The sequence below is a fragment of the Lysobacter humi (ex Lee et al. 2017) genome (assembly GCF_054781815.1).
This window is the reverse complement of sequence record NZ_BAAGTR010000008.1, coordinates 1-83,955: the sequence shown is the minus strand read 5'-3', so window position 1 is coordinate 83,955 and position 83,955 is coordinate 1. Positions and strand designations below refer to the sequence as shown.

Genomic DNA, 83,955 nt, shown 5'->3' with positions numbered 1-83,955 from the left:
GCGCGGTCGGCCGCGGCCTGCTCGGCGGCACGACGCTCGGCGGCGGCGCGCTCGGCCGCGGCGGTGCGGTCCTGGTTCTGGCGGTCGGCGAGCTGCTGCGCGGCGAGCGCCTGCTGCTTCTTCTGGTCCTCGAGGCGCTGCTTCTCGAGCTCGGCCTGCTTCTTGGCCTGCTCCTCGGCGGTGAGCTGCTGCTGCACCGCGCGCTGCGACGCGGCCTGCTGCTGCGCGACGATCGCGCCCTTCAGTCGGGCCAGCGCCGGATGCTGCGCGTCGGCCTTCTCGATCAGGGCCGAAAGGCGCTGCGCCTCGGCGAAGTCCTCGCGGGCGACGGACTGCTCGGTCGCGATGACGGCCATCGGCAGCAGGTCGGTCAGCGCGCCCGCGACGGCGGCGTCGCCCTGCGTCTTGTCCCGCAGCGCGAGGTAGTACTCGATCGCGTTGTCGCCGGCCGGCGCGTAGAGGCGGTTCTCGTTGTAGGCCTTGGTGGCCGCCTCGCGCAGCTGGTCCGCGCTCATCGCCTGGACCTTGTCGGAGATCACCGTGGCCGCGGTGGCGGCCGGTGCCGCGGCGGTGGCGCCCGGCTGGCCGGCGGCCGGCGCGGGCGTCTCGTCCTTGCCGCAGGCGGCGAGGGCGGCGACGAGGGCGACGCCGAGCGCGAGGCGCGGCAGGGCGGAGGCGCGCGACGCCGTCCGGACGTACGTTTCGGAATTCATTGGTCTCACTCCCCTGGAGTGCGCGTCGGGCGCGCACGTGCCTAGAACGCCGCGCCCGCGGGGGTTTGTCAAGCGCCAAGTGCCTGTTTTGACGACGTCTCCGCGAATGCGCCGCGACGGGCTGACGCACCCGCGCCGCGGGCGTCGCGCAAGGTCGAAAAGCGACGCGCGCCGGCAGCGCCGCGGGCGAGCCGCGGTGCCGGGCGGTCAGCCGCCGCGCAACAGTGCGGCGGTCTCGGCCGCGGCCCGCAGGCCCGAGAGCGCGGCGCCTTCCATGAAGCCCTGCCACTCGTAGAAGCTGCTGGTGTGGTCGCCGGCGAAGAAGACGTTGTCGACCGGCTTGGCCTCGGTGTGCGCGATCGTCGTGAAATAGCCGGGCGCGGGCGCGGGGAACGCGCCGCGGCTGAGGGGATCGAGCGACCAGTTCTGGCTCACCGCGTGGAGCACGCCGTCGGCGCCGCGGCGAACGGCCTTCATGCCGCCGGGCATCACCACCTCGAGGCTCTCGACGAAGCGGCGCGCATCGCCCTGCACCGTCTGCGGGTGCAGCAGCCGCGCCGCGGCGCCGCCGATCTGCTGGGTGAGGATGCCGCGGCTGTCGTCGCGCCGCGCGGGATTGGTTTCCCACACGTTCTGCAGGCCCGGCAGGTCGGCCTGCGCGACGCCGCTCACGCGGTTGCGCATGTGCCAGTAGGGCCGCTGGAAGCCGACGATGAGCTTGCTCGCCGCGCCCATCGTCGACTGCGCGATCGCGCGGCGCTTCGACTCGGGCAGGGCGACGGAGGGATGGAAGTCGATATCGCCGAGCACGCTCATCGGGACCGCGAGCACGAGCGCGTCGTGGTCGGACTGCACGAGGTTGCCGCCCTGGTCGAAGGTCAGGCGCAGGGTGCCGGTGGCCGTGCGACGCACGGCGACGAGGCGCGCGCCGAATTCCACCGGGCGCGGCAGCCGCGCGGCGAGGCCGGTCGCGATGAGGTCGTTGCCGCCGATCACGTGCAGCTGGTCCGCGCGCTGCGCGCCGTAGGCCGCGAGCTTGGTGCGGCGGTCACCGTAGACGAAGCGAAGGAACGCGATCGCACTCAGCGAATCGGCTCCGACGCCGAATTCGGTCTCGCAGGCGGTGCCGATCAGAGTGCGCAGCAGCGTGCCCGCGCCGTAGAGGCCGAGGTAGTCGTCGACGCTCATCAGGTCGAAGGTCACCGCCTGCTCGGTGTGCGCTTCGGCGGTGGGTGCGCCGAGCGCGATCAGGTCGGGACGGATGCACTCGGCGAACGCGCGGTACTCCTCGAGCACCTGCGCCTCGGTGTAGTAGCGGCCAGCGAAGTAATAGGCCGCGCGCGCACTGGTGCCGGCCGACTCCTCGAGCTGGAGGCCGAGCATGCGGGCGTAGCCGAGCATGGTGTGGTGCGCGGTGCCGATGAATTCCGCGCCGCGCTCGGCGGTCTGGCCGGGGAACACACCACGCAGGCTCCAGCAGCGTCCGCCGACGCGCGTGCCGGCCTCGAACACGCGGGCGGAGATGCCCACGCGCGCGAGCTCGCTCGCGCAGGCCAGGCCGGCGAGGCCGGCCCCGACGACCGCGACGCCGCGCATGCGCGGGGTAGTGCTGGCGAGTTGGGCGAACTGGGCGAACTGCGCCAGAGTGCCGGGCCGCATGCGTGCGGCGACGGCGCCGGCACCAAGTGCGGCTGCGCCGGCCGTCGCGCCCTGCAGCAGGCGGCGGCGGCCAATGTCCTCGGGCGTGTCGCCCGTGACCTCGTCGGCGCCTTCGCCGGTGCGCGCGCAGCGCTCGGCGAGGCGGGCCATGCGCAACAGCTGCGCCATCGTGCTGCTACGGCTCCGGTACATCTTCGCCCCCTGTGGCTTCGATCGAACCGGCGGACGCGCCGCCGGTGGTTCGCCGCCCGCGGGCGGCGGAGACGGGGTCCGTGCCGGCACGGACCCCGCAGGTCAGTACGACTTCTGCACGTTCAGCAGCAGCCCGTTGTCCCGCTCGCCCGAGCCGAACAGGCCCCGGTATTCGACCCGCACCGAGAAGCCGTTGGAGAGCACCAGACCGGTGCCCAGGCCCAGCAGGTAACGGGTGCGGTCGAAGCCGGTCAGGTGCGCGCTGTAGAGCGTGCCGGCCGGCAGGTCCGCGTAGCGCAGGCTCGCGCTGCCCTCGGCCTGGAAGTCGTGCTGCACCTCCAGGCGGAACATCGGCGAGAGCACGCCCCAGGCCTGCTCGCGATCGAACGCGACGCGAAGGCCGAGGTTGCCGGTACGCGTATCCACGTCCTGCTCGCCATGGGCGAGCGCATACACCGGGTCGCCCTGCTCGGTGTAGGCATCGAGCCGCGCGCGGGTGGCGTCGAGGCGCACGTACGGCGTGACCTTCCAGCCGTCGTCGCCGAGGTCGGCGCCGACCGCGACCGAGCCGAACCACTGCCCGCCGTCGCGTTCGCCGATCACGCTGCCGCCATTCACCGTCACGTGCCGGCGCAGGTCGAACGACAGCTCCTGATAGCCGACGAGCGCATCGACGAACACCGTGCCGCCCGGTTGCAGGCTCGCGTAACCGACGATGGCGCGCGACTCGCCGCGCAGGCGGCTGCCGGACTCGCCGACGTCGCTTCGGTCGCGGCCGTAGCCGATGCCGGCGCCGAGGGCGAAGCCGGGCGTCAGGCGCATGTCCGCACCGAGGCTGAGACCGTCGGTCTCGAAGTCGAGCCCGCCGCCGCCGCCGGCGCGGCCGTCGTAGCGGCCCGAGCGGATCGCGCCGCCGGCCCAGAATCCGAACGCGCCGTCGCCGTCCACACCGTGTGGTGGGGGCATCGGGGATGCGTCGTCCGTGCCGGCGGCCGCAGGCGACATCGGTCCCTCGCAGTGGTCGTCGGCATCGGGACGCGCGTCCTCGCGGCAGCGCGTGCTCGGCACCAGCGAGACGCCATTGCGGAACCCGCTGCGCGTTCCCGCGCCGTGCAGGCTCTCCAGGCGCTGCTGGAAATTGCCGATCTGTGCATCCGCGAAGCGACGCGTGGCCTGCGCCTGCGCATCGATCAGCCCGCGGACTTCGCGATCCTGCGACGGGTCCGGACGCGCCTGCACCGTCAGCGTGTAGACGCGGCTCGCGGTGAAGCGGTTCGCATCCGTCACGGTCACGGTGAAGCCGAAGCTCCCCGCGGCGGTCGGCGTGCCCGAAAGCGTGCCCGCGCTCGACAGCGCGAGGCCCGGCGGCAGTGCACCGGCGGTGATCGCGTAGGTGTAGGGCGCCGCGCCGCCGGTCGCGCTGATCGACTGCGTGTAGGCCACGTTCGACGTCGCCTGCGCGAGCGTCGCCGGACCGATCGCGATCGTCGGCGCGGCCACCTGCAGCGTGTAGGCCGTGGTGGTGGTGCCGGCGGTGCCGGTCGTGCTGTCGGTGACGCGCACGCTGAAGGCGAAGCTGCCCGCCTGCGTCGGCGTACCGGCGAGCGTGCCCGACGCCGACAGCGTGAGGCCGGCGGGCAGCGCGCCGCTGGCGACCGCATAGGTGTAGGGCGCGACGCCGCCCGCGGTCGAGAACGCCTGGCTGTAGGCCGTGCCGGCGGTCGCACCCGGCAGCGTGGCCGGGGAGATGCTCAGCGTCGGCGCGCTGACGGTGATCGAGACGGTGGCCGGTGCGGAACTGCCGCCGGAGTTGGTCGCGGTGTAGGTCAGGCTGTCAGGGCCGGCGTAGCCGGCGGCCGGCGTGTAGCTGATCGTCGTGCCCGTCACCTGCGCGGTGCCGTGCGTGGGCGGTGTCACCAGCGTGAGCGACGTCGGCGCGCCGCCCGACAGCGCCAGCGTGAGCGGCGTGGCCGAGGCCCCGTAGGCCACCGTCTGCGAGCTCGCGGCCGCGACCGGCGCCTGATCGACGATCACCAGCGCATACGCGCGCGACGTGCTGAAGGGCGCACCGGTGCCCGTCGAGCTGTCGGTCGCGGTGATGGTGACGTTGAACGTGCCGATCGCCGTCGTCGTGCCCGACAGCGTGCCCGTCGTCGACAGCGTCAGCCCCGCCGGCAGCGCGCCGGCGGTGACCGCATACGTGTACGGCGCGGTGCCACCGGTCGCCGACAGCGCCTGCGAGTAGGCCACCGTCCGCGTGCCCTGCGGCAGCGTCGCCGGCGACAGCGCCAGCACCGGCGCCGCGATCTGCAGCGTATAGGCGCGCGTGCCGGTCTGGCCGTTCGCGTCGGTCGCGGTGACCGTCGCATTGAACGTGCCGGCCTGCGTCGGCGTGCCGGACAACGCGCCCGAGCTCGCCAGCGCGATGCCGTTCGGCAATGCGCCCGCACTGATCGTGAACGTGTAGGGCGCGATGCCACCCGAGGCCGCGAGGCTCTGGCTGTAGGCCACGCCCGCGCTGCCGTCCGGCAGCGTCGCCGGCGTCAGCGTGATCGTCGGTGCCGCCACCTGCAGCGTGTAGTTCTGCGCGATCGCGAACGGCGCGCCGGCGCCGGTCGAGCCGGTGTCGGTCGCGGTGATCGTGAACGCATAGCTGCCCGGCGCGGTCGGCGTACCCGTGAGCGTATTGCCCGACAGCGTCACGCCCGGCGGCAGACTGCCGGAGGCGGCATACGTGTACGGACCGGTGCCGCCGGAGGCGGTGAACGCCTGCGCATACGGGCTGTTGTACGCCGCGGTGAGCGCGCCGGCCGCTGGCACGAGCGCGAGTGTCGGCGCCGCGATCTGCAGCGAATAGGCGCGGCTGCCGCCCTGGCCGTTCGCATCGGTCGCGGTGATCGTCGCGTTGAACGTGCCGGCGGCGGTCGGCGTGCCGGACAGCGTGCCCGTCGACGACAACGTGACGCCGTTCGGCAGCGCGCCCGCGGTGACCGCATACGTGTATGGCGCGACGCCGCCCGAGGCGGTGATCGCCTGCGTGTAGGCCGTCGCGACGCGACCGTTCGCGAGCGTCGCCGGTGCGAGTGTGATGCTCGCCGCACCGACCTGCAGCGTGTAGTTCTGCGCGATCGCGAACGGCGCGCCGGCGCCGGTGGAGCCGGTGTCGGTCGCGGTGATCGTGAACGCGTAGCTGCCCGGCGCGGTCGGCGTGCCGGAGAGCGTGTTGCCCGACAGCGTCACGCCCGGCGGCAGGCTGCCGGTCGCGGCATAGGTGTACGGGCCGACGCCGCCCGAGGCGGTGAACGACTGCGAATAGGCGCTGTTGTAGGCCGCGGTCAGCGTGCCCGAGCCCGGCGTCATCGCGAGCGTCGGCGCCGCGATCTGCAGCGAATAGGCGCGGCTGCCGCCCTGGCCGTTCGCATCGGTCGCGGTGATCGTCGCGTTGAACGTGCCGGCGGCCGTCGGCGTGCCGGACAGCGTGCCGGTCGCGGACAGTGTCAGCCCCGGCGGAAGCGCGCCTGCGGTGAGCGCATACGTGTAGGGCGCGGCGGCGCCCGACGCACTGATCGTCTGGCTGTAGGCCTGCGCGACGGCGCCTGCAGGAAGCGTCGCCGGCGTGAGCATGATCGTGGGCGCCGCCACCTGCAGCGTGTAGTTCTGTGCGATCGCGAACGGCGCGCCGGCGCCGGTCGAGCCGGTGTCGGTCGCGGTGATCGTGAACGCATAGCTGCCCGGCGCGGTCGGCGTACCCGTGAGCGTATTGCCCGACAGCGTCACGCCCGGCGGCAGTGCACCGGCGGTGACCGCATAGGTGTAGGGACCGACGCCGCCGGAGGCGGTGAACACCTGCGAATAGGCGCTGCCGTAGGACGCCGTCAGCGTGCCCGACGCCGGCGTCATCGTCAGCGTCGGCGCGGCCACGGTCAGCGTGAACGTCTGCGAGGCGGTGAACGGCCCGGCGCCGGTGCTCGCGTCCGTGCCCTGCACGTCGATGCCGAAGCTGCCCGACTGGGTCGGCGTTCCGGCGATCGTGACCGAGGTCGACGTGGTGCCGGTGACCGACAGGCCCGACGGCAGGCCGGTGACCTGGTAGCCGCCGTAGGGCGCCGTGCCGCCGGCGAAGGTGAAGGTCTGCGAGTAGGCGCTGCCCACCGTGGCCGACAGCGCGGCCGACGGCGTGATCGTGATCGTCGGCGCGCTGACGGTGATCGAGACGGTGGCCGGTGCGGAAGTGCCGCCGGAGTTGGTCGCGGTGTAGGTCAGGCTGTCGGGGCCGGCGTAGCCGGCGGCCGGCGTGTAGCTGATCGTCGTGCCGGTCACCTGCGCGGTGCCGTGCGTGGGCGCCGTCACCAGCGTGAGCGACGTCGGCGCACCGCCCGACAGCGCCAGCGTGAGCGGCGTGGCCGAGGCCCCGTAGGCCACCGTCTGCGAGCTCGCGGCCGCGACCGGCGCCTGGTCGACGATCACCAGCGCATACGCGCGCGACGTGCTGAAGGGCGCGCCGGTGCCCGTCGAGCTGTCGGTCGCGGTGATGGTGACGTTGAACGTGCCGATCGCCGTCGGCGTGCCCGACAGCGCGCCCGTCGTCGACAGCGTCAGCCCCGCCGGCAGCGCGCCGGCGGTGACCGCATACGTGTACGGCGCGGTACCACCGGTCGCCGACAGCGCCTGCGAGTAGGCCACCGTCCGCGTGCCCTGCGGCAGCGTCGCCGGCGACAGCGCCAGCACCGGCGCCGCGATCTGCAGCGTATAGGCACGCGTGCCGGCGAACGGCCCGGGGAACGGGCTCGAGTCGGTGGCGGTGATGCTGAAGGCGAACGTGCCGGCGGCGGTCGGCGTGCCGCCGAGCACGCCTGTCGGCGAGAGCGTCAGGCCGGCCGGCAGCGCCCCGGCACTGACCGCGTACGTGTAGGGCGCGGTGCCGCCCGAGGCGTTCAGCGTCTGGCTGTAGCCGGCGCCGACGGTGCCGTCCGGGAGGGTCGACGGCGACACCGTCACCGGCACGTCGTCGTTCTGGATGGTGCCGGTGCCCTGCGCGTCGGCGAGCGTCGCATTCGCGGGCGCGCTGAGGTTCACGACGAAGGTCTCGTTGGCTTCGGGCGCGATGTCACCGGCGACCGCCACGGTGAGCGTGCGGCTGGTCTGGCCGGGCGAGAACGTCACGGTGCCCGAGGTTGCGGCGTAGTCGCCGGGCGCGGTCGCGGTGCCGTCGGCGGTCGCGTAGTTCGCGGTGACGGTCTGCGCGCTGGCGGCGGCCAGGGTCACCGTGAAGACGGCGCTGGTCGAGCCGGTGTTGCCCTCGGCCACCAGGACGTCGTCGATCGACAGGGCCGGCAGCGGGTCGTCGTTGGTGATCGTGCCGAGGCCCTGCCCGTCCACCACGATCGCGTTCGTCACGTTCGTGACGTTGGCGAAGAAGGTCTCGGTGGGTTCGTTGAGCGCGTCGCCGTTGATCGTGACGGTGAAGCTGTAGGTGCTGCTGCCCGCGGGAATGCTGACGCCGGTCAGCGATCGCGCCACGTAATCCGTGCCCGCGGACGCGGTGCCGTCCGCGGTGGCGATGTCGAACACAACGCCGCCGGGGCCTGCGGGGGCACTCAGCGAGACGGTGAACGTCGCGGACGTGGTGCCCGAATCACCCTCGTTGAGCGCGACGTCGTTGATCGTCAGGTTCGGCAGGTCATCGTTGAGGATGGTGCCGCTCGCGGAGTTGGGCGTGCCGACGCTGTAGCCCGCGCCGGCCGCGATCGTGAGGACGACGCTCTCGTCCGCCTCGATCGTGGCATCGGCCGTCGGGTTCACCACGATCGTGCCGCTCGTGCTGCCCGCCGGGATCACCAGCGGCGACGAGACGGGTGCGTAGTCGGTCGCCGTCGCCGACCCCGACACGGTGTACGCGACCGACACCGACGACAGCGCGGGCTGGTTGAGCGACACGGTATAGACGAGGTTCGGCGCGCCGTCCTCGGCCACCGACGCCGGCGCGACCGCGATGCTCGCGGTGGGCACGTCGTCGTTGAGGATCGTGCCCGTCGCGGCCGACGGCGAGCCCGGCGTGTAGCCGCTGCCCGGGTTGACGGTGACGATCGCGGTCTCGTTCGCCTCGACGGTGCCGTCGACCGCCGGGTCGAGCACAAGCGTCGCGGTGGTCGCGCCGGCCGGGATGGTGAGCGTGGTCGACGCGCCGGTGTAGTCGCTGCCCGACGTCGCGGTGCCGCTGTAGGCGAGATTGACGACCGTTGCGCTGTCGAGCGCGACGCTGCGCGTGAGGGTGTAGGTGAGGACGGTCGCGCCGTCCTCGCTGACGCTCGCCGGCGAGACGGCGATGCTGACGGTGGGCGGCGGCAGCAGCGTGAGCGTGTAGGGCTCGAGTTCGAAATAGACGCCGGGGCCGGTACTGCTGTCGGTCACGCGCAGGCTGACCGCATACGTGCCGGGCGACGAGGTCGGCGTGCCGCTGATCGCGCCGCCGGTCGACACGCCCATGCCGGTGGGAAGCGTCCCGCTGTCGAGCGTGAACGTGTACGGCGCCACGCCGCCGCTCGCCACCACGGTCTGCGAGAACGGCACGCCCTGGTAGGCGGTGCCGCTGGTCGGCGTGGTCGAGATCGACGGGTTGGCGACGGTGCCGGTGTAGGCCTGACTGCCCGTGGCGGCGGTGCTGTCCTGCGCACGCACGGTGAAGCTGTAGCCGCCGCGGCGTGTCGCGGTGCCTGCGAGCTGGCCGGTCGTCGACAGGCTGAGGCCGGTCGGGAGCGTGCCGGCGACGATGGAATACGTGTACGGCGCGCTGCCGCCGGAGGCGGCGAGGGCCTGGTTGAAGGCCGCGCCGGCGGTGATCGTCGGAAGCGTGGTCGGCGCGATGTCGATGGTCCCGGCCGCGGCGCCGATGCTGACGTTCACCGTGACGGTGTCGCCGTTCTCGTCCTCGAGCTGGAAGCTGTCGCTGGTCGCGGTATCGCCGTTGTGGGCGTAGGTGACGAACTGCGTGCCGCTGCCGTTCGGTCCGATCGTGACCGTGCCGTGCGCCGCGCCAAAGCCCGTCAGCGGCTCGCTCATGCCGCCGTCGAACGGGCCGTCGCAGCTGCTCACGTTGACCTGCACGGACCCCGCGTTCGCGACCGACGCCGAGAGCGTCGGGCAGAACGCCGACGGCGCGGCCGCGGCGAACTGCGGGAGCAGGCCGGCGAGCGCGAGCAGCGTGGCGACGGCGAAACGACGGACGCGGTGCGCCCGGATCGGCTGGTGCATGGAGCGGTCCCCTGTATGCCACGCGCGGCCCCGGCCCCCCGGCCGCCCATCCGCGCGCGTTTCCCCCGCGCCGCCGACGGCCGCACGATACGGCGATTGGAACAGATGACCCGCGGCTTGGGAAGGAACCGCGCCGGCGCCGGGCGGGGCCGGGGCGCTTGCCGGACGGGCGTGCCGGGTTCAAAGTGGCGCATCGGCGGGCCCGGGGGGGCCGACGCCACGACGTCGCCGCGCGACGCAGGGGGACATCACGTGAGCACTCCATTCCTGGCCCAGGTCCTCCTGGTGCCGTTCCAGTTCGCGCCCCGGGGCTATGCCTCGTGCAACGGGCAGCTGCTGCCGATCAACCAGAACCAGGCGTTGTTCTCGCTGCTGGGCACCCAGTACGGCGGCAACGGCCAGACCAATTTCGCCTTGCCCGACATGCGCGGCCGCACGCCGATGAGCTACTCGAGCTCGGTCGACGCCGGCTGGAACGGCAGCATCGCCACCATCGGTGAGCGCGCCGGTGCGGAGAGCGTGACGCTGGCCCCGGGCCAGGTGCCTTCGCACGCCCATGCGATGCAGGGCACCACCGCGGCCGGCACCAGCCGCCTTCCCGGCGGACGGGTGCCCGCGACGAGCGTGAGCACCGGCACGGCCGTCCCGGTGTACGGCACGGGCCCGGCCGTGGGCCTCACCGGCGTCGGCACCACCGGCCCGGCGACCGCGCAGCCGCACGTCAACATGCAGCCCTACACGGTGCTGAATTTCTGCATCGCGCTGCAGGGCATCTTTCCCTCGCGTAACTGACGCCGCCGTCTCCGGAGCCGCGCATGAGCCAACCCTATATCGGCGAGATCCGTCTGCTCGCGTTCAACTTCGATCCCGCGGGCTGGGCCGCATGCGACGGCCGCCTGCTTCCGATCTCGGAGCACGACGCCCTGTTCACGCTCCTCGGCACCACGTTCGGCGGCGACGGCCAGGAAACGTTCGCCCTGCCGGATCTGCGCGGCCGCGTGCCGGTGCACATGGGCCAGGGACCGGGCCTGAGCGCCCGTGTTCTCGGCGAGCTCGGCGGTGTCGAGGCCGTGACGCTCACGTCGCAGCAGATTCCCGCGCACAGCCATGCACTGCTCGCGACGACCGCCGGCGCGACCTCGACATCACCCGCGGGTCGCATGCCGGCCGCCGTCAGCGGCGACACGTTCTACGTCACCACGCCCACCGGCAACACCGCGGCGCTGATGTCGGCGCAGGCACTCGCCGCCGGCGGTGGCAGCCAGCCGCACGAGAACTGCATGCCGACGCTGACGATGCAGTACTGCATCTCGCTGTACGGCATCTACCCGCAGCAGAACTGACGCCGTTCCGCGGCCCTTCGCATCGCAGGCTCCCCATGACGGACCAATTCCTCGCCGAGATTCGCGTCTTCGGCTTCAACTTCAATCCCACCGGGTGGGCCTTCTGCAACGGCGCGACGATGCCGATCTCGCAGAACACCGCCCTGTTCGCGCTGCTCGGCACGATGTACGGCGGCGATGGCAAGTCCACGTTCCAGCTGCCGAACCTGGCCAGCCGCGCGGCCTGCGGCGCGGGGCAGGGCGCCGGGCTCGCGCCGCGTGTGATCGGCGAGGCCTTCGGCGTGGAGGCGGTGACGCTGGTCGCGAGCGAGATCCCCGCGCACACGCACAGCCTCACCGCGTATTCGCAGACGGCGGCCGGCACGGGCTCCTACACGCCGGTAAACGGGGGTGGGCTGTCGCTGCTCGCGAGTAATGCCGCGGCGCGCACCTACGCAGCGACGCCCAACACGACGATGGGCGCGGCTGCGGTCGGCGGCGGCAGCGACCTGCCGCACAACAACATGCAGCCGTATCTCGCGATGAACTTCTGCATCGCGCTGCAGGGCGTCTTCCCCCCGCGGACGTGATCGCACCGCCGTTGCCGGCGTTTCCACCGGGCGCGGCACCGCCCGCAGCCGTCGCCGGGGCCCTCGCGGGCCTCGGCTTGCGCGCGCGAGGTCTCACCGCCGCGGACCTTGACTGGCTGCGCGCGCTCTATGCGTCGACGCGCGAGGACGAGCTCGCCGGCCTGCCGTGGCCGCATGCAATGCGCGAGGCGTTCCTCGCCCAGCAGTTCGCCTTCCAGCACATCGATTACGTCGGTCGGCACCCGCAGGCGCTCTTCCTCGCCCTGCACGCCGCCGGCGGCGCGCCCGTCGGCCGCCTCTACCTCGCGCGCGAGGCACCGATGCATCGCTTGATCGATGTCGCGCTGTTCCCCGCGCATCGCGGCCGCGGCGTGGGGCGCGCGCTGCTCGGCGGGGTGCAGGCCGATGCGCAGGCCGCGGGCCGCGGGGTCACGCTGCACGTGGCGCACGACAATCCGCGCGCGCGGCAGCTCTACGAGCGCCTCGGCTTTGCAGCGGTGGAGGACGGCGCGACGCATCGGCGCATGGCCTGGTCGCCGCGCAAGGGGCTCAGTTGAAGATCGCCTGGTAGAGGAATCCCTCGCGCTCCTGGGCGATCGGCACCAGGAAGATGCCCACGTCGCCCAGGCGCGGATGCCGCATCGCGTAGGTCATCTGCGGGAACAGGAACGCCGAGGTGTTGCGGAAGAGCAGCGAGAACGGCGCGCGGGCGACCCCGCCGCCCGCATTCGCGAGCGGGCGCGCCTCGACGAGCACGAACGGCACGTCCATGCCGTCGAGCGCCGCGACGAAGGTCTCGCCGACGCTCGGCGCGAAATCATGGAGAGCGAGCAGCTGCATGGCGATCCGCATCCGCGCGGGCGGTGGCCGGCGGTGGTGCATCGTCGCCGTTCGTCCGCGCGTCGACAAGCTGCGCACGGTCCGGGCGCGGCGCGGCGAGCGATGCGTGCCGCGCATGCCCGTGGCGGGTGTGCTCAGGGCTTCACCCTGCGGACGAACTCCGACTTCAGCTTCATCGCACCGAAGCCCTCGATCCTGCAGTCGATGTCGTGGTCCCCATCGACCAGCCGGATGGCGCGCACCTTCGTTCCCGCCTTGAGAACCGCGGCCGCGCCTTTCACGCGCAGGTCCTTCACCACAGTGACCGCGTCGCCGTCGGCGAGCACGTTGCCGACCGCATCACGATGGATCCGCGCAGGGACGTCCGCGGCGCCGGCGGCGGGCGCGGCCCATTCGGTGCCGCATTCCGGGCAGACGAGCAGCGCGCCATCGGCATAGGTGAGGGAGGACGCGCAGGACGGGCATGCGGGCAGGTCGGTCATCGCGGTATCCGGTGATCTAGGGCGTGGCGGCGAGCGCGGGGCGACCGTGTGCGTCACTTGCCGATGCAGAAGCTCGAGAAGATGTGCCCGAGCAGATCGTCCGCGCGCACGTGCCCGGTGATGCTGCCGAGCGACTCGTGAGCGCAGCGCAGCGCTTCGGCGGCGAGGTCGAGGTGTCCGGCGGCGAACTGCGCAATCGCCTCGTCGGTCGCACCGGCGGCCTCGTCGAGCGCGGCGACATGCCGCGCGCGCGCGGTGAAGGCACCGTCGCCCCCGCCGCCGTCGTGGTCGGCATGCGCCGCGATCGCCGCGGCGAGCCGGTCGAGTCCGTCGCCGGTGCGCGCGGAGACCGCGATCCAAGGCGGCGCCGCGGGCGTTGCGACCAGGTCGGACTTGTTCGCGATCCACAGCACCTGCGGCACGTCGGCGATCGCGGCACGTACGGTGTCGAGCGCGGCATCGGGCGCGCGCGCGTCCGCGACGACCAGCGCGAGGTCCGCGCGCGCGAGTTCGGCGTGCGCGCGACGCATGCCCTCGCGCTCGATTGCATCCTCGCTCTCGCGCAGGCCCGCGGTGTCCACCAGCGAAAGCTCCACGCCACCGACGCGCACGGTCTCCTGCAGCACGTCGCGGGTCGTGCCGGGAATGTCGGTGACGATCGCGCGCTCCACGCCGGCGAGCGCGTTGAGCAGCGAGCTCTTGCCGGCATTGGGCGGGCCGACGATCACGGCGTGCAGCCCGTCGCGCAGTCGGCGCCCGCGCTCGGCATCGGCGCGAAGCGCCTCGAGCGCCACAGCGACGCCTTCGACCCGCGCGCGCAGTGCATCGCCGCCGAGCGTCTCGATCGGCTCGTCGGCGAAGTCGATCGCGGCCTCGGCGTGCACACGCGCATGCAGCAGGTCCGCGGCGATCGCCTCGACGCGCGCGGAGAACGCGCCATCGAGTGCGCGCCGCGCGGCGCGGGCGGCGCGCAGGTCGGCGGCGGCGATCAGGTCGGCGACCGCTTCGGCCTGCGCCAGGTCGAGCCGGCCTTCCAGATACGCGCGTTCGGTGAACTCGCCCGGCCGCGCTCGGCGCGCGCCGAGCGCGCAGGCCGCATCCACGAGCGCGGCGAGCACGGCGGGGCTGCCGTGCGCCTGCAGCTCGACGACGTCCTCGCCGGTGTAGCTGCGCGGTGCGGGGAAGGCGAGGGCGATGCCGTCGTCGAGCGCGATGCCCGCGGCGTCGCGGAACGCCACGTGATGCGCATGGCGCGGGCGCAGCACGCGGCACGCGATCGTCTCGCCGATGGCGCGTGCACGCGGCCCGGACAGCCGCACGATGCCGACGCCCCCGGCGCCTGCCGCCGTCGCGACGGCGACGATGGTGTCGCGATCCTGCATCGGCGCGGCCGCCGCGCGATCAGGCCTTGGCGGCGGTCTTCGCGGGGGCCTTGTCGCCGTACAGGCGCAGGAACCACCACTGCTGCGCGAGCGAGAGCAGGCCGTTGGTGACCCAGTACAGCACCAGGCCCGACGGGAACAGCGCGAACATCACGCCGAACACGAGCGGCATGAACTGCATCATCTTCTGCTGCATCGGGTCCATGCCGACCATCGGCGTGAGCCGCTGCGTCACGTACATCACGATCATGTTGATCGCCGGCAGCACGAAGTAGGGATCGCGCGCGGTGAGGTCCTGGATCCACAGCATCCACGGCGCGTGGCGCAGCTCGACCGACTCGCTGAGCATCCAGTACAGCGCGAGGAAGATCGGCATCTGCACGAGGATCGGCAGGCAGCCGCCGGCCGGGTTGACCTTCTCCTTGCGGTAGAGCTCGAGCATGGCCATCTGGAACTGCTGCCGGTCCTCGCCGTAGCGCTCCTTGAGCTGCTGCAGCTTGGGCTGCAGGCGGCGCGTCTTCGCGGTCGACTTGTACTGCGCGTTCGACAGCGGCAGCAGCACGAGCTTGATCAGGAACACCAGGCCGACGATCGACCAGCCCCAGTTCTGCAGGCCGCCCCAGCTCAGGCCCATCCAGTCGCGGAAGCCACCGTGCAGGAACGCGAGCACCGCGTACAGCCAACCGGCGAGCGTGGCGAAGAGGCTGTAGGAGCTGAAGTCGACCGCGCGCTCCAGGCCCGGCACGCCCTGCGCCTCGATTTGCCCGACGAGCTTCGGGCCGACCCAGAGGCGGGCCTGGGTGACGGCGCGCTGGCCCGGGCCGACCGCGACCTGCGGACCGACTTCGCGGATGACGTACTGCGTCGCGCCGCCATTGCTGAAGGTCGCGGTCTGGAACGTCGTGGCGTCGCCACGCTCGGGAATCCACGCGGCGAACAGGTGATGCTGGAGCATCGCGATCCAGCCGCCCTTCACCTGCTTGGTGAGCGCGGCCTCGTCGACGAGGTCCTCGTAGTCGCGCTTCTCGTACTTGTCCTGCGGGCTGAACCACGCCGCGCCCTGGAAGCTGTACTGCTCGGCGCTCGTCGGGCCGCTGCGCGCGAGCTGGCGCGGCACGCGCGAGAGCTGGCGATAGACGAAGCCCTGCCACGGCGCGGCGCCGGCGTTGACCACCTCGTCGCGCACGGTGACGGTGTACTGCCCGCGCAGGAAGGTGTACGTGCGGCGGATCGTCACGCCGTCCGGTCCGGTCCAGACGAAGGGCACGTCGAGACGGCCCGCGCCGGCGGCGAGCACGAACGGGCCCGCGCTGGCCGGCACGAAGCCCGCTTCGTGCGTCGGATGCTTGTTGCCCGCGCTCGTCCAGCCGCTCTGGGCGACGAACAGGCGCTGCGGATCGGTGTCGAGCAGGCGCACCGCGCCCTTCGCGTCACCCACGTCCGGCACCTTGAGCAGGTCGGCGCGACGCAGCTCGCCGCCCGTCATGGCGATGTCGAGCACGTCGGTCACCACGCGCACTTCGGCCGGGACGCCCGCAGCAGGGCCGACCGAGGCCTTCGCGCCCGCGGCCGGGGCAGCGGGCACGGCGCCGACGGCGGTCGGTGCGGGGACGGCGCCAGTGGCGGCCGCGGCCGCGGGCGTCGCGACCGGTGGCGCCGCGCGCTCCTTCCCCCATTCCATCCACAGCAGGACGGCCACCATCAGCCAGGCGAAGAGGAGGAAGACGCGGGTCTGGTTCATGGGCAGGCGGACTCAGCCGGCGGGCGCATCAGGCGCCGCGGCGGACGGGAAGGGGGAAGGCGGCGGCATTGTGCCGACGGGCTCCGGGGCGGGCAATGCGTGAACCCGGCGGAGCAGCTCGAGGAAGGCCGCACGGAGCGCATCGGTGTCCTGCGCGGCGGCCGCCGGCCGTGCGACGACGACATAGTCGCCCATGGCGAGCTCGGCGCGCACGTGCCGGAATGCGTCGCGCAGGCAGCGTTTGATGCGATTACGGCCAACCGCGCGGCGGTCGACCTTGCGCGAGACGGCGAGCCCCAGGCGGGGCGCGTGCTCGGCGCGGATCCAGTGCAACCCGAGGACGGCGCTGCCGGTGCGGCGGCCGTCCTGGAAGACGCGATCGAACTCGGCACGCGTGCGGACGCGCGCCTCGCGCGGGAAGCGGCAGGAGTTCATCGTGCGTCGGCGACGCGGGCTTCCGGGAGCGGGCTCACCGGAAGCGGCCCGAAGTCGGGCAGGCGGAGTCGGGCGTCCCGACTCAGGCGCAGAGGCGCTTGCGGCCCTTGGCGCGGCGACGGGCCAGAATCTTGCGGCCGTCGGCCGTGGCCATGCGGGCACGGAAGCCGTGGTCGCGCTTGCGCTTGAGGTTGCTGGGCTGGTAGGTGCGCTTGGTGGCCATGGCGGCAACTCGGGAGGACGGCGTTAGTGAACCCGGAAGTCTAGCGGGCGCGCGAAGCCGGGGTCAAGCCGGCGTGACGATGCGGCCCGGGTCGGGACACCCGGGCCTGTGGACAGACCGTGCCCGAGCCTGTGGATAAATGATAGTCTGCCCGACCCCCGCGCCCCGCCGGCGCCGCGTACCGACGCGGTGTCAGGGCCGGTCTTTCGCCTGTCGCCGACTACGCCCGAGATCCATGGACGCCTGGCCCCGCTGCCTCGAACGCCTCGAAACCGAATTCCCCGTCGAGGACGTGCACACGTGGCTGCGGCCGCTGCAGGCCGCCGAGGTCGGCGAGCGCACCGTGCTCTACGCGCCCAATGCCTTCGTGGTCGACCAGGTGCGCGAGCGCTACCTGCCGCGCATCCGCGAGCTGCTGAGCTACTTCGCGGGCAGCGAGGATGTCACGCTCGAGGTCGGGTCGATCCCGCGGCGCGCCGAGCCCGCCCGCGAACCCGCGCCCGCCGGCGTGCCGCGCCCGGCGGCGCCGGCCGCCCCGATGGCCTTTGGCGGCGTGCTCGACAGCCATTACACGTTCGAGAACTTCGTCGAGGGCCGGTCGAACCAGCTCGGCCGCGCCGCCGCGATGCAGGCCGCGCTCAAGCCGGGCGACCGCTCCCACAACCCGCTGTTGCTCTACGGCGGCACGGGCCTGGGCAAGACCCACCTGATGTTCGCCGCCGGCAACGCGATGCGGCAGAACGACCCGTCGATGCGGGTGATGTACTTGCGGTCCGAGCAGTTCTTCAGCGCGATGATGAAGTCGCTGCAGGACAAGACGATGGATGCGTTCAAGCGGCAGTTCCAGCAGGTGGATGCCCTGCTGATCGACGACATCCAGTTCTTCGCCGGCAAGGACCGCACGCAGGAAGAGTTCTTCCACACCTTCAACCAGCTCTTCGACGGCCGCCAGCAGATCATCCTGACCTGTGACCGCTACCCGCGCGAGGTCGAAGGCCTGGAGCCGCGGCTGAAGTCGCGTCTGGCCTGGGGCCTGTCGGTGGCGATCGAGCCGCCGGACTTCGAGACCCGCGCCCAGATCGTGCTCTCGAAGGCGCGCGAGCGCGGCGCCGAGATCCCCGAGGACGTCGCCTTCCTGCTCGCCAAGAAGATGCGCAGCAACGTGCGCGACCTCGAGGGCGCACTCAATACGCTGTCGGCGCGAGCCAACTTCACCGGCCGCGCGATCACCGTCGAGTTCGCCCAAGAGACGCTGCGCGACCTGCTGCGCGCCCAGCAGCAGGCCATCGGCATCCCCAACATCCAGAAGACCGTGGCCGACTACTACGGCCTGCAGATGAAGGACCTGCTGTCCAAGCGCCGCACGCGCTCGCTGGCACGGCCCCGGCAGGTCGCGATGGCGCTCGCCAAGGAGCTCACCGAGCACTCGCTGCCGGAGATCGGCGACGCCTTCGCCGGCCGCGACCACACCACCGTGCTCCACGCCTGCCGCCAGATCCGCACGCTGATGGAGACCGACGGCAAGCTTCGCGAGGACTGGGACAAGCTCATCCGCAAGCTGAGCGAGTAATGTTGTGCACGGCGGCGGTAGCGCCTGCGGACAAGCTGTGGACAATTGGGGTGCCGGTGGACGGGTGCGGATTTGTCCACAGGTTGGCCCCGACCCGGCCGGCACTTTCCAACAGGGTGCTGCAGTAAATAAAAACGATATTTTTCAATGGCTTGGTGGAGTTTTCCCGGATTCCGGCGCCCTCCACCACCACCATGCTTTTGATTTAATCCACTCTTTAGAAACGGTACGGGGACCCCGATCGACATGCGCTTCAGCCTTCAACGCGAAGTCTTCCTCAAGCCGCTCGCGCAGGTCGTCAACGTCGTCGAGCGACGCCAGACGCTGCCGGTGCTCGCCAATCTCCTCGTGCAGGTCAATGGCGGGCTGCTCTCGCTGACGGGCACCGACCTCGAGGTCGAGATGGTCTCGCGGGTCGCGGTCGAGGACGCGCAGGACGGCGAAACCACGATCCCCGCCCGCAAGCTCTTCGAGATCGTGCGCGCCCTGCCCGACGGCTCGCGGGTCACGATCAGCCAGACCGGCGAGAAGGTCACCGTCCAGGCGGGGCGCTCGCGCTTCACCCTGTCGACCCTGTCGGCCGGCGACTTCCCGTCGCTGGACGACGTCGAGGCGACCGAGCGCGTGCAGGTGCCGGAGGCCGCGCTCAAGGAGCTGATCGAGCGCACCGCGTTCGCGATGGCACAGCAGGACGTGCGCTACTACCTCAATGGCCTGTTGTTCGACCTGCGCGAGAGCTCGCTGCGCTGCGTGGCCACCGATGGGCATCGGCTGGCCTTGTGCGAGTCGGGTCTGGAAGGCACCGGCGCGATGACCAAGCGCCAGATCATCGTCCCGCGCAAGGGCGTGACCGAGCTGCAGCGCCTTCTCGAGGGCGGCGACCGCATCCTCGAGCTCGAGGTGGGCCGTGGCCACGTGCGCATCAAGCGCGACGATGTGACCTTCACCAGCAAGCTCATCGACGGGCGCTTCCCGGACTACGAGGCCGTCGTGCCGATTGGCGCCGACAAGGAAGTGCGCATCGACCGCGACGTGTTGCGCTCGGCGCTGCAGCGTGCGGCGATCCTGTCGAACGAGAAGTATCGGGGCGTGCGGATGGAAGTCTCGCCGGGCCAGCTGAAGATCTCCGCGCACAATCCGGAGCAGGAGGAAGCGCAGGAGGAAGTCGAGGCCGAGACCCGCGTCGACGACCTCGCGGTGGGCTTCAATGTGAGCTACGTGCTCGATGCACTCAGCGCGCTGAAGGAGGACGTGGTCGTCCTGCAGCTGCGCGATGCGAACTCGTCGGCCCTGCTCCGCGAGGCCTCGGGCGACCGCTGCCGCCACGTGATCATGCCGCTGCGTCTCTGACGTTTCGGTTTCACGTGGAACACAGGGAACCCGGCTTCGGCCGGGTTTCGTCGTTCTGGTCCTGTCCGGCCCACTACCGGGCATCGGCACCTCCGTCGAATCCGGTCACCCATAGAGGACACAGGTCGCCTACTCTCTGCGGCCCCCGTCGCGTTGCCGCCCGTGTACGTCACCCGCCTCGACATCCGCCAGCTGCGCCGCTTCGAAGACGTCAGCATTGCGCCCGGTCCGGGCCTGGTCCTTCTCGTCGGTGACAACGGGGCGGGCAAGACCTCGGTGATCGAGGCGCTGCACCTGATGGCCTACGGCCGCAGTTTCCGCGGCCGCGTGCGCGAGGGCCTGATTCGCACGCAGGCCGACGCCCTGGAAGTCTTTGTGGAATGGCACGAGCCGGCAGCCGCCGGGGACCGGATCCGCCGCGCGGGACTGCGCCATTCCGGAGGCGACTGGTCCGGTCGTCTCGACGGAGCCGCCGTGGCCCAGCTGGGTGAGCTTTGCGCCGCCTTGGCGGTGGTGACGTTCGAGCCCGGCAGTCACGCGCTGATCGACGGTTCCAGCGAGATCCGGCGTCGGTTCGTCGACTGGGGGCTGTTCCACGTGGAACCGAGGTTTCTCTCGCCCTGGCGCCGGTACGCCCGGGCACTCCGGCAGCGCAACATCCTGCTCAAGCAGCGGGTCGCCGATGCCCAGCTGGACGCCTGGGACGCCGAGCTCGCGCAGACCGGCGAGGAGCTCACCGAGCAGCGACAGGGCTATATCGACGCGCTCGCGCCACGCCTCTCGGACATCGCCGCTGACCTTGCACCGGCGCTCGGGGCCTCCACTCTCACCTACCTGCCCGGCTGGCGCCGCGAGGACATGCCGCTCGCCGATGCCCTCCTGCTCGCCCGCGAGCGCGACCTGCTCGCTGGGCACACGTCCGTCGGCCCCCATCGCGCGGACTGGCGGCTCGCATTCGCGAACATTCCAGGGCGCGATGCACTCTCCCGCGGCCAGGCCAAGCTTGCCGCGCTATCGGCCCTTCTGGCGCAGGCGCAGTTCCATGCCGAGGTCACCGGACAGGCGCCGGTGTTCGCGCTGGATGATCTCGCCTCGGAGCTCGACCGACGCCACCAGCAACGGGTATTGCAACGGCTGGTGGCGGGGGGCGGCCAGGTCTTCGTCTCCGGCACCGAAATTCCTGCCGGCGTGGTCGACCTTCAGCTGCCGCACGACCTGTTCCACGTGGAACACGGCACGATCACCCGCGTTTAGCTGCCGTCCGACGCCCCGCTGAGACGCGCTGCTATACTTCGCGCACGTATAGCTAATGTGTCGCGTCGCCGTCCACGTCCGTGGTCACGGCCTCGCCGGAGGCTCCTGCCCGATGTCCGAGATGCCCGAGAACGCCGCGAACACCGCCGCGCCGTCCAATACCTACGACTCGTCGAAGATCACCGTCCTGCGCGGCCTCGAGGCCGTCCGCAAGCGCCCCGGCATGTACATCGGCGACGTGCACGACGGCACCGGCCTGCACCACATGGTGTTCGAGGTCGTCGACAACGGGATCGACGAGGCGCTTGCCGGCCATGCGAATGAAGTCACAGTGACGCTGCACGACGACGGCTCGTGCTCGGTCTTCGACAACGGCCGCGGTATCCCGGTCGACATCCACAAGGAAGAGGGCGTGTCGGCGGCCGAGGTCATCATGACCGTGCTGCACGCCGGCGGTAAGTTCGATGACAACAGCTACAAGGTATCGGGCGGCCTCCACGGCGTCGGCGTGTCGGTCGTCAACGCGCTCTCCGAGAAGCTGTGGCTGGAGATCTGGCGCGACGGCTACCACTGGCGGCAGGAGTACACCCTGGGCGAGCCGGTGCATCCGCTGGAGCGCCTGGAGCCGTCCGACCGTCGCGGCACGCTGCTGCGCTTCAAGCCGGCCGCGGAAATCTTCACCGACGTCGAATTCCACTACGACATCCTCGCGCGCCGCCTGCGCGAGCTCTCCTTCCTCAACTCGGGCGTGCGCATCGTGCTCACCGACGAGCGCTTTGAGGGCAAGCGCGACGTCTTCGAGTACGAGGGCGGCATCCGATCGTTCGTCGAGCACCTGGCGCAGCTCAAGAACCCGCTGCATCCGAAGGTGATCTCGGTGTCGGGCGAGCAGAACGGCATCACCGTGGACGTCGCCCTGCAGTGGACCGACGCCTACCAGGAGACGATGTTCTGCTTCACCAACAACATCCCGCAGAAGGACGGCGGCACGCACCTGATCGGCTTCCGCGCCGCGCTCACCCGCACGCTGACGAACTACATCGAGCAGTCGGGCATCGCCAAGCAGGCGAAGGTCACGCTGTCGGGCGACGACATGCGCGAAGGCATGATCGCGGTGCTCTCGGTGAAGGTGCCCGATCCGAGCTTCTCCTCGCAGACCAAGGAAAAGCTGGTCAGCTCTGAGGTGCGCCCGGTCGTTGAGAGCACGTTCGGTGCGCGTTTGGAGGAGTTCCTGCAGGAAAACCCCCACGAAGCGCGTGCGATCGCGAGCAAGATCATCGACGCCGCGCGTGCCCGCGAGGCCGCGCGCAAGGCCCGTGACCTGACCCGCCGCAAGGGCGCGCTCGACATCGCCGGCCTGCCGGGCAAGCTCGCCGACTGCCAGGAGAAGGATCCGGCGCTGTCGGAACTCTTCATCGTCGAGGGCGACTCCGCGGGCGGCTCGGCCAAGCAGGGCCGCAACCGCAAGACGCAGGCGATCCTCCCGCTCAAGGGCAAGATCCTGAATGTCGAGCGCGCGCGCTTCGACCGCATGCTCGCCTCAGCCGAGGTCGGCACGCTGATCACCGCGCTCGGCACCGGCATCGGCAAGGACGAATACAACCCCGACAAGCTGCGCTACCACCGCATCATCCTGATGACGGACGCGGACGTGGACGGCTCGCACATCCGCACGCTGCTGCTCACGTTCTTCTACCGCCAGATGCCGGAGCTGATCGAGCGCGGTCACGTCTACATCGGCCTGCCGCCGCTCTACAAGATCAAGCAGGGCAAGACCGAGCTGTACCTCAAGGACGACCACGCGCTCGATGCGTATCTCGCCGGTAATGCCGTCGAGGGCGCCTCGCTGGTTCCCGCAGCCGATGAGCCCGCGATCACCGGCGAGGCGCTGGAGAAGCTCCTGCTCGCGTATGCGAACGCGCGCGAGGCGATCGGCCGCAATGCCAACCGCTTCGACCCGCAGGTGCTCGAGGCGCTGCTCGACATCGCGCCCTTCCACGGCTCGACCGAGGCGCTCGATGCCGACGCGCTGAAGGCGATCGAGGCGCGCATCAACGACGGACGCCTCGGCAAGCCGGTCTACCGGCTGGAATGGAGCCCGGCGGCGGAAATGCGCCCCGCCGCGCTGCTCGTGCATCGCATGCACATGGGTGATGCGACGGTGCAGCTGCTGCCGATGTCCTCGTTCGAGACCGGCGAGCTGCGTGCGCTGCGCGACGCCGCCACGCTGCTCAACGGCCTGGTGCGCGAGGGCGCGCAGATCGTGCGCGGCAGCCGCGCGCAGCCGATCACGCGCTTCGGCGAGGCCTATGCCTGGCTGATGGACGAGGCGAAAAAGGGCCGGCAGATCCAGCGCTTCAAGGGCCTCGGCGAGATGAACCCCGAGCAGCTCTGGGAGACCACGGTGAATCCCGAGACGCGCCGCCTGCTGCAGGTGCGCATCGAGGACGCCGTGGCCGCCGATGCGATCTTCTCCACGCTGATGGGCGACGTGGTCGAACCACGCCGCGACTTCATCGAGGAGAACGCACTGAAGGTGGCGAACCTCGACGTCTGAGCCCTGCCACCGCGGTACCCCACGACGCCACCTCCGGGTGGCGTCGTCGTTTGCGGCCGTCGTGCCCCGTTCAGCCCCGACGGCCGCTGTTGACGACCCATTGATCGGCGCGCGTCTACAACCGGAGGCCCCCATTCACCGACGGACTGCGCCATGAAGCCGCTCCTGCTCGCCCTTGCGATCACCACGCTCGTCGCAGCCTGCGCCACCACCACCTCGCCGACCGGGCGCACCCAGCGCGTCGGTGCCGTCTCCCAGGAGCAGCTCAACCAGCTCGGCGCGGAAGCCTTCGCGCAGGCCAAGGCGACCAAGCCGCAGAGCAGCAATGCCCAGCAGACCAACTACGTGCGTTGCGTGGTCAACGCGGTGGTGCGCGAGCTTCCCCCGAACCAGCAGGGTGGCTGGGAAGTCGCGCTCTTCGCCGACAACTCGCCGAACGCCTTCGCGCTGCCGGGCGGCAAGGTCGGCGTCAACACCGGCATCTTCAGCGTCGCCAAGAACCAGGACCAGCTCGCCGCGGTCATCGCCCACGAGATCGGCCACGTGATCTCGCGCCACCACGACGAGCGCATCACCCGCCAGGCCGGCGCGCAGACGGGCCTTGGCATCCTCGGCGCGCTGATCGGCTCGCGCTACGGCCAGGGTGCGGCGAATACTGTCGGCCAGCTCGGCGGCGCGGCCGCGCAGGGCCTGATCCTGCTGCCGAACAACCGCACGCAGGAGGGCGAGGCCGACGTCGTCGGCCAGCAGCTGATGGCACGCGCGGGCTTCGATCCGCGAGCGGCCGTGAACCTCTGGGAGAACATGATCGCAGCGAGCTCGAGCCGGGCGCCCGAGTTCCTGTCGACCCATCCGGACCCGCGCTCGCGCCTGGCCGAGCTCAATGCACGCGCCGGCAGCCTCGCGAGCACCTACCAGCAGGCGCAGGCCAGCGGCCGTCGCCCGAACTGCGGTTAAACCGGCGATGACGGCGGCCACGGCGTGACCGTGCGCCGCCGTTCCTTCCCCTGCGGCCTTTCTGCTAGCGTGGCCGACCCGCGGCGCCCCCCGCCGCGACTTCCCCGCGCTCCCCCGCGGCTGACCGAGGTCGTACATCCATGAAGCTCCCCACCTTCCGTCGCCAGGCGCTGGCGGCCGTGCTGATCGCCATGACCGCCGCGCCTGTCGCCTACGCGCAGGACGAGAACTCCACCGACCGCCGCACCGCTGGCGGTGCACGCCGCGCGGCCCAGCAGGAAAAGGCGAAGGCCGCCGAAGCCGCGAAGGCCGCGACCGCGCAGCCGCAGCGTTATCCGCAGGCCAAGCGCGTCATCGAGGCCGGCAAGGCGACCAGCAAGGGCGCGAAGGCGCTCGAGGCGATGATCGAGCTCGATCGCGCCGGCAAGGACGTCGAGGCACGCGCCGCCGCCGACGCGATCCTCGGCGACACCGCGTTCAACGCGTACGAGCGCGCCACCGCCGCGCACGTCGCGGCCAATGCCTCGATCGGCGCCAAGGACTACGCCGCCGCACTGAAGTACGCCGAGCAGGCGATCGCCTCGAATGCACTCGCCAACAACGACCATTACGACCTGATGCTGCTGCGCGCGCAGCTGCAGGTGGCCGCGAAGGACTACGCGACCGCGCTTGCATCGATCGAGCAGTTCCTCAGCGAGACCGGCGAGGCCAGGCCCGAGCACCTCGCGATCAAGGGCAATGCGCTGTACCGCCTCGAGCGCTACGCCGATGCCGTCACGGTGCTGAAGCCCGCCGTCGACGCGCTGCCCGACCGCGCCGACCTCAAGGCGCTGCTCGCCGATGCGTACGCGCGCACCGGCAACGCGGCCGAGGCCACCAAGCTGACCGCGAGCGTCGCCTCTGCGAATCCCGCGGACCCGCGTGCGCAGATGAACCTCGCGATCACGTACATGCAGGCCGGCCAGTACGAGAAGGTCGCCGAAGTGCTCGAGCGCATGCGTGCCGCGGGCCAGCTCAAGGACGACGACGGCTACCGCCAGCTCTTCACCGCCTACACGAAGATCAAGGACAAGGAAGCGCAGACGATCGCGGTGATCGAGGACGGCCTCGCGAAGGGTGTGCTCAAGCCCGACTACAACGTCTATCTCGCGCTCGGCCAGTCGTATTACTTCACCGACGACACCGACAAGGCGATCGAGGCCTACAAGAAGGCCGCGCCGCTCGCGCCGAACGGCGAGACGTGGCTCAACCTCGCGCGGATCTACAAGAACGGACAACGTATTTCCGAGGCGAAACAGGCCGCGCAGCAGGCACTTTCGAAGGGCGTCAAGAACAGCGCCGAAGCGGAAAAAATCGTCGCGATGCCCGGCAAGTGATGCCGTTCACGGCGGCGAAAAAAGCACGCTCCATCGCTTGGAACCGCTGCCGCTGTTTGGTATATGCTTGGAAATTCCCCGTGGTCGTGAAGACCACGGGGCTGCATACCGCCCGCGGCGCCATGGCGTCCGGAACTCCCTCCTGAGCAATGGCGCATGACGCAATACCACTCTCACGCCAATCGAGATGATGAAGGCCTGAACTGGGCCCGTATTGCGGGTATCTCGACCGCGATCGCTGTGCACGTTGCGGCGCTGCTCCTTCTGCTGGTTCCGGCGACCGCGCCCAAGACCCAGGTCGAAGAAGAGCAGGTCACCGTCGTCAACCTGATCAAGCCGCCGCCGCCGCCCCCGCCGCCGCCGCCGCCGCCGAAGGATCCGCCGAAGCTGCTGATGACGCCGCCCAAGCAGGTCATCGTGCAGCCCACGCCGCAGCCGCCGCCGCCGGAAGATCCGCCGGTCGTGGTCGACGATCCGAGCCCGGTCGACGTGCCGGCTCCGCCGCCGGCCCCGCCGGCCCCGCCGGCCGCCGCACCGGCGCCACCGAAGGCGTCCAACATCGTGGGCGGCCAAGCCAGCGTCTGCGGTCGTGCTCCGCTCAGCTACCCCGCGGCCGCGCTGCGCGAGGGTGCCGAGGGCACCACCGTCGTGCAGGTCACGTGGACCGGCGACGGCACGATCACCGACGCCAGCGTTCGCCGCAGCGCCGGCAACCGCGATCTCGACCGCGCGGCGGTCAGCCAGGTCCGCCGCTGGAAGGTCTGCCCGGGGGATCCCGGTACGGCCGTCGTGAACGTCGACTGGAAGCTTGAAGGCTGATCCGGCCACGCTTTTCCGCTGTCTCTTTGCACCACCTTCCAACTACTCAACAAAGGTAAGCGTCATGTTGCTGGAAACCCTCCTCCAAGCCGCCGCCACCGGCAGCAACCCGTCGAACGCCCTCGCAAACATGGGTCCGCTGCATCTCCTGCAGGAGATGACGGGCGATCCCGGCAAGTTCGTCGTCTCGTGGGTCGTGCTGCTCACCCTCACCCTGATGTCGGTCCTGTCGATCTACTGGATCGTCATGAACTTCATCAAGAACATGCGCCTGCGCTCCACCAGCGACCGCGTGATCAGCACGTTCTGGGAAACCCCGAACGCGCAGGACGCGATCCGCTACATGGAAGAGCAGCCGCGTTCGGAGCCGTTCTCCAAGATCGCGCTCGACGCCGCCCAGGCCGCCGCCCACCACCAGCGCCACGAGGGCTCGCGCCTCGTCGAGTCGCTGAACCGCTCGGAGTTCGTCGACCGCGCCCTGCGTCAGGCCGTGACCCGTGAGTCGTCGCGCCTCGAGGCCGGCCTCACCGTTCTCGCCACCGTCGGTTCGACCGCGCCGTTCGTCGGCCTGCTCGGCACCGTCTGGGGCATCTACGGCGCGCTGATCAGCATCGGTGCATCCGGCCAAGCGTCGATCGACGCGGTCGCCGGCCCCGTCGGCGAGGCGCTGATCATGACCGCCCTCGGCCTGTTCGTCGCCATCCCGGCGGTGCTCGCGTACAACTTCTTCGTGCGCCTGAACCGCGTGACCAACAACAAGTTCGACACGTTCGCGCACGACCTGCACGACTTCTTCGCGACCGGCGCCCGCGTCGGCGAAGTCCAGCAGCCGGCCAAGCGCTGATCCTCGAACGACACTAGTCCGGAGTACCGCAAATGGCCTTCAGTTCAGGCGACAGCGGCGGCCCGATGGCCGAGATCAACGTCACCCCCCTCGTGGACGTGATGCTGGTGCTGCTGATCATCTTCATGATCACGGCGCCTCTCATGTCCCACAAGGTGAAGGTGGAGCTGCCGCAGGCCACCCTCGACGACCACACCGGCGATGCACCGCCGGTGCCGCCGGTGACGGTCGCGGTCCAGGAGAACGGCTCGATCTACCTCAACGACGAGCCGGTGACGAAGGCGCGTCTGGAGAGTGAGTTCGCGGTACTCGCGCAACGGCAGCCGCAGCCGCAGATCAACGTGCGCGGCGACAAGACGACCCGTTACCAGGTCCTCCGGGAAGTGGTGAACATCGCGCAGGCCCAGGGCATGCGCAAGGTCGGCTTCGTCGCCACCAAGGAACGCTGAGGAGACACCGCCATGGCATTCGCAACTGGTTCGGGCGGTGGGTCGCCGATGGCCGACATCAACGTGACGCCGCTCGTCGACGTCATGCTGGTGCTGCTGATCATCTTCATGGTGACCGCGCCGACGCTGTCATATCCGATCGATATCAACCTGCCGCAGAAGTCGCTCAATCCGCCGGTCAACGACAAAGAGCCGCCGCCGCCGGTGTCGCTGCGCATCGACCAGAACGGCGTCGTCTACTGGGACAATTCGGCGACCCCGCTGAACCAGCTCCAGAACGTGATGACGCAGACGGTCCAGCGCGATCCGACCAACCAGCCGCGGCTGGAGATCGACGTCAATAGCGACGCGCAGTACGAGGTCCTGGCGAAGGTCCTCGCGTATGCGAAGAACGCGCAGATGGACAAGATCGGCTTCGTTCAGGCCGCTGAGTAATTCCAAGAAATAGAACTACGCTCCACGCTTACCTTGTTGAAAACGCCGCCTCCGGGCGGCGTTTTTTTATGGCTGCGCGCGCCCGCAACGTCGCCGTGGATCGGGCTCGCCTTGCCGTCGCCGCATGCGCGCCAAATGCATGCACGCACGTCCATGCGCGTTGACTTGACTTGTGGCACTCGCGGTGCGATCCACCGCCCGCGCGCCTGATCGGGTCGTCGCGGAAACCGGATCACGCACGACCTCGCCGACGCAGAGGCGCCTTGCTCGCGGGCCTCGCCGCTCGGCGGATCGAGCCGATCTCGGGTCGGCCACCGCGCGGGACGCGTGTCGGCGTTGCCCCCGCTACCGGTTCGCCACGCTCTCGACGATGCGCACATACGCACGCACCGTGGCCGCCAAGCCCGCGTAGAGCGCCTCGGAGATCAGCGCATGGCCGATCGAGACTTCCTCCACCCCCGGCACCGCGCGCAGGAACGCATCGAGATTCGCCTGGCTCAGGTCGTGGCCGGCATTGACGCCGAGCCCCGCTGCGCCGGCCCGCGTGGCGACGCGTGCGAAGGACGCCGCCGCCGCCGGGTCCGCGCCCGCGGCAAACGCCGCGGCGTACGGCCCGGTGTAGAGCTCGACGCGGTCCGCGCCGACGCCCGCCGCGCGCTCGACCCCGCTCGCCGCATCGAGCGAGGCCGCGGCATCGTCCGCATCGACGAACAGGCTCACGCGGCAGCCCAGCGCCCGGAGCCTCGCGACATGCGCCGCGAGTTCCGCCGTATCGCCGCGGAAGTCGAAGCCGTGGTCGGAGGTGATCTGGCCGTCGTCGTCGGGCACCAGCGTCGCCTGCGCCGGGCGCACTGCCTCGCACAATGCGAAGAAGCCCGGATACCCCGCGCGTGGCGGCGCGAACGGATTGCCTTCGAGGTTGAACTCGACGCCGTACTCGCGCGTCACCGCCGCGAGTGCATGGACGTCGGCCTCCGTGATGTGGCGTGCGTCGGGGCGCGGGTGCACGGTGATGCCATGCGCGCCGGCATCCAGGCACGTGCGTGCCGCGCGCACCACATCGGGCTCGGCGCCCCCGCGCGAATTGCGCAGCACCGCGATCTTGTTGACGTTGACGCTCAACCGCGTCGGGACGATGTCGGCGGCCATGCGGGCTCCTCGCTCGAAGCCCGCATTGTGCGTCGCCCCTGCGCCGTGCGACAGCTCGTGCGTGTCAGCCCGCGGCGAGCGCGGGCCCGGCGGGCGTGCGACGCGCGTCGGCGAGCTCGCGGCGCATCTGCAGGATCGAGAGGAGGTAGACCGCCGCGACGGCAAAGGCCAGCAGCGTGTAGCGCTGCGCGGGCAGCAGGAACCAGATCGCGCTCACCAGCGGCACGCGGACCAGCGCATGGCGTGCGCAGGCCGCGCTGCCATACATCCAGCCGATGATCGGCCAGTGCAGGCCCATGCCGATCGCGAGCGACAACGGCAGGACCTCGATGGCGCCGAAGTAGAGCGCGATGTGCAGCGGCCAGAGCAGGTTGATCGCGAGCACCGCGCGCGGCGCCAGTGCGGCCAGGGGCCCCTTCACCAGCACGTCGGAGCCGAGCAGCCGACCGAGCAGGATGCCCAGCGGGAAGATCAGGCCCGAGCCGACGCAGGCGATCAGGCCCCAGGTTTTCGGCGGAACCACGTAGCCGGCCGCGCCGAGCACGAGCCAGTACACCAGGCCTGCCGCCGGCAGGCCCAGACCTGCACCGGCGCGCAGGAAGAGGTCGCGCTTGCCGCGCTCGAGTGTCGTGTCCAGCTCCATGTACCCCACCGTCGTGGCCCCGACCGGGGCCGCCCCGCGCGCAGTGTGGCGCAGGGGCGCAGCGGCGCAAAGCGCCTCAGGGCGCGGCGGCGTCCTGCGGTGGGACGGACGCGGCGGCGGCCGCGGCGCGGCGCGCCTCGGCCTGCTCCTGCAGGCGACGCAGCTCCGCCGGGTCGACCATCATCGCCTCGTTGCCGCTGCGGCTCTCGATGCGCTGCGCGAGAGCGGTCATCAGCCAGGCGATCACCAGCACCAGCGCGAGCAGCAGCATCACCGCCATCAGCAGGGTGGAGGAGGTCTGGAATGCGACCGCGGCCGCAGCGATGGCGAGCAGGAGGTAGAGCCAGGACATGATGGCCGCCCGAAGCAGGGATGACGGCCGCAGTGTAGCCGCGCCGCCGCGGCGCGCGCGCCGTCCCGTCGCCCGTGGCGACCGCCGGTCCGCGTCGCCCGGCCCCACGGCGCCATTCGCTGGTGCCGCAGGAGGGCGCTTCATGCGGGCGCGTCGGCCGCGGCCCCTAAAGCAGCGGCGCGAGCAGGCGGGCGAGCGCTTCCGGCAGGCGCGCGGTCAGCAGCGCGCGGCGGCGGTCCGGACGCACGCGCGGGGCCTGGAAGTCGCGCTGCAGGACCGCCTCGAGCTCGCGCGCGATGCCGGCGTCGTGGAACAGCAGCGAGATCTCGAAGTTCAGGCGGAAGCTGCGGTGGTCGAAGTTCGCGCTGCCGATGATCGCGACGTCGTCGTCGCAGAGCAGGGCCTTGCTGTGCATCAGCCGCGGGCCGTACTCGTGGATGCGCACGCCGGCGGCAAGCAGCTCGTCGAAGTAGGAGCGCGTGGCGAACGTGACCAGTCGCGAGTCCGCCACCTTCGGCACCAGCAGGCGCACGTCGAGGCCCGCAAGCGCGGCGGAGGTGAGCGCCATCATCGCGGCCTCGCCGGGAACGAAATACGGCGTCGCGAGCCAGACGCGGCGCTTGGCGGCATGGATCGCCGAGACGTGCAGGCGGTGGATCGCCTCCCACGGCGAATCCGGGCCCGAGACCAGCACCTGCGCATGCACAGGCCCGGGCGCGCACGCCGGGCGGGTCAGGCTGGGCGCGCGCTGGCCCGTGGCGTAGACCCAGTCCTCGAGGAAGACCACCTGCAGCAGCCCGACGACATCGCCTTCGAGCCGCAGGTGCAGGTCGTGGTAGGCATCGCTGCGACGCGACTCGTCCTGCTCGTCGGTGATGTTGATGCCGCCGGTGAAGCCCACCGCGCCGTCGACGATCACGATCTTGCGGTGCGAGCGCAGGTTGAGCCACGGGCGCCTCCACGGCAGGCGCATCGGATGGAACCAGGCGACTTCGCCGCCGGCCTCGATGAGCGGCGCGAGGAAGCGCCTGCGCAGCTTCGCCGAGCCGACCGCGTCGAGCAGCAGCCGCACCTTGACGCCGGCACGCGCGCGCTCGGCCAGCGCATCGCGGATCGCGGCGCCGCTGTGGTCGGGCTCGAAGATGTAGTACTCGACGTGCACGTGCTCGCGCGCGCTCGCGATCGCCTCGAGCAGGGCGGCGTACTTGGCGGCCCCGTCGACCAGCAGGCGCACGTCGGTCGCGGTCGACGCGGGCAGGCGCGTCGTCGCCTGGCCGAGGCGTGCGAGCTCGGCCGGATCGGCCTCGGGACCGGCGTCGGGCGCGGCGGGCATGCGCTCGCGCGAGCGGCCGCGACGCAGGCGCTGGCGGCGGATGCGCTGCGGGCCGAACACGTAATAGACGACGAAGCCGAAGTAGGGCAGCGCGGCAAGGCCGATCAGCCAGGCGAGCGTCGCCGCCGGCTCGCGCTTCTGCAGCACGATCCACAGGCCGAGGCCGAGCACGTAGACGAACCAGCCGGCGACCAGCCAGCCCCAGAGCACGGGGTTCGCGTGCACGCTGTCGCAGAGCGCGTCGAAGGCGCGCAGCAGCGGCCCGGTGCCGGGCGGCGCGGCGCTCATGCGACGTGCGGGTCCGCGGCGGCGGCCCGGAAGTCTGGCCAGGTGGGCGCGTCCGCCCCGATGCACGGCGGTCCTGTCCAACGCGACGGACGTCGCATCCGCATCGCACCCGCACCGCGGCATTCGCGGCGTCCGCAGCACAGGGCAACCGGCAGGCGAAGTGGCATCGGGGCGAGGGAAGCGGCAGGAGCGCGCGATGATACGGCCGGCGGTCGTGCGGTCCCGTCATCGGCCGGTCACCGCACGCGGGCCGCGGTCACGGCGGCTGAGACAGGCGCGCCGGACAATCCGCGCATGACCGATGCCCGCAAGCCCACCGCGCCCATCAAGGGCCGCGGGGCCGCCTCGAAGGTGGCCTCGCGCTTCGACGCGACGAGCGTCGAAGGGGTCGACGACGGCTGGGGCTCGGTCTACGCCGACCTCGCCGAAACGCCGAAGCCGGCCACCACCGTCACCGAGGAGCGCGCGCGCTCGATCCTCACACGCAACACGTCGCCCGACGTGGGCTTCTCGCAGTCGCTCAATCCGTATCGCGGTTGCGAGCACGGCTGCGTCTACTGCTTCGCGCGGCCCACGCACGCGTATCTCGACCTCTCGCCGGGCCTCGACTTCGAGACGAAGCTCTTCGCCAAGACGAACGCGGTCGAGCGCCTGCGCGAGGAGCTCGCGAAGCCCGGCTACGTGCCGCAGGACACCGCGCTGGGCATCAACACCGACGCTTACCAGCCGATCGAGCGCCGCTACGGCATCACCCGCGCGGTGCTGGAGCTCTTCGCCGAGACGAAGCACCCGGTGAGCTTCGTCACCAAGAGCGCGCTGATCGAGCGCGACGTCGACCTGCTCGCGGACATGGCCCGCGGGAACCTCGTGAGCGTGCACTTCTCGGTGACCACGCTCGACAACCGCCTGGCGTCGAAGCTCGAGCCGCGCGCGTCGGCACCGCATGCGAAGCTGCGCGCGATGCGCACGCTGTCGCAGGCCGGCGTGCCGGTGGGCGTGATGGTCGCGCCGGTGATCCCGCAGATCACCGACATGGAGATGGAGCGCATCCTCGAGGCCGCGTTCGAGGCCGGCGCACGCGAAGCGGGCTACACGCTGCTGCGCCTGCCCAACGAGCTCAAGGACGTCTGGCGCGAATGGCTCGAGCTCCACTACCCGGACCGCGCCGCGCACGTGATGAGCCTGGTGCAGCAGATGCGCGGCGGACGCGACTACCAGAGCGACTTCGGCACGCGGATGACCGGCACCGGCGTCTTCGCGCAGCTGATCGGGCAGCGCTTCCGCAAGGCCCGCGCGCGGCTCGGCTACGGGCGCTTCCCCCCGCTCGACGGGAGCCGCTTCGTGGCGCCGCGCAGGGCCTCGCCGCAGGGCGTGCTCTTCTGAGCCGGCGGCGCCGACGCGGCGGCGCAGCCCGGGCCGTCCCTGGCCCGCTTCCACTCGAGGTCAGAGCGGCCCGTCGTGCCACGGCCCTTCGATCGCCACCGTGATGCCCGGCGTCTGCAGGTTGACGAACAGCGTGCGGCCGGCCGGATCCCAGCAGGCGCCGCAGAACTCGCTGTCGCGGTGGTCGCCGGCCTCGACGCGCTTGCCGGCGCGCGCGAGGTCGGCGGGCTCGAGCACCACGTTGTTCTTGGCGAGGTAGAACGACTCGCCCTGGCGCGTCAGGCCGATCAGGCGCGCGCCGGGGCCGTAGGCGTCGGGGCTCTCGCCGCCGTCCTCGCACAGCACCACGCCGCCGCGCGGGCTCACTGTGACGTTGTCGGGATTGTGCGCGGCCAACTGGTCACCGCTCACGAACAGCGCGCGCATGCGCTGCGTGGCCAGATCCAGCACCCAGACCGCGCCATTGCCGCGACCCTTGCGGCCGCGCGCGTCGACGCCGGTAGCGGTGTCGACGATGAACATCTTCCCGTTGGCATGCCAGATGCCCTCGCCGCGCGCCATGCGCAGCGCGCCGTCGGCCCAGCCCTGGGCGAACGGGCCGCTCAGCGTCTCGCCGGCGCCGATGTCGGGAAAGCCCGCGGGCGCAGTGATCCCGTCGAGGTCGGGATCGCGCACGTCGATCCATTCGAGCTGCACCTCGTCGCCGACCTGCGCGACGGTGAGGTCGGCGTTCGGGCGGCCGCGCACGCGCGCGGCCTGCAGGCGGCCGCCGTTCTCGAGCGAGCCGTAGCGGCCGGCGCGATCGTTCGGCACGAAGCGGTACAGGCCCGCCTTGTTGCGATCGTCCTCGGTGAGATAGACCGCGCCGGTGCGCGGATCGATGGCCACGGCCTCGTGGCTGAAACGCCCGAGGCCGATCAGCGGACGCGCGCTGGTGCGGCGCGGATCGGGATGCACCTCGAAGACGTAGCCATGGCGGCGACCCGTGGAGGACACCGCATTCGTCTTGATCTCCTCGCACGTGAGCCACGTGCCCCACGGCGTCGGCCCGCCGGCGCAGTTGACCAGCGTGCCGCCGAGGCTCGGCAGCATCCCGACGAAGGCGCCGTCGCGCCAGATCAGGTTGGTGGTGCCGCCGGCCGCGCGCTGGCCGCCACCGAGGTCGCCGGTGTCGTACATCGCCGGGGCGTTGAACGGCGTACCGGCGCCGATCTCGTGGTTGCGCACGAGCACGATCGACGGGCCACGCCCACGGCCGCGCGCGGCCCCCATGGACCCCGGCACCCGCATCACGGCCATGCCGTCGTGCCGGCCGGGGCAGGGCTGGCCGTCGGCCATCATGTCGCCCGTCCAGCCGAACGAGCGGTAGCGGAAGCCGCGCGGTAGCTGCAGCAGCGGCAGGCCGGTGGCGAGGTCGGCGGTGGGTGCGAGCGGCCCGTACGGGCTGGCGGTCGGCGCGGTACGCACGCCGCCGGTCACGGCCTGGGCCTGTCGCGCGTAGAGGCCGCCGAGGCTGCCGAGGGCGCCGGCCGCCATCGCGGCGGTACCGGCCTTGAGGAGATCGCGACGGGCGGGGTCGGGCATGTGCATCGGGCGGTCCTGCGCGTGGGGGAGGCCCGGATGCTCGGCCGCCGTGATGACCGGCCGATGTCAGCCGCGCTACACCGGCAGCAGCGGCCCGCCGAGCCACAGCCAACGCGACATCCACGCGCAGACCAACGCGATCACCGCGGTGAGCGGCAGGCCGATGCGCAGGAAGTCGCCGAAGCGGTACTGCCCGGGCCCGAGGATCAGCAGGTTGCCGTGGTGGCCGATCGGCGTCAGGAACGCGACGACCGCGCCGAGCGCGGTGCAGACCACGAACGGCGTCGCCGGCATCGAGAGCCCCTGCGCGACTTCGAGCGCGACTGGCGCGAGCAGCACTGTGGTCGCGCCATCGGAGAGGATCTGCGTCAGCAGCGCCGCGGCGGTGAACATCACCAGCAGCACCGCGAGTGGCGACCAGTCCGACATCACCGCGAGCAGTCCGGACGCGAGCAGCTGCGCGGTGCCGGTCGACTCCATCGCGATGCCGAGCGGGATCACGCCGGCGATCATCACGTACACACGGACGTCGATCTCGCGGTACGCCCGGCGTACGTCGACGCAGCCCGAGGCCACCATGAGCACCGCGCCGAACAGGAACGCGAGCGGCGCCGCGAGCCATTCGGTGGCGGCGGCGAGCACCGTCGCGCCGAGGATCGCGAGCGCGAGCGGCGCGCGCAGGCGGCGCTTGGCCTCGCCGGCGAACGGCATCAGCATCAGGAAGCCGTGGTGCGCGGTGAGTTCGGAGAAGCGCGTGTCGCGGCCGTAGAGCACCAGCACGTCGCCCTCGCGCAGGCGCGCATCGGCCAGGCGCGAGGTGGGCAGCCCGCCGCGGCGCCACACGCTCGCGACCACGCAACCGAACCGGCGTGCGAAGTCGAGCTCGCGGATCGAGTGGCCGATGAACTCCGAGCCCGGCGCGACCAGCGCCTGCACGAAGCGCGCCTCGCCTTCGCCGTCCACGTGCGCGGCGAAGCGATGCACGGCATTGAGGTCGAGGCCCGGATCGTCGTGCAGCGACGCGAGCGCGTCGGCCGACGTCTCCACGAGCAGCACGTCGCCGCCGCTGAGCGGGCTGTGCTCGCCGAGGTCCTCGCGCAGGCGGCCGCCGCGCATCCAGCCGCGCAGTCGGAAGCGATCGCCGATCACGCGGGCGAGTTCCCCGAGCGGCCGCGTGCTCCACCGGCCGCCCTCCACCACGAGCAGCTCGGTGCGATAGCAGTCGAGCTGCAGGAAGTCCTCGCCGCCGGTCGCCCCGCTGCGCTTGGGCAGCAGCCAACGCGCGAGCAGCATGTAGGCCACGCCGATAAGCACCAGGGCGAGCCCGATCGGCGTGATCGAGAAGATGCCGAGTTCGCCGCTGCCGGTGCGCTCGAGCAGGTCGGCGGCGAGCAGGAAGGCCGGCGCGCTCACCAGCGTGAGCGTGGTGCCGAGCGACGCCGCGAGCGACATCGGCATCAGCAGGCGCGAGGTCGGCAGCCCGCGTGCCTGGGCAAAGCGCGTGGTGATCGGCAGCATCATCGCGGTCACCATCACGTGGTGGGTGAACGACGACAGCAGCGCGACCGCCGGCATGATCACGCCGATCGCGCGCACCTCCGTGCGACCCGCGGCGCGGCCGATCCACTGGCCGATGCACTCGGTGATGCCGGTCGCCGCGAGCGCGCCGGAGATCACGAACACGGCCGCCACGATGATCGCCGGCTCGCTCGCGAAACCGGACAGCGCCTGCTTGGAATCGAGCACGCCGGTGAGCACGAGCGCGAGCAGCGTGAGCATCGCGGTCACGTCGACGCGCAGCTTCTCGCTGACGAACAGGTAGAGCGCGCCGGCGAGGATCAGCAGGAACTCGATCTGGTGCAGGTCCATCGCGGTGTCCGTGTGCTCCGTCTAATGCGTCCTCACGGCGTCTGACTACACTTCCCGCTGCCCCCGCCGCGTGACGCCCCATGCCGCCCGATCCCTCCCCGATGCACCCGGATGTGCTCGATGCGGTGGTCGCCGCCTGCACCGTCGCGACCGCCGTGCTCGACGCCGACGACGTGGTGCTGCACGCCAATCCCGCGTTCACGCAGCTTGCCGGGCTCGCGGTCGGCACCGCCTTCGATGGACGGGGCGACGCGTACGGGCCGTGGCCGTTGCCGGGCCATGCCGACGGCCACCTGCATGCGCGTGCGCTCGACGGCGGCCGCCGGCTCGTCCAGTGGCAGCCCGACGGCGCGGCCGAGCAGCGCCAGCTGCAGATGTTCGCCGACACCGTCGCGCACGACCTGAAGGCGCCGCTGCGCTCGATCGACAGCTTCGCCAAGCTGCTCGAGGACCGCGCCGCGGCCAAGCTCGACGCCGCCGAACGCATGCACCTCTCGCGCATCCGCGCCGCCGCCACGCGCATGTCCGCGCTGCTCACCGCGCTCGGCGAGCTCTCGCGCGCGGCGAGCGCGTCGATGCAGCCGGCGGACGTCGATCTCAGCCTGCTCGCCGAATGGGTGCTGGCCGAGCTGCAGGACACCGAGCCCGCGCGCGAGGTCGCCATCGACGTGCAGCCGGGCCTGCAGGCGCGCGGGGACGAGCGCCTGCTCAAGCAGATGCTGCGCATGCTGCTGGAGAACGCGTGGAAGTTCACGCGCGGTCGCGCGCAGGCGCGCATCGAGGTGCGCGGGAGCGTCGAAGACGGCCGCCTGCGACTCGTGATCCGTGACACCGGCAGCGGATTCGACATGCAGTATGCTCACAAGCTCTTCCAGCCGTTCCAGCGCCTGCACGGCATCGAGCAGGGCGCGGGGCACGGGCTGGGCCTGGCGATCGCGCAGCGCATCGCGCGTCGCCACGGCGGCGACGTCCGCGCCGACTCCAGGGTCGACGCGGGCAGCACGTTCACCGTGGAATTGCCGGCCCCCGCCGGCGCAACGGGATAGCGCATGCACAAGGAAATCCTGCTGGTCGAGGACAATCCGGACGACGTCGAGCTGACGCGCCTGGCCTTCGACGAAGCCAAGATCGCCAACCAGCTCGCGGTCGTCGGCGACGGCGCCGAGGCGCTCGACTACCTCTTCGCACGCGGCCGCTTCGCCGACCGCGATCCGGCCGACCTGCCCTCGCTGGTGCTGCTCGACCTCAACCTGCCGAAGATCGACGGCCGCGAGGTGCTTCAGGCGATCCGGGGCAACGAGGCCACGCGCGCGCTGCCCGTGGTCGTGCTCACGACCAGCACCGAGCCCTTCGACGTCGAGGCGACCTACGCACTCGGCGTGAACAGCTACATCCAGAAGCCGGTCGACTTCGAGCAGTTCGTCTGGGCGGTCAAGCAGGTCGGCCTGTACTGGCTCGTGCTGAACCACGCGCGGCCCTGAGCCGCGTCGTGCGCCGCGTGTCCCGGGCGCGCACTGCCCGACCTCCTGCGCGTCGACGGCGCGCGAACGTGACGCCGACGGAAATCTCCTCGACGCACGCCGCATGGCGCATCCCCGCCAGGGCCTGCTGAGCGGAGACGAGCGACGTCGAGCGCGGGCAACGCCTGCACGCGCCGCACGATGCGCTGAATGATGCGCGCTACCTCGCCCCGAACAGCGTCTCCGCGCGCTGGAACAGCACCCAGCTCGTCGCGATGAACTTGTCGCCGCCCTGCGGGCGATTGCCCCGATGCGTGTGCGTGAACGCGGCGGGTGCGATCAGCAACGCGCCGGTTTTCGGCGCGACCTTGCGCCCCTGGTAGAGGAACTCGGTCTCGCCTTCGCCGAAGCCGTCGTTGAGGTAGACCGTCCACAGCAGGTGGCGATGCAGCGTCTCCGCGTTCGCATCGCGCGGATACAGCTCGCAGTGCCAGTACGGATAGCCGCCGCGTCCGGCGGTGTAACGCTGCAGGTTGATCGCACCGGGCCGCAGGATCTGCATCACCAGGGCCGCGAGCGCGTTGTCGTCCATCGCGATCAGGCGCTCGGCGGTGAGCCGGTGGCGCTTTCCGTCGGCGCCCTGCTGCTCGAGCATCAGCGGCGCGACCAGGGCATGCGGATAGCGGCGCAGGTAGCGCACCACGCCGCGGATCACGGCCTGGTTGAACGTGTTCTCGACCTCCTGCCACTCCGGGCGCCCGGCGATGGTGAGGTCCGAGCTGTCCTTCATGTCCGGGAACACGCCGCTGCCGACCCGCCCGGGCGCGATGTCGCGACTTGCCGAGAACCGTGTGACCACGTCGCGGCACCACGCCGCATCGAGCGCATCGTCGATGACTTCGATGAAGTCGTTGCGGGAGGGATCGTCCTGACGGTCCATGGATCGGGTCACGGTGGAGGATCGCCGATGGTCGCACGGGCGGCCTGTTACCCACATGCAACGTCACGGCGGCCACTGGCGATGGCGGCAGTCCGAGCAGCGGCATGCCTTGCTGCGCCGCCCTATCAAGGCCCCGTGAGTGGACAGGGCCCACGTCACGCCGCACCGAATTTGGTGAATCGGAGCTGTCGCGCGTATCGGCGCTGCATCGTTTTCGATCGAATGCCCGCGGCCGCCTGACCGAGTCCGGGAAAAATCCCAAGACGATTCAGTCACTTGCGAACTTGGCACGCAACTGGCTCCACGTCGGGTATTCCGTGAGGACCCTGACGTGCCGTCCACCCGCCCTGCCCACGCCCTGACCCTGCTCCTGCTCTTCACGACGCCCGCCGTCGCGACGGAGCCGATGGACGTGGCACGTGACGAGCAGCTGGTCGTCGGACGCACGGTGATGCCGCGGATCGCCTACCGCGCACTCGAGCCGACCGCGAACCCCGTCCGCGTCGAAGCGACGCTCTTTCCCGGACGCGTCTTCCACGGCGTCATGGACGGCATCGTCGGGCGCCTGGCCGCCGACGACGAACTCGGCGAGCGCGTCTCGCCCAATGGCGCCGGCGCCGCGACATTCGGTCGGGGCGGCCTCGTTCCCCTGGCCCATGGGCCGTCCGCATCGCCGACCGGCGGCCCCGGTGCCCGAAGCGCCGGCGGCGCCGTTGGCGGCGCGGTGCTCCGCGTGACCGCAGGACTCGGTGACCGCATGGGCCAGAGCCTGCAGCGCACCGTCGTCGCGCCGGGAGCCGGCCGGTGATGGCGCGCCTGCTCGTTCTCGCGCTGCTCGCCGCGGGCGTCGCACAGGCCGACGAGCCCGCCATGACGGCCGTGCGCTCGGTCGACCGCAGCACTGTGGACGGCCAGGCCGGCGCGGACGCACAGGGCGTCGTGAGCCTCAACATGGCCGCGGGCGTCGGCAACGTGCAGGCGAACGTCCGCGCCATTGCGCTCGGCCCCGATGCCGGCGCGGCGGCATCGGTCGGCCAATCCATCGACGCCAACGGGGCGGATGCCGGGCGCGACGCGCGCGCCGTGTTCGCCGGCGCGGCCTTCAGCGCACCCCGCGGCGTCATCGGACTCAACCAAGCCGCGGGCGCGGCGAACGCGCAGGCCAACATCCTCGCGATCGCGCCAGCCGCCATGGCCGGCTATGCGCAGCAGATCGACAACCTCGCCCTCGCGGCCACTCGCGCGGACCCCGCCGACGCCACTGGCGGCGCGACGGCCGTCGCGCCGATCCGCGAAGCCCGCATCGAGGCCGGCGCACTGCGCGCGCCCAGCGGAATCCTCCAGCTCAACCAGAGCGCCGGCGCAGGCAATGCGTCGGTGAACGCCATCGTGCTCCAACTGCCGGGGGGCACGCCGTGAGAACGGCTGTTCGGCAGACCCGTCGACCTATCCAGAGAGAGAGAACACCCATGAAACTGCACCGCACCCTGCTCGCCCTCGCCGTCAGCGCCTTCATCGCCCCCGCCTTCGCCTACGGCGACGACGCGGTCATCGACGGCGTCGTCTATGTGGACGACCTCGCCATCACCACCGCGATCGTCGACATCGACGGCGACGTCAGCGTGAGCAGCCGCTCCTCGGCCACCACCGACCAGGACCAGGCCGCGGGCTTCAACTATTCGTACGGCGAGGGCGACCAGGCCGCCGACTTCAACGGCAGCGCGCTCGAAGGCGCGTCGGGCAACATCGGTGTGAACGTCTCGGCCGGCGTGGGCAATGCCCAGGCCAACGACGCCGCGCTCGCCACGATCGACAGCGGCCGCGTCTTCGCCAGCGCGCAGGTGTTCGGCTTCCAGGAGTCGCTGCTCAACGAAGGCACCTCGTTCATCGGCGGCTTCTACAGCGCGGTCATGGAAGATGACGCGCTGCGTGACGCGAGCGGCAACATCGGCGTCAACGTCGCCGCCGGCGTCGGCAACGTGCAGGGCAATGCGATGGCCGGCTCGGTCAACAGCTCGGGCCGCTACGCGCTCGCGACGGCCGATTCCGACCAGATCGCCGACTCCAACCTGTGGGGCACCGCGACCTTCGCGGCGCACGATCTGTTCGCCGTCCTCGGCGGCAATGCGCTCAACGGCGCTTCGGGCAACATCGGCGTGAACATCACGGCCGGCGTGGGCAACCTGCAGCACAACGGCCTGGCGATCGCCGCCGGCACCGACTGATCGTCCGACGGATCCACAGTGGCCGGCATCGACCGGCCACTGGGATCCCTGCCGACATGACGTCCATGCGAAACACCCTGTATGCCTGCATCGTCGCCGTGGCCGCGCTCGTCGCGTCCCCGGCGACGGCGCAGCACCGCGTCGACCTGTCGACGCTCACCCCGGCCGCCGGGCACAAGCCGGTGCGCACGTTGCGCGACCTGCGCTTCCGCGACCTCGTGCAGCAACGCTACGACTTCAGCTGCGGCTCCGCCGCGCTGGCCAGCCTGCTCAGTGCCGGCTACGGGATCCCCACCTCGGAGCCCGACCTCATCCGCTGGATGATGACCGGCGCGGATCCACGCGAGATCATCCGCAACGGCTTTTCCATGCTCGACATGAAGCGCTATGTCGAGAGCATCGGCATGCGCGCGCATGGCTTCCGCGTCGAGGCCGATGCGCTGTATCGCCTGCAGATGCCGGTGATCGCACTGCTCGACCTCAAGGGCTACAAGCACTTCGTGCTGGTCAAGGGCGCATCGGCCGGACGCGTGTTCGTCGCCGATCCCGCACTTGGCCATCGCGTGATGAACGAGCAGGAGTTCGTTGCCGGCTGGAACGGCATCCTGCTCGCCGTCGTCGGCGACCGACCGCTCACCGATTCCTACCTCGTGCAGGGGCGCAGCTCCGCCGCACTCGGCCGGCGCGTCGAGATGCTCGAGCGCGCCACGCTGCCCGTTCCGATCGTCGAGCTCGGCCTCGTCCGCGCCGACCTGTTCTGACGCCCCGTCTTGCATCGAGTGACCATGAAAACCCATCGACTCCCCCGCGTCTTCATGGCCCTCGTGGCAGCGGCGACCGCGATGCCCGCGGCCGCCCTGCCCCCTACGCCCGCGCCTGCGCCGCCGGTCCGCGTCGAGCTCGTCGACGACGCGACGCTCGCCGGCCTGACCGGCAAGTTCTACGGCGCCGACATGCTCACCGGCGTGCGCATCGACCTCGTCTCCACGCTCGCGAACGCGCAGGGCGGCACCGCGACCGCGTCCGGCGCGCTCTACGTGCGGCGCACGGCAACCGGCTTCGACGTCCAGCTCGATGCACGCGCCCAGGCCGTCGCCGGCAGCGAAGCGGCGCCCGCGACGACGCACGTCGCCGTCGGTGGCGAGCAGCTCGACGTGCACGGCATCGGCCAGATCACGCAGATCGCCGGTGACGGCAACCGCATGGGCAACCTCGCGCTGATCCGCATCGGCGGCGACGCGGGTGCGCCGACCGGGTTCAACGGCCTCACGCAGGCCGCCGCCGATGCGGGCGAGCTCAGCGCGCGCATCAGCTTCGACGACGGCGGTGTCCGGCTCGGCCTGGGTGCGATCGGCGCTACCATTCGCCAGGACGTGATGCCGGGCGAGTCGGGCCACATCGTGCAGATGGGTCAGATCGCGGGGAACGGCATCACCGCGAGCAACCGCCTGCAGCTGCAGATGATGACCACGGCGATGCCCGGGGTCGCGATGCAGCAGCTGGGCGTCCACCAGGCGCTGGCTGCGATCTCCGGCCTGCGCCGCTGACCGATCGCACGCCAAGGATCAGGACATGCCCACCCGTTCCACGCTCCACCTCGCGCCGTGGCTGCTTGCCGGCGCGCTCGCCGCAACGCCCGCCTTCGCCGCCGAACCCACCAACGCCGCCACGTCCGACACGGACGGGCTGCTGCGCGCGCTCAGCGCGAAGCTCGATGCGCAGGCCGCGGAGATCGCACGGCTGCAGGCCGAAGTCGAAGCGCTGCAGCTCGCGCAGGTGCGCGGTCGTGGTCTGGCCGGCGAACCCGCCCCGCAGGCGACGCCCGCCGAAGTCGACCGCGTCGCGCGAACTGCGCCGGTACCGCGTGCGGACGAGCCGGTGCAGGTCGGCCAGGCGCGACGCGAGGAGGACGAGCAGCGCCGCAAGCAGGAGAAGGCGCTCGTGGTGCGGGAACACGCGCCACTGTTCGAGCGGCGCTTCACCCTCGACAGCGGCCTGACCTACAGCTACTACGATCGCCGCGCGCTCACGCTCAGCGGTTTCCTGGCGCTCGACGCGATCTTCCTCGGCACGATCAACCTCGACCAGAGCAAGGCCACGATCGGCACCTTCGACATCACCGGGCGCTACGGCCTCACCGATCGGCTGAGCGTGGAGGCGAACATCCCCTACGTCTTCCGTGACACGCGCTTCGTGAGCGGGGGCGCGGGCGGCGCCGCCAGCACGCTCAGCGAGGTGCACGTGCGCTCGCAGGGCCTGGGCGACGTCAGCGCGGCGGTGTACTACCAGCTGCTGAAGGAGTCGGCACGCGCGCCCGACATCGTCGCCAGCCTGCGCCTGCGTGCGCCGACCGGCCGCGAGCCGTTCGGCCTGAAGGTCATCCCCGCCGATCCCAACAACACCAACCTCAACGTGCCGGCCGACCTCCCGACCGGCACCGGCGTGTGGAGTGCCACCGCGAACGTCTCCGTGCTGCGCACCTACGATCCGGTGATCCTGTTCGGCAATCTCGGCTACACGCACCACCGCACCGAAGGCTTCGACGACATCTCGCCGGTGGTGGGCACGGTGTCGCCCGCGGACGTCTCGCTCGGCCACATCCTCCAGCTCAGCGGCGGGCTCGCGATCGCGCTCAACGATCGGGCCGCGGTGAGCTTCAGCGCGGCGACGGCGATGCAGGCGGCGACGCACATCCAGGCGCCCGGGCAGCCCGAGGCGCGCGTGCCGGGCAGCTCGAGCAACAGCACCACGCTCAACATCGGCGCGAGCTACGTGCTGCCCTCGGGCTGGAGCTTCAACGGCCAGGCGGCGGCCGGCCTCACACCCGACGCGCCCAACTTCGTCTTCGGCGTGCGGGCGTCGCGCTCGTTCTGAGGGCCGGTCGCGGACGGCGTGTAGACGCCCGCGGCATCGGCCGGACCCCGCGGCGACGGGTCGGAACCCGTCGCATCGTGCGCGGAGTGCTGGCGCCGCCGGGGTCAGCCCTCGACGCCGATGCCTTGCGCCGCGTTCCCTGCGCGGCGTGCGCTCGCCGTGCGGCGGGCGGGTGCGGCCACGCGCGACACACGCGCGACCTCCTGTAGAACGGGCTCCAGTGTCGCCGGCCCGGGCAGCTCGCCGTCCAGCTCGTCGGCGCCGCGCAGGCCATAGCGCACCATCAGCCGGTAGAGCGTGACGCGCGAGACGTCGAGGTCGCGCGCCGCGTCGATGAGGCGCCCGCGATTGCGCTGCAGCGCCTGTTCGATCGCGCGCCGGCTCGCGGCGATGCGCGCGTCCTCGAGCGTCGGCGGGGCCTGCGTGAGCAGGTCCTCAAGGCCGAGGTCGGCCGCCGTGATGAACCGGCCCTCGGCCATCACCACCGCTTGGCGCACGCGATTGATCAGCTCGCGCACGTTGCCGGGCCAGCGATAGCTGTGCAGCGCCCGGCGCGCGCACGGCGCGAAGCCCTTGAGCATGCGCTGGCCTTCGGCGGAATAGCGCGCGAGCGCATGCGCTGCGAGCAGGTCGATGTCGCCGCCGCGCTCGCGCAGCGGCGGCTGCGCGAGCCGCAGCACGCAAAGGCGGTGGTAGAGGTCGGCGCGGAACCGACCGTCGCGGATCGCGGCCTCGAGATCGTGATGGGTCGCGGAGATGATGCGCACGTCAACGCGCACGGTGTCGTGCCCACCGAGCCGCTGGAAGCTGCCTTCCTGCAGGAAGCGCAGCAGCGACGCCTGGCTCTCCATCGGCAGGTCGCCGATCTCGTCGAGGAACAGCGTGCCGCCGTGGGCGGTCTCGATGCGGCCGAGCTTGCGGGCCTGCGCGCCGGTGAAGGCGCCGCGCTCGTAGCCGAACAGCTCGGACTGGATCAGCGAATGCGGGATCGCGCCGCAGTTGATCGCCACGAACGGCATCTTCGCGCGCCGCGACTGGCGATGCAGCGCCTGCGCGGCGAGCTCCTTGCCCGTGCCGGTCTCGCCGGCGACGAACACCGGGGCCTCGGTCATCGCGGCCTTGCACAGCGTGCGCGCGAGCAGGCGCATCGCCGGGCTTTCGCCGATGATGCCGTCCAGCCCGCTGTCGCCGATGCGCTGCGCCGATTCGCAGGCCAGCCGTGCCATGCCGTGCGCATGGCCGACGACGGTGTCGATGACCGCTTCCGGGCCGGGGAGGGTGATGTAGTCGTAGCAGTAGTCGCGCACCAGCCGGCGTACGGCCGGGGTCTGCAACTGGGACGACTCGATGCCGGCCACCCAGCCCACGTTCGCGGCCGCGAGCGCCGCGCCGAAGGCGGCGATGTCCTGCTCGTCGAAGCCGTCGCGCAGGTCGATCAATGCGGCGAACGGCCGCTCGGGGTCGCGCTGCACGATCCTGAGCACCGCACGTACGTCGGTCGCGCGGTGGACCGTCCATCCGAGCGCCTGCAGGCGCGCGAGCGCATCTTCCCGGCCGATCCCCGCGCGCGTCACGTAGACGACGTCGCGGCCTCCTGTCCTGTCTTTCGCCATTCCGTTGACTCCCGATGACCGGCGACCCTGCCGGGATGACAAGGTAGCCCGCGCGTCGGAGAGGTCAAGAGTCTGTGACGCGTTTCACATCTGTAACAGATGGACGGTCGACGGACGGGCCCGCCACGGCGCTCAGGCCGCGGCGGCGTCGCGCGCGTCGTGCTCGTGGTGATAGCGCACGGCGGCCTCCACTTCGGCCTTCGAGCCGAGGAAGACCGGCACGCGCTGGTGCAGGCCGGTCGGCCGGACCTCGAGCATGCGCTCGCGTCCCGTGCTCGCCGCGCCGCCCGCCTGCTCGACGAGGAAAGCCATCGGATTGGCCTCGTACATCAGGCGCAGCTTGCCGCCCTTGGACGCGCACTTGGCGTCGAGCGGATAGCTGAAGATGCCACCGCGGGTCAGGATGCGATGCACGTCGGCCACCATCGAGGCCACCCAGCGCATGTTGAAGTCCTTGCCGCGCGGGCCCTCCTTGCCGGCGAGCAGGTCGCCGACGTAGGCCTGCATCGGCGGCTCCCAGAAGCGCTGGTTCGACATGTTGACCGCGAATTCCTTCGTCTCCTCGGGGATCCGCATGCCGCGCGTGGTCATCACAAACGAGCCGATCTCGCGGTCGAGGGTGAAAGCGTGCGTGCCGTTGCCGATGGTCAGCACCAGCATCGTGCTCGGCCCGTAGGTGCAGTAGCCGGCGGCGACCTGCGCGGTGCCCGGCTGCAGGAAGTGCTCGTCGCCGACGGTGTCGACGTCCTCGGGGCAGCGCAGCACCGAGAAGATCGTGCCGACCGAGATGTTGACGTCGATGTTGGACGAGCCGTCGAGCGGATCGAACAGCAGGAGGTACTTGCCGCGCGGGTATTCGTCGGGGATCACCACGCAGTGGTCCATCTCCTCCGACGCGAGCGCGGCGAGGTGCCCGCCCCAGGCATTGGCCTCGAGCAGGATCTCGTTCGAGAGCACGTCGAGCTTCTTCTGCGCCTCGCCCTGCACGTTGATGCTGGCCGCACCGCCCGTGCCGGCGTCGCCGAGCACCCCGCCGAGCGCGCCCTTGCCGACCTGGATGGAGATCGACTTGCAGGCGCGCGCCACCACCTCGATGAGCAGCCGCAGGTTTGGGCCGATGCGGCCCTCGCGCTGCTCCTCGATCAGGTAACGGGTGAGGGAGACGGTGGCGGCGCGGTCGGCGGGCAGGTTCATCGGCGGCATCGGCGGTGGCGAAGCGGCGATTGTCGCCGATCGGCCCAGGCGGGCCCTCGACGCGCCGGTGACGGACTCAGGCCGCGCGGCGCGGCAGCCCGAAGGCGTGGCGACGCACCTGCCGCGCGAGGTTCTCGCGGGCGATCGCCAGCATGTGCAGCGGCGCCTCGGGCTCGGCGGCGTCCATGACCCGCCGCGCGGCCTCGGCGACGTCGGCGACCGCCTGCGCGGCGGCGCGGTCGGCGAGCAGGGCCTGCAGGGTGCGTGCCTGGCCGAGCAGGCGCCGCTCCAGCACGAGGTCCGGCCCCTTGCCCGCCTGGCGCACCGCATGGTGGATGCCGTCCTCGAAATAGGCGTGCTGCTGGAGGAGGCGATCGGCGGCGGGCTGCGGCATGGCGGGACGGTCGGGAAGGCGGCGCATAGGGTCGGAGGCGGGGCGTGAGCGCCGGGTCAGCGCGGCGGCGCGCACATCACGGCCCGTTCAGCGCCGCGCCGCCATCGCGCTGCGCGACAATGCAGGCCGCATCCTTCAGCCCGATGACGCCATGAGCCCCGTTCGGCGGGTCATCCATGTCGACATGGACGCGTTCTACGCGTCGGTCGAGCAGCGCGACGACCGGGCCCTGCGCGGGCGGCCCGTGGTTGTGGCCTGGAAGGGCGCTCGCTCGGTGGTCTGCGCGGCGAGCTACGAGGCGCGCGTGTTCGGCATCCGCTCGGCGATGCCCGCGCTGCGCGCCGAGCGCCTGTGCCCGGACGCGGTGTTCGTGCCGCCGGACTTCGTGCGCTACAAGGCCGTGTCGGCGCAGGTGCGGGCGATCTTCGAGCGGCATACCGACCTCGTCGAGCCGCTCTCGCTCGACGAGGCCTACCTCGACGTCACCCGCCCGCGGGTGGCCGGCAGCACGGCGACCGCGATCGCGCGCGACATCCGCGCGGCGATCTTCGAGGAGACGCGCCTGACCGCCTCGGCGGGCGTCGCGCCGAACAAGTTCGTCGCCAAGATCGCCTCCGACTGGCGCAAACCCGATGGCCTGTTCGTGGTGCCGCCCGCGCGCGTCGAGGCCTTCCTCGCGCCGCTGCCGGTGGGGCGGCTGCCCGGCGTGGGCCGCGTCACCGAATCGCAGCTCGCCGCGATCGGCGCGCGCACCGTGACTGACCTGCGCGAGCTGGGCGAGGCGCGGCTGGTCGAGGCCTTCGGGCGCTGGGGGCTGCGCCTGCACCAGCTCGCCTGGGGCATCGACGACCACCCCGTCGAACCCGAGCGGCCGCATACGCAGATCTCCAGCGAGGACACGCTGGAGAGCGACCTGCCGCTCGATGCGCTCGCGCCGCACGTCGAGCGCATGGCGGCGCGCACGTGGGCCGCCTACGTGCGCCAATGCGAGCGCGACGTCCGCGAGGGCCGCCCGCCGCGGCGCGCCCGCACGGTGGTGCTCAAGCTCAAGACCTCGGGCTTCCAGATCCTCACGCGCAGCCTCACGCCGTCGCGCGCGCCGGGCGACGCCGCGGCGCTCGCCGCCACCGCCCGCGCACTGCTCGCGCGCGTGGCGCCCGCGCCCGGCACGCGCTATCGCCTGGTGGGCGTGGGCCTGTCGAACCTGCTCGAAGTCCGCCAGTGCGACCTCTTCGACGCGCCGGCCGACGTGCCGCAGTGAGCGGGGCCACGCCACCGCGACGTGCCGCGCTCGACAGTTCGTCAGCGCCGCCATTCACGTAAGCGGCCGCGCATGGCATCGTGGCGCGGGGAATGCGGCACGACCGCCACGGGACGGGCATGGACACCGAGTTCGACGCGTTCGAGAGCAGTCCGGTGCCGATGTGGGTCTTCGACACGGAGACCCTGCGCATCCGTGCGGCCAATGCGCCGGCCGCGGCGATGTACGGCTACAGCCGCGCGCAGATGCTCGAGCTCAGCATCCTGGACCTGCGCCCGGAGTCGGCGCACGCCCAGCTCACGGATTACGTGCGCCGCCCGCGCGACGAGCGTCGGCCCGGGCGCGTGTGGACGCACCGCCACCGCGACGGCTCGCTGATGCAGGTCGCCATCGCCTCGAGCGACGTCATCTTCGACGGCCGCCCGGCGCGGTTCGTCGTCGCGCGCGACGCGGGCGAACTCGAGCGCGCGCAGGAGCGCGTGCACCTCATCGCGCAGGCGATGAGCGACGCCGCCTACGACTACGACATCACCAGCGGCGCGATCTGGTTCAGCGAGAGCTTCGCGCTCAACTTCGGCTTCGATGCCGCGAGCATGCCCGCCAACGTCGACGAGTGGGCCGAGCTGGTCCATCCGAGCGACCGGGCGCGCGTCGAACGCAGCCTGCGGCAGGCCTGTGCGGGCGAGGCGACGAGCTGGGTCGAGGAGTACTGCTTCCAGCGCGGCGACGGCACCTACACGGATGTCATCGACCGCGGCTACATCCAGCGCGAGGGCCACGGCGCGGCCGTGCGCATGGTCGGCGGCATGATCGACCTGCGCCCGCAGCGCCAGCTCTCCACGCGCCTGCGCCTGCTCGAGCGCGTGGTCGAGTCGACCGGCAACGGCATCCTGATCGCCGACGCGACGGACCCCGCGTTCCCGATCGTCTATGCGAACCCCGCCTTCGAGCAGATCACCGGCTATCCGCTGCAGGCGATCGAGGGCCGCGCCTTCGACTTCCTGCAGGCCGCCGACCCCGCGCAGCCCGGCGCCGCGACACTGCGCGAGGCGCTGCATGCGATGACCGATGCGAAGGTCGCGCTGCACGGCATGCGTCGCGACGGGCAGGCGTTCTGGTACGAGTACGAGGTCGCGCCGATGCGCGACGCCGCCGGGCGCGTCAGCCACCTGCTCGGCCTGATGGTGGACACCACCGAGCGCCAGCGGCACGCGCAGCAGCTCGCCTGGCGCTCCAGCCACGACGTGCTCACCGGCCTGCCGAACCGGCACCTAGTGCTCGATCGCGTCGGGCAGGCGGTGCAGCGCGCCCGGGACGGGCAACGCCGCGCCGCCGTGCTGATCGCCGACCTCGACGAGTTCAAGCTCGTCAACGACGAGTTCGGCCATGCCGCCGGCGACGCCGCGCTGATCGAGGTCGCCTCGCGCCTGCGGCGCGTGCTCGGCCCGCGCGCGCTGCTCGGCCGCTCGGTCGGCGACGAGTTCGCGATCCTGCTCGAGGACGGCGACGACCTACAGGCCGAGCGGGTGGCCGCGCAGGTGCACGCCGCGCTCGCCGAGCCGATCGAGGCCGGCACGCACAGCTGCAAGCTCAGCCTCAGCGTGGGCTACAGCCATTTCCCCGACGACGCGGTCAGCGCCGAGAGCCTGCTGATGAGCGCCGAGCTCGCCATGTACCAGGCCAAGCGCCAGGGGCGGAACTGCACGGTCGCCTACCGGGCCGGCCGCATGCCCGCGACCACCGGCAAGCTGCAGCTTCTGCAGGAGTTGCGCGAGGCGCTGGAGCGGGAGGAATTCCGCCTGCTGTTCCAGCCGGTGTTCTCGACCGACCTCCGGCTCGTCGCGCTCGAGGCCCTGGTGCGCTGGGAGCATCCGCGCCGCGGCCTGCTCGCGCCCGCCGAGTTCATCGCGGTCTGCGAGGAGAGCGGGCTGATCGTCGAGCTCGGCCGGCGCGTGCTGCGCGAGGCCGCGCGCCATCACCGCGAGCTCGCCGCGCGCGGGCTCGGGCACGTGCGCATCTCGGTCAACGTTTCCGCGCGGCAGTTCGTGCACGGCCTGCTCGAGGACGTCGCCGATGTGGTCGAGCGGTACGCACTGCCGGCCGGCGCGCTCGAGCTCGAGCTCACCGAGAGCGTGATCGTCGACGATCCCGAGCGTGCCGCCCAGGTGATGGCCGCGCTCGCGCGGCTCGGCGTGACGCTCGCGATCGACGACTTCGGCGTGGGCTATTCCTCGCTGAGCTACCTCAAGCGCCTGCCGATCCACCGCCTGAAGATCGACCGCTCGTTCGTGAGCGACCTCGAGTCCGATGCCAGCGATCGCTCCATCTGCGAGGCGGTGATCGCGCTCGCACGCACGCTCAGGCTGGGCGTCGTCGCCGAGGGCGTGGAGTCAACCTTCCAGCGCGACTGGCTGTGCAGCAGCGGCGCGGGCGAGCTGCAGGGCTACCTGTTCGCGCGCCCGCTGCCATTCGACGACGCGACGGCCGTGGCGCCCTGAGCGGCTGCCCGCCGCTCAGATCACCCGCAGCGTGATCGCCTTGAGCACGGCGCGCGTGCGGTCACGCGTGTCGAGCTTGTCGAGGATCACCGAGACGTAGTTCTTCACCGTGCCCTCGGCGAGGAACATCGCACGGGCGATCTCCTTGTTCGAGTAACCGCCCGCCATCAGGCGCAGCACCGCGACCTCCTTGTCGGAGAAGCGCTCCTTCGGCGCATCGCTCGCGTGGTAGGCGTAGCGCGCGCGCACCGGATCGGTCGCGACCGGCTGCAGCATCGATGCGCCGCGTGCGAGCGCGAGCACCGCATCGCGCAGGTCCTCGGGCGCCGCGTCCTTGAGCAGGAAGCCCTGCGCACCGGCGGCCGTGGCGTCGAGCAGCAGGTCGGGCTCGTCGAACGTGGTGAGCAGCAGCACCGGCGTCGCATCGCCACGCGCGCGCAGGGCACGCACGGCCGCGATGCCGTCGATGCCCGGCATGCGGATGTCGCTGAGCACGACGTCGACCGGTTGCATCGCGATCGCCGCGAGCAGCGCCTCGCCGCCGTCGGCCTCGAAGACGACCACGAGGCCCTCGCGCTCGAGCAGCGCGCGCAGGCCGGCGCGCACCAGCGCCTGGTCGTCGACGAGCGCGATGCGCGTCATGCCGGCAGCTCCGCGTCGATCGCCATGCCGCCGGCGGCGGTGCGCGACCAGGCGAGCCGCCCGCCGAGCGCGGCGACGCGCTCGCGCATGCCGGCCAGCCCGCTGCCTTCGCGCACGGGACCGCGCAGTCGACCGTCGTCCTCGACATGCACGTGCAGCGCTCCGGCTGCGCGATGCAGGCGCACCTGCACCGCGTCGGCGCCGGCGTGGCGCGCGGCATTGGTGAGCGCCTCCTGCACCAGGCGCAGGATCGCCTCGGCGACGGCGGGATCGTCGACACGCACGTCATGGGCGATGTCCAGGCGCAGCGCCGGCCGCGGCATCGGCGCGGCGAGCGCGCGCAGCGCGGTGGCGAGGTCGAGCCCGCGCGTGTCGCGCAGGGCATGCACCACGTCGCGCAGGTCGCCGAGCAGCTCCTGCGCCATGCGCCGGGCGACGTCGATCTCGTGGCGCCCGGCGAGCGCGGGATCGCCCTGCAGCACGCGCAGGTTGAGCATCAGCGCGGTCAGCTTGTGCCCGGCCACGTCGTGCAGCTCGCGCGCCACGCGCAGGCGCTCGGCATCGCGGGCGCTGTCGGCGAGCAGCGCGCGCGTGGCGAGCAGGTCGGCATTCACGCGGGCCAGCGCGTCGCGCGAGCGCATCGCCGTCTGCGCGTAGTGCGCGGTGAGCGCGGCGAAGGCCTGGAAGCCCGCGTAGACCACCGTGACGATGAAGGGCGCCGGATGCCCGGCGTGCTGCAGCAGCCCCCACAGCGCGACGTCGAGCACGAGCCCGAGCAGCAGCGTCGCGCGCGGCGACAGCCAGTGCGCGGCCTGCGCGACCAGCACGACCAGCAGCACCGGCGCCGTGCCGCCGCGCGGCGCCAGCGCGACCACCGCCAGCGCGCAGGCGGCCTGCAGCGCGATGATCGCCGCGCTGCGGCGCGACGCCTGCTCGCCGATGAAGCTGTGCGCGAGGAACAGCAGCAGGAACCCCGCGAGCGCGGCCCAGGTCGGCACCAGGTCGCCGCGCTCGGCACCGAGCGAGAGCGCGACGGCGAGCCACGTCAGCATGCCGGCGAGGTTGAGCGGTTGCAGCAGCGTGCGCAGGACGGGCGGCATGCCGCGATGCTGGCGGTCGCGCCGGGTGCTGGCAATGGCGTGCCGCGCGAAAGTGACTTCCGGCACCGCGCAGCGATGACCGTCGGCCCCTGACCCCGCGCCCGCGCCCGACGAGACTGGTCCCACTTCCACGAGGACCCGACCATGCGCCCGATCGCTTCCGCACTCTCCATGCTCGCCCTGCTGTTCGGCCTGCCCTGCCACGCCGGCGACCTCACCGTGCAGCTCACCGACATCCGCGCCACCACCGGCACGCTCCAGGTCGCGTTGGTCGACGCGCCCGGTTTCGGGGGCCAGGCGCGTCCGCTGCAAGGCACCGGCGGGCCCGCCTCGGGGGACGCGCAGGCCTTCGTGTTCAGGGACGTCGCGCCCGGCCGCTACGCGGTGATGGTCATCCATGACGAGAACGGCAATGGCCGGCTCGACACCAACATGCTCGGCATGCCGACCGAGGGCTACGGCTTCAGCAACAACCCGCGCGTGATGCGCAGGCCGACCTTCGACGAGGCCGCCTTCGATGTCGGGGCCGACGCCGCGGCCATCACCATCGAGCTGCGGTGAGCGCCGTGGGCCGCGCCCTCGATCGTCGCGGGTTCCTGCAGGGCCTGCTCGGCGCCGCGACGACCGCCGCGCTCGCCCCGCTCGCGCTCGGCCGCCACGCGCACGCGGGCGATCCGGCGGAGTTCGCCGCCGGCCTGCGCACGCATCCCTGGCTCGCCGGCTGGCGCGGCGCACGCGCCGAGGCGCTCGGCCCGCAGGCCGCCACGATCACGGGGCGCTGGCCCGCGGCGCTGCGCGGCACGCTCTACCGCAACGGCCCGGCCTGGTTCGAGCGCGCGGGCTTCCGCTACGAGCACTGGTTCGACGGCGACGGCATGGTGCAGGCCTGGCGCATGGGCGACGGCGCGGTCGTGCACCGCGGACGCATGGTGGAGACGCCGAAGTTCGCGCGTGAGCGCAAGGCCGGACGGTTCGTGGTGCCCGCCGCCGGCACCCGCGTGCCCGACCCGAAGCCGGTGCGCAACAACGACGACGCCAATCCCGCGAACACGTCCGTGATGGTGCTCGGCGGCCGCGTGTTCGCCCTGTGCGAGGCGGGCTCGGCCTTCGAGGTCGATCCGGATTCGCTGGAGACGCTCGGCACCGTGCGTTGGCGCGACGACCTCGCCACCCTGCCGTTCTCCGCGCATCCGCTCGTCGACCGCGACGGCAGCGTCTGGAACTTCGGCGGCATCGGCCTGATGGGCGGCGGCACCGACCTGCTGCTCTGGCAGCTCGGCCCCGACGGCGCGGTGCGCCAGGCGCGCACGCTCGCCTGTCCCGCGCTCGGCTACCTGCATTCGTTCGCGATGACCGACACGCACCTGGTCTTCGTGCTCGCACCGTTCGAGCTCGCCGACAGCGGCGCCTTCTTCGAGCGCCTGCGCTTCCAGCCCACGCAGGCCGCGCGCATCGCGGTGGTGCCCAAGGCCGACCTCGCCGATGCACGCTGGTTCGAGGCCGACTTCGCGATGGCCTATCACTTCGCCGACGCCTGCCGCCGCGGCGACGAGATCATCGTGCGTGCGGTGGTGCACGACGACCTCGAGACCGCGCGCTCGCCGATGGCGCATGCGATGCGCGGCCGCGGCGGCGAGCCCCGCGGCGAGGTCGGCCGCCTCGCGCGCCTGCATCTCGACCTGCGCAGCGGTCGCGCACGCTGGGCGCGCGAGGACGTGCGCGGGCTGGAATTCGCGGTGTTCGATGCGCGCAGCCGCACCGACCGTGCCGCCACGCTCTATGCACCGGTCTGCGCCGGCGACGCGCCGTCCTTCAATGCGGTGATGTCACTCGATGCACGGGGCCGCCGCCGCGTGCATCGCTACGGGGACGGCGTGCTCGCCGAGGAGCACGTCTTCGTGCCGCGGCCCGGCTCGAGCGCGCCGGACGACGGCTGGCTGGTCGGTACGCTGCTGGACACCAGGCGTGATCGCCATGGCCTGGCGGTGCTCGACGCGCGCCGCGTCGACGGCGGCCCCATTGCCGAGGCCTGGCTGCCCTACGCGATGCCACTGGGCTTCCACGGCACGTTCGCTGCGGTCTAGTCCGGGCTTGCCGCCCGGCGGACACTTCGCGGACTACGCGGCCATGCACTCGCGTGACACGCCGCCGTCGCATGTCGCCGACGGGGCGAACGACGCGCCGCGCCATGCGGCCTTGGCCCGACGTTGCTAATGTCCCCTGCGATGCCGTCACGTCGACGGCCGGGAGGCCTCATGCGAGGAGCGGGCGGAACCGAAGGCGGGATCGGGCAGTTCCTGGTCGGCGCGGCGATGCTCGTCGGCGGCATGTACCTGCTGCTCGACGCGATCGCGGTGAACACGTCGTTCGCGTGGGGCGCACGCCTGTTCGGTGTCGGCGGCACCGGCATCACCGGCGGGATGCTGCTGATCCCGTTCGTCTTCGGCGTCGGGTTGATCTTCTTCGATGCGCGCAGCCTGCCGGGCTGGCTGCTCGCGCTCGGCTCGATTCTGGCGCTGGTGTTCGGCGTGCTGGCCTCGGTGTCGTTCAGCCTGCGCGGCATGAGCGCCTTCGACCTGCTGGTGATCCTCGTCCTGGCCGTCGGCGGCCTCGGGCTGCTGCTGCGCTCGCTGCGGCCGGCGCGCGCCGCGGCCTGAGGCGCGCCCGCCGCGACGCGGCGCCGGCGTCGCTCAGACGTCGCCGTCGGTGAGCCAGCCTTCGCCGGTGCCGCGGTTGAACACACGGTCCGTGTCCTGCACGTCGCCCGCGGGGATCGACGCCTGCTGCGCGAGGCGCGCATAGATCGGGGTGAAGTCAGGCTGCGTCGCCTCGAAGAGCTGCTCGAACGAATCGATGACGAAATACGTCTTCTGGTAGGTGTCGATGCGGTAGCGCGTGCGCATGATCCGCTCGAGGTCGAAGCCGATGCGGTTGGGCGCGTCGGACTCGAGGCAGTGGATCGACTCGCCCTTCGACGAGAGGATGCCGCTGCCGTAGATGCGCAGGCCGTCCGGGTCGCGGATCAGGCCGAACTCGGCCGTGTACCAGTACAGGCGGGTGAGGTTGGCCAGCGCCTCCGGGCCAATGCCGTGCGCCTTGACCCCGCCGCGGCCGTAGGCCTGCATGTAGTCGGCGAAGACCGGGTTCATCAAGAGCGGCACGTGGCCGAACAGGTCGTGGAACAGGTCCGGCTCGGACAGGTAGTCCATCTGCTCGGGCGTGCGGATCCACCATGTCACCGGGAAGCGGCGGTTGGCGAGGTGGTCGAAGAAGTCGAGCTCGGGCAGTAGCCCTTGAACGCCGATCAGCTCCCAGCCCGTGGCCGCGCGCAGCGTCACGTTGAGGTCGTCGAACTTCGGGATCTCGTGCGCGCTCATGTGCATCGCGCGCTGCGCGGCGAGGAAGGCCTCGCTGGCGCGGCCGACGAGGATCGCCTGCTGGCGCTCGAAGAGCTGGGCCCAGACCTGGTGGTCGGTGGCCGAGTAGGTCGACCACGGCTGCTCGATGACCGCGGTCGTGTAGACCGGCACGTAGCCCTTGTCGGTGAGCTGGCTTTCGACGCGCTGCGGCTGGGCGTTCATGGCGGGTCTCCGGGAGACGTTCCAATCTAGACGCGGCCCGGCGCAAGGAGGTTGCGTTGTTGCGCCGCCAGCCGGTGTCCGTGCAGGATTGCAGCGTCAACCGGCCGAGGCACGCAACAGATGAGCGCGATCGACCTCGACCGCACCGACCTGCAGTTGCTCGCCGCCCTGCAGGGCGAGGGCCGGCTGACCAATGCCGAACTTGCCGAGCGCGTGCACCTCTCGCCCTCGGCCTGCCTGCGCCGGGTGCAGCGGCTCGAGCGCGACGGCGTGATCGCGGGCTATGCCGCGCGCGTGGATCCCGAGCGGCTCGGCTTGGGGCTGCAGGCCTTCGTGCGCGTGCAGCTGGCGAGACACGACGCGGCGTCGATCGCCGCGTTCACCGGCTACGTGGAGCAGTGGGAGGAAGTCGTCGCCTGCCATGCGCTCACCGGCGACATGGATTACCTGCTGCAGGTCGCGGTGCGCGACCTCGAGCACTTCTCGCGCTTCCTGCTCGACCGCCTGCTCAACCAGGCGGGCGTGGCGGACGTCAATTCGAGCTTCGTGCTGCGGACGGTGAAGGCGTTCCGGGGCCTGCCGCTGCCGGCCCGCTGAGCGGGTCGCCCGCGCGGCGCGTGGCCGCGGCGGCCTCGTCGACCACGACGCGATCGCGACCGCCACGCTTGGCGGCGTAGAGCGCGGCATCGGCGCGGCCGACGGCGCGCGCGAAATCGGTGTCGGCCGGCCACGCGGCCAGGCCCAGGCTCGCGGTCACGGGGAGTGCGCGGTCGCCGGCCTCGAACGGGGCGTCCGCGACCGCCGCGCGCAGGCGCTCTGCGGCCGCGGCGGCCTCGGCGATCGAGGCCGCGTCGAGCAGCAGCAGGAACTCCTCGCCGCCGTAGCGCGCCACGCGGTCGCCGGCGCGCTGCTCGCGGCGCATGCGCCGGGCGAGCCCGCGCAGCACCGCGTCGCCGGCCTCGTGGCCGTAGGTGTCGTTGATCCGCTTGAAGTGGTCGACGTCGACCAGCGCCACGCAGGGCGCGCGCCCGGCCTCGAGCACGCCCGCCTGCCAGCGCGCGGCGCGCTCGTGCAGCGCGCGGCGCGAGAGCAGGCCGGTGAGCTCGTCGGTGCTCGCCTGCCGGCGCAGGCGCGCGCCGAGCTGCGCATTGGCGAGGTTGAGAACCAGCGCGCCCACCATCAGCGGCATCAGCGCATAGGTCATCGCATAGACCGAGAGCCAGGGCTCGGGCATGTACATCAGGTGGCGCAGCTCGGGGCCGCGGTAGACCGCCGCGGTCCACAGGCCGTAGACCCAGGTCAGGGCGTAGACGGCGAGCGTCACCGCGACCGCACGCTCCGCAGCCGAGCGCGGGGCGAGCAGGGCTTCCCGGCCCGACCAGGCCAGGCCGGCGGCGACCAGCAGGCTGAGGGCATGGAAAGCAAGGCCGAAGATGTAGTGCGGTTGCGTCCACGCCGCGGCGAGCGTGCCGGCGAGCAGCAGGACCGGCACCGGGCCGGTGCCCCGCGACGGCCGGCCGCGCATCAGGGCCGTGAGCCCGCGCGCGAGCAGCAGCGTGCCCACCAGCGCGGTCATCGCGCCGAACAGGATCCGCCACCGGCTCACGTCGTCGTTGGCGCCGTTCTGGGCGAGGCCCAGGCCGAGCACCACGAACCCTGCGAGACAGGCATTGAGCGGCGCGCGCTGCGTCGGTTCGGCCTGACGCGCGACCAGCATCATCCCGACGCCGATGAAGGCACCGGCACCGCCGATGATGAAGGACGACAACATGTCGATCGAACGCATGACCCGCTTCCGCGCCCCGGGGCATGAAGGGGCCGGGGCTCGGCCCCGGTAACGGCGACGACGGCCCGCGCTGTAGCGGCCGGTAGGCTCGCGACGCGCTAGCGCCCCTCGATCGAGACCGAGCGGTCCGGCGATTCGCGCCAGGCGGACAGGCAGCGCAGCACCTCGATCACGTCCGCGCCGCGTGCGAGGCAGTAGCCGCGCAGGCCGAGCGCGGCGACCAGCTCCGGGCTCAGGCAGCCGAGGTCCAGGCTCGCCTCGCCGAGCTCGTCCAAGCGCCCGTCGAACGACGCCGGCAGCTCACTCTCCAGGCCGACCGGCAGCAGCACGGTCGCGCCGTCGTCGCGCTCGAACACCTTGACCTGCATGGCAGCGGGACCTGTAAAGAGGACGCGAAGAGTAGGTGGCGATTTCGTTCGATTTCAAGGCACAGCCTACAGTGCGCAGCGCATCCCGGGACGGCGATGCCCAACCGTTCAGCCGCCGCGGCGCGTGGTGTGCAGGCCGGCTTCGCGAACCGGCGTGCATGCTCGCGCGATGCACGGCATCGACCGCTACGAACTCTTGCTTACGGTGGCCGGAATCGCGCTGCTGGGCGCGGCCTGGCTGCCGCACCTGCTCCGCCAGCGGAGCCTGAGCTTCCCGACCGTCTACGTCGCCCTCGGCGCCGTGCTCTATGCCGTCGGACTGCCGCTGCCCGATCCCGATCCGCTGCGCAGCGGCGAGGCGGTCGAGCGCATCACCGAGATCACCGTGCTCGTCGCGCTGCTCGGGGCGGGCATCCGCATCGACACCCGCTTCAGCTGGGGCGGCTGGCGCGCGACCTGGCACCTGCTGCTGTTCGGCATGCCGCTCACCATCCTCGGCGGCGCGCTGCTGGGCACGGGCCTGCTCGGCTACGGGCTCGCGGCGGCCGCCCTGCTCGGCGCGGTGCTCGCGCCGACCGACCCGGTGCTCGCCGCCGACCTGCAGGTCGGCGCGCCGGGCGAAGGCGGCGAGGATCCGGTGCGGCTCGCGCTCACCTCCGAGGCCGGCCTCAACGACGGCCTCGCATTCCCGTTCGTCTGGCTGGCGATCGCCTTCGCCACGGCGGGCGCCGCCGTCGACGTCGACTGGGGCCGCTGGCTCGCGGTGGACGTCGCCTGGCGGCTCGGCGGCGCGGTCGCGGTGGGCTGGGGCCTGGGCTACGCGCTGATGCACGTGGTCTTCCGCGTGGAGCGCGAGGACGCCCTGAGCCGCACCGCGGACGGCCTGACCGCGCTCGCCATCATCCTGATCGTCTACGGCGTGGCCGAGCTGCTGCACACGTACGGCTTCCTCGCCGTGTTCGTCGCCGCGGTGGTGATCCGCCACTACGAGCGCGGCCACGAGTACCACGGCACGCTCAACCTGTTCGCCGAGCAGTGCGAGCGGCTGCTCGTGGCGCTGCTGCTGATCGGCTTCGGCGGCGCGCTGGTGACCGGGCTGCTGGCTGCGCTGACGTGGCGCGAAGTCGTCGCGGCGCTGCTCATCGTGCTGGTGCTGCGGCCGGTCGGGGCGTGGCTGTGCCTGCTCGGCACGCCGCTGCGGCAGCGCGAGCGCTGGGCGATCGCGATCTTCGGCGTGCGCGGCATCGGCTCGTTCTACTACCTCGCCTTCGCCTTCAACCAGGCCGAGTTCCGCGAGCGCGAATCGTTGTGGGCGCTGGTCGCCCTCGTCGTGCTGCTCTCGATCCTGCTGCACGGCGCCGCGGCCAAGCCGGTGATGCGCCAGCTCGACCGCTGGCGGCACGTGCAGTGGCTGCGGCACTGGCGCTCGGGCGGGCGCGAGCCGGCCCCGACGGGCGAGCCGACGCCCGAGGACCTCGCCGACCGGCCGGACGCGGTCCGCCGCTAGCGCCACAAGCGCAGACGGCCACCCGGAGGTGGCCGTCCGGGTGACGCGATCCATGGCTCAGAAGCGGAATTCGCCGCCGAGCGTGAGCGTGTCCGCGCGGACCTCGAGGCCGTCGAACTCGCCCTGGTGGCGGTCGAGGTTCAGGCTCAGGCCGAAGCGCTCGTTGAAGTCGTAGCCGACGTTCACGCCGAAGTAGGGACGGTTCGAATGCTCGTCGTCCACCACGGTGAACGAGTCCTCGCGAACCTGCGCCGTCATGCGCGCGATGCCGGCGCGTGCGCCGATGAAGAAACCCTCGCCCTCGGCGCCCAGGTTCGCCTTGGCCGCGAAGCCGATGCCGGCGGTGACGAGATCGGCCTCGGTGTCGTCGGTCAGGCGCTCGTTGTAGAGCGAGCCGATGTGGCCTTCGAGCGCGAAGTTCGGGGTGAACCAGTAGCCGCCGCGCACGGTGGTGGCCGTGTCGTCGTCGGAGTCGCGGCCGAAGCCGTCGACGCCCGCTTCCACGTCGCTGGTGCCGAGCTCGGCGCGGATGTAGCCGGCGCCGCCTTCGGCGGCCATCGCGGTATTGGCGAGGCCGGCCAGGGCCAGCGCGAGGATCAGGGTCTTCTTCATTCTTGTTGTTCGCTGCGAAAGGGAGTCCGCCCCGGAGGGCGGGCGCAGACTGCCCACCGCCGCCTGGGGTGTCAAGGTTTCGTTAAACGACGGCTGATGAAGTGTTCAGCGACGGCTCCCGTCGGCCTGTCGCGTCCCAAGGGCCGGATGCCGATCGAAGCGTGCCGCGGCGGTTCCCACCGGCTCAGTCCGTCGGACAGCGATCGCGACGCAGGATCCGGTCGAGCCGGCTGCGCCGGGCCTCGCAGTCCAGACGTGCCTGTTCGGCGGCGGCGCGGGCCTTCTCGGCCGCCGCCTGCGCGCGCGCCTGCGCGGTCGCCGCCCGGCGCTTCTGCAGCGCGTCCAGTCGCGCGCGGATCGTCGGCAGCATCGCCAGCGCGGCGCGCTCGCCTTCCAGGATCGCGCGGTTCTTCTGTTCGAAGTCGGCCGCGCCGATGTCGAGCACTGCCGGACGGATCACCACGTCGGCGCGCTTGAGCTCGAGCTCGCCGAGCTTCTGGCCCATGATCGTAATCGACTGGTTGATGTTGCCGAGCATGTTCCCCGGTGCGCGGCCGCCGGCCTTGCTGGAGATGTCGACCGCGATGACGAAGTCCGCGCCGAGCTGGCGCGCGGCATCCACCGGCACCGGGCTGACCACGCCGCCGTCGACATACGTCCACTTGCCGATGCGCACCGCCTCGAACACGCCCGGGATGCTGCTGGACGCGCGCACCGCCTGGCCGGTGTCGCCGCGCGTGAACACCGTGCGCTTGCCGTCCTCGAGCCGCGTGGCGACCGCCGCGAACGGCTTGCGCATTGCCTGCAGCGGGCGCCCCCGCACCAGCTCGTTGACGTAGGCCTGCAGCCGCTCGCCCTTCACCACGCCGCCGGTCGCGAACAGGCTGACGTCGCGGATGCGGTCCTCGTCGAGCGCGAAGGCGGTGGTCTGCATGCGGAACGCGTCCTGCCCGCTCGCATACAGCGCGCCCACGACGCTGCCCGCGCTGGTGCCGGCGACCACGTCGACGCGGATGCCGTTGGCCTCGAGCATCTTGATGACGCCGATGTGCGCGAAGCCCTTCGCCGCGCCGCCGCCGAGGGCGAGGCCGATGCGTACGGGCGCGGGCTTCGCCGGGGTCGCGATCTTCGCTGGGCCTGGCGGCGCGGCGGGCGAGGGCTGCAGGCCCGCGGCGAGCACGAGGACGGCGAGCAGGCTGGCGGCGGCGATGCGGACGGTCACGTAGGGGCGGTCCCGGTGGGGCGCAGCGAGGATACGCGCGGCGTCGCGACACCCGGGCGCGGTATGCGGAACGCCAGGGGCACAGGTTCAGGCAGCGGCAGCGGGCGTCGGACGCCGGGCGGCCCGCGATGGCTGGCACAGCGCCGGCTCCATCCGCCGAATGCCGCCGCCGCGCTCGCGGTCGGCGGCCATGGGCCGGCGGGCGCCGGGTGCACCGACGCCTGCGGGTCGACTCAGAAGCCGTTGTCGCCGTCGAGGATGCGGCCGAGGCCGCCGAGCACGGAGCCTTCGCCGACGTTCTTGCCGCCGCCCTGCGGCGCCGCGGCGAACATGCGCGCGGCCATGCGCGAGAACGGCAGCGACTGCAGCCAGACCTTGCCCGGGCCGGTGAGCGTGGCGAGGAAGACGCCTTCGCCGCCGAAGAACATCGACTTGATGCCGCCGACCGGGCGCACGTCCATGTTGACGGTCTGATGGAAGGCGACCACGCAGCCGGTGTCGACGTCGAGCCGCTCGCCGGGGCCGAGGTCACGCTCGACCAGCGTGCCGCCGGCGTGCACGAAGACCCAGCCGTCACCCTCGAGCTTCTGCATGATGAAGCCCTCGCCGCCGAACAGGCCGGTCATGATCTTGCGCTGCAGGTGGATGCCCACCTGCACGCCGCGCGCACCGGCGAGGAACGAGTCCTTCTGGCAGATCAGGCGACCGCCGTGCTCCGACAGGCGGATCGGCAGCACCGTGCCCGGATACGGCGCGGCAAAGGCGACGCGCGCCTTGCCCTGGCCGTTGTGGGTGTAGACCGTGGTGAACAGGCTCTCGCCGGTGATCACGCGCTTGCCCGCGGACATCAGCTTGTCCATGAAGCCGCCGCCCGCCGGGCCGCCGGAGCGCGTGCCGTCGCCGAACACCGTCTCCATGCCGACGACCGCGTCCTTGTACATCAGCGCGCCGGCTTCGGCGATCGCGCTCTCGCCCGGGTCGAGCTCGATCTCCACGAAGGGCATGTCGTTGCCGACGATGCGGTAGTCGATGTCGTCGTTCAGGCCGCGCGTGCCGGGCATCGGCGGCGGCGGGGGCATGTGCGTGCCGGGCGCGCCGACGGCCTCGGCGAACTCCGGCATCGCGCGCACCGGCTGCCAGCCGGACAGGCCGTCGCGCCAGCAGGTGTGGTCCGGGTTCTGCCGCGCATAGGCGAAGGCGGCGTCCGGATCGAGCGGGCCGACGCGCTCGCTGTTGCGGGGATTGACGAAGAACCACTGGCTCACGGCGCACTCCTTGGCGTTGGATGCCGGCAGTGTAGCGGCGGCACGCGCGCCGACATCCGCCGCAGGTCATGCTCGGCGTCCGCACGACCGGAGCCCCGCGATGCCGTTGCCGCCCCCACCCGCGCACGCGGGCCACGTGCTGCGCACGCCCTCGCGCGGCGAGTCGGCCGCACTGCTCGCGGCAGTCGCACTCGCGCTCGTCGCCTCGTTCGCGGTCGCGCACGATCGGATGACGTGGCTGCTCGAGGTCGTCTGGGTGATCGCCGCATGGCCGGCGCTCGCGAGCGGGCGCCTGCGCACCAGCCGCCTGCTCGCCTGGCTGCTCGCGCTGCACGCGCTGGTGCTGATCGAGGGCGGTGCCTACACGTATGCGCAGGCCCCTGCCGGTGAATGGCTGCGCGAGGTGCTCGGCACGCAGCGCAATCCGTGGGACCGTGTCGGCCACCTGATGCAGGGCGTGGTGCCGGCGATCCTGGCGCGCGAGGTGCTGCTGCGACGCACGCCGCTGCGGCCGGGCGGCTGGCTCACCTACCTGTGCATCGCGGCGGCGCTGAGCTTTTCCGCCTTCTTCGAGATGATCGAGTGGTGGGCCGCACTCGCGTTCGGGGCGGACGCCGACGCCTTCCTCGCGACGCAGGGCGACGTCTGGGACACGCAGTGGGACATGTTCCTCTGCCTGTGCGGCGCGGGCGCCTCGCTCGCCGTGTTCTCGCGCCTGCACGATCGGCAGGTGCGTCGCGCGGATTAGCGTCCGACGCCCGGACCGCCGTCCCGCTGGCGGTCTCGCAGCGTGATGCGGCACCCCGGCCGTCGACGTGCGGTGTCTCAGGGCACGCGCGCCGCCACCCAGGCATCCACGCGCTTGACCCCCGCGCGCCGCAGTGCGATCGCCGCGGCGTGCAGGGTGGCGCCGGTGGTCATGACGTCGTCGACGAGCGCGACGTGCTCGGGCAGGGGCAGCCGCGGGCGCGTCTCGAAGGCCCCCTTGAGGTTGCGCCGGCGCGCGATCGCCGACAGGCGCGACTGCTCCTGCGTCGCCTTGTGGCGCATCAGCGCGCCTTCCAGTACCGGCAGGCCGAGCGCGCGGCCGAGCGGGCGCGCAAGCTCGAGCGTCTGGTCGAAGCCGCGCTGGCGCAGGCGCGAGCGGTGCAGCGGCACGGGAATCAGGGCCTGCGGGCGGGGCGCGTGGCGCAGACGTCCGGCCATCAGCTGGGCGACGAGCCGGCCGGCGGCGAGGTCGCCTGCGAACTTCAGGCGCGGCAGCAGGCGGTCCAGCGGGGCGTCGTAGCGATAGGCGGCGTGGACCTCGTCGACCGGCGACCGGCTCTTCAGGCAGGGGCCGCAAACCCCCTCGCCCGCGGGCAGCGGCAGCGCGCAGCGCCGGCAGGCGGCGTCCATCGCCGGCAGCGTGGCCTCGCAGGCATGGCAGAGGTCCATGCCGTCGAGGCCCGGGTCCTCGCAGGCGAGGCAGCGCGTCGGCCAGAGCAGGCGCGTGGCGTCGTTGCGGAGCCAGAAGGAAAGGCGGGCCCGGAGCCCGTCAACCGTCGAGGGGTCGGTCTGGTTGACAGTGATGTCCATAGGTTTCCAGACTGCGCCTCCCGCTTCGGCGCGACTGTCGGAAAAACCCTATGCAGGCTGTCAGCGAACTGCGCCCCGTGGCGTCGGGCCTCCGCCACGACTGGTCGCGCGCGGAGATCCTCGAGCTCTTTGCGCTGCCGCTGACCGAACTGCTGCATCGCGCCGGCACCGTGCACCGCCAGCATTTCGACCCGGCCGAGGTGCAGGTCTCGACCCTGCTGTCGGTCAAGACCGGCGGCTGCCCCGAGGACTGCGCCTACTGCCCGCAGGCCCAGCGCTACCACACGGGCGTGGACGCCACGAAGCTGATGGCGACCGATGCCGTGCTGGAGAAGGCGCGACAGGCCAAGGCCGCCGGTGCCTCGCGCTTCTGCATGGGCGCCGCCTGGCGCAGCCCGAAGGACCGCGACATCCCGAAGGTCGCCGAGATGATCCGCGAGGTGAAGGCGCTGGGCCTGGAAACCTGCGCCACGCTCGGCATGCTCAGCGATACGCAGGCCAGGGCACTGCGCGAGGCGGGCCTCGACTACTACAACCACAACCTCGACACCGCGCCGGAGTTCTACGGCGAGATCATCCACACGCGCGAGTACCAGGATCGCCTTGACACGCTCGCGCACGTGCGCGACGCCGGCATGAAGACCTGCTGCGGCGGCATCGTCGGCATGGGCGAGACGCGCGAGCAGCGCGCCGGCCTGCTGCAGGCGCTCGCCAACCTGCCGGCGCATCCGGACTCGGTGCCGATCAACCGCCTCGTGCAGGTGGAAGGCACGCCGCTCGCCGGCACCGCCGCGCTCGATCCGTTCGAGTTCGTGCGGATGATCGCGGTGGCTCGCATCATGATGCCGCGCTCCATGGTGCGCCTGTCGGCGGGGCGCGAGTCGATGTCTGATGAGCTGCAGGCGCTGTGCTTCGCCGCCGGCGCGAATTCGATCTTCTACGGCGAGAAGCTGCTGACCACGGGCAATCCCGACACCGAGCGCGACATGGCGCTGTTCGCGCGCCTCGGCCTGCGGCCGATGCACGTGGTCGAGGCCCCGAACACGGTGCATGCCGACATCGTCGACGCGGAACCGGCCTTCGGCGCGGCGTCGATGGGCTGCGGCACCGGCTGCGGCTGCGCGGCCTGACGTGACGTGGTCGCAGCGCATCGCCGAATCGCGCGAGGCCCGTGACGCCGCCGCGCGACGCCGCGTGCGGCGCACCGTCACGCGGCGCGACGGCATGCGCTGCGAGGTCGACGGCCGCACGCTGCTGAACTTCTGCAGCAACGACTACCTCGGGCTCTCGCAGCATCCGCAGGTGGTCGCCGCCGCACGCGAGGGATTGACGGAGGGCATCGGCAGCACCGCATCCGCGCTGGTCTGCGGTCACCATGCCGTGCACGGCGCGCTCGAGCGCGAAGTCGCCGACTGGCTGCAGGCGCCGGCCGCGCTCGTGTTCGGCAGCGGCTTCAGCGCGAACCTCGCGGTGCTGCAGGCCCTGCTCCGCGAGGGCGACGCCTGCGTGCAGGACCGCCTCAACCATGCCTCGATGATCGATGCCGCGCGCCTGTCCGGCACCACGCTCGTGCGGTATCCGCATGCGGACGTCGAGGGCGCGGCCCGTCAGCTGCGCGCCGCCACGCAACGCATGCCGCGCGATGCCGACCGCCGGGCGCTCGCCATGCTCGCCACGGACGGCGTCTTCAGCATGGACGGTGACGTCGCGCCGCTGCGCGAACTCGCCGGCCTCGCAGGTGCGCACGACGCACTGCTCTACGTGGACGATGCGCACGGCGTCGGCGTGCACGGCCCCGCGGGCGCGGGCAGCCTCGCCGCGGCGGGCCTGTCCACGCGCGAGGTCCCGCTGCAGCTCGCCACGCTCGGCAAGGCGCTCGGCACCTACGGCGCGGTCGTCGCCGGCGATGCGGACCTCGTGCAGCACCTGGCCGAGACCGCGCGCCCGCACGTGTATTCGACCGCGCTGCCGCCGGCGCTCGCCGCGGCGGCGCTCGCCGCGGTGCGCGTCGCGCGCGTGGCCGACGGCCATCGCGCGCATCTGGCCGCGCTCGTCGCGCGCTTCCGCGACGGTGCATTGCGCCGGGGCCTCGACGTGCTGCCGTCGGCGACGCCCATCCAGGCGGTGATGGCCTTCGACGACCGCCGCGCGCTCACGATGTCGCGCGCGCTGGAGGACGCCGGCCTGTGGGTCTCCGCGATCCGCCCGCCGACCGTGCCCGAGGGGCGCGCACGCCTGCGCGTCACGCTCACCGCGCTGCATGCCGAAGCCGATGTCGACACGCTCGTCGACGCCCTCGCCCGCGCGCGTGACGCGGCGCCCGCACCGATCGCTCTGGACGCATGACCGGCGAAACCCATCTCCCCAACATCCTCGCGCACCTCGACGTGGTCGTGCGCTCCGGTACGTACTGCGTGATCTCGCGCCGCAAGCCCGATGCCGCGGCCGACGCGGTCGCCGAGGCCCGCATCACCGAAGTCGAGGGCATCACCTACGTCGTGCCGGAGGCCTATGCGCGCGCGCAGGGCGAGCTGCCGGGCTTCGTCGCCGCGTGGATCTCGCTCAAGGTGCATTCGGCGCTCAATGCGGTGGGCGTGACCGCCGCGGTCTCGGGCGTGCTCGCCGAGCGCGGCATCGCCTGCAACGTGCTCGCCGGCCACTTCCACGACCACCTGCTGGTGCCGGCCGCGCGCCTGGACGACGCCGTCGCCGCGATCCGCTCGTTGCGGGAGCGTTGAAATGCACGTCGACACGCGCGGGCAGGGCCCGTCGATCGCGCTGGTGCACGGCTGGGCGATGCACAGCGGCCTGTTCGCGCCGCTGGTCGACCGGCTCGCCGACCGCTGGACGCTGCATCTGGTCGACCTGCCCGGCCATGGCCATGCGCATGCGAGCGACCTGCCGCTGGATCCGGTCGCGCTCGCACCGCGCCTGGTCGAGGCCGCACCCGATGCGGTCTGGCTCGGCTGGTCGCTCGGCGGGCAGTTCGCGCTGCGCTGCGTGCTGGATTTCGCGGCGCGCACCCGCGGGCTGGTGATGCTGGCCTCCTCGCCGCGCTTCGTGGCGGGCGAGGACTGGCCGTACGGCGTGCGCCCGAACCTGTTCGTCGACTTCGCCGACGCGCTGTCGAAGGACTTCCGCGCCACGCTCGAGGGCTTCCTCGCGCTCGAGGCGCTGGGCTCGGCGAGCGCGCAGGACGAGCTGCGCAATCTCAAGCAGCACGCGTTCGAGCGCGGCGAGCCGAGCGCGCGCGCGCTGCTGCACGGCCTCCGCCTGCTCGACCGTGCCGACCTGCGCGACGAGCTGCCGCGCCTGCAGGTGCCGAGCCTCTGGATCGCCGGTCGGCGTGATCGCCTCGTGCCGGCCGGTGCGATGCCCGCGGCCGCCGCGCTCGCGCCGCGCGCCGAGAGCCTGGTGATTCCGGACGCCGGGCACGCGCCGTTCCTCGGCGCGGCCGACGACGTCGCCGCGGCGATCGATGCGTTCGCGCGCCGCGCACACGGGCTGGACGCATGAGTGCGCGCCGACACGCGGCGTGCGCGCAGCGCAGTCGACGACAATGCTCGCAAGGCCCGCACGTCGCGCGCGCGGGCGCGGGCATCACATGAGCCCCGAGCTGTTCGACCACCGCCAGGTCGGCCGCGCGTTCTCACGCGCCGCCGCGCATTACGACGAGGCCGCCGCGCTGCAGCGCGAGGTCGCCACGCGGCTGGCGGAATCGCTGCCGTACTACGAGGATCCCGCACTCGGCGCGCGCACGCCGGGCGTGGTGGTCGACGTCGGCTGCGGTACGGGCTTCGGCACCGCGCTGCTGCGCGAGCGCTGGCCCAAGGCGCAGGTGATCGGCGTGGACCTCGCGCCGGGCATGGCGCGCGCAGCGCAGCGCCGGGTCGGCACCAAGCGCGGACTGCTCGATTTCTCGAAGCGGCCGGCGATCCTGCAGGCCGATGCCTCCGCGCTGCCGCTGCGTGACGGCAGCGTCGACGTGCTGTTCTCCAGCCTCTGCCTGCAGTGGATCGAGGACCTGCCCGCGGTGTTCGCCGGCTTCCGGCGCGTGCTCAAGCCGGAGGGCCTGCTGCTCGTCTCCACGTTCGGCCGCCAGACGCTCGTCGAGCTGCGCGAGGCGTTCGCCCATGCCGATGACGCGCCGCACGTCAGCCCGTTCATCGACATCGCGGGCTTGGGCGACGCGCTCGTCAGTGCGGGCTTCCGCGATCCGGTGCTCGATCGCGACGTCTTCCACCTCAGCGAGCCCGACCTGCCGGCGATCATGCGCGGCCTGCGCGGCCTCGGCGCGACCAATGCGATGCACGACCGCCGCCGCGCGCTCACCGGCCGCGCGCGCTTCGCACGGGCGAGCGCCGCCTACGAGGCGATGCGCACGCCGCAGGGCCTGCCGGTCACGTGGGACGTGGTCTACGCACAGGCTTGGGGCCCCGCGGCAGGCGCGCCGATCCGCATGGGCGGTGTCGACGAGGTGCGCGTGCCGGTCTCGCAGATCCCGATCCGGCGGCGCGGGTGAGCGCGCATGCGCGCGCGACGCTGATCGCCGTCGCCATTGCACTGCTGTCGGCGCTGTTCTTCACCTCCACCTACGTGCTCAACCGCGCCGCGGCGGTGGACGGCGGCCACTGGGCGTGGACGGCCGCGCTGCGCTACCTGATCACCGCGCCGCTGATGCTCCCGCTGGTGCTCGCGCGGCGGGGATCGATCGCGCCGGTCGCGGCCGCGCTGCGCGCCGCGCCGCTCGCCTGGCTCGGCTGGAGCGCGATCGGCTTCGTGCTGTTCTACGTCTGCCTGAGCTGGGCCGCGGCGAGCGGGCCGTCATGGCTGGTGGCCGGCACGTTCCAGCTCACCGTGGTGGCCGGGATGCTGTGCGCGCCGTTCCTCTACGACGATGCGCGGCGGCGCGTGCCGCCGGTCGCGCTCGCGCTCGGCCTGCTCGCGGTCGGCGGCGTGCTGCTGATGCAGTTCGCGCATGCCGGCGGCCGGCTCGATCGCGACGGCTGGCTCGCGCTCGGTGCCGTCGCGGTGAGCGCGGTGGCCTATCCGCTCGGCAACCGCGGCCTGCTGCTGCACCTGGAGCGGCGCGGCATCGAGCTCGACGCGGTGCAGCGCGTGTTCGGCATGACGGTCGCGAGCCTGCCGGCCTGGCTCGCGATCGCGGCCTGGGCGGGCGCCCGGCACGGCGCGCCGTCACTTGCGCAGGTCGGGCTCGCCGCGGGCGTCGCGCTCGGCGCCGGCGTGATCGCGACGGTGCTGTTCTTCGAGGCGACCGGGCGCGTGCGCCGCGATCCGACCGCGCTCGCCGCGGCGGAGGCGATGCAGGCCGCCGAGATCCTGTTCGCCTGCGCGATCGGCGCGCTCTGGCTCGGCGAGGCCTGGCCACGCGGGCGGGCGGCCGTCGGCGCGCTGGTGGTGATTCTCGCGATCGTGCTGTTCAGCGCGGTGGCGGCGCGGGCGCGGCCGGCGACGTAGGCACCAGCCGGAACATCACGCGCCCGTGCACGGGCGTGCCGAGCACCACCGTGCGGTAGCCCGCGGCCTCGATGCGTGCGCGCACCTCGGGCCAGCGCTCGCGCTTGGTGATCCACAGCGCGCCCGGCTCGTGCTCGCCGAGCTCCGTCGCGAGGTCCTCGTCGTACGTCGGGTTGAACACGGGCTGCGGGCTCGGATCGAGCGCGATCTTCTCGATCTCGACGCCGCGGCCGAGATGCAGGTGCAGGCCGTAGCGCGCCATGTCCTCCACGAAGACGACCTCGTCGACATCGCCGGCGCGTGCGCGGATCCCCCGCGCCCAGGCCTCGGCGTTCTTGTGCGTCGGCCAGTGCGCCGTGGCGAACTTCGCCGTGAGCAGGAGCGCCGCCCAGCCGGCGATCCACGGCCAGCGCGGCAGCGCGCGCGCCTCGCGCGCGGATTGCAGCGCGACCAGCAGCGCCAGCGCGGAGAACATCGGCAGGAGGTAGAGCGGCATGCGCGAGCGCGCCAGGCAGAACAGCGCGAGCGGCAGCAGGAGCCACAGCGCCAGCAGCAGCTCGGCCGACGCCTCGACGCGCGCGTCCGCATCGCGCCAGGCGCGCAGGCGCGCCGGCAGCCCGCGCGTCCAGCGCAGCAGCACCGGCGCCCACGGCAGGCTGCCCAGCAGCAGCGTCGGCGCATAGACCTCGATCCACCCGTACCACTCGGCATGACGCCGGAACTCGCTGCTCGCCAGCCGGCCAACCACCTCGTCGCCGAGGAAATAGCGCAGCAGGCCGGGATGGCCATGGATCACCGCGACGTACCAGGGCAGCGCGACCAGCGCGAACACCGCGATGCCGCCTGCGTCGAACAGGCGATGCCCGCGCCGGCCGGGCATCAGAAGGTCGAAGGCGACCATCGGCAGCAGCGGCAGCAGCGCCGGCGGGCCCTTGGTCAGAACGCCCAGCGCGAAGGCCAGCCACATGAGCAGCATCCACGGCACCCGGTGCCGTGCGCCGAAGCGCGCCTCGACGAACGCGGCCATCGCGAGCGTGGTGAACGCAGCGAGCAGGAAGTCGGTCGTGATCAGCTGCGCGGCGCCGAAGGGCAGCAGCATCGTCGCGTAGGCCAGCGCGGCGACGTGCGCGCGGCCCGGAACCAGCCGGCGCGCCATCAGCGCCACCAGGACGATGCAGGCGAGGTAGGCGAGCGCCGCGGGCAGCCGCGCGGCGAACGCATCCTGGCCGAAGGCGGCGATGCTCGCCGCGATCGCCCAGTAGGTGAGCGGGGGCTTCGTCCAGTGGCCGATCTCGTCGTTGCGGCGCGGATTGAGCCAATCGCCGCTGTCGAGCATGTTCAGCGCGACGTTGGTGTAGCGCCCCTCGTCGGGATCCCAGATGCCGCGGCTGCCGAGGAAGGCGAGTGCGAGCACGATCGCGAGCAGCGCGATCCACGGCCCCGGACAACGCCACGGCGCGCGCGGCGCCGTCCACGCGCTCATGCAGCGCGCAGCACCGCGTCGATGTCGAGGTTGCCGCCGGAGAGAATGATGCCCACGCGCCGGCCGGCAAAGCGCTGGCGCTCGCGCAGCACCACCGCGAGCGGCACCGCCGCCGACGGCTCGATCATCAGCTTCAGGCGTTCCCAGACGAGGCGCATCGCCGCGAGGATCTCGCGCTCGGACGCGAGCCCGATGCCCGCGCAGTGCTCGCGCAGGATCGGGAAGGTCAGCGTGCCGAGCTGCGCGCGCAGGCCGTCGCAGATCGTGTCGGGCACCATGTCGGTGACGCGCTCGCCGCGCGCGAGCGAGGCATGCGCATCGGCCGCCTGCTCGGGCTCCGCGCCCCAGGCCTCGATGCGCGGGTCGATGCCGTGCGCGGCGATCGCCGTGCCGCTCATCAGCCCGCCGCCCGACACCGGCGCCATCACCACGTCCAGGCGCCCGGCCTCGCGCAGCAGCTCGAGCGTCGCGGTGCCCTGGCCGGCGATCACGCGCGCGTCGTTGTAGGGATGCACGAGCTCGCCGCCGGTCTCGTCGAGCACCGCGCGACTCGTCGCATCGCGCGCGGCGAGCGTCGGCTCGCACTGGATCACGCGGGCGCCGAAGGCCTCGATCGCCGCGAGCTTCACCTTCGGCGTGTTGGTCGGCACCACCACATGCGCGGGAATGCCGCGCTCGCGGCAGGCCAGCGCGATCGCCGCGCCGTGGTTGCCCGACGATTGGGTGACCACGCCACGCGCGGCCGTTTCCTCGTCGAGCCCGAACACCGCATTGGCCGCGCCGCGGAACTTGAAGGCGCCGATGCGCTGCAGGTTCTCGGCCTTGAAGTGCAGCTCGCAGCCGGCCAGCGCATCGAGAGAGCGCGAGCGCAGCACCGGGGTGACGTGCGCATGCGGCGCGATGCGTGCGGCGGCGGCGAGGATGTCGTCGAAGGTCGGGGCGGTCATCGGACGGGCGGTCGAGGAAGAACGCTCAGGATACGGAGTCGCAACCCGGCGCGGCGGCGCGGCGCGCGCCGAGCAGGCTCACGGCGGCCGAGCCGGCGACGACCAGCAGCGCGCCGATCCAGCCCACGGTCGACATCGGCTCCGGCGCGAGCATCGTCGGCCACGCGGCATGCACGAGCGCGACCACCGCCAGGCACAGCAGCGGCGTGAGCGCGAGCACGGCGGAGACGCGCGAGGCCTCCCAGTGCGCCAGCGCCTCGGCGAACGCGCCGTACGCCACCACCGTGTTGAGCGCGCAGAACCCGACCAGCACCCATTGCAGCGGCGTCAGCGCGAGCAGGGTGGCGGGCTGCGCGAACGGCCACAGCATCACCGCGGCGGCGACGTAGATCACGCCGAGCACCTGCATCGAGCCGAGCGCGACCAGGAGCTGTTTCTGCGCGAGCGCGTAGATCGCCCAGACCACGGCGGCGAGCACCACGAGCAGCGAGCCGGCGACGTAGCCGCCGCCGGTGGCGACATGCGCGAGCTGGTCGCGGAAGAACAGGGCGAGGCCGCCCACGAGCAGCGCCATGCCGAGCCACTGCGCGGCGCGGAAGCGTTCGCCGAAGACGAGGATGCCGCCGAGCGCCATCAGCAGCGGCGCGAGCTGGATCAGCAGCTGGGCATTGCCGGGCGACGTGCGGTCGACGCCGAGCAGGTAGAAGACGTAGTTGCCGACCAGCATCAGCGCGGCGACGGCGAGCAGCGCCATCCGCCGCCCGCCCAGGCTCGCGATGCCGCCGAGCCGTCCACGCAGCCCCAGCCATCCGGCCGTCAGGACGGCCGCGACGAGGAAGCGGAACCATGTCAGGGTGATCGGGTCGAGCGCGTCCAGCGTGAGCTTGAGCGCGACCGGCAGGGTCGCCCAGCACAGCGCGGTGATCGCGCTCAGCACGAGGCCGAGCCGGGCACGGCCGGAGACGCGGTGGAGGCCGGGCATGGGCAGGACCGTTCGATGGGCCCGCGATGCTCGCAGCCCCGTGCGGCACCTGCAATCGACCGCGACGGGGCGTCGGGGCTGAACCGCTCAGCCGCACGTGCGTCGCGATCGAAAAAGTTAAGCGGTAGTTCAATCCGAGCGGCCGAAAGTGCAGTGTCCGAATGGGGGGTTCCACATGATCCGCAAGCTCCTGCTTCCGCTGGCCGCCGGCGTCCTGCTGGCCGGCTGCGTCACCAGCGCGCCGTACGGCTATCGCGACGGCGATCGTGGCGACTACTACTACGGCCGCCCGTCGGTCGAGTACCGCCACTACGGCCCCTACGGTTACGACCCCTACTACGGGCCGTACCGCCCGGGCCTGTCCATCTACGGGCGCATCGGCTCGCCCTACGGCTATTACGGCAATCCGTACTACGGCGGTGGCTACTACGGTCACCCGTACTACGGTGGCGGGTACTACGGGCATCCGTACTACGGTCGGCCGCGCTATGTGCAGCCGCGCCCGGGCCCCGACGGCAGCGGCGGGACCGACAACCGGCCCGACATCGGCGAAGGCGGCGGCTGGCGCAACATCGACGAGATCCGTCGCCGTCGCACCCCGATGCCGGGCGTGACCGGCAACACGGCGCAGTCGGATTTCGGCGGCATGCCGCGCCGCGAGCCGCGCGTCGACGCTGGCGGCTTCGGCGGCGGCGAGCCGCGCAGCGAATCGCCGCGCATGCGCAACGGCGCCGGCTCGGGCTTCGGCGACATGATCCGTCGCACGCAGGAAGCCCGCGATACCGGCGTGCGCCAGCAGGAAGAGTGAGCCGAAACGTGACGCGCGCGGCTTGCACCGCGCGGGTCGCGGTCGCAAGCTAGCCGCGCTGTGACGGTGCGCGTCGCTTTGCGACGCGACCGCATCGAGGCCGGCCTTCCATGTCGGCTCCGGCGAGGACCTTCGGATCCCCCCTGTTCCGCACCTCGTCGGGGCCGGCACCCGGCCCACCCATCGCCCCGGCGATCCCGAAAAAGAAAGAGGGCCGGACGTCCCCCGACATCCGGCCCTCCGTGCTTCCCCGCGGGCGCTGTGGCCAGCCCCTGTTCCAATACCGGCCGACGCAAGCGCCTGCCCCGCTGGGTGCACGGAACAATGTGCAGAAAGCGTGCCAGCCGCGTTTCCGGCGGGGTTTCCGGCGCCGCATCACAGATCGGCGTTCAGGTCGTACAGCTTGCTCGCGCCGGGTGACGCTCCGCGGCCATGCCCGTCCGTCCACGGCAGCGGCGACTGACGCAGCGCGCGCTGCCCTGCAACCCCCGGGCGCATCGCCGACAATGCACGCCGCCGCCGTAGCCTTGACGCCATGAACGACGCCTTCTACCGCTATGACGTGATCGTGATCGGCGGCGGCCACGCCGGTACCGAGGCCGCCCTCGCGGCCGCGCGCGCCGGTGCACGCACGCTGCTGCTCACGCATTCGATCGAGACCGTCGGCGCGATGAGCTGCAATCCGGCGATCGGTGGCATCGGCAAGGGCCACCTGGTGCGCGAGATCGATGCGCTCGGCGGCGTGATGGCGCGCGCGGCCGATGCCGCGGGCATCCAGTGGCGCCGGCTCAATGCGAGCAAGGGCCCGGCGGTGCGTGCGACGCGTTGCCAGGCCGATCGCTCGCTCTATCGCGCGTTCGTCCGCCGCGCGGTGGAGTCGCAGCCCGGGCTCACCGTGTTCCAGGCCGCAGTGGACGACATCGCCTTCGATGCAGGTCGCGTCGAATCGGTCCTGACGCAGACCGGCCTGCGCTTCTTCGCGCCCGCCGTCGTGCTCACCGCGGGCACGTTCCTCGCCGGCAAGGTGCACGTCGGGCCCACGACATACGCCGCGGGTCGCGCGGGCGATCCGCCGGCGATCGCGCTCGCCGCGCGGCTGCGCGAAGGCCCGTTCGCGGTCGACCGCCTCAAGACCGGCACGCCCCCGCGCATCGACGGTCGCACGCTCGACTACGCGGTGATGGAGGAACAGCCCGGCGACGATCCGCGCCCGGTGTTCTCGTTCATGGGCTCGCGCGCCGACCACCCCGCGCAGGTGCCGTGCTGGATCACCCACACCACCGAGCGCACGCACGACATCATCCGCGCCGCGCTCGATCGGAGCCCGCTCTACACGGGCCAGATCGAAGGCGTCGGGCCGCGCTACTGCCCGTCGATCGAGGACAAGGTGGTGCGCTTTTCCGAGAAGGGCTCGCACCAGATCTTCGTGGAGCCCGAGGGCCTCGACGTCGCCGAGATCTATCCCAACGGCATCAGCACCTCGCTGCCCTTCGACGTGCAGCTCGAGCTCGTGCGTTCGATCCGCGGTTTCGAGAAGGCGCACATCACGCGCGCCGGCTATGCGATCGAATACGACTACTTCGATCCGCGCGGGCTCAAGACCACGCTGGAAACGAAGGCGATCGCGGGCCTGTTCTTCGCCGGCCAGATCAACGGCACCACGGGCTACGAGGAGGCGGCCGCGCAGGGCCTGCTCGCGGGCGTCAACGCCGCGCGCCACGTGCGGGGCCATGCGGGCTGGAGCCCGCGCCGCGACGAGGCCTACCTGGGCGTGCTGGTCGACGACCTCACCACGCAGGGCACGAGCGAGCCCTACCGCATGTTCACCTCGCGTGCCGAATACCGCCTGCAGCTGCGCGAGGACAACGCCGATGCGCGGCTCACGCCGGTCGGTCGCGAACTCGGGCTGGTCGACGAGGCGCGCTGGCAACGCTTCGAGCACAAGCGCGAGTCCGTCGAGCGCGAGGCGGCGCGGCTGCGCGCGCTGTGGGCCGCGCCGAACAATGCGCTCGGCCGCGAGATCGCCGACACGCTCGGCCTGGAGGTCAGCCGCGAGACGAATGCGCTCGACCTGCTCAAGCGCCCCGAGCTCGACTACGCGAAGCTCACACGAGTGCCGACGCTCGGTCCGGCGGTGGACGATGCCGACGTCGCCGAGCAGGTCGAGATCGGCGTGAAGTACGCCGGCTACCTCGACCGCCAGCGCGAGGAGATCGAGCGTGCGCGGCGCCACGAGGACACCCCGATTCCCGCGGGCTTCGACTATGCGCAGGTGCGCGGGCTGAGCGCGGAAGTCGCGCAGAAGCTTGAGCGCGTGTGGCCGCAGACGGTCGGGCAGGCGCAACGCATTCCGGGGATGACGCCGGCGGCGGTATCGCTGCTGCTCGTGCACCTCACGCGGCTGCGCCGCGAGCGCGTCGCCTGAGTGGGAGGCGTCGACATCGCGTCGACGCCGCTGAACACCCCATCCGCGATGCATATGCGCATCGCGCCGCGTGCACCGCGCACGCGGCAGTCTGCACGCATGGGTCATGCACATGCCATCGATGTCTCGCAAGGCAATGCACGCGTTTCCGGCGACGCGCTGACGCTGGAGACCGTTCGCGCGACGCGCAGCCTGGGGCTGGGCCGCGAGCTGCTGCAGGCGGTGCTGGGCGTCGATGCGCGCGCGGTCGAGCGGCTGCTGGCCTGCGAGGCCGGCTTGGTGCCCGGCACGCCCGAGGGCGAGCGCGCGCTGCTGCTGGTGCGCCTGCATCGCGCGCTCGGCGACGTCTTCGGCTCGCTCGAGGCGGTGCACGGCTGGCTCGACACGCCGCAGCCCGCGCTCGACGCCCGGCCGATCGAGCTGATGCGCACGCCCGAGGGGCTGGAGCGCGTCGTTCGGCACATGGAGACGCGGTGCAAGGACTGCCTCTGGTAGGCGGCTCGGCCGCCCCGCCACGCGGGCAACGCGCTAACGTGCCGGCATGAAGAGCCTGCTGCCGTCCGTGCTGGTCCTGCTCGCCGCCTGCGGCCCGACGCCGCCACCGGCGTCCACGACGATCCCGAAGCCGACGTCCGCCGAGCCGGCAACGGCCGCGCCGGGCGCACGCGCATGGGCGCTGCCCGCTACTGCCGGCGCGCAGCCGGACCTGGTCGCGCTGCCCGACGGCACGCTGCTGATGTCGTGGGTGGAGAGAGCCGCGCGCGGCCACCACGCGCTGCGGCTGGCGCGCCTGTCGCACGAGGGCGCCTGGAGCCCGGTGCGCACGGTGGCCGAAGGCCGCGACTGGTTCGTCAACTGGGCCGACACGCCGCACGTGCAGGCCACGCCTGACGGCACGCTGTGGGCGCACTGGTTGCGCAAGTCCGCCGCGGCGACCTATGCCTACGACGTGGTGCTGAGCCGCTCGGCGGACGGCGGCGCCACGTGGTCCGCGCCGATCCGCGTCAACGACGACGGCACGCCGACCGAGCACGGCTTCGTCGCGATGTGGCCGGCCTCGCACGACCGCCTCGGCATCGCCTGGCTCGACGGCCGCAGGACCGGCGGCGGGCACGGCCACGGCGAGCACGGCGGCGGGATGATGACGCTGCGCAGCGCGCGCTTCGATGCGAGGCTCGCGCGCTTCGACGAGGCGGAGGTGGATGCATCGACCTGCGACTGCTGCCAGACCGACGTCGCCGCGACGTCGCGCGGCCCGTTACTCGTCTATCGCGATCGCACCCAGGGCGAGATCCGCGACATCGCGGCCACGCGCCTCGAGGGCGCGCGTTGGACACCCGCGGCCTTCGTGCATGCCGACCAATGGACGATGCCGGCCTGCCCGGTGAACGGGCCGGGGGTCGCCGCGCGTGGCGACGAGGCGGTGGTCGCCTGGTACACCGGCGCTGGCAGCGCACCGTCGGTGCGCGTCGCGCGCAGCACCGATGCCGGCACGACCTTCGCGCCGGCGCTGCGCCTCGACGGCGGCGCGGAGGTGCTCGGCCGCGTCGACGTCGCGCTCGACGCCGGGCGCGCCTGGATCGCCTGGCTGCGTGAGGACGCACGGGGGCAATCGCTGTGGCTCGCGCGGCTGTCGCCCGATGCCACCCGCGTGGAGCACCGGATGGAGATCGCGCGCCTGCAGGGGCGCGGGCGCGGCACCGGCCTGCCCAGGCTCGCGCGCGCCGGCGGCCGCCTGCACCTGGTCTGGACCGACGTCATCGACGGCACCCCGCGGCTGCAGGGCGCGACGGTCGCCCTGCGCTGACGGCGCCGCCGGGGACGGACCGGCGAAGATTCGATCCCGATGTCCGGCGGCGAGCGGCGAGCGCCGGGCCGTGCTCGCCCGCGCCCGGCGGCGCGTGTCAGGGTTTCCCGCAGACCTGCGTACTCCCCCGTGACCGGCGCCCATCGCGCCGGCTGCGAGTGCCGACGTGCCCAGCCCGAGCCTGCCCCTGCCGAACCCCGCCCGCCTGCGCGACGCCGCGCGTGATGCGGTGCGCGCCATGTGGCCCACGCGCACCGCGACCGGCGTGGCCGCGGAAGCGGTCGAGGTCGATGCCGGCTACTTCGATGCCCCCGTCTGCCGCAACTGCGGCGCGGACCTCGTCGCGAAGCATTGCGGCGCCTGCGGCCAGAAGAAGGCCGCGCGCCTGGGCGCTGGCGACATCCGCGAAGAGGCCTGGGGGAGCCTGCGCTGGTTCGAGGCGAGCCTGGTGCGCGCCGGCCTGCGCCTCGCCACGCACCCGGGGACCGTTGCCCGCGAGTACGCGCTCGGTGCCCGCAAGGCGCACGTGCATCCGCTCAAGCTGCTGCTGGTCGCGGTCGGCCTGCTGATCTGGCTGCTCGGCGAGACGAACTACCTCGCCTCCGGCCGCGCGCAGGTGAGCGAGGCGATGGCGCTCGTCATGCGCTGGAGCAAGTGGTCGTTCTCGCTCGGCATCCCGGCGATCTGGCTCGCCTCGCGCGCCGTGTTCGGGCGGCGGCTCGGCTACAACGCGATCGAGCACCTCGTGCTCGCGGCCTACGCGCAGGCGGTCGTGATCGGCGCGAACGTGCTCAACCTGCTGCCGCTGCTGTGGCTCGACGGCGCGGTCGCCGCGCACAAGCGCGCCGCCGTGATCTACATGGGCGGGCTCGAGGCGCTGATCGTCGCCGTCGCCTTCCACCAGTTCTTCCGCCTCGACCTGCGGCGCGATGCGTGGCGCCTCGCCGCGGCGGTCGCGCTGTTCCTCGCGCTCAAGAAGCTCTTCCTCTTCGCCTACGGACGCGCGCTCATCCAGCTCGTGCTCTGGCAGGCCGCCTGACCGTCAACTTCCACGGGATCCCTGCATGGACATGCTCCGCCCGCGCTGCCTCGCGCTCGCCGTCACCTTCGCCCTCGTCGCCGGCTGCGGCGGCTCCGCGCCGCCCGCAGTGAACGCGGGCGACCGCACCGCCGCAACGAAACCGGGTGCAAAGGTCGACGCCGACGCCCTCGCCGCCGAGATCGCCGATACGTTGCAGGCCTGCTCCTACGACGGCGCGCCGGTGAAGGTCGACGCGAGCGCCGCGCACGGCGCCGCGCCGCCGGACTGCCGCGACATGGTCGCCACGATCATGCGCCACACCGGCCTGCCGCAGAACTTCGACGTGGTGGAGGCGAACGTGCCGAACGCCGCCGCCGTGATTCTGCTGGACGAGCAGAAGCTCCCGCACCGCGTGATCGCCTTCAACCGCGATTTCATCGACCAGGTGAAGCAGGCCACGCAGGGCAACCGCTGGGCGCCCGTGTCGATCATGGCGCACGAGATCGGCCACCACCTCTCGGGCCACACGATCATGCCGGGCGGCAGCCAGCCCCCGACCGAGCTCGAGGCCGACAAGTTCTCCGGCTTCGTGCTCTACAAGATGGGCGCGAGCCTGGACGATGCGCTGAAGGCGATGGTCGCGCTGGTGCCCGAAGGCCCCGACGGCGCCACGCACCCGGGCCGCGGCAAGCGCGTCGCCGCCATCCAGTCCGGCTGGCGCGAGGCCTGCCAGCAGGTCGGCGGGCGCGACTGCGCGGGTGGCGCGGCGGTGGTCGCGCAGCAGTCGCCCGTGGCCGGCCGCCCGCAGCCGGCGGCGGATGCGCCATTGCGCGTGCCGGCGCCGGGCGATGCACCGATCGCGAGCGCACCGTCGCAGCCCAGTCGCAGCGTGGATACCGGTGCCCCCGCGGACTCGACCGCGTCCACCGCATCCGCGCGTCCCGCGCGCGGCGCCGACGTGCTGCCCGCGCCGGGCTCGACGCCGTCGAAGTTCGACCGCTTCACCTTCGACGAATTCGGCGTGCTCGATCCCGCCGAGCGTGCGCGCGTGGAGCGCCGCATGTTCGAGCTCGCACGCGGGCAGGGCGTCGAGATCGTCACCCTGCTCGTCGACAGCCTGCACGGCATGAGCGCCGAGGACTATGCCTGGGCGATGATGCGCCAGCTGCGCGTGGGCAAGCTCGACGTCGGTAACGGCGCCGTGCTCGTGGTCGCGCCGAACGAGGGCCAGACCGCCGTGGCGATGGGCCCGGGCGTGATGCTGGAGATGGGCGACTACCTCAAGCTCGAGAACGAGCGCCTGCGCAACTTCCTGCAGTGGGGCTGGCCGCAGTGCAAGAAGAAGGGCGACTGCGGCGGCTGGAGCTCGCAGTTCTTCGGCGCGGCCGAGCACATCGCGAGCGACACGCGCCACTGGGAGTGGACGATCCGCTACCCGAGCTTCGAGGCGATGCACGCGACCTACAAGCGCGAGTTCGACGCCCGTCGCGCGAGCGGCGCGCGCTACGAGCCGAACAAGGATCCGACGTGGCGAAAGATCGCGCGTGTCGAAGGACGGCTCGTCGACACCGCGCCGACGGGGAAGTGGGTCAATGCGATCCACGCCAGGCAGGTCGGGCCGGCGATGCTCGTGCGCACCGCGGGCGGCCGCGACGTCGTCCTGTACATGGATCCGCGCACCGCGGGCCTGATGCCCGCCGGCGCGCTCAAGGCCGGGCAGTCGTACTCGTTCGTCGTGCGCGAGCAGAACCTCGGCGGCGACGTCCCCGGCTTCGACGTGCTCAGCTATGACCTCCGCTGACCTCGCGACGCCGGGCCCGCTCGCGCGCCGCCTTGCCGCGGGCGCGACGGCCTGCACGATGCTCGTCTTCGCCGCGTTCTGGATGCTCACGTGGCTGATCGGCACGAACGGCTACGGCAGCGCGCGCGGCGGCACCATCCTGTTCGCGCAGGCCGCCGCGGCGCTACTCGCGGTGCCGGTCGCCGCGACGCTCGCGCACGACTGGACCCGGCGCCTGCAGGGCCGCGGCTGGACCGGCCTGCCGGCGGCTGTCGCCGGCAGCGGCGCGGCGGTCGTGCTGGCGCTCGTCGCGCTGGTCGTCGTGGCGGTGGGCACCGTCGTCGTGGTCGGCGACCGGCCCTGAGGCCGTCGGCTTGACGCCGCCCGGGGCCCCCTCGACGATGCTCCCCGCGGCGTCGGATGCCGCGGGGAGCGGGCTCCATGGACCAGACGGGCGTCGACGCACCGTCCACCGGAACGGACGACACCACCGTGCTGCTGCGCCGGTGGGGCGAGGGCGACGGCGCGGCGCTCGAGGCCCTGCTGCCGCACGTCTATGCCGACCTGCGCGGCATCGCGCGGCGCGAGCTGCACGGCCACCGCGGCCACGACACGCTGCAGCCGACCGCACTGGTCAACGACGTCTTCGTGCGCCTGCTCGGCGGCGATGCCGCGCAGCGCCTGACGAGCCGCGCGCACCTGTTCAACACGGCCGCGCGCATCATGCGCCAGCTGCTCGTCGACCGCGCCCGGCGCGCGGCGAGCGAGAAGCACGGCGGCGGCTGGAAGCGCGACGACTTCACCCGCGCGCTCGACCTGCCGATCCCCGAGTCCAGCCGATTGCCCGAGCTCGATGCCGCGCTCGACGAGCTCGCCAGGCTCGACGCGCGCATGGCCAAGGTCGTGGAGCTGCGCTACTTCACCGGCCTGAGCGTGTCGGAGGTGGCCGTGCTGCTGGAGGTGGACGAGCGCACGATCTACCGCGACTGGGCCGCCGCGCGGGCCTGGCTGCACGACCGCCTCGCCGACTGAGCCGCGTCCGCCCGCGCCGCCGGCGAACGCGCGACATGAATTCCCGCGAGTCCACCCGCGCACTGCAGCGCACCCGGCCCGCACCGCGTATCCGCGCCGCCGCCGACCGGCGCGCCTTCCACCGGACCCGTCCCGCATGAGCACCCTCGACCCCGCCACCGAACGCGAGGCCCTGCGCCTGCTGCGCGACGTCCTCGATGCCGACGCGCCGACGCGCGAGACCCGCCTGGCCGACGTGGAGCCCACGCTCGCCGCGCGCGTGCGCGCGCTGCTCGCGCACGCCGATGCCGATGCCGCCACCGACGCACTCGACGCGCCGACTGGCGACGACGACGTCGCCGGCCTGCGCATCGGCCCGTACCGCGTGATCGAGCGCATCGGCCACGGCGGCATGGGCGAGGTCTTCCGCGCCGCGCGCGACGACGGCGCCTTCGACCGTGACGTGGCGCTCAAGCGCATCTGGGGCGGCTTCGCGCCGCTCACCGGGCGCTTCCTGCGCGAGCGGCAGGTGCTCGCGCGGCTGCAGCATCCGGGCATCGCGCAGCTGTTCGACGGCGGCGTCACCGACGGCGGCCAGCCGTGGTTCGCGATGGAGCTCGTGCGCGGCGAGCCGATCACCCGCTGGTGCGATGCACGCCGCGCCGGGCTCGAGCAGCGCGTCGACCTCGTGCGCGAGGTCTGCGCCGCGGTCGACGTCGCCCACCGCGCGCTGATCGTGCATCGCGACCTCAAGCCGGCGAACGTGCTGGTCGGCGAGGACGGCCGCGCCAAGCTGCTCGACTTCGGCATCGCCAAGCTGCTCGACGAGGTCGATGCCGAGCAGACGCAGACGCTCGCGATGACGCCGGCCTGGGCGGCGCCGGAGCAGCGCGACGGGCGCCCCGTGACCACGGCGAGCGACGTCTACCAGCTCGGCATGCTGCTGCGCGTGCTGCTCGCCGACGACCTGCCCGCGGTCGGCCGCCCGGCCGCGCGCATGGCGGCCGCGTTCGACGCCTGCCGCCGCACCGCACCCGAGCGCGCCGCCGCG

General features: G+C 72.1%; 76 protein-coding genes and 1 pseudogene. 46 read left to right on the top strand and 31 right to left on the bottom strand.

Features of this window, described 5'->3' with window-relative positions:
* The 3 genes and pseudogenes from ACYVJJ_RS06745 to ACYVJJ_RS06735 form a co-directional block, all read right to left on the bottom strand.
* A partial coding sequence (locus ACYVJJ_RS06745; protein WP_460832192.1) for an energy transducer TonB occupies nucleotides 1-713 on the bottom strand: 713 nt, incomplete at its 3' end.
* 207 nt (nucleotides 714-920) lie between these two features.
* The gene (locus ACYVJJ_RS06740) at nucleotides 921-2,540 is read right to left on the bottom strand and encodes a flavin monoamine oxidase family protein (RefSeq protein WP_460832190.1); all 1,620 of its coding nucleotides are present in this window, start codon (nucleotides 2,538-2,540) and stop codon (nucleotides 921-923) included.
* A 204-nt stretch (nucleotides 2,541-2,744) separates the two neighbouring features.
* A pseudogene (locus ACYVJJ_RS06735) lies at nucleotides 2,745-9,815 on the bottom strand (putative Ig domain-containing protein); the annotation flags it as partial.
* Between the two features lie 252 nt (nucleotides 9,816-10,067).
* Between ACYVJJ_RS06735 and ACYVJJ_RS06730 the strand changes: the two are divergent.
* The 4 genes from ACYVJJ_RS06730 to ACYVJJ_RS06715 all read left to right on the top strand — a co-directional run bounded on the left by ACYVJJ_RS06730 (nucleotide 10,068) and on the right by ACYVJJ_RS06715 (nucleotide 12,284).
* Nucleotides 10,068-10,607 carry a phage tail protein gene (locus ACYVJJ_RS06730; protein ID WP_460832188.1) on the top strand — a complete coding sequence of 180 codons (540 nt, stop codon included), beginning with the start codon at nucleotides 10,068-10,070 and terminating at the stop codon, nucleotides 10,605-10,607.
* Between the two features lie 23 nt (nucleotides 10,608-10,630).
* A complete protein-coding gene (locus ACYVJJ_RS06725) occupies nucleotides 10,631-11,158 on the top strand; it encodes a phage tail protein (protein WP_460832186.1) in 528 nt (175 codons plus the stop codon).
* Nucleotides 11,159-11,193: 35 nt separating this feature from the next.
* Nucleotides 11,194-11,727, top strand: a complete 534-nt coding sequence (locus ACYVJJ_RS06720; RefSeq protein ID WP_460832184.1) for a phage tail protein — start codon at nucleotides 11,194-11,196, stop codon at nucleotides 11,725-11,727.
* 77 nt (nucleotides 11,728-11,804) lie between these two features.
* The gene (locus ACYVJJ_RS06715) at nucleotides 11,805-12,284 is read left to right on the top strand and encodes a GNAT family N-acetyltransferase (RefSeq protein ID WP_460832182.1); all 480 of its coding nucleotides are present in this window, start codon (nucleotides 11,805-11,807) and stop codon (nucleotides 12,282-12,284) included.
* Here ACYVJJ_RS06715 and ACYVJJ_RS06710 read toward each other — a convergent pair.
* From ACYVJJ_RS06710 to rpmH, 6 genes are all read right to left on the bottom strand, one after another.
* Nucleotides 12,277-12,567 carry a DUF6916 family protein gene (locus ACYVJJ_RS06710; RefSeq protein ID WP_460832180.1) on the bottom strand — a complete coding sequence of 97 codons (291 nt, stop codon included), beginning with the start codon at nucleotides 12,565-12,567 and terminating at the stop codon, nucleotides 12,277-12,279. The two genes, ACYVJJ_RS06715 and ACYVJJ_RS06710, sit on opposite strands and share 8 nt — an antisense overlap.
* A gap of 134 nt (nucleotides 12,568-12,701) precedes the next feature.
* On the bottom strand, nucleotides 12,702-13,049 hold the full coding sequence (locus tag ACYVJJ_RS06705; RefSeq protein WP_460832178.1) for a zinc ribbon domain-containing protein YjdM: 348 nt from the start codon (nucleotides 13,047-13,049) through the stop codon (nucleotides 12,702-12,704).
* Between the two features lie 53 nt (nucleotides 13,050-13,102).
* Nucleotides 13,103-14,431 carry a tRNA uridine-5-carboxymethylaminomethyl(34) synthesis GTPase MnmE gene (gene mnmE, locus ACYVJJ_RS06700; protein ID WP_460832175.1) on the bottom strand — a complete coding sequence of 443 codons (1,329 nt, stop codon included), beginning with the start codon at nucleotides 14,429-14,431 and terminating at the stop codon, nucleotides 13,103-13,105.
* Nucleotides 14,432-14,450: 19 nt separating this feature from the next.
* Complete coding sequence (gene yidC / locus ACYVJJ_RS06695; RefSeq protein ID WP_460832173.1) at nucleotides 14,451-16,172, bottom strand: membrane protein insertase YidC; 1,722 nt, start codon at nucleotides 16,170-16,172, stop codon at nucleotides 14,451-14,453.
* 12 nt (nucleotides 16,173-16,184) lie between these two features.
* Nucleotides 16,185-16,607, bottom strand: coding sequence for a ribonuclease P protein component (rnpA, locus tag ACYVJJ_RS06690; RefSeq protein ID WP_460832171.1), 423 nt, complete (start codon nucleotides 16,605-16,607; stop codon nucleotides 16,185-16,187).
* 82 nt (nucleotides 16,608-16,689) lie between these two features.
* Nucleotides 16,690-16,830, bottom strand: a complete 141-nt coding sequence (gene rpmH / locus ACYVJJ_RS06685) for a 50S ribosomal protein L34 (protein WP_031374044.1) — start codon at nucleotides 16,828-16,830, stop codon at nucleotides 16,690-16,692.
* A 235-nt stretch (nucleotides 16,831-17,065) separates the two neighbouring features.
* On the opposite strand from rpmH, the gene dnaA reads away from it, so the two are divergent.
* The 10 genes from dnaA (at nucleotide 17,066) to ACYVJJ_RS06635 (ending at nucleotide 28,441) form a co-directional block, all read left to right on the top strand.
* A complete protein-coding gene (gene dnaA, locus ACYVJJ_RS06680; RefSeq protein WP_460832170.1) occupies nucleotides 17,066-18,400 on the top strand; it encodes a chromosomal replication initiator protein DnaA in 1,335 nt (444 codons plus the stop codon).
* Nucleotides 18,401-18,646: 246 nt separating this feature from the next.
* Nucleotides 18,647-19,750, top strand: coding sequence for a DNA polymerase III subunit beta (gene dnaN, locus ACYVJJ_RS06675; RefSeq protein ID WP_460832168.1), 1,104 nt, complete (start codon nucleotides 18,647-18,649; stop codon nucleotides 19,748-19,750).
* 162 nt (nucleotides 19,751-19,912) lie between these two features.
* Nucleotides 19,913-21,004, top strand: coding sequence for a DNA replication/repair protein RecF (gene recF / locus ACYVJJ_RS06670; protein WP_460832167.1), 1,092 nt, complete (start codon nucleotides 19,913-19,915; stop codon nucleotides 21,002-21,004).
* Nucleotides 21,005-21,125: 121 nt separating this feature from the next.
* Nucleotides 21,126-23,561: a DNA topoisomerase (ATP-hydrolyzing) subunit B gene (gene gyrB / locus ACYVJJ_RS06665; RefSeq protein WP_460832196.1), complete on the top strand. Its 2,436-nt coding sequence runs from the start codon at nucleotides 21,126-21,128 to the stop codon at nucleotides 23,559-23,561.
* A gap of 153 nt (nucleotides 23,562-23,714) precedes the next feature.
* The gene (locus tag ACYVJJ_RS06660; RefSeq protein WP_460832165.1) at nucleotides 23,715-24,518 is read left to right on the top strand and encodes a M48 family metallopeptidase; all 804 of its coding nucleotides are present in this window, start codon (nucleotides 23,715-23,717) and stop codon (nucleotides 24,516-24,518) included.
* Nucleotides 24,519-24,658: 140 nt separating this feature from the next.
* Nucleotides 24,659-25,894 carry a tetratricopeptide repeat protein gene (locus tag ACYVJJ_RS06655; protein ID WP_460832164.1) on the top strand — a complete coding sequence of 412 codons (1,236 nt, stop codon included), beginning with the start codon at nucleotides 24,659-24,661 and terminating at the stop codon, nucleotides 25,892-25,894.
* A gap of 156 nt (nucleotides 25,895-26,050) precedes the next feature.
* Entirely contained in the window at nucleotides 26,051-26,713 is a 663-nt protein-coding gene (locus ACYVJJ_RS06650; protein ID WP_460832163.1) for an energy transducer TonB, read from the top strand.
* A 64-nt stretch (nucleotides 26,714-26,777) separates the two neighbouring features.
* The gene (locus ACYVJJ_RS06645) at nucleotides 26,778-27,557 is read left to right on the top strand and encodes a MotA/TolQ/ExbB proton channel family protein (RefSeq protein ID WP_460832161.1); all 780 of its coding nucleotides are present in this window, start codon (nucleotides 26,778-26,780) and stop codon (nucleotides 27,555-27,557) included.
* A gap of 32 nt (nucleotides 27,558-27,589) precedes the next feature.
* Nucleotides 27,590-28,006 carry an ExbD/TolR family protein gene (locus tag ACYVJJ_RS06640; RefSeq protein ID WP_460832160.1) on the top strand — a complete coding sequence of 139 codons (417 nt, stop codon included), beginning with the start codon at nucleotides 27,590-27,592 and terminating at the stop codon, nucleotides 28,004-28,006.
* Between the two features lie 12 nt (nucleotides 28,007-28,018).
* Nucleotides 28,019-28,441 (top strand): ExbD/TolR family protein, encoded by a 423-nt coding sequence (locus ACYVJJ_RS06635; protein WP_460832158.1) that lies wholly within the window; start codon nucleotides 28,019-28,021, stop codon nucleotides 28,439-28,441.
* Nucleotides 28,442-28,786: 345 nt separating this feature from the next.
* Here the strand turns inward: ACYVJJ_RS06635 and ACYVJJ_RS06630 are convergent, their stop codons facing one another.
* From ACYVJJ_RS06630 to cls, 4 genes are all read right to left on the bottom strand, one after another.
* The gene (locus ACYVJJ_RS06630) at nucleotides 28,787-29,590 is read right to left on the bottom strand and encodes a pyridoxine 5'-phosphate synthase (RefSeq protein ID WP_460832156.1); all 804 of its coding nucleotides are present in this window, start codon (nucleotides 29,588-29,590) and stop codon (nucleotides 28,787-28,789) included.
* 64 nt (nucleotides 29,591-29,654) lie between these two features.
* Nucleotides 29,655-30,233, bottom strand: a complete 579-nt coding sequence (locus ACYVJJ_RS06625) for a DUF7010 family protein (RefSeq protein ID WP_460832155.1) — start codon at nucleotides 30,231-30,233, stop codon at nucleotides 29,655-29,657.
* A 76-nt stretch (nucleotides 30,234-30,309) separates the two neighbouring features.
* Nucleotides 30,310-30,585, bottom strand: coding sequence for a hypothetical protein (locus ACYVJJ_RS06620; RefSeq protein WP_460832153.1), 276 nt, complete (start codon nucleotides 30,583-30,585; stop codon nucleotides 30,310-30,312).
* Between the two features lie 166 nt (nucleotides 30,586-30,751).
* Entirely contained in the window at nucleotides 30,752-32,206 is a 1,455-nt protein-coding gene (gene cls, locus ACYVJJ_RS06615) for a cardiolipin synthase (protein WP_460832152.1), read from the bottom strand.
* Nucleotides 32,207-32,500: 294 nt separating this feature from the next.
* Between cls and ACYVJJ_RS06610 the strand changes: the two genes are divergently transcribed.
* Nucleotides 32,501-33,589, top strand: a complete 1,089-nt coding sequence (locus ACYVJJ_RS06610; protein WP_460832150.1) for a PA0069 family radical SAM protein — start codon at nucleotides 32,501-32,503, stop codon at nucleotides 33,587-33,589.
* A gap of 60 nt (nucleotides 33,590-33,649) precedes the next feature.
* Here ACYVJJ_RS06610 and ACYVJJ_RS06605 read toward each other — a convergent pair whose 3' ends face one another.
* Together ACYVJJ_RS06605 and ACYVJJ_RS06600 are read right to left on the bottom strand one after the other, a co-directional pair.
* On the bottom strand, nucleotides 33,650-35,179 hold the full coding sequence (locus tag ACYVJJ_RS06605; RefSeq protein ID WP_460832147.1) for an alkaline phosphatase PhoX: 1,530 nt from the start codon (nucleotides 35,177-35,179) through the stop codon (nucleotides 33,650-33,652).
* 69 nt (nucleotides 35,180-35,248) lie between these two features.
* On the bottom strand, nucleotides 35,249-37,042 hold the full coding sequence (locus ACYVJJ_RS06600; RefSeq protein WP_460832145.1) for an SLC13 family permease: 1,794 nt from the start codon (nucleotides 37,040-37,042) through the stop codon (nucleotides 35,249-35,251).
* Between the two features lie 101 nt (nucleotides 37,043-37,143).
* Here ACYVJJ_RS06600 and ACYVJJ_RS06595 point away from each other — a divergent pair, with 101 nt between their 5' ends.
* Both ACYVJJ_RS06595 and ACYVJJ_RS06590 read left to right on the top strand, forming a co-directional pair.
* Complete coding sequence (locus ACYVJJ_RS06595; RefSeq protein WP_460832143.1) at nucleotides 37,144-38,088, top strand: sensor histidine kinase; 945 nt, start codon at nucleotides 37,144-37,146, stop codon at nucleotides 38,086-38,088.
* Nucleotides 38,089-38,091: 3 nt separating this feature from the next.
* On the top strand, nucleotides 38,092-38,523 hold the full coding sequence (locus ACYVJJ_RS06590) for a response regulator (RefSeq protein ID WP_460832142.1): 432 nt from the start codon (nucleotides 38,092-38,094) through the stop codon (nucleotides 38,521-38,523).
* A gap of 199 nt (nucleotides 38,524-38,722) precedes the next feature.
* Here ACYVJJ_RS06590 and ACYVJJ_RS06585 read toward each other — a convergent pair whose 3' ends face one another.
* Complete coding sequence (locus tag ACYVJJ_RS06585) at nucleotides 38,723-39,442, bottom strand: 2OG-Fe(II) oxygenase (RefSeq protein ID WP_460832140.1); 720 nt, start codon at nucleotides 39,440-39,442, stop codon at nucleotides 38,723-38,725.
* A gap of 331 nt (nucleotides 39,443-39,773) precedes the next feature.
* Between ACYVJJ_RS06585 and ACYVJJ_RS06580 the strand changes: the two genes are divergently transcribed.
* The 6 genes from ACYVJJ_RS06580 to ACYVJJ_RS06555 are packed head-to-tail and all read left to right on the top strand — an operon-like array spanning nucleotide 39,774 to nucleotide 44,541.
* Complete coding sequence (locus ACYVJJ_RS06580) at nucleotides 39,774-40,250, top strand: hypothetical protein (protein WP_460832139.1); 477 nt, start codon at nucleotides 39,774-39,776, stop codon at nucleotides 40,248-40,250.
* A complete protein-coding gene (locus tag ACYVJJ_RS06575) occupies nucleotides 40,250-40,861 on the top strand; it encodes a hypothetical protein (RefSeq protein ID WP_460832138.1) in 612 nt (203 codons plus the stop codon). Before ACYVJJ_RS06580 ends, ACYVJJ_RS06575 begins: the two co-directional genes overlap by 1 nt.
* 50 nt (nucleotides 40,862-40,911) lie before the next feature.
* Nucleotides 40,912-41,667, top strand: coding sequence for a hypothetical protein (locus tag ACYVJJ_RS06570; protein ID WP_460832136.1), 756 nt, complete (start codon nucleotides 40,912-40,914; stop codon nucleotides 41,665-41,667).
* Between the two features lie 56 nt (nucleotides 41,668-41,723).
* Complete coding sequence (locus tag ACYVJJ_RS06565; RefSeq protein WP_460832134.1) at nucleotides 41,724-42,428, top strand: C39 family peptidase; 705 nt, start codon at nucleotides 41,724-41,726, stop codon at nucleotides 42,426-42,428.
* 24 nt (nucleotides 42,429-42,452) lie between these two features.
* On the top strand, nucleotides 42,453-43,214 hold the full coding sequence (locus ACYVJJ_RS06560) for a hypothetical protein (RefSeq protein WP_460832132.1): 762 nt from the start codon (nucleotides 42,453-42,455) through the stop codon (nucleotides 43,212-43,214).
* A 25-nt stretch (nucleotides 43,215-43,239) separates the two neighbouring features.
* Nucleotides 43,240-44,541, top strand: a complete 1,302-nt coding sequence (locus ACYVJJ_RS06555) for a transporter (protein WP_460832131.1) — start codon at nucleotides 43,240-43,242, stop codon at nucleotides 44,539-44,541.
* Nucleotides 44,542-44,645: 104 nt separating this feature from the next.
* On the opposite strand, the gene ACYVJJ_RS06550 is transcribed toward ACYVJJ_RS06555, so the two are convergent.
* From ACYVJJ_RS06550 to ACYVJJ_RS06540, 3 genes are all read right to left on the bottom strand, one after another.
* Nucleotides 44,646-46,154: a sigma-54 dependent transcriptional regulator gene (locus ACYVJJ_RS06550; protein ID WP_460832129.1), complete on the bottom strand. Its 1,509-nt coding sequence runs from the start codon at nucleotides 46,152-46,154 to the stop codon at nucleotides 44,646-44,648.
* 132 nt (nucleotides 46,155-46,286) lie between these two features.
* The gene (locus ACYVJJ_RS06545) at nucleotides 46,287-47,348 is read right to left on the bottom strand and encodes a class 1 fructose-bisphosphatase (RefSeq protein ID WP_460832128.1); all 1,062 of its coding nucleotides are present in this window, start codon (nucleotides 47,346-47,348) and stop codon (nucleotides 46,287-46,289) included.
* 76 nt (nucleotides 47,349-47,424) lie between these two features.
* Complete coding sequence (locus ACYVJJ_RS06540) at nucleotides 47,425-47,742, bottom strand: hypothetical protein (protein WP_460832126.1); 318 nt, start codon at nucleotides 47,740-47,742, stop codon at nucleotides 47,425-47,427.
* 151 nt (nucleotides 47,743-47,893) lie between these two features.
* On the opposite strand from ACYVJJ_RS06540, the gene dinB reads away from it, so the two are divergent.
* Together dinB and ACYVJJ_RS06530 are read left to right on the top strand one after the other, a co-directional pair.
* Complete coding sequence (gene dinB, locus ACYVJJ_RS06535) at nucleotides 47,894-49,003, top strand: DNA polymerase IV (RefSeq protein ID WP_460832124.1); 1,110 nt, start codon at nucleotides 47,894-47,896, stop codon at nucleotides 49,001-49,003.
* A 119-nt stretch (nucleotides 49,004-49,122) separates the two neighbouring features.
* A complete protein-coding gene (locus ACYVJJ_RS06530; RefSeq protein WP_460832122.1) occupies nucleotides 49,123-51,501 on the top strand; it encodes a sensor domain-containing protein in 2,379 nt (792 codons plus the stop codon).
* A 15-nt stretch (nucleotides 51,502-51,516) separates the two neighbouring features.
* On the opposite strand, the gene ACYVJJ_RS06525 is transcribed toward ACYVJJ_RS06530, so the two are convergent.
* The gene (locus ACYVJJ_RS06525) at nucleotides 51,517-52,143 is read right to left on the bottom strand and encodes a response regulator (RefSeq protein ID WP_460832120.1); all 627 of its coding nucleotides are present in this window, start codon (nucleotides 52,141-52,143) and stop codon (nucleotides 51,517-51,519) included.
* Nucleotides 52,140-53,243, bottom strand: coding sequence for a sensor histidine kinase (locus ACYVJJ_RS06520; RefSeq protein ID WP_460832118.1), 1,104 nt, complete (start codon nucleotides 53,241-53,243; stop codon nucleotides 52,140-52,142). The genes ACYVJJ_RS06525 and ACYVJJ_RS06520 overlap by 4 nt, the downstream gene beginning before the upstream one ends.
* A 144-nt stretch (nucleotides 53,244-53,387) precedes the next feature.
* Between ACYVJJ_RS06520 and ACYVJJ_RS06515 the strand changes: the two genes are divergently transcribed.
* The 3 genes from ACYVJJ_RS06515 (at nucleotide 53,388) to ACYVJJ_RS06505 (ending at nucleotide 55,900) form a co-directional block, all read left to right on the top strand.
* The gene (locus ACYVJJ_RS06515) at nucleotides 53,388-53,804 is read left to right on the top strand and encodes a DUF2141 domain-containing protein (RefSeq protein WP_460832116.1); all 417 of its coding nucleotides are present in this window, start codon (nucleotides 53,388-53,390) and stop codon (nucleotides 53,802-53,804) included.
* The gene (locus ACYVJJ_RS06510) at nucleotides 53,801-55,327 is read left to right on the top strand and encodes a carotenoid oxygenase family protein (protein ID WP_460832114.1); all 1,527 of its coding nucleotides are present in this window, start codon (nucleotides 53,801-53,803) and stop codon (nucleotides 55,325-55,327) included. The genes ACYVJJ_RS06515 and ACYVJJ_RS06510 overlap by 4 nt, the downstream gene beginning before the upstream one ends.
* A 171-nt stretch (nucleotides 55,328-55,498) precedes the next feature.
* Nucleotides 55,499-55,900, top strand: coding sequence for a hypothetical protein (locus ACYVJJ_RS06505; protein WP_460832112.1), 402 nt, complete (start codon nucleotides 55,499-55,501; stop codon nucleotides 55,898-55,900).
* 33 nt (nucleotides 55,901-55,933) lie between these two features.
* Here ACYVJJ_RS06505 and phhA read toward each other — a convergent pair whose 3' ends face one another.
* Nucleotides 55,934-56,824 carry a phenylalanine 4-monooxygenase gene (phhA, locus tag ACYVJJ_RS06500; protein WP_460832111.1) on the bottom strand — a complete coding sequence of 297 codons (891 nt, stop codon included), beginning with the start codon at nucleotides 56,822-56,824 and terminating at the stop codon, nucleotides 55,934-55,936.
* Between the two features lie 120 nt (nucleotides 56,825-56,944).
* On the opposite strand from phhA, the gene ACYVJJ_RS06495 reads away from it, so the two are divergent.
* On the top strand, nucleotides 56,945-57,421 hold the full coding sequence (locus tag ACYVJJ_RS06495; RefSeq protein ID WP_460832110.1) for an Lrp/AsnC family transcriptional regulator: 477 nt from the start codon (nucleotides 56,945-56,947) through the stop codon (nucleotides 57,419-57,421).
* Here ACYVJJ_RS06495 and ACYVJJ_RS06490 read toward each other — a convergent pair.
* Complete coding sequence (locus tag ACYVJJ_RS06490; RefSeq protein ID WP_460832108.1) at nucleotides 57,357-58,610, bottom strand: GGDEF domain-containing protein; 1,254 nt, start codon at nucleotides 58,608-58,610, stop codon at nucleotides 57,357-57,359. The two genes, ACYVJJ_RS06495 and ACYVJJ_RS06490, sit on opposite strands and share 65 nt — an antisense overlap.
* A 98-nt stretch (nucleotides 58,611-58,708) precedes the next feature.
* On the bottom strand, nucleotides 58,709-58,978 hold the full coding sequence (locus tag ACYVJJ_RS06485) for a hypothetical protein (protein WP_460832106.1): 270 nt from the start codon (nucleotides 58,976-58,978) through the stop codon (nucleotides 58,709-58,711).
* 169 nt (nucleotides 58,979-59,147) lie between these two features.
* Between ACYVJJ_RS06485 and ACYVJJ_RS06480 the strand changes: the two genes are divergently transcribed.
* The gene (locus ACYVJJ_RS06480; protein ID WP_460832104.1) at nucleotides 59,148-60,485 is read left to right on the top strand and encodes a cation:proton antiporter; all 1,338 of its coding nucleotides are present in this window, start codon (nucleotides 59,148-59,150) and stop codon (nucleotides 60,483-60,485) included.
* A 57-nt stretch (nucleotides 60,486-60,542) separates the two neighbouring features.
* Here the strand turns inward: ACYVJJ_RS06480 and ACYVJJ_RS06475 are convergent, their stop codons facing one another.
* The 3 genes from ACYVJJ_RS06475 to ACYVJJ_RS06465 form a co-directional block, all read right to left on the bottom strand.
* Nucleotides 60,543-61,097: an outer membrane beta-barrel protein gene (locus tag ACYVJJ_RS06475; RefSeq protein ID WP_460832103.1), complete on the bottom strand. Its 555-nt coding sequence runs from the start codon at nucleotides 61,095-61,097 to the stop codon at nucleotides 60,543-60,545.
* Nucleotides 61,098-61,281: 184 nt separating this feature from the next.
* Entirely contained in the window at nucleotides 61,282-62,352 is a 1,071-nt protein-coding gene (locus tag ACYVJJ_RS06470; protein ID WP_460832194.1) for a patatin-like phospholipase family protein, read from the bottom strand.
* A gap of 200 nt (nucleotides 62,353-62,552) precedes the next feature.
* Nucleotides 62,553-63,584, bottom strand: coding sequence for a TIGR00266 family protein (locus ACYVJJ_RS06465; RefSeq protein WP_460832102.1), 1,032 nt, complete (start codon nucleotides 63,582-63,584; stop codon nucleotides 62,553-62,555).
* A gap of 100 nt (nucleotides 63,585-63,684) precedes the next feature.
* Here ACYVJJ_RS06465 and ACYVJJ_RS06460 point away from each other — a divergent pair, with 100 nt between their 5' ends.
* Nucleotides 63,685-64,332, top strand: a complete 648-nt coding sequence (locus ACYVJJ_RS06460; RefSeq protein WP_460832100.1) for a DUF2238 domain-containing protein — start codon at nucleotides 63,685-63,687, stop codon at nucleotides 64,330-64,332.
* Nucleotides 64,333-64,409: 77 nt separating this feature from the next.
* On the opposite strand, the gene ACYVJJ_RS06455 is transcribed toward ACYVJJ_RS06460, so the two are convergent.
* A complete protein-coding gene (locus ACYVJJ_RS06455) occupies nucleotides 64,410-65,162 on the bottom strand; it encodes a ComF family protein (RefSeq protein WP_460832098.1) in 753 nt (250 codons plus the stop codon).
* Nucleotides 65,163-65,212: 50 nt separating this feature from the next.
* Here ACYVJJ_RS06455 and bioB point away from each other — a divergent pair, with 50 nt between their 5' ends.
* The 6 genes from bioB (at nucleotide 65,213) to ACYVJJ_RS06425 (ending at nucleotide 70,640) form a co-directional block, all read left to right on the top strand.
* Nucleotides 65,213-66,292, top strand: a complete 1,080-nt coding sequence (gene bioB, locus ACYVJJ_RS06450; protein WP_460832096.1) for a biotin synthase BioB — start codon at nucleotides 65,213-65,215, stop codon at nucleotides 66,290-66,292.
* Nucleotides 66,213-67,508: an 8-amino-7-oxononanoate synthase gene (bioF, locus tag ACYVJJ_RS06445; protein ID WP_460832094.1), complete on the top strand. Its 1,296-nt coding sequence runs from the start codon at nucleotides 66,213-66,215 to the stop codon at nucleotides 67,506-67,508. Before bioB ends, bioF begins: the two co-directional genes overlap by 80 nt.
* Complete coding sequence (locus ACYVJJ_RS06440) at nucleotides 67,505-67,900, top strand: ACT domain-containing protein (protein WP_460832092.1); 396 nt, start codon at nucleotides 67,505-67,507, stop codon at nucleotides 67,898-67,900. Before bioF ends, ACYVJJ_RS06440 begins: the two co-directional genes overlap by 4 nt.
* Nucleotide 67,901: 1 nt before the next feature.
* Nucleotides 67,902-68,678: a pimeloyl-ACP methyl ester esterase BioH gene (gene bioH / locus ACYVJJ_RS06435; RefSeq protein ID WP_460832090.1), complete on the top strand. Its 777-nt coding sequence runs from the start codon at nucleotides 67,902-67,904 to the stop codon at nucleotides 68,676-68,678.
* 88 nt (nucleotides 68,679-68,766) lie between these two features.
* The gene (gene bioC, locus ACYVJJ_RS06430) at nucleotides 68,767-69,684 is read left to right on the top strand and encodes a malonyl-ACP O-methyltransferase BioC (protein WP_460832088.1); all 918 of its coding nucleotides are present in this window, start codon (nucleotides 68,767-68,769) and stop codon (nucleotides 69,682-69,684) included.
* Nucleotides 69,681-70,640: a multidrug resistance efflux transporter family protein gene (locus ACYVJJ_RS06425; RefSeq protein ID WP_460832086.1), complete on the top strand. Its 960-nt coding sequence runs from the start codon at nucleotides 69,681-69,683 to the stop codon at nucleotides 70,638-70,640. Before bioC ends, ACYVJJ_RS06425 begins: the two co-directional genes overlap by 4 nt.
* Here ACYVJJ_RS06425 and ACYVJJ_RS06420 read toward each other — a convergent pair.
* The 3 genes from ACYVJJ_RS06420 to ACYVJJ_RS06410 are packed head-to-tail and all read right to left on the bottom strand — an operon-like array spanning nucleotide 70,603 to nucleotide 74,052.
* Nucleotides 70,603-72,123, bottom strand: coding sequence for an ArnT family glycosyltransferase (locus ACYVJJ_RS06420; RefSeq protein WP_460832084.1), 1,521 nt, complete (start codon nucleotides 72,121-72,123; stop codon nucleotides 70,603-70,605). The genes ACYVJJ_RS06425 and ACYVJJ_RS06420 overlap by 38 nt on opposite strands.
* Nucleotides 72,120-73,070, bottom strand: coding sequence for a pyridoxal-phosphate dependent enzyme (locus ACYVJJ_RS06415; protein WP_460832083.1), 951 nt, complete (start codon nucleotides 73,068-73,070; stop codon nucleotides 72,120-72,122). The genes ACYVJJ_RS06420 and ACYVJJ_RS06415 overlap by 4 nt, the downstream gene beginning before the upstream one ends.
* A 25-nt stretch (nucleotides 73,071-73,095) precedes the next feature.
* Nucleotides 73,096-74,052 (bottom strand): DMT family transporter, encoded by a 957-nt coding sequence (locus ACYVJJ_RS06410; protein WP_460832081.1) that lies wholly within the window; start codon nucleotides 74,050-74,052, stop codon nucleotides 73,096-73,098.
* 175 nt (nucleotides 74,053-74,227) lie between these two features.
* Between ACYVJJ_RS06410 and ACYVJJ_RS06405 the strand changes: the two genes are divergently transcribed.
* The 9 genes from ACYVJJ_RS06405 to ACYVJJ_RS06365 all read left to right on the top strand — a co-directional run.
* The gene (locus ACYVJJ_RS06405) at nucleotides 74,228-74,860 is read left to right on the top strand and encodes a hypothetical protein (protein WP_460832079.1); all 633 of its coding nucleotides are present in this window, start codon (nucleotides 74,228-74,230) and stop codon (nucleotides 74,858-74,860) included.
* A gap of 535 nt (nucleotides 74,861-75,395) precedes the next feature.
* Nucleotides 75,396-77,285, top strand: a complete 1,890-nt coding sequence (mnmG, locus tag ACYVJJ_RS06400) for a tRNA uridine-5-carboxymethylaminomethyl(34) synthesis enzyme MnmG (protein ID WP_460832077.1) — start codon at nucleotides 75,396-75,398, stop codon at nucleotides 77,283-77,285.
* Between the two features lie 99 nt (nucleotides 77,286-77,384).
* Nucleotides 77,385-77,780 carry an antitoxin Xre/MbcA/ParS toxin-binding domain-containing protein gene (locus tag ACYVJJ_RS06395; RefSeq protein WP_460832075.1) on the top strand — a complete coding sequence of 132 codons (396 nt, stop codon included), beginning with the start codon at nucleotides 77,385-77,387 and terminating at the stop codon, nucleotides 77,778-77,780.
* Between the two features lie 46 nt (nucleotides 77,781-77,826).
* A complete protein-coding gene (locus ACYVJJ_RS06390; protein WP_460832073.1) occupies nucleotides 77,827-79,092 on the top strand; it encodes a sialidase family protein in 1,266 nt (421 codons plus the stop codon).
* A gap of 166 nt (nucleotides 79,093-79,258) precedes the next feature.
* Nucleotides 79,259-80,131, top strand: coding sequence for a DUF3667 domain-containing protein (locus ACYVJJ_RS06385; protein ID WP_460832071.1), 873 nt, complete (start codon nucleotides 79,259-79,261; stop codon nucleotides 80,129-80,131).
* Between the two features lie 25 nt (nucleotides 80,132-80,156).
* The gene (locus ACYVJJ_RS06380) at nucleotides 80,157-81,914 is read left to right on the top strand and encodes a TPM domain-containing protein (protein ID WP_460832070.1); all 1,758 of its coding nucleotides are present in this window, start codon (nucleotides 80,157-80,159) and stop codon (nucleotides 81,912-81,914) included.
* The gene (locus ACYVJJ_RS06375; protein WP_460832068.1) at nucleotides 81,901-82,257 is read left to right on the top strand and encodes a hypothetical protein; all 357 of its coding nucleotides are present in this window, start codon (nucleotides 81,901-81,903) and stop codon (nucleotides 82,255-82,257) included. Before ACYVJJ_RS06380 ends, ACYVJJ_RS06375 begins: the two co-directional genes overlap by 14 nt.
* A 77-nt stretch (nucleotides 82,258-82,334) precedes the next feature.
* On the top strand, nucleotides 82,335-82,925 hold the full coding sequence (locus tag ACYVJJ_RS06370) for an ECF-type sigma factor (RefSeq protein WP_460832066.1): 591 nt from the start codon (nucleotides 82,335-82,337) through the stop codon (nucleotides 82,923-82,925).
* A 136-nt stretch (nucleotides 82,926-83,061) separates the two neighbouring features.
* On the top strand, nucleotides 83,062-83,955 hold an 894-nt coding region (locus ACYVJJ_RS06365), incomplete at its 3' end, for a serine/threonine-protein kinase (RefSeq protein WP_460832064.1).

Coding starts and splice junctions, on each gene's coding strand:
- ACYVJJ_RS06740 (WP_460832190.1), bottom strand. CDS start 2,540: ATGGCGCAGCTGTTGCGCATGGCCCGCCTCGCCGAGCGCTGCGCGCGC.
- ACYVJJ_RS06725 (WP_460832186.1), top strand. CDS start 10,631: ATGAGCCAACCCTATATCGGCGAGATCCGTCTGCTCGCGTTCAACTTC.
- ACYVJJ_RS06720 (WP_460832184.1), top strand. CDS start 11,194: ATGACGGACCAATTCCTCGCCGAGATTCGCGTCTTCGGCTTCAACTTC.
- ACYVJJ_RS06710 (WP_460832180.1), bottom strand. CDS start 12,567: ATGCAGCTGCTCGCTCTCCATGATTTCGCGCCGAGCGTCGGCGAGACC.
- ACYVJJ_RS06705 (WP_460832178.1), bottom strand. CDS start 13,049: ATGACCGACCTGCCCGCATGCCCGTCCTGCGCGTCCTCCCTCACCTAT.
- mnmE (WP_460832175.1), bottom strand. CDS start 14,431: ATGCAGGATCGCGACACCATCGTCGCCGTCGCGACGGCGGCAGGCGCC.
- yidC (WP_460832173.1), bottom strand. CDS start 16,172: ATGAACCAGACCCGCGTCTTCCTCCTCTTCGCCTGGCTGATGGTGGCC.
- rnpA (WP_460832171.1), bottom strand. CDS start 16,607: ATGAACTCCTGCCGCTTCCCGCGCGAGGCGCGCGTCCGCACGCGTGCC.
- rpmH (WP_031374044.1), bottom strand. CDS start 16,830: ATGGCCACCAAGCGCACCTACCAGCCCAGCAACCTCAAGCGCAAGCGC.
- dnaA (WP_460832170.1), top strand. CDS start 17,066: ATGGACGCCTGGCCCCGCTGCCTCGAACGCCTCGAAACCGAATTCCCC.
- dnaN (WP_460832168.1), top strand. CDS start 18,647: ATGCGCTTCAGCCTTCAACGCGAAGTCTTCCTCAAGCCGCTCGCGCAG.
- gyrB (WP_460832196.1), top strand. CDS start 21,126: ATGCCCGAGAACGCCGCGAACACCGCCGCGCCGTCCAATACCTACGAC.
- ACYVJJ_RS06660 (WP_460832165.1), top strand. CDS start 23,715: ATGAAGCCGCTCCTGCTCGCCCTTGCGATCACCACGCTCGTCGCAGCC.
- ACYVJJ_RS06655 (WP_460832164.1), top strand. CDS start 24,659: ATGAAGCTCCCCACCTTCCGTCGCCAGGCGCTGGCGGCCGTGCTGATC.
- ACYVJJ_RS06650 (WP_460832163.1), top strand. CDS start 26,051: ATGACGCAATACCACTCTCACGCCAATCGAGATGATGAAGGCCTGAAC.
- ACYVJJ_RS06645 (WP_460832161.1), top strand. CDS start 26,778: ATGTTGCTGGAAACCCTCCTCCAAGCCGCCGCCACCGGCAGCAACCCG.
- ACYVJJ_RS06640 (WP_460832160.1), top strand. CDS start 27,590: ATGGCCTTCAGTTCAGGCGACAGCGGCGGCCCGATGGCCGAGATCAAC.
- ACYVJJ_RS06635 (WP_460832158.1), top strand. CDS start 28,019: ATGGCATTCGCAACTGGTTCGGGCGGTGGGTCGCCGATGGCCGACATC.
- ACYVJJ_RS06630 (WP_460832156.1), bottom strand. CDS start 29,590: ATGGCCGCCGACATCGTCCCGACGCGGTTGAGCGTCAACGTCAACAAG.
- ACYVJJ_RS06625 (WP_460832155.1), bottom strand. CDS start 30,233: ATGGAGCTGGACACGACACTCGAGCGCGGCAAGCGCGACCTCTTCCTG.
- ACYVJJ_RS06620 (WP_460832153.1), bottom strand. CDS start 30,585: ATGTCCTGGCTCTACCTCCTGCTCGCCATCGCTGCGGCCGCGGTCGCA.
- cls (WP_460832152.1), bottom strand. CDS start 32,206: ATGAGCGCCGCGCCGCCCGGCACCGGGCCGCTGCTGCGCGCCTTCGAC.
- ACYVJJ_RS06610 (WP_460832150.1), top strand. CDS start 32,501: ATGACCGATGCCCGCAAGCCCACCGCGCCCATCAAGGGCCGCGGGGCC.
- ACYVJJ_RS06605 (WP_460832147.1), bottom strand. CDS start 35,179: ATGCACATGCCCGACCCCGCCCGTCGCGATCTCCTCAAGGCCGGTACC.
- ACYVJJ_RS06600 (WP_460832145.1), bottom strand. CDS start 37,042: ATGGACCTGCACCAGATCGAGTTCCTGCTGATCCTCGCCGGCGCGCTC.
- ACYVJJ_RS06595 (WP_460832143.1), top strand. CDS start 37,144: ATGCACCCGGATGTGCTCGATGCGGTGGTCGCCGCCTGCACCGTCGCG.
- ACYVJJ_RS06590 (WP_460832142.1), top strand. CDS start 38,092: ATGCACAAGGAAATCCTGCTGGTCGAGGACAATCCGGACGACGTCGAG.
- ACYVJJ_RS06585 (WP_460832140.1), bottom strand. CDS start 39,442: ATGGACCGTCAGGACGATCCCTCCCGCAACGACTTCATCGAAGTCATC.
- ACYVJJ_RS06575 (WP_460832138.1), top strand. CDS start 40,250: ATGGCGCGCCTGCTCGTTCTCGCGCTGCTCGCCGCGGGCGTCGCACAG.
- ACYVJJ_RS06570 (WP_460832136.1), top strand. CDS start 40,912: ATGAAACTGCACCGCACCCTGCTCGCCCTCGCCGTCAGCGCCTTCATC.
- ACYVJJ_RS06565 (WP_460832134.1), top strand. CDS start 41,724: ATGACGTCCATGCGAAACACCCTGTATGCCTGCATCGTCGCCGTGGCC.
- ACYVJJ_RS06560 (WP_460832132.1), top strand. CDS start 42,453: ATGAAAACCCATCGACTCCCCCGCGTCTTCATGGCCCTCGTGGCAGCG.
- ACYVJJ_RS06555 (WP_460832131.1), top strand. CDS start 43,240: ATGCCCACCCGTTCCACGCTCCACCTCGCGCCGTGGCTGCTTGCCGGC.
- ACYVJJ_RS06550 (WP_460832129.1), bottom strand. CDS start 46,154: ATGGCGAAAGACAGGACAGGAGGCCGCGACGTCGTCTACGTGACGCGC.
- ACYVJJ_RS06545 (WP_460832128.1), bottom strand. CDS start 47,348: ATGAACCTGCCCGCCGACCGCGCCGCCACCGTCTCCCTCACCCGTTAC.
- ACYVJJ_RS06540 (WP_460832126.1), bottom strand. CDS start 47,742: ATGCCGCAGCCCGCCGCCGATCGCCTCCTCCAGCAGCACGCCTATTTC.
- dinB (WP_460832124.1), top strand. CDS start 47,894: ATGAGCCCCGTTCGGCGGGTCATCCATGTCGACATGGACGCGTTCTAC.
- ACYVJJ_RS06530 (WP_460832122.1), top strand. CDS start 49,123: ATGGACACCGAGTTCGACGCGTTCGAGAGCAGTCCGGTGCCGATGTGG.
- ACYVJJ_RS06525 (WP_460832120.1), bottom strand. CDS start 52,143: ATGACGCGCATCGCGCTCGTCGACGACCAGGCGCTGGTGCGCGCCGGC.
- ACYVJJ_RS06520 (WP_460832118.1), bottom strand. CDS start 53,243: ATGCCGCCCGTCCTGCGCACGCTGCTGCAACCGCTCAACCTCGCCGGC.
- ACYVJJ_RS06515 (WP_460832116.1), top strand. CDS start 53,388: ATGCGCCCGATCGCTTCCGCACTCTCCATGCTCGCCCTGCTGTTCGGC.
- ACYVJJ_RS06505 (WP_460832112.1), top strand. CDS start 55,499: ATGCGAGGAGCGGGCGGAACCGAAGGCGGGATCGGGCAGTTCCTGGTC.
- phhA (WP_460832111.1), bottom strand. CDS start 56,824: ATGAACGCCCAGCCGCAGCGCGTCGAAAGCCAGCTCACCGACAAGGGC.
- ACYVJJ_RS06495 (WP_460832110.1), top strand. CDS start 56,945: ATGAGCGCGATCGACCTCGACCGCACCGACCTGCAGTTGCTCGCCGCC.
- ACYVJJ_RS06490 (WP_460832108.1), bottom strand. CDS start 58,610: ATGCGTTCGATCGACATGTTGTCGTCCTTCATCATCGGCGGTGCCGGT.
- ACYVJJ_RS06485 (WP_460832106.1), bottom strand. CDS start 58,978: ATGCAGGTCAAGGTGTTCGAGCGCGACGACGGCGCGACCGTGCTGCTG.
- ACYVJJ_RS06480 (WP_460832104.1), top strand. CDS start 59,148: ATGCACGGCATCGACCGCTACGAACTCTTGCTTACGGTGGCCGGAATC.
- ACYVJJ_RS06475 (WP_460832103.1), bottom strand. CDS start 61,097: ATGAAGAAGACCCTGATCCTCGCGCTGGCCCTGGCCGGCCTCGCCAAT.
- ACYVJJ_RS06460 (WP_460832100.1), top strand. CDS start 63,685: ATGCCGTTGCCGCCCCCACCCGCGCACGCGGGCCACGTGCTGCGCACG.
- ACYVJJ_RS06455 (WP_460832098.1), bottom strand. CDS start 65,162: ATGGACATCACTGTCAACCAGACCGACCCCTCGACGGTTGACGGGCTC.
- bioB (WP_460832096.1), top strand. CDS start 65,213: ATGCAGGCTGTCAGCGAACTGCGCCCCGTGGCGTCGGGCCTCCGCCAC.
- bioF (WP_460832094.1), top strand. CDS start 66,213: ATGCCGACATCGTCGACGCGGAACCGGCCTTCGGCGCGGCGTCGATGG.
- ACYVJJ_RS06440 (WP_460832092.1), top strand. CDS start 67,505: ATGACCGGCGAAACCCATCTCCCCAACATCCTCGCGCACCTCGACGTG.
- bioH (WP_460832090.1), top strand. CDS start 67,902: ATGCACGTCGACACGCGCGGGCAGGGCCCGTCGATCGCGCTGGTGCAC.
- bioC (WP_460832088.1), top strand. CDS start 68,767: ATGAGCCCCGAGCTGTTCGACCACCGCCAGGTCGGCCGCGCGTTCTCA.
- ACYVJJ_RS06420 (WP_460832084.1), bottom strand. CDS start 72,123: ATGAGCGCGTGGACGGCGCCGCGCGCGCCGTGGCGTTGTCCGGGGCCG.
- ACYVJJ_RS06415 (WP_460832083.1), bottom strand. CDS start 73,070: ATGACCGCCCCGACCTTCGACGACATCCTCGCCGCCGCCGCACGCATC.
- ACYVJJ_RS06410 (WP_460832081.1), bottom strand. CDS start 74,052: ATGCCCGGCCTCCACCGCGTCTCCGGCCGTGCCCGGCTCGGCCTCGTG.
- ACYVJJ_RS06405 (WP_460832079.1), top strand. CDS start 74,228: ATGATCCGCAAGCTCCTGCTTCCGCTGGCCGCCGGCGTCCTGCTGGCC.
- mnmG (WP_460832077.1), top strand. CDS start 75,396: ATGAACGACGCCTTCTACCGCTATGACGTGATCGTGATCGGCGGCGGC.
- ACYVJJ_RS06395 (WP_460832075.1), top strand. CDS start 77,385: ATGGGTCATGCACATGCCATCGATGTCTCGCAAGGCAATGCACGCGTT.
- ACYVJJ_RS06390 (WP_460832073.1), top strand. CDS start 77,827: ATGAAGAGCCTGCTGCCGTCCGTGCTGGTCCTGCTCGCCGCCTGCGGC.
- ACYVJJ_RS06380 (WP_460832070.1), top strand. CDS start 80,157: ATGGACATGCTCCGCCCGCGCTGCCTCGCGCTCGCCGTCACCTTCGCC.
- ACYVJJ_RS06375 (WP_460832068.1), top strand. CDS start 81,901: ATGACCTCCGCTGACCTCGCGACGCCGGGCCCGCTCGCGCGCCGCCTT.
- ACYVJJ_RS06370 (WP_460832066.1), top strand. CDS start 82,335: ATGGACCAGACGGGCGTCGACGCACCGTCCACCGGAACGGACGACACC.